This is a genomic window from Pseudomonas rhodesiae (genome assembly GCF_013285305.1).
Classification (GTDB): Bacteria; Pseudomonadota; Gammaproteobacteria; order Pseudomonadales; family Pseudomonadaceae; genus Aquipseudomonas; species Aquipseudomonas rhodesiae.
In genome coordinates, this window is the sequence record NZ_CP054205.1 from 2865258 (window position 1) to 2972759 (window position 107502).

123 protein-coding genes, 1 tRNA gene and 7 pseudogenes (1 of these 131 cut by a window edge) are annotated in these 107502 nt (G+C 57.9%); 68 read left to right on the forward strand and 63 right to left on the reverse strand.

Annotated elements, in window-relative coordinates; all coding sequences use genetic code 11:
• Positions 1–76: 76 nt before the first annotated feature.
• The 3 genes from HRH33_RS12850 to HRH33_RS12860 are packed head-to-tail and all read right to left on the reverse strand — an operon-like array spanning position 77 to position 1421.
• Positions 77–433: a helix-turn-helix domain-containing protein gene (locus HRH33_RS12850; protein WP_173603458.1), complete on the reverse strand. Its 357-nt coding sequence runs from the start codon at positions 431–433 to the stop codon at positions 77–79.
• Positions 430–1095, reverse strand: coding sequence for a hypothetical protein (locus HRH33_RS12855; protein ID WP_173603459.1), 666 nt, complete (start codon positions 1093–1095; stop codon positions 430–432). The genes HRH33_RS12850 and HRH33_RS12855 overlap by 4 nt, the downstream gene beginning before the upstream one ends.
• On the reverse strand, positions 1092–1421 hold the full coding sequence (locus HRH33_RS12860; RefSeq protein ID WP_173603460.1) for a hypothetical protein: 330 nt from the start codon (positions 1419–1421) through the stop codon (positions 1092–1094). The genes HRH33_RS12855 and HRH33_RS12860 overlap by 4 nt, the downstream gene beginning before the upstream one ends.
• A 112-nt stretch (positions 1422–1533) precedes the next feature.
• On the opposite strand from HRH33_RS12860, the gene HRH33_RS12865 reads away from it, so the two are divergent.
• The gene (locus tag HRH33_RS12865) at positions 1534–2187 is read left to right on the forward strand and encodes a hypothetical protein (protein ID WP_123479004.1); all 654 of its coding nucleotides are present in this window, start codon (positions 1534–1536) and stop codon (positions 2185–2187) included.
• Between the two features lie 62 nt (positions 2188–2249).
• Here HRH33_RS12865 and HRH33_RS12870 read toward each other — a convergent pair whose 3' ends face one another.
• On the reverse strand, positions 2250–3047 hold the full coding sequence (locus tag HRH33_RS12870) for a DNA cytosine methyltransferase (RefSeq protein ID WP_173603461.1): 798 nt from the start codon (positions 3045–3047) through the stop codon (positions 2250–2252).
• Between the two features lie 97 nt (positions 3048–3144).
• Between HRH33_RS12870 and HRH33_RS12875 the strand changes: the two genes are divergently transcribed.
• Complete coding sequence (locus tag HRH33_RS12875) at positions 3145–3354, forward strand: hypothetical protein (protein ID WP_173603462.1); 210 nt, start codon at positions 3145–3147, stop codon at positions 3352–3354.
• A gap of 57 nt (positions 3355–3411) precedes the next feature.
• On the opposite strand, the pseudogene HRH33_RS12880 reads toward HRH33_RS12875, so the two are convergent.
• Positions 3412–3582 (reverse strand): annotated as a pseudogene (locus tag HRH33_RS12880) (DUF2303 family protein); the annotation flags it as partial.
• Between the two features lie 78 nt (positions 3583–3660).
• On the opposite strand from HRH33_RS12880, the gene HRH33_RS12885 reads away from it, so the two are divergent.
• Together HRH33_RS12885 and HRH33_RS12890 are read left to right on the forward strand one after the other, a co-directional pair.
• On the forward strand, positions 3661–4026 hold the full coding sequence (locus tag HRH33_RS12885) for a response regulator (protein ID WP_173603463.1): 366 nt from the start codon (positions 3661–3663) through the stop codon (positions 4024–4026).
• A gap of 132 nt (positions 4027–4158) precedes the next feature.
• Positions 4159–4371 (forward strand): hypothetical protein, encoded by a 213-nt coding sequence (locus HRH33_RS12890; RefSeq protein WP_173603464.1) that lies wholly within the window; start codon positions 4159–4161, stop codon positions 4369–4371.
• A gap of 6 nt (positions 4372–4377) precedes the next feature.
• Here HRH33_RS12890 and HRH33_RS12895 read toward each other — a convergent pair whose 3' ends face one another.
• Positions 4378–5010: a hypothetical protein gene (locus tag HRH33_RS12895; RefSeq protein WP_173603465.1), complete on the reverse strand. Its 633-nt coding sequence runs from the start codon at positions 5008–5010 to the stop codon at positions 4378–4380.
• 105 nt (positions 5011–5115) lie between these two features.
• Between HRH33_RS12895 and HRH33_RS12900 the strand changes: the two genes are divergently transcribed.
• Entirely contained in the window at positions 5116–5652 is a 537-nt protein-coding gene (locus tag HRH33_RS12900) for an NYN domain-containing protein (protein WP_173603466.1), read from the forward strand.
• Here the strand turns inward: HRH33_RS12900 and HRH33_RS12905 are convergent.
• The 19 genes and pseudogenes from HRH33_RS12905 to HRH33_RS12990 all read right to left on the reverse strand — a co-directional run bounded on the left by HRH33_RS12905 (position 5644) and on the right by HRH33_RS12990 (position 17935).
• The gene (locus tag HRH33_RS12905; RefSeq protein WP_173603467.1) at positions 5644–5976 is read right to left on the reverse strand and encodes a hypothetical protein; all 333 of its coding nucleotides are present in this window, start codon (positions 5974–5976) and stop codon (positions 5644–5646) included. The two genes, HRH33_RS12900 and HRH33_RS12905, sit on opposite strands and share 9 nt — an antisense overlap.
• Positions 5977–6045: 69 nt before the next feature.
• Positions 6046–6516 carry a hypothetical protein gene (locus tag HRH33_RS12910; protein ID WP_034097465.1) on the reverse strand — a complete coding sequence of 157 codons (471 nt, stop codon included), beginning with the start codon at positions 6514–6516 and terminating at the stop codon, positions 6046–6048.
• Positions 6513–6755: a hypothetical protein gene (locus HRH33_RS12915; protein WP_173603468.1), complete on the reverse strand. Its 243-nt coding sequence runs from the start codon at positions 6753–6755 to the stop codon at positions 6513–6515. Before HRH33_RS12915 ends, HRH33_RS12910 begins: the two co-directional genes overlap by 4 nt.
• Positions 6756–6757: 2 nt before the next feature.
• Entirely contained in the window at positions 6758–7420 is a 663-nt protein-coding gene (locus HRH33_RS12920) for a lambda exonuclease family protein (RefSeq protein WP_173603469.1), read from the reverse strand.
• Complete coding sequence (locus tag HRH33_RS12925) at positions 7420–8385, reverse strand: RecT family recombinase (RefSeq protein WP_034097470.1); 966 nt, start codon at positions 8383–8385, stop codon at positions 7420–7422. The genes HRH33_RS12920 and HRH33_RS12925 overlap by 1 nt, the downstream gene beginning before the upstream one ends.
• A gap of 53 nt (positions 8386–8438) precedes the next feature.
• The gene (locus HRH33_RS12930) at positions 8439–9599 is read right to left on the reverse strand and encodes a coiled-coil domain-containing protein (protein ID WP_244962436.1); all 1161 of its coding nucleotides are present in this window, start codon (positions 9597–9599) and stop codon (positions 8439–8441) included.
• 57 nt (positions 9600–9656) lie between these two features.
• Entirely contained in the window at positions 9657–9884 is a 228-nt protein-coding gene (locus HRH33_RS12935) for a hypothetical protein (protein ID WP_034097474.1), read from the reverse strand.
• Positions 9874–10110 carry a hypothetical protein gene (locus HRH33_RS12940; RefSeq protein WP_034097476.1) on the reverse strand — a complete coding sequence of 79 codons (237 nt, stop codon included), beginning with the start codon at positions 10108–10110 and terminating at the stop codon, positions 9874–9876. Before HRH33_RS12940 ends, HRH33_RS12935 begins: the two co-directional genes overlap by 11 nt.
• Positions 10088–10354 (reverse strand): hypothetical protein, encoded by a 267-nt coding sequence (locus tag HRH33_RS12945; protein ID WP_034097478.1) that lies wholly within the window; start codon positions 10352–10354, stop codon positions 10088–10090. Before HRH33_RS12945 ends, HRH33_RS12940 begins: the two co-directional genes overlap by 23 nt.
• Before the next feature lie 747 nt (positions 10355–11101).
• On the reverse strand, positions 11102–11353 hold the full coding sequence (locus HRH33_RS12950; protein WP_173603470.1) for a DUF1654 domain-containing protein: 252 nt from the start codon (positions 11351–11353) through the stop codon (positions 11102–11104).
• Positions 11354–11520: 167 nt separating this feature from the next.
• Entirely contained in the window at positions 11521–12075 is a 555-nt protein-coding gene (locus HRH33_RS12955) for a zinc ribbon domain-containing protein (RefSeq protein WP_173603471.1), read from the reverse strand.
• 71 nt (positions 12076–12146) lie between these two features.
• The gene (locus tag HRH33_RS12960; RefSeq protein ID WP_173603472.1) at positions 12147–12362 is read right to left on the reverse strand and encodes a hypothetical protein; all 216 of its coding nucleotides are present in this window, start codon (positions 12360–12362) and stop codon (positions 12147–12149) included.
• A gap of 206 nt (positions 12363–12568) precedes the next feature.
• A complete protein-coding gene (locus HRH33_RS26750) occupies positions 12569–13432 on the reverse strand; it encodes a methyl-accepting chemotaxis protein (protein ID WP_375538634.1) in 864 nt (287 codons plus the stop codon).
• A pseudogene (locus HRH33_RS26755) lies at positions 13424–14194 on the reverse strand (MCP four helix bundle domain-containing protein); the annotation flags it as partial. The pseudogene HRH33_RS26755 and the gene HRH33_RS26750, both read right to left, overlap by 9 nt.
• Positions 14195–14487: 293 nt before the next feature.
• Positions 14488–14814, reverse strand: coding sequence for a DUF2388 domain-containing protein (locus tag HRH33_RS12970; protein ID WP_173603473.1), 327 nt, complete (start codon positions 14812–14814; stop codon positions 14488–14490).
• 249 nt (positions 14815–15063) lie between these two features.
• Complete coding sequence (locus tag HRH33_RS12975) at positions 15064–16179, reverse strand: SDH family Clp fold serine proteinase (protein WP_173603474.1); 1116 nt, start codon at positions 16177–16179, stop codon at positions 15064–15066.
• A 136-nt stretch (positions 16180–16315) separates the two neighbouring features.
• A complete protein-coding gene (locus HRH33_RS12980; RefSeq protein ID WP_173603475.1) occupies positions 16316–16552 on the reverse strand; it encodes a hypothetical protein in 237 nt (78 codons plus the stop codon).
• A 79-nt stretch (positions 16553–16631) separates the two neighbouring features.
• Positions 16632–16850, reverse strand: coding sequence for a hypothetical protein (locus tag HRH33_RS12985; RefSeq protein ID WP_173603476.1), 219 nt, complete (start codon positions 16848–16850; stop codon positions 16632–16634).
• Between the two features lie 428 nt (positions 16851–17278).
• On the reverse strand, positions 17279–17935 hold the full coding sequence (locus HRH33_RS12990) for a LexA family protein (protein WP_173603477.1): 657 nt from the start codon (positions 17933–17935) through the stop codon (positions 17279–17281).
• A 109-nt stretch (positions 17936–18044) separates the two neighbouring features.
• On the opposite strand from HRH33_RS12990, the gene HRH33_RS12995 reads away from it, so the two are divergent.
• From HRH33_RS12995 to HRH33_RS13050, 12 genes are all read left to right on the forward strand, one after another.
• The gene (locus HRH33_RS12995; protein ID WP_058415369.1) at positions 18045–18224 is read left to right on the forward strand and encodes a Cro/CI family transcriptional regulator; all 180 of its coding nucleotides are present in this window, start codon (positions 18045–18047) and stop codon (positions 18222–18224) included.
• 50 nt (positions 18225–18274) lie between these two features.
• The gene (locus tag HRH33_RS13000; RefSeq protein ID WP_173603478.1) at positions 18275–18895 is read left to right on the forward strand and encodes a hypothetical protein; all 621 of its coding nucleotides are present in this window, start codon (positions 18275–18277) and stop codon (positions 18893–18895) included.
• A 69-nt stretch (positions 18896–18964) separates the two neighbouring features.
• Entirely contained in the window at positions 18965–19759 is a 795-nt protein-coding gene (locus tag HRH33_RS13005) for a Rha family transcriptional regulator (RefSeq protein WP_173603479.1), read from the forward strand.
• Entirely contained in the window at positions 19756–20670 is a 915-nt protein-coding gene (locus HRH33_RS13010) for a helix-turn-helix domain-containing protein (protein ID WP_173603480.1), read from the forward strand. Before HRH33_RS13005 ends, HRH33_RS13010 begins: the two co-directional genes overlap by 4 nt.
• Positions 20657–21454 (forward strand): hypothetical protein, encoded by a 798-nt coding sequence (locus HRH33_RS13015; RefSeq protein WP_173603481.1) that lies wholly within the window; start codon positions 20657–20659, stop codon positions 21452–21454. The genes HRH33_RS13010 and HRH33_RS13015 overlap by 14 nt, the downstream gene beginning before the upstream one ends.
• Positions 21451–21921, forward strand: a complete 471-nt coding sequence (locus tag HRH33_RS13020) for a hypothetical protein (RefSeq protein ID WP_173603482.1) — start codon at positions 21451–21453, stop codon at positions 21919–21921. Before HRH33_RS13015 ends, HRH33_RS13020 begins: the two co-directional genes overlap by 4 nt.
• Complete coding sequence (locus HRH33_RS13025; RefSeq protein WP_173603483.1) at positions 21918–22250, forward strand: hypothetical protein; 333 nt, start codon at positions 21918–21920, stop codon at positions 22248–22250. The genes HRH33_RS13020 and HRH33_RS13025 overlap by 4 nt, the downstream gene beginning before the upstream one ends.
• Positions 22247–22852, forward strand: coding sequence for a recombination protein NinG (locus HRH33_RS13030; RefSeq protein WP_173603484.1), 606 nt, complete (start codon positions 22247–22249; stop codon positions 22850–22852). The genes HRH33_RS13025 and HRH33_RS13030 overlap by 4 nt, the downstream gene beginning before the upstream one ends.
• Positions 22849–23535 carry a hypothetical protein gene (locus HRH33_RS13035; protein WP_173603485.1) on the forward strand — a complete coding sequence of 229 codons (687 nt, stop codon included), beginning with the start codon at positions 22849–22851 and terminating at the stop codon, positions 23533–23535. The genes HRH33_RS13030 and HRH33_RS13035 overlap by 4 nt, the downstream gene beginning before the upstream one ends.
• 254 nt (positions 23536–23789) lie before the next feature.
• Entirely contained in the window at positions 23790–24302 is a 513-nt protein-coding gene (locus HRH33_RS13040) for an acyloxyacyl hydrolase (RefSeq protein WP_173603486.1), read from the forward strand.
• Between the two features lie 215 nt (positions 24303–24517).
• Positions 24518–24853 (forward strand): MFS transporter, encoded by a 336-nt coding sequence (locus HRH33_RS13045; protein WP_167418423.1) that lies wholly within the window; start codon positions 24518–24520, stop codon positions 24851–24853.
• Positions 24850–25194 carry a hypothetical protein gene (locus tag HRH33_RS13050; RefSeq protein ID WP_167418422.1) on the forward strand — a complete coding sequence of 115 codons (345 nt, stop codon included), beginning with the start codon at positions 24850–24852 and terminating at the stop codon, positions 25192–25194. The genes HRH33_RS13045 and HRH33_RS13050 overlap by 4 nt, the downstream gene beginning before the upstream one ends.
• A 9-nt stretch (positions 25195–25203) precedes the next feature.
• Here HRH33_RS13050 and HRH33_RS13055 read toward each other — a convergent pair whose 3' ends face one another.
• Together HRH33_RS13055 and HRH33_RS13060 are read right to left on the reverse strand one after the other, a co-directional pair.
• The gene (locus HRH33_RS13055; protein ID WP_040267822.1) at positions 25204–25569 is read right to left on the reverse strand and encodes a hypothetical protein; all 366 of its coding nucleotides are present in this window, start codon (positions 25567–25569) and stop codon (positions 25204–25206) included.
• A gap of 115 nt (positions 25570–25684) precedes the next feature.
• Positions 25685–26017: a hypothetical protein gene (locus tag HRH33_RS13060; RefSeq protein ID WP_169903603.1), complete on the reverse strand. Its 333-nt coding sequence runs from the start codon at positions 26015–26017 to the stop codon at positions 25685–25687.
• Positions 26018–26092: 75 nt separating this feature from the next.
• On the opposite strand from HRH33_RS13060, the gene HRH33_RS13065 reads away from it, so the two are divergent.
• The 19 genes from HRH33_RS13065 (at position 26093) to HRH33_RS13155 (ending at position 41539) form a co-directional block, all read left to right on the forward strand.
• Complete coding sequence (locus HRH33_RS13065; RefSeq protein WP_173603487.1) at positions 26093–26707, forward strand: putative metallopeptidase; 615 nt, start codon at positions 26093–26095, stop codon at positions 26705–26707.
• 31 nt (positions 26708–26738) lie between these two features.
• Positions 26739–27200 (forward strand): DUF2280 domain-containing protein, encoded by a 462-nt coding sequence (locus HRH33_RS13070; protein ID WP_017479621.1) that lies wholly within the window; start codon positions 26739–26741, stop codon positions 27198–27200.
• A complete protein-coding gene (locus HRH33_RS13075; protein ID WP_173603488.1) occupies positions 27187–28488 on the forward strand; it encodes a terminase large subunit domain-containing protein in 1302 nt (433 codons plus the stop codon). Before HRH33_RS13070 ends, HRH33_RS13075 begins: the two co-directional genes overlap by 14 nt.
• Entirely contained in the window at positions 28485–29903 is a 1419-nt protein-coding gene (locus HRH33_RS13080) for a DUF4055 domain-containing protein (RefSeq protein ID WP_173603489.1), read from the forward strand. Before HRH33_RS13075 ends, HRH33_RS13080 begins: the two co-directional genes overlap by 4 nt.
• Positions 29878–30963, forward strand: a complete 1086-nt coding sequence (locus HRH33_RS13085; protein WP_173603490.1) for a minor capsid protein — start codon at positions 29878–29880, stop codon at positions 30961–30963. Before HRH33_RS13080 ends, HRH33_RS13085 begins: the two co-directional genes overlap by 26 nt.
• An 82-nt stretch (positions 30964–31045) precedes the next feature.
• Complete coding sequence (locus HRH33_RS13090) at positions 31046–31774, forward strand: hypothetical protein (protein WP_173603491.1); 729 nt, start codon at positions 31046–31048, stop codon at positions 31772–31774.
• A 12-nt stretch (positions 31775–31786) separates the two neighbouring features.
• The gene (locus tag HRH33_RS13095) at positions 31787–32749 is read left to right on the forward strand and encodes a major capsid protein (RefSeq protein ID WP_173603492.1); all 963 of its coding nucleotides are present in this window, start codon (positions 31787–31789) and stop codon (positions 32747–32749) included.
• Positions 32750–32795: 46 nt separating this feature from the next.
• The gene (locus HRH33_RS13100) at positions 32796–33245 is read left to right on the forward strand and encodes a CTP synthase (RefSeq protein WP_244962423.1); all 450 of its coding nucleotides are present in this window, start codon (positions 32796–32798) and stop codon (positions 33243–33245) included.
• Positions 33245–33748: a DnaT-like ssDNA-binding protein gene (locus HRH33_RS13105; protein WP_173603581.1), complete on the forward strand. Its 504-nt coding sequence runs from the start codon at positions 33245–33247 to the stop codon at positions 33746–33748. The genes HRH33_RS13100 and HRH33_RS13105 overlap by 1 nt, the downstream gene beginning before the upstream one ends.
• Before the next feature lie 17 nt (positions 33749–33765).
• Positions 33766–34137, forward strand: a complete 372-nt coding sequence (locus tag HRH33_RS13110; protein WP_173603494.1) for a hypothetical protein — start codon at positions 33766–33768, stop codon at positions 34135–34137.
• On the forward strand, positions 34134–34730 hold the full coding sequence (locus HRH33_RS13115; protein WP_173603495.1) for a hypothetical protein: 597 nt from the start codon (positions 34134–34136) through the stop codon (positions 34728–34730). Before HRH33_RS13110 ends, HRH33_RS13115 begins: the two co-directional genes overlap by 4 nt.
• Complete coding sequence (locus tag HRH33_RS13120; protein ID WP_173603496.1) at positions 34727–35146, forward strand: phage tail terminator-like protein; 420 nt, start codon at positions 34727–34729, stop codon at positions 35144–35146. Before HRH33_RS13115 ends, HRH33_RS13120 begins: the two co-directional genes overlap by 4 nt.
• Positions 35147–35214: 68 nt before the next feature.
• Complete coding sequence (locus HRH33_RS13125; protein WP_056785418.1) at positions 35215–35886, forward strand: phage tail protein; 672 nt, start codon at positions 35215–35217, stop codon at positions 35884–35886.
• A gap of 2 nt (positions 35887–35888) precedes the next feature.
• The gene (locus tag HRH33_RS13130) at positions 35889–36269 is read left to right on the forward strand and encodes a phage tail assembly chaperone (RefSeq protein WP_173603497.1); all 381 of its coding nucleotides are present in this window, start codon (positions 35889–35891) and stop codon (positions 36267–36269) included.
• A 47-nt stretch (positions 36270–36316) separates the two neighbouring features.
• Positions 36317–36589 carry a DUF1799 domain-containing protein gene (locus HRH33_RS13135; protein WP_425326825.1) on the forward strand — a complete coding sequence of 91 codons (273 nt, stop codon included), beginning with the start codon at positions 36317–36319 and terminating at the stop codon, positions 36587–36589.
• Positions 36590–36616: 27 nt separating this feature from the next.
• Positions 36617–39673 carry a phage tail tape measure protein gene (locus tag HRH33_RS13140; RefSeq protein WP_173603499.1) on the forward strand — a complete coding sequence of 1019 codons (3057 nt, stop codon included), beginning with the start codon at positions 36617–36619 and terminating at the stop codon, positions 39671–39673.
• Complete coding sequence (locus tag HRH33_RS13145) at positions 39673–40011, forward strand: phage tail protein (protein ID WP_173603500.1); 339 nt, start codon at positions 39673–39675, stop codon at positions 40009–40011. Before HRH33_RS13140 ends, HRH33_RS13145 begins: the two co-directional genes overlap by 1 nt.
• Before the next feature lie 11 nt (positions 40012–40022).
• Entirely contained in the window at positions 40023–40775 is a 753-nt protein-coding gene (locus HRH33_RS13150) for a phage minor tail protein L (protein ID WP_173603501.1), read from the forward strand.
• 2 nt (positions 40776–40777) lie between these two features.
• Positions 40778–41539 carry a C40 family peptidase gene (locus HRH33_RS13155; protein WP_173603502.1) on the forward strand — a complete coding sequence of 254 codons (762 nt, stop codon included), beginning with the start codon at positions 40778–40780 and terminating at the stop codon, positions 41537–41539.
• Between the two features lie 17 nt (positions 41540–41556).
• Here HRH33_RS13155 and HRH33_RS13160 read toward each other — a convergent pair whose 3' ends face one another.
• The gene (locus HRH33_RS13160; RefSeq protein WP_173603503.1) at positions 41557–42054 is read right to left on the reverse strand and encodes a hypothetical protein; all 498 of its coding nucleotides are present in this window, start codon (positions 42052–42054) and stop codon (positions 41557–41559) included.
• A 148-nt stretch (positions 42055–42202) separates the two neighbouring features.
• Here HRH33_RS13160 and HRH33_RS13165 point away from each other — a divergent pair, with 148 nt between their 5' ends.
• From HRH33_RS13165 to HRH33_RS13210, 10 genes are all read left to right on the forward strand, one after another.
• Positions 42203–42553, forward strand: a complete 351-nt coding sequence (locus tag HRH33_RS13165; RefSeq protein ID WP_173603504.1) for a hypothetical protein — start codon at positions 42203–42205, stop codon at positions 42551–42553.
• Positions 42554–42612: 59 nt separating this feature from the next.
• A complete protein-coding gene (locus HRH33_RS13170) occupies positions 42613–43224 on the forward strand; it encodes a tail assembly protein (protein WP_173603505.1) in 612 nt (203 codons plus the stop codon).
• A 44-nt stretch (positions 43225–43268) separates the two neighbouring features.
• The gene (locus HRH33_RS13175) at positions 43269–43718 is read left to right on the forward strand and encodes a hypothetical protein (RefSeq protein WP_173603506.1); all 450 of its coding nucleotides are present in this window, start codon (positions 43269–43271) and stop codon (positions 43716–43718) included.
• Positions 43719–43770: 52 nt separating this feature from the next.
• Positions 43771–47457: a TipJ family phage tail tip protein gene (locus HRH33_RS13180; RefSeq protein WP_173603507.1), complete on the forward strand. Its 3687-nt coding sequence runs from the start codon at positions 43771–43773 to the stop codon at positions 47455–47457.
• A gap of 1 nt (position 47458) precedes the next feature.
• Positions 47459–47764 (forward strand): hypothetical protein, encoded by a 306-nt coding sequence (locus tag HRH33_RS13185; RefSeq protein ID WP_167418703.1) that lies wholly within the window; start codon positions 47459–47461, stop codon positions 47762–47764.
• 929 nt (positions 47765–48693) lie between these two features.
• Positions 48694–49584: a pyocin knob domain-containing protein gene (locus HRH33_RS13190; RefSeq protein ID WP_173603508.1), complete on the forward strand. Its 891-nt coding sequence runs from the start codon at positions 48694–48696 to the stop codon at positions 49582–49584.
• Positions 49581–49967, forward strand: coding sequence for a hypothetical protein (locus HRH33_RS13195; RefSeq protein ID WP_173603509.1), 387 nt, complete (start codon positions 49581–49583; stop codon positions 49965–49967). The genes HRH33_RS13190 and HRH33_RS13195 overlap by 4 nt, the downstream gene beginning before the upstream one ends.
• Before the next feature lie 248 nt (positions 49968–50215).
• A complete protein-coding gene (locus tag HRH33_RS13200) occupies positions 50216–50749 on the forward strand; it encodes a glycoside hydrolase family 19 protein (protein WP_167418482.1) in 534 nt (177 codons plus the stop codon).
• Positions 50746–51264, forward strand: a complete 519-nt coding sequence (locus HRH33_RS13205) for a lysis system spanin subunit (protein ID WP_123479053.1) — start codon at positions 50746–50748, stop codon at positions 51262–51264. The genes HRH33_RS13200 and HRH33_RS13205 overlap by 4 nt, the downstream gene beginning before the upstream one ends.
• A gap of 67 nt (positions 51265–51331) precedes the next feature.
• A complete protein-coding gene (locus HRH33_RS13210) occupies positions 51332–52126 on the forward strand; it encodes a DNA adenine methylase (protein WP_123479054.1) in 795 nt (264 codons plus the stop codon).
• Here HRH33_RS13210 and HRH33_RS13215 read toward each other — a convergent pair.
• Positions 52123–52803 carry an SOS response-associated peptidase family protein gene (locus HRH33_RS13215; protein WP_173603510.1) on the reverse strand — a complete coding sequence of 227 codons (681 nt, stop codon included), beginning with the start codon at positions 52801–52803 and terminating at the stop codon, positions 52123–52125. The genes HRH33_RS13210 and HRH33_RS13215 overlap by 4 nt on opposite strands.
• Before the next feature lie 83 nt (positions 52804–52886).
• Here HRH33_RS13215 and HRH33_RS13220 point away from each other — a divergent pair, with 83 nt between their 5' ends.
• Complete coding sequence (locus HRH33_RS13220; protein ID WP_123479056.1) at positions 52887–53096, forward strand: hypothetical protein; 210 nt, start codon at positions 52887–52889, stop codon at positions 53094–53096.
• Here HRH33_RS13220 and HRH33_RS13225 read toward each other — a convergent pair.
• The 4 genes from HRH33_RS13225 to HRH33_RS13240 all read right to left on the reverse strand — a co-directional run bounded on the left by HRH33_RS13225 (position 53075) and on the right by HRH33_RS13240 (position 56304).
• Positions 53075–53800: a hypothetical protein gene (locus HRH33_RS13225; RefSeq protein ID WP_173603511.1), complete on the reverse strand. Its 726-nt coding sequence runs from the start codon at positions 53798–53800 to the stop codon at positions 53075–53077. The two genes, HRH33_RS13220 and HRH33_RS13225, sit on opposite strands and share 22 nt — an antisense overlap.
• A gap of 87 nt (positions 53801–53887) precedes the next feature.
• Positions 53888–54097, reverse strand: a complete 210-nt coding sequence (locus tag HRH33_RS13230; RefSeq protein ID WP_034097568.1) for a hypothetical protein — start codon at positions 54095–54097, stop codon at positions 53888–53890.
• Between the two features lie 403 nt (positions 54098–54500).
• Positions 54501–55739, reverse strand: a complete 1239-nt coding sequence (locus tag HRH33_RS13235; RefSeq protein WP_034138199.1) for an MFS transporter — start codon at positions 55737–55739, stop codon at positions 54501–54503.
• Positions 55740–55914: 175 nt separating this feature from the next.
• Positions 55915–56304, reverse strand: a complete 390-nt coding sequence (locus tag HRH33_RS13240) for a TIGR03067 domain-containing protein (protein ID WP_034138198.1) — start codon at positions 56302–56304, stop codon at positions 55915–55917.
• Between the two features lie 347 nt (positions 56305–56651).
• On the opposite strand from HRH33_RS13240, the gene HRH33_RS13245 reads away from it, so the two are divergent.
• Both HRH33_RS13245 and lpxO read left to right on the forward strand, forming a co-directional pair.
• The gene (locus HRH33_RS13245; RefSeq protein WP_094065588.1) at positions 56652–57995 is read left to right on the forward strand and encodes a Wzz/FepE/Etk N-terminal domain-containing protein; all 1344 of its coding nucleotides are present in this window, start codon (positions 56652–56654) and stop codon (positions 57993–57995) included.
• A 254-nt stretch (positions 57996–58249) separates the two neighbouring features.
• Positions 58250–59149, forward strand: a complete 900-nt coding sequence (gene lpxO, locus HRH33_RS13250; RefSeq protein WP_034113541.1) for a lipid A hydroxylase LpxO — start codon at positions 58250–58252, stop codon at positions 59147–59149.
• A 15-nt stretch (positions 59150–59164) separates the two neighbouring features.
• On the opposite strand, the gene ligD is transcribed toward lpxO, so the two are convergent.
• Together ligD and ku are read right to left on the reverse strand one after the other, a co-directional pair.
• Complete coding sequence (gene ligD, locus HRH33_RS13255) at positions 59165–61651, reverse strand: DNA ligase D (RefSeq protein WP_167418298.1); 2487 nt, start codon at positions 61649–61651, stop codon at positions 59165–59167.
• 23 nt (positions 61652–61674) lie between these two features.
• Positions 61675–62514 carry a non-homologous end joining protein Ku gene (ku, locus tag HRH33_RS13260; RefSeq protein WP_034138195.1) on the reverse strand — a complete coding sequence of 280 codons (840 nt, stop codon included), beginning with the start codon at positions 62512–62514 and terminating at the stop codon, positions 61675–61677.
• A gap of 184 nt (positions 62515–62698) precedes the next feature.
• Between ku and HRH33_RS13265 the strand changes: the two genes are divergently transcribed.
• Together HRH33_RS13265 and HRH33_RS13270 are read left to right on the forward strand one after the other, a co-directional pair.
• Positions 62699–63013, forward strand: a complete 315-nt coding sequence (locus HRH33_RS13265) for a hypothetical protein (RefSeq protein WP_167418297.1) — start codon at positions 62699–62701, stop codon at positions 63011–63013.
• An 11-nt stretch (positions 63014–63024) separates the two neighbouring features.
• The gene (locus HRH33_RS13270) at positions 63025–64182 is read left to right on the forward strand and encodes a PQQ-dependent sugar dehydrogenase (RefSeq protein WP_167418296.1); all 1158 of its coding nucleotides are present in this window, start codon (positions 63025–63027) and stop codon (positions 64180–64182) included.
• A gap of 61 nt (positions 64183–64243) precedes the next feature.
• Here the strand turns inward: HRH33_RS13270 and HRH33_RS13275 are convergent, their stop codons facing one another.
• Together HRH33_RS13275 and HRH33_RS13280 are read right to left on the reverse strand one after the other, a co-directional pair.
• Positions 64244–64723 (reverse strand): nuclear transport factor 2 family protein, encoded by a 480-nt coding sequence (locus tag HRH33_RS13275; RefSeq protein WP_034113550.1) that lies wholly within the window; start codon positions 64721–64723, stop codon positions 64244–64246.
• 54 nt (positions 64724–64777) lie between these two features.
• Positions 64778–65341 (reverse strand): TetR/AcrR family transcriptional regulator, encoded by a 564-nt coding sequence (locus HRH33_RS13280; RefSeq protein WP_167418295.1) that lies wholly within the window; start codon positions 65339–65341, stop codon positions 64778–64780.
• Between the two features lie 124 nt (positions 65342–65465).
• Between HRH33_RS13280 and pssA the strand changes: the two genes are divergently transcribed.
• Positions 65466–66809, forward strand: coding sequence for a CDP-diacylglycerol--serine O-phosphatidyltransferase (pssA, locus tag HRH33_RS13285; protein ID WP_034138191.1), 1344 nt, complete (start codon positions 65466–65468; stop codon positions 66807–66809).
• 291 nt (positions 66810–67100) lie between these two features.
• The gene (locus HRH33_RS13290; protein ID WP_167418294.1) at positions 67101–70553 is read left to right on the forward strand and encodes a hypothetical protein; all 3453 of its coding nucleotides are present in this window, start codon (positions 67101–67103) and stop codon (positions 70551–70553) included.
• A 10-nt stretch (positions 70554–70563) separates the two neighbouring features.
• On the opposite strand, the gene efeO (HRH33_RS13295) is transcribed toward HRH33_RS13290, so the two are convergent.
• From efeO (HRH33_RS13295) to efeU, 4 genes are read right to left on the reverse strand one after another with little or no spacing between them, the layout of a single operon-like run.
• On the reverse strand, positions 70564–71382 hold the full coding sequence (efeO, locus tag HRH33_RS13295; protein WP_167418293.1) for an iron uptake system protein EfeO: 819 nt from the start codon (positions 71380–71382) through the stop codon (positions 70564–70566).
• Between the two features lie 28 nt (positions 71383–71410).
• Complete coding sequence (efeB, locus tag HRH33_RS13300) at positions 71411–72715, reverse strand: iron uptake transporter deferrochelatase/peroxidase subunit (protein WP_167418292.1); 1305 nt, start codon at positions 72713–72715, stop codon at positions 71411–71413.
• A gap of 13 nt (positions 72716–72728) precedes the next feature.
• The gene (gene efeO, locus HRH33_RS13305; protein ID WP_167418291.1) at positions 72729–73931 is read right to left on the reverse strand and encodes an iron uptake system protein EfeO; all 1203 of its coding nucleotides are present in this window, start codon (positions 73929–73931) and stop codon (positions 72729–72731) included.
• Positions 73932–73941: 10 nt separating this feature from the next.
• A complete protein-coding gene (efeU, locus tag HRH33_RS13310) occupies positions 73942–74787 on the reverse strand; it encodes an iron uptake transporter permease EfeU (RefSeq protein WP_034138187.1) in 846 nt (281 codons plus the stop codon).
• 168 nt (positions 74788–74955) lie between these two features.
• On the opposite strand from efeU, the gene HRH33_RS13315 reads away from it, so the two are divergent.
• Positions 74956–75972 (forward strand): AraC family transcriptional regulator, encoded by a 1017-nt coding sequence (locus HRH33_RS13315; RefSeq protein WP_167418290.1) that lies wholly within the window; start codon positions 74956–74958, stop codon positions 75970–75972.
• 356 nt (positions 75973–76328) lie between these two features.
• On the forward strand, positions 76329–76712 hold the full coding sequence (locus HRH33_RS13320; RefSeq protein ID WP_167418289.1) for a hypothetical protein: 384 nt from the start codon (positions 76329–76331) through the stop codon (positions 76710–76712).
• Between the two features lie 67 nt (positions 76713–76779).
• Here HRH33_RS13320 and HRH33_RS13325 read toward each other — a convergent pair whose 3' ends face one another.
• The 9 genes from HRH33_RS13325 to HRH33_RS13365 form a co-directional block, all read right to left on the reverse strand.
• A complete protein-coding gene (locus HRH33_RS13325; protein ID WP_167418288.1) occupies positions 76780–77298 on the reverse strand; it encodes a hypothetical protein in 519 nt (172 codons plus the stop codon).
• Positions 77299–77349: 51 nt separating this feature from the next.
• The gene (locus HRH33_RS13330; RefSeq protein WP_167418287.1) at positions 77350–77868 is read right to left on the reverse strand and encodes a hypothetical protein; all 519 of its coding nucleotides are present in this window, start codon (positions 77866–77868) and stop codon (positions 77350–77352) included.
• Positions 77869–77919: 51 nt separating this feature from the next.
• The gene (locus tag HRH33_RS13335; RefSeq protein ID WP_167418286.1) at positions 77920–78438 is read right to left on the reverse strand and encodes a hypothetical protein; all 519 of its coding nucleotides are present in this window, start codon (positions 78436–78438) and stop codon (positions 77920–77922) included.
• 99 nt (positions 78439–78537) lie between these two features.
• Positions 78538–79014 (reverse strand): hypothetical protein, encoded by a 477-nt coding sequence (locus HRH33_RS13340; protein WP_167418285.1) that lies wholly within the window; start codon positions 79012–79014, stop codon positions 78538–78540.
• Positions 79015–79258: 244 nt separating this feature from the next.
• Positions 79259–79984: an MFS transporter gene (locus tag HRH33_RS26405; RefSeq protein ID WP_243269847.1), complete on the reverse strand. Its 726-nt coding sequence runs from the start codon at positions 79982–79984 to the stop codon at positions 79259–79261.
• An 846-nt stretch (positions 79985–80830) separates the two neighbouring features.
• Positions 80831–82246: an efflux transporter outer membrane subunit gene (locus HRH33_RS13350; RefSeq protein WP_034138183.1), complete on the reverse strand. Its 1416-nt coding sequence runs from the start codon at positions 82244–82246 to the stop codon at positions 80831–80833.
• Entirely contained in the window at positions 82243–85422 is a 3180-nt protein-coding gene (locus HRH33_RS13355; protein WP_167418284.1) for an efflux RND transporter permease subunit, read from the reverse strand. The genes HRH33_RS13350 and HRH33_RS13355 overlap by 4 nt, the downstream gene beginning before the upstream one ends.
• A 15-nt stretch (positions 85423–85437) precedes the next feature.
• Positions 85438–86679 (reverse strand): multidrug efflux RND transporter periplasmic adaptor subunit MexE, encoded by a 1242-nt coding sequence (gene mexE, locus HRH33_RS13360; protein ID WP_047882422.1) that lies wholly within the window; start codon positions 86677–86679, stop codon positions 85438–85440.
• Between the two features lie 201 nt (positions 86680–86880).
• Positions 86881–87777: a LysR family transcriptional regulator gene (locus HRH33_RS13365; protein WP_094065601.1), complete on the reverse strand. Its 897-nt coding sequence runs from the start codon at positions 87775–87777 to the stop codon at positions 86881–86883.
• 100 nt (positions 87778–87877) lie between these two features.
• Here HRH33_RS13365 and HRH33_RS13370 point away from each other — a divergent pair, with 100 nt between their 5' ends.
• A complete protein-coding gene (locus HRH33_RS13370) occupies positions 87878–88888 on the forward strand; it encodes a polysaccharide deacetylase family protein (RefSeq protein ID WP_167418283.1) in 1011 nt (336 codons plus the stop codon).
• 32 nt (positions 88889–88920) lie between these two features.
• On the forward strand, positions 88921–89457 hold the full coding sequence (locus tag HRH33_RS13375; RefSeq protein WP_167418282.1) for an ester cyclase: 537 nt from the start codon (positions 88921–88923) through the stop codon (positions 89455–89457).
• Here the strand turns inward: HRH33_RS13375 and HRH33_RS13380 are convergent.
• From HRH33_RS13380 to HRH33_RS13390, 3 genes are all read right to left on the reverse strand, one after another.
• Complete coding sequence (locus HRH33_RS13380) at positions 89454–89975, reverse strand: sterol desaturase family protein (RefSeq protein WP_034138178.1); 522 nt, start codon at positions 89973–89975, stop codon at positions 89454–89456. The two genes, HRH33_RS13375 and HRH33_RS13380, sit on opposite strands and share 4 nt — an antisense overlap.
• A 168-nt stretch (positions 89976–90143) precedes the next feature.
• A complete protein-coding gene (locus HRH33_RS13385; RefSeq protein WP_167418281.1) occupies positions 90144–92213 on the reverse strand; it encodes a TonB-dependent receptor in 2070 nt (689 codons plus the stop codon).
• Between the two features lie 87 nt (positions 92214–92300).
• Entirely contained in the window at positions 92301–92690 is a 390-nt protein-coding gene (locus HRH33_RS13390) for a DUF2946 domain-containing protein (protein ID WP_167418280.1), read from the reverse strand.
• Between the two features lie 196 nt (positions 92691–92886).
• Here HRH33_RS13390 and HRH33_RS13395 point away from each other — a divergent pair, with 196 nt between their 5' ends.
• Complete coding sequence (locus HRH33_RS13395) at positions 92887–93804, forward strand: universal stress protein (protein WP_034138176.1); 918 nt, start codon at positions 92887–92889, stop codon at positions 93802–93804.
• 16 nt (positions 93805–93820) lie between these two features.
• Here the strand turns inward: HRH33_RS13395 and HRH33_RS13400 are convergent, their stop codons facing one another.
• On the reverse strand, positions 93821–94444 hold the full coding sequence (locus HRH33_RS13400; RefSeq protein ID WP_243269849.1) for a helix-turn-helix domain-containing protein: 624 nt from the start codon (positions 94442–94444) through the stop codon (positions 93821–93823).
• Positions 94399–94605 (reverse strand): annotated as a pseudogene (locus tag HRH33_RS13410) (amino acid permease); the annotation flags it as partial. The gene HRH33_RS13400 and the pseudogene HRH33_RS13410, both read right to left, overlap by 46 nt.
• A gap of 179 nt (positions 94606–94784) precedes the next feature.
• Between HRH33_RS13410 and HRH33_RS13415 the strand changes: the two are divergent.
• Positions 94785–94871, forward strand: a tRNA-Leu gene (locus HRH33_RS13415).
• A gap of 31 nt (positions 94872–94902) precedes the next feature.
• On the forward strand, positions 94903–95130 hold the full coding sequence (locus HRH33_RS13420; protein WP_148046559.1) for a hypothetical protein: 228 nt from the start codon (positions 94903–94905) through the stop codon (positions 95128–95130).
• A 54-nt stretch (positions 95131–95184) separates the two neighbouring features.
• On the opposite strand, the gene HRH33_RS13425 is transcribed toward HRH33_RS13420, so the two are convergent.
• A complete protein-coding gene (locus tag HRH33_RS13425) occupies positions 95185–96414 on the reverse strand; it encodes a zinc-dependent alcohol dehydrogenase (RefSeq protein WP_167418279.1) in 1230 nt (409 codons plus the stop codon).
• A 474-nt stretch (positions 96415–96888) separates the two neighbouring features.
• Between HRH33_RS13425 and HRH33_RS13430 the strand changes: the two genes are divergently transcribed.
• Positions 96889–97332, forward strand: coding sequence for an HhH-GDP family DNA glycosylase (locus tag HRH33_RS13430; protein ID WP_167418278.1), 444 nt, complete (start codon positions 96889–96891; stop codon positions 97330–97332).
• 85 nt (positions 97333–97417) lie between these two features.
• Here the strand turns inward: HRH33_RS13430 and HRH33_RS13435 are convergent.
• Both HRH33_RS13435 and HRH33_RS13440 read right to left on the reverse strand, forming a co-directional pair.
• Positions 97418–97712 (reverse strand): annotated as a pseudogene (locus HRH33_RS13435) (GTP cyclohydrolase I); the annotation flags it as partial.
• Positions 97713–97866: 154 nt separating this feature from the next.
• Positions 97867–98331, reverse strand: a complete 465-nt coding sequence (locus HRH33_RS13440) for a thiol-disulfide oxidoreductase DCC family protein (protein WP_094065609.1) — start codon at positions 98329–98331, stop codon at positions 97867–97869.
• A gap of 310 nt (positions 98332–98641) precedes the next feature.
• Between HRH33_RS13440 and HRH33_RS13445 the strand changes: the two genes are divergently transcribed.
• The gene (locus tag HRH33_RS13445; RefSeq protein WP_167418277.1) at positions 98642–99106 is read left to right on the forward strand and encodes a DUF3429 domain-containing protein; all 465 of its coding nucleotides are present in this window, start codon (positions 98642–98644) and stop codon (positions 99104–99106) included.
• 14 nt (positions 99107–99120) lie between these two features.
• On the opposite strand, the pseudogene HRH33_RS13450 reads toward HRH33_RS13445, so the two are convergent.
• Positions 99121–99279, reverse strand: a pseudogene (locus HRH33_RS13450) (IS5/IS1182 family transposase); the annotation flags it as partial.
• A 515-nt stretch (positions 99280–99794) separates the two neighbouring features.
• Here HRH33_RS13450 and HRH33_RS13455 point away from each other — a divergent pair.
• The gene (locus HRH33_RS13455) at positions 99795–100202 is read left to right on the forward strand and encodes a winged helix-turn-helix transcriptional regulator (protein ID WP_123479751.1); all 408 of its coding nucleotides are present in this window, start codon (positions 99795–99797) and stop codon (positions 100200–100202) included.
• 367 nt (positions 100203–100569) lie between these two features.
• Positions 100570–101637, forward strand: coding sequence for an alkene reductase (locus tag HRH33_RS13460; protein WP_167418276.1), 1068 nt, complete (start codon positions 100570–100572; stop codon positions 101635–101637).
• A 284-nt stretch (positions 101638–101921) separates the two neighbouring features.
• On the opposite strand, the pseudogene HRH33_RS26760 reads toward HRH33_RS13460, so the two are convergent.
• Positions 101922–102067, reverse strand: a pseudogene (locus HRH33_RS26760) (siphovirus Gp157 family protein); the annotation flags it as partial.
• A gap of 647 nt (positions 102068–102714) precedes the next feature.
• Here HRH33_RS26760 and HRH33_RS13470 point away from each other — a divergent pair.
• Positions 102715–103032 carry a hypothetical protein gene (locus HRH33_RS13470; protein WP_080761465.1) on the forward strand — a complete coding sequence of 106 codons (318 nt, stop codon included), beginning with the start codon at positions 102715–102717 and terminating at the stop codon, positions 103030–103032.
• 331 nt (positions 103033–103363) lie between these two features.
• On the opposite strand, the pseudogene HRH33_RS13475 reads toward HRH33_RS13470, so the two are convergent.
• Positions 103364–103546, reverse strand: a pseudogene (locus HRH33_RS13475) (type II toxin-antitoxin system ParD family antitoxin); the annotation flags it as partial.
• Positions 103547–103704: 158 nt separating this feature from the next.
• Complete coding sequence (gene cynR, locus HRH33_RS13480) at positions 103705–104628, reverse strand: transcriptional regulator CynR (RefSeq protein ID WP_034138741.1); 924 nt, start codon at positions 104626–104628, stop codon at positions 103705–103707.
• Between the two features lie 98 nt (positions 104629–104726).
• Here cynR and HRH33_RS13485 point away from each other — a divergent pair, with 98 nt between their 5' ends.
• Positions 104727–105383, forward strand: a complete 657-nt coding sequence (locus tag HRH33_RS13485) for a carbonic anhydrase (protein WP_167418275.1) — start codon at positions 104727–104729, stop codon at positions 105381–105383.
• Between the two features lie 63 nt (positions 105384–105446).
• Positions 105447–105917 carry a cyanase gene (cynS, locus tag HRH33_RS13490; protein WP_123479755.1) on the forward strand — a complete coding sequence of 157 codons (471 nt, stop codon included), beginning with the start codon at positions 105447–105449 and terminating at the stop codon, positions 105915–105917.
• A 64-nt stretch (positions 105918–105981) separates the two neighbouring features.
• Here the strand turns inward: cynS and HRH33_RS13495 are convergent, their stop codons facing one another.
• Positions 105982–106899: a LysR family transcriptional regulator gene (locus HRH33_RS13495; protein WP_047882404.1), complete on the reverse strand. Its 918-nt coding sequence runs from the start codon at positions 106897–106899 to the stop codon at positions 105982–105984.
• Between the two features lie 125 nt (positions 106900–107024).
• Between HRH33_RS13495 and HRH33_RS13500 the strand changes: the two genes are divergently transcribed.
• Positions 107025–107502, forward strand: partial view of a 5-oxoprolinase subunit PxpA gene (locus HRH33_RS13500; protein WP_034138737.1) — the 5' portion only. 281 nt of this gene lie beyond the right edge of the window; only the first 478 of its 759 coding nucleotides appear in the window; its start codon is at positions 107025–107027; its stop codon lies beyond the right edge, outside the window.

Genomic DNA, 107502 nt, shown 5'->3' on the forward strand with positions numbered 1-107502 from the left:
CGCAACATTTGACTTCTTGCGCCTGCTCACTCCGGCACTTTCTAGGGGAAGACGTAGGCGAACCAGAGGGTGGCGATCATGGCGTCACCCTTTCAGCCGCCTGCAATTCAGCGTGGAGTTCGGCGGCCAGGCCAACCGGCCACCAGTAGCGCGCACGCTGATAATCGGGATAACTCTCTTCTCGAATCACCAGGCCTTTGCGCCGAAGGGCCTTGAAAATGCTCAGCACTGACGGCGCCGATACGCCGAGGCGGTGCGCAACCTGAAAGGTAAGTCCGCCCATGCCGAACACGCACGCCTGGTCGCCCAGTGCCAGCTTCTCGCAATCCTTCTGATGCAGGTACGGCTGGGTTTCTCGATAGAGGTGGGCGTTTTTCCGACCGATCTTGCGCAGCTCATGGAGTACGAGTTGCTGTTTCTCTGTGAGCTTCATGGCGTAACCCGCTTGAACTCGACCACCCAGACCCACGGATTGGCGGCCCAGGCTTGCGGCCCGTTGATGGTGTTCCATAAGTCACTGAATGCTTCTTTGGCGGTCGGCCATGGCGTAACGAGGTTTCCAGGGCCTTCTCGACTTACCCACGTATCGCTGCCGTCGCGCATCAGCCGCACGCCCTCGGCCTTGGCCTGCTCTTCGGTAATGCCCTGCAACCGCTCGACGCGCACATCGGTGATCTCCAGGAGGATGCGGCTTACCCAGCGAGGCATATGGATTGAAGGCCGAATTTTCCCTGGCTTCATCATCGCGCAACCGGTTTGCCGGAAGTCCCAATCTGCCGGGTAGCGGATAGGTTCGCCATGGCTCAGTTCCCGCGGCGCTACAGAATCCACCTGAGCGTCAGCTTGCCAAGCCTCGCGCACCCACAGCCGGTCACCGGGCTTGCCAAAGGGGCAGCAGCCGTTGACGAAGTGCTTGGTTACAGGACTACCGTAGCCGTCCTGGCCGTAGTTGGAGTTACCTACGCAGAAATTGCCACTTGCATCAATGTGCGGCTGAACTTTCACCGGTCGCCGCGTGACCGTCTTCCGGCCTTCCAGGATGGCGCGCACCATCGGCGCCGAGAACAGGATGGGGCGTTCTTTGATCTGGCTCACGGCGTCACCTCCCGGCGTGCCCACCAGCAGACAGGGCCGTCATCGGTGTCATGAATAGCCAGGCAGAACCAGCCTTCGCCATCAGGTCGATCAGGTTCCCAATAGCTGCAGTCCGGGTCGCCTGCTTCGAAATAGCGCTCAGAGACCGCTTCGTCGCTGTGGTATTCGAGGCTCACCATCTTCACCTGCAAGCCCTGTGTAGCGATCCAGGCCTTGCACTTATCACCGTCGCCCTCGTCGAAGTCGGGCATATCGGGGTGAGCAAACATGCCGTATTCATCGCGCACGACCGGGGCTGGCTGGATCAATATCATTTCTTCAGGCATGACTTCGTCCTTGCCGCTATAGCGGCTGACTTTGAAGGGGGGGGAGGTTTTTCTTTCAGGCTTTCAATTACGGAGTTACATTCGTAAATCCTAGAAAAAGGCTGGCCAAAAAATGGATGTAGAAGCGACAAATCTCGCGATCAAACGCGCCCAGCAAGTGCTCGATACGGCCTATTTTGGGCTTAAGGTTCTCAAAAGTGGCGACCCTTCAGAGCGATCAGCCGGCTTGAGAAACGTACTGGTTTTCGGACGATCTGTGACATTTGTTATACAAAATCTGCGATCCATTGTTGGTGAGTCGAGATTCAATAGCTGGTACGCACCCTTTCAAGATGAGATGCGTGCTGATCCTCTTATGCGTTACTTCGTAGATGCGAGGAACAACTTGGAGAAACAGGGGCGTTTAGACGTAGCTGTTTCTGGAACGATTCACAGCTTCAACAGTTATGACTTGGAAAAGCTGGAGAAGCCGCCCTTCGAATCCACATCTTTTTTCATGGGGGATCAGAACGGAGGATCTGGCTGGGAGATGGATTTGGGTAGTGGCGAGTCGGTCAAGTACTACATAAGCATCCCCAAATCCATTGGAGAGTTCCGTCAGGTGTTCCATAGCATGCCTGATAATATTCCACAGGAACTCAGAGAGCTAAGAACGGATGAGCTTTGCTCCATCTACCTTGAGAAATTATCGAAACTGCTTGCGGCGACCAAGAAAGAGTTTCTTTTAGGGCCTAAGGAACGACCGTACCTTCGGTTGGTTAAATAGCGGGATCACTGCACGCGATGGAATTGTTAGGCATTGCTCATACAGCCTCCCTCGCTACCAGATCAGTCGCCGTCGATCGATAGGAGGGAGAATGCTGTTGCTGCCACTCGCGGAACCTGTCCATTGCCAAGGGCTTTAATTCGGTCCAACCGGAAGGCCACCCCATCAGCCATTCGACCCACTCCGGGTTCAGTGGGCCACCGACCACTTGAGGTAGACACTCGCCTGATTTGCTGCCCGTCCTTTCCATGCGGCTTTTGCCTGGGTACCTGTAGTCGCGCCTTACAGGTGTCGGCCAAAGTTTGACTGCTGCGCTCAGACCCCATCCGGCGTTCTTGCTGCTGCCCGGCTGATTGCCATGTACCGTTATCGTGGGCCACAACCCAGCAACGTTCGCGCTGATGGGGCGCTCCGCAGTCGGATGCTGAAACAATGCACCACTGCGCGTCATACCCCATTTCGGCAAGGTCACCGAGGACCACGGCAAGTCCTCTTCCCACAAGCAAAGGTGAGTTTTCCACGTAGACGAATCGAGGTCGTACCTCGCCGACGATTCGCGCCATTTCACGCCAGAGTCCAGAGCGAGCACCATCGATGCCGTCGCCATTCCCGGCAGCTGATATGTCCTGACACGGGAATCCGCCAGAAACCACGTCAACAAGGCCTCGCCATGGCCTTCCGTCAAAACTGCACACGTCAGACCAAATCGGGAAAGCTGGGAGGGCTCCATCGTTTTGTCGTTGCGCCAGAACTTGTGCGGAGTAGGCATCACGCTCAACGGCGCAGACGGTGCGCCACCCGAGAAGGTGGCCGCCGAGTATTCCGCCACCAGAGCCTGCGAAAAGAGCCAGCTCATTCATTTATCCTCCGTGCAGCCGACTGCCTCGCCGGCTGGCGTGATTCGTTGATATGGGGTATTACGGGTGACCGGCATGGAGCCGGATCAAGGAGAAGCACATGCCTCAAGAAGCGAAGGTCGCTGCCCTCGAACACCTCGTTGTTGCACTTCTAAGTGAGATTCAGCGTCTTGGCGGCTCGCGAATTGAAAATATCTATGACGCGGCGCGCGCGTCGATCTTGGAGGGAAACTACCCGTCCGATGATGACAGTCGTTACGCCGCAAAAGGCGCACTCGAGGACATGGCGACACTCATCCCTGTCCGATGAGGTAATCCTCAGTTACTGAATGCAATGATTAGTTAGGCCGGTTTCCCGGCCTTAGCTTTACTTTGGATCGAACCCGCCCAGGGAAAGAGCAGCGGCATCGCCAATGTTTCGTTGCAGCACTGCTTTGAATTCCTGTGCGATATCTTCGCGCTGGACCTCTTCACCAACCCAGCGCAGCTTCAGAACTGGCTGCGAGCCGCTGGTAATGACCGACAGGCGCAGCGTGATTACTTGGTGAAAATGAGGGAACCCGCTGCTCGCCGCCGATTCATATGGGTATTCCATATAAAAAATCAGGAAGCGATCATGGAGAGAGTTGTTCTTGTTGTAGAGGATGAGCCCGTGCTTCTGGAGCTGGCCCAGGAGGTTCTGGATCTGGAGGGGCTTCAGACCATTGGCGCTCCAAACGCGGATAAGGCTCGGCTGATTTTGGAATCCACATCCAACGTTGGGCTAGTGATTACCGATATAAAGATGCCAGGGACAATCAATGGATTTGAATTGGCGTGGCTGATTTCTGAGCAATGGCCAGAGATTCCTGTCCTCGTAACATCAGGCCATCAGCGTGTTCGGGCAGACGAGCTTCCGCCAAATGCAAGATTTCTCCCAAAGCCTTGGCTGCTTGGTGATTTCATCGACCAGTCGGTTGCAATGCTTGGCGTTCAACCCTGAGCACACCGTAGCGCCTCCAGGATCGCTTACAAAAAGGCCTCCGTGTGGTCGGATAGGCCTAGCCGGCTGGCGTGATAGCTGGATATGGAGTATTACGGGTGACCGGCATGGAGCCGGATCAAGGAGGTATGTATGCGTGATGACAACTACGAAGCAGGCCTTCTCGAGCTTCAAATCGCAAAGGAGGAAGCTGAGGCGGCTGCGGAAGATTTCTACGATAAATACTGGCCGTTCCAGACTGACGAGATAGCCGCTCAGTACAGGGATCTGCAGTTCACGGCGGTTATCATGCTCGCCGAGTTTGAACAATTCGCTCAGCAAGGCAGCATTAAGCCAGCACGGTAACGCTCCTTAAGGTGTGTTGCTTGTTCCACAGTTCCGACAGTCTTCCCGATAGCGCTGGGCGTCGCTGATGAACCGGCCGCAGCCTTCACAATTGAACATCATCATTTTGGGTTTTTTCGGCTTGGCCAGTTTTATGCCGGTGCCTTGCAAGGCCTCCTTGATGTTCACGTCGTCGCGCTCAACCAGCCGGCGGGAGTGGGCGTCGATGTAGGTCTTGGGCCAGACCACCGCGCCTGATTGACCGAGCTTACCGATCCAGGTCACGGTGTGAGCTCTCGGCACCACTACAGCCTTGGAAAGGTCACTTGTGAACACGCCATCTTCGCAAAGCCAAATCAAGTTGTTTCCGTTCCAGCACTGCGGCTTCTGGATGTAGAACTCGGCTGCGTCGGGGTGCCGGTCTAGGGCCTCGCTCAAGGTGACATATTGGCAGTCGACACCGACACGAGCCCTGGCGTCTATATAGGCCTTGGGCCAAGGGATATCGGCGTCTCGGTGATCGCAAGCGCCGTCACGGGTGAACACCTGGGCCTTGGCCAAGTCGGTGACGTACCCAGAGCCACCGAAGCCCCAGAACGATAGCCCGTCGCCGACGTAGGCGTGGCTGCGGCTGTCTTGCAGGTAGAACTGGTCGTCCATGGATTATCTCCAGTCAGGCGCCGCCCTCCGGTGACCGGTAGTGGCAATTTGGTTTGGGTTGGGGTATTAGGGGTGACCGGCATGGAGCCGGATCAAGGAGCTGAAATGGCGAATCTCGTCTACGTTGACAATTCAAATGTTTGGATTGAAGGGAAACATGTTGCCGCTTACGCGAATGGACTTGCTCCAAGCGTGTGGGACGCTGTCACGAACAAAATTTGTGACAACAGCTGGAACATTGATTTTGGAAAGCTTTTTGCATTTGCTGGTGGCGATAAAGTCGACGTCAGGAAAGCCGCTCTGTTTGGGTCTCGCCCTCCTCAAAATGACTCCGTTTGGGATGCTGCACGTCGAAACGGATGGGATGTGAAGACTTACGATCGCAACGTTGCCAATCACGAAAAGAAAATCGATACGGATATCGTCGCTACGATGATCGAGGACTCGTTCCTAGTCCTCCAGCCTGGAGACGAAATAACGCTGGTCGCTGGTGATGCGGATTACGTTCCGGCTATTGAAAAGCTGAAGGCTCGGGGTATCGCAGTTCACGTTGTCTTCTGGAAACATGCCTCAAGAGAGCTTAAGCAAGTCGCTACCAAATTTATCGAACTCGACTCCTTTCTGGACCATCTTTCACGCTAAAAGCGGCTCTAGAAAATCATCGCCCGGGTCACGTCTTAGTTCAGCGATACTTTGATTGCGGAATTTCCGCGCCACGCTTTCGTTAATCACGATTTCGTGGCGCGGATACCGCAAGAAATTAATCAGCTCTTCGTCGCCCATCAAATCCATCTTCATGATGGCGATCTGCAGGACTTCGCTGATGATCGGCACCTGGCCGCGCAGCCGGATACGCTCCATAGCCTGCTCGATTCCAGGCCTGACCTTGTGCCGCAATTCCTTCTCGGCGACCGCCAGGCGCTTCTGCGCAGCCTTGGCCGATCTTTCCTGCACAGTCTTGGCCATGGCCTACCTCTTCTATTCCGCTGGCCGGCAGTGCGAGCCAGGTTTGACGTTTGCGTTGCTGGGTGCGGGCTATGCGGCGTATGAATCGACCTTCACCTGGTGCCAGGCGCCGACGGCTTCGAATATCCGCGCTGCGTGCGCCTCGTCCAGAGATATCGCTTCCGGGATGGCAATCCAGCCCGAAGCCACCATCTGGCTTTGATTGGCCTCGTCGCGCAGCCTCATGTAGCAATGCTCGATCACGTCTTCCAGGTGGTCGGAGAGGTAAACGCCATCGGGCGCCACCTCCACCGACTTGCTGTACCGGTCGCCGCGGGCGTCGATGCAAAGCGCGCTCAGGTAGATCGTCCACCGGTGGGGGATGCCGCAGACGGCCTGGCCAATCTTCCCCGGTGCGATGTTCTTCAGCGACTTGTAATTGATCATGCCCTGGCGGCCGCTGGGGTCGATGTTTACCACTGCGACGTGGTTGGCGGCCAGCAGCGACCGGCAGGAACGGGCGATGCGTGCCTGCAGATTATGCGGCTTGCGCTTGCTCATAATGCCTCCGCGAGTTTGCGCAGCGTCTTACGTTCTGCCGCTGTGATAGGCGGCTTGCGGCGCTTGAGGATGGTTTCGGGATCGATCTTGGTGGAGCGGGGCGGTGGCAGCGGTTTGCGTGGCGGGCTTGGCAACTGCGCGACTGTCCCGCCAGCGGCCAAGAACTCCGCCGTGCGCTCCGATATCGAGTAAGCGTCCTGACGGTGCTGCTCGACCAGGCTGAGGTGGTTGCTGATCATGATCAGGCTCCTAAACGATGGGCTTGCGCCCGAGCTTTGTCCGCTACCTCGTCAACCATGCGATTCAGCTCTAGGTTGAACTGGACCAGTTCTCTGTGCAGGTTGGCGATGTAGGCTTCGTCGCGGTAAATCGTCTCGATGTAGAGCTGACAATCCTCATCCTGACGCGAGTCGAACGAAATAAAGTCCCACCATTTGCGGCCGGTAACGAACATGCAGCCCTGGACCTGCGGCATGTGTTCTTCGGGCATTCCTTCCAGCCAAGTCCTGATATGTATCGCTTCGTTGAATGGGCACTTCGATTCGGTGCCCCCATCATCATTTATCAGGCCGTCCGGTGAGCAGCCGAGCCAGTCGTACTTGGGGTGAACGATGAATTCGGAGGCGAGGACGATGTTGCCGGTCAGCATTTCGTAGGCGTCCTGGGCCTTTTGTTCTTCAGCGTGCCCCCATTTTAGGGAAGCGCTGCTGACGTTATGTTTGGACTTCTTTGCCAGTCGCTCGAAGCACAGTTCGCGCATGTATGAGGTGCGCGCCCCCATTGGCTCGCGCTTGCCGTTTTTGTCACGTTTCCCCCAGGCCATCACATCTTTGAAGCGGCTGGCTGTGACGCGGCCGGATCGGTCCGCATGCCACTTCTCAGTGCCCTGAAGCTCAGTTCTCACTACGCGGCCTCCTCAGTGTGGGGTTGGGCGCCGTTGGCGCTGGTCATGTCGGTGAAGTCTGCGTCGACTGTCGCAGCCATGCTCTTGAGTGCTTCATGGCATTCCAGGCCGATTGCTGCACGCTGCTTCGGCTTGAGGCCCGCCCAGGCTGCCGCGTAGGCTTCGATATCTTGGCGCTTCGCAACGGCCAGCAGGTCCGCGAATACTCCGTCGATTTCTGGTGAGGGGGATTTCGGTCCGAATGACACGCCAGCAGCCGCAGCGATGTTCGCGGTCTGCTCGGCGGGTGTGATGTCAATCTCGTTCCCGTATGAGCCTTCAAACTCGTCAGGCGTGTAAACGCCCAGAATTACGTCAGGGCAAAATAGGCGAGCCCATTTCTTTGTTGCGAGGTACGCAATCTGCTGCTTTGGATCGTCAGCCCATAGGGTGGAGTTTCGAGTTCGAGCTTGCGCCATGAGCGTCTCAAGCACTCGCGGTTCATCCTCCCCACGGAAGGTTGCCCAAACTCGGACTCCCAGCCCCACCTCGTCGAGCAGGCCCCAGCCAGGCACGCGGTATTCCTTGTTTTCCGAGTTTTTCTTAACGAGGAATTTGCCAACAATGTTTTCCCAGGGACCAAACCATTCATAGTGCAATCGGTCGATGGTTGGAGCCTTGGATGTGATTACGGCGTTGACCAACTGGGCTTCGTAACTCAGTGCGCCACCCTTCACGATGAACGTTTTCTGGGCTACTGCGAATGGGTTCATCTGCCACTGCATTGCCTGCAAGACGATTGCCATACAGTCGGCCCTGTTACCCCGAAGATGCTCAGGAACCGTCGTTTTTCCATCAGCCATCATGGTCGCAAGATCAGTCATCGACCTCATGGTGCCGGGGTCAAGGATGAGCGCTGCCGCGTTGTGCGATGGATCGTGGTACGTAGCGAGGCCTGTCTGTGCTTGAGTATCTGTATCTGTCATAGCGCCCTCCGTAGCCAGCATGAGATTTGCTGGCTGTGAGATGGAAAGGGTGGTTAGAAGCGGATGGCACGAAGCCAGGCGCGAGCAGTTTCGAGGTCGACGTCAAAGCCCAGCGCTACAACCTCGACAATGTCGTCAACTGCCGGCGCGGTCGTAGTCAAATCGTCCTGTTCAGCGCTGGTCGCCTGTGAGCTGACTGGTGCGAATTCGGCCTTCGCTTCGATTGAGGTAGGAGCCGTAGCAATGATCGGGGCCGGCGCGACAGCTTGGGCGCGCAGACGGGCCAGCTCTTCCTGATCTCGCTGATACTGGGCGTCGCGCTCGCGCTGCTGGCGCTGCTGCTCTTCATGCTGCTCACGCTGTTGTCTTTGCTGTTCTTCCATGTCGCGGCGCTGCTTGTCCAGCTCGTCCTGCTGCTTCTTTAAGCGCTGACGATCTTCCTCGGCGCGCTGCTTGCGCAAATCTTCGGCCTCAGCGTCGGCGATGCGTTGCTTCTCGCGCAACTCGTCGAGCTCTTTCTGCTGGGCCAGTAATTTGGCAGCTGCCTCTTCTCGGTCCACCGCAGACTTGTGCAACGTTTCCAGTTGCTCGATAGCGTTGTCGCGAGCGATGGTGCCCTCGGCTTCGAATTCGGCATATTCTTCTGGCAGGATCACCGATTCCTTGACACTTTGCAGAACCGTTGCGACATCGGCAGCGCTCCGGCTTGCGTATGCGGCAGCGACAGAGCTGAAGCGGGTAATCTTCGCCCGGATGGCTTCGACACGCTCAGCCTCGACACGCTCGCGCTCTGCCTTGGCATCAGCAATGCGCTTTTCTTCGGCCTTGATCGCTTCATCGACAGGCTCTTCAATCGCCAGCACACGACTCTTGAGCGTTTCACCGAACTCCTTTACCTGGTTGACGCGAGCCTGAGCTTCTTTGACCTTTTGCTGATAAGGCACCAACGCGGTTTTGGTGGTCTTATCCAGGGCGTAGCGCACATCGCGGATGTCGACGCGAACTTCCTTCGCGCTCGCCAAACCTTCGCTCGTCGAGCAGTCAACGACCAGCTTCGCGTAGGTTGTTTCCAGGCGAACGATTTGTTCTTCGTGCGGCCGATATTCAGCGATGTCGGTCACCGCTGCTGCAGGGGATACAGCCTTTTGCGCATCTCCGGCTTCGCTCATTTCGAGCGATTCTTGTGCGGGTGCTTTTTTAGGATTTGTGGACATGACGATCCCTCGCCGCGCCTGGCGCAGCATTGAAAGTGTTGTGGTGGGGTGGCGCCGTTAAGCGGCGTAAACGATAGAGGCGTTGTAGTTGGCGTAAATCTTGTCGATACGAGCGCGGAAGTATCGATGTTCGTTGTCGTCTATAACCCGCAGCATGAAAGCAAGGGTTACGCAGGATGTGGCCGCCGCGCTGGCGTTTGGCTTGCCCAAGTCGAGAATCATGTTTTCGATCTCGCCTTCGATCCAGCTAACGGCTGTCTGGTGGTTTCGTTGATTAAGATCCATGCTTTACCTCGATGGGCGGACAGATCAGTTCCATCCGAGCCATGGCCAGGCCGATGCGCAGTTTGAGGCTGGCCCGCTCCTTGAGCCGCCGTGCATCGCGCTCTGCCAGGTCGTCTGCCGTGTATTCGTGGAACAGGTCGACGTGCTGCTTTTTGCCGAAGTTCGGTAAGTCCCAGCGCCTGTCGGATTCCCTGGCCTGGGCGCTATCCGCGTAGCTGGTTGGCATGGCGAGTCTCCAGGCGCCGGGCGAGGGCGCACGCTTCGTTGTGATTTCGGCGGAACCCCATCACCTTGCCCGTCCGACTATCCACAACGTGGAAGAAGTCACGGCCCGCTGGCTTCACTATCATTCGGAAGTGGGCCACGGGTTCCGGCCGACCAATCAGCCTGTAGAAGTCGGCCGTGGCGATACGGGAGCGCTGACGCAAACCGTCGACGATGTCGCGGCGTGATTGGATGCTGTTGTGCATGGTCACCTCCAAAGTGGCGGGTTGTTCACCTGTATTCGTCAACACTCATGCCTCCCGCTGGTTGCCGATGGGCGCGGGGGAGGAGTGCTGACGTAATAGAGGTGGGGAGAGTGCCCAGGCCCGCTACTGGCGACGGCCTGGGTTTGTTGCGTCAGCGGTGTGGCCCGTTGCCCGCTGCTGATTGCAGGGCTGGCCGGTCGTCTTCGGTGTGGGCTTCGAGCTTCCTACTCACAGCGTCAAACAGCATCTGTTCGCCGTGGATCACAGGTCCTTACAACATGCACGCTACAGCTCTGAATGCCCTGATTGAGTGGGGCAGGGTGCATGAGGTCCGGCGCGCCCAGCCGAAGCTATCGGGCCCGCTAATTCAAATCGTTTGGAACTGGCCGTGACCCGCTACTGGCGTCGGTGACTGGCTTGAATCAATTGTTCTTCCAGCCGCGGGCCTTTCGGCTTGTTCTCCCGCTGGATAACTGTTCTTGGCGCTTTACGCTGCACGCCCGGGTCAGTTGCCAACCCTCTGAACCGTTTAGGCCGGTTCATCGCTGCCTTTTAGTCTGGGCCGGTAGTGATCCGGCAAGGTGTCGCTAAAGAGCGGTGCTGCTTTCGCTCTTGGCCGGCAGTGTTCGTTGCTGGCTTGAGTTGAATTTAAGCAAGCTGAAATTAACGTGTCAAGCATGCTGAATGAACAAATTCAGAATGCTGAAATTTCTAGATAAGAAAAAGCCCGCTCATTGGCGGGCTCATTTAGGAATCGCAGTACTCGCGCCAGCCGATCCGGACGGCGCCGTCTTCCAGGTGCTCGACCCTTATGCCTGCGGTGTCGCCGATGTCTTGGATGACTTGGTGCCAGGCTTCAGGGCTTTCGTCGTCGCGCCTGTAAACTTCTACCAACTGAATCCTCTGGACTCGAGGTGAGGCGATTAAGCCTTGCAGGCGGCGGCCAACAAGCTCGTAGGAGTTTCTCGGTTTTGGTGTGGAGTGGGGTGCCTGGATCATGCTTCGCTCCTTGCGATAACTGTATGAATGAACAGTATTCTTGTTGACATACATTGGCAAGATGGTAGCAATAGGTTTTATGCATAAATGCATATTTAGGCGGGTGGTTCTTTTTGGCAGGCATGAAAAAGCCCGCGCTTGGCGGGCTTGAGGTTGATCCCGGAGAGCTACGCGTCAGGTGCCACAATATGTATTTCTCCGAGAAGGTCACTTACTGAGCGGATGTTGTCGCGCGCACCTAGCGCCTCAGCCTCCGAGGCAAATGGTCCGACAGCGACGTATTTCGCCGATCCTTTCGTGGTCGGGAGCCCCAGGCGCTTCACTGAGCGGGTTGTCTCTGCGTGAGCCCATGGCTCGCATTCCACCCGCACAGTCCATCCTGACATCAAGGGTGCTTGTGAGGACAGTACTGGGAGCACGTCACCGCCACAATGTTTGCACTTGATGGCTGCTCTTTTGATGTTTTCTGCACAGAGCGGGCAGGGGCGCGTATCTGTCTCGGTCGCTACCTCCTGCGCCGAGGATTTTCCACCGAGAAGCACCATAAGCAAGCCGGCAAGGGCAATCATGCCGCCAACGATCGTATTAATTTGCCTGTCGGCCATCAGGCCCATGTTGTTTACCCTGCCACCGGTGCCGGTCGCGACAGAAACATCCATTTTCAGCGCGAAAATTAGCCAGCAGATGCCGACGATCAGTGCGAACGTCCCAAATCCTTTCATTGGATCCCTCCCGTAATTGAGCTCGCACTTTACCATTCGTGGCTTAAAGCCACCATTGGAGGGGCGGGCGGTCAATCCGGCCTCTGAGCTCTCAGCTTGGCCAAGGCCTGTTTGATGTGCCCGGCATTCTCGCCGATGGTTTCCAAGGCGCCGCGGACATTTTCGTCAGCCTGGGTGCCGCCTTGGGCGGCGGTCCAAAGCGAAAGCTCCATGACGGCTGCCTCAAGGGCGAGCTGGTTCTCATAGATGCGTTCGAGCATATCGGGGAGGGAGTAGGGCGTGAGCATTGATCGGCTCCAGTAGTGGGAATGGAAAGCATAGCTGGAGGCAAAAAAATGACCCGCTGATGCGCGGGCCTAATAGGAATTCTTCAAAGGAGTAGGGTCACCTTACTCGCAATCGTGTAAATGCCAGGTGAAAAGGATGTCGCTCAAGCAGAAAGCCATCTCAATGGATACGCTACGGCAAACACAGCCCATGACAACGGCTTATGTCAGACCTTAAATCGCGCTACTAGACGATTCAGTTCAATCGCCAGGTTGGCCATCTCACCGCAGGCGCTGGCGGTCTGACTTGCGCCCGCCGAGCTCTGGACCGACAGTTCGCGGATGCTGGTCAGGTTCTGGTCAGCCTCGCGGGCCACCTGTGCCTGCTCTTCGGATGCGGTGGCGATCAGCAGGTTGCGTTCGTTGATCTGAGTGATGGCCTCGGCGATCTGCTTGAGCGAAAGGTCGGCGTTCTGCGCCACCGAGATTGAGCTGTTGGCCATCTGGGCGCTGACGTTCATGGCGCTCACCGCCTGGGTCGAGTCGGCCTGAATCGCGGCGATCATCTGTTCGATTTCTTGGGTCGACTGCTGGGTGCGGTGGGCTAGGGCCCGCACTTCATCGGCCACCACGGCAAAGCCACGGCCTTGCTCGCCTGCGCGGGCGGCTTCAATGGCCGCGTTCAGCGCCAGCAGGTTAGTCTGCTCGGCAATCGCGCGAATCACCTCGACCACTTTGCTGATGTCCTGCGCCCTGCCGGACAAGGCCTTGACCTGCTCACCAGTACTGGCCACGTTGCTGGCCAGGTTCTCGATAGCTTTTAGGGTCTGTGCCACATTCTCGATACCCGAGTGGGTGAACTCCATAGACTCGCGAGAAGATTGCGCTGCGGCTTCGGCATTGCGTGCCACCTCGTCCACCGCAGCACTCATTTCGGTCACCGCTGTGGCGGCCTGATTGACCTCATCATTCTGCCGCACTAGTCCGCGGCTGGCGTCTTCGGTCACTGCGGTCATTTCTTCCGATGCCGACGCCAGTTGGGTGGAGGAGTCGGCGATGCTGGCGATGGTTTCCCGCAGGTTACTCTGCATCTTCGCCAGTGCGGCCAGCAGGCGGCCGGCTTCATCACGGCCACTGATCCCGATCTCCCGAGACAGGTCGCTGCCGGCGATGCGCTCGGCCACGGCCAGGGCCTCGCTAATGGGCGCCGTAATGCTGCGGGTCAGCACAGCAGCCAGCACCACAGTGAGTATGATGGTTACCACCAGTAGGCCGATCACCAGCGTCACACCATTGCTGTATGTCGCGGCAGCATCCAGACCCGAACGCTTGGCGCCCTCATCGTTAAAGTCCGCGAGCTTTGTAAGCTTGTCCTGCATAGTATTGGTCATCGGGCTGATGCGGGTATTGATCAGGGTAATGGCTGCGGCGTTGTCACCACTTCGCAGCAACGGCTCCAGTTCATCCAATAGCTTGAAATACTGCTGCACATCGTTGGCCACTGGCTGGTAAAGCTCACGCTCTGCCGGCCCGGTAACCAAGGGCTCGTAATTGGTGATGGTGTTCTGCACCGTGCTGCGGTAGCCGCTCAACGAGGCGATGCGGGTTTGGCGCTGCTGTTCGTCGGTGGTCACGGTGATGCGGATACTTTCAAGACGCAGGCGCAAGATGCCTGCCTGCATCTTGCCGATCTCACGGATGCTCGCCATCCAGTTAGTTTCGACATCTTGCTCCGATTCTCGAAGCTTGCCCATTTGCATCACGGCGACAATGCCCAGGGCAAAAACCACCAGGACAATGAGCGAGAAGAAGATGGCAGACCTTGGAGCAAGGTTCATAGTCCTGACGTTCATTTTTTATCTCTCTTAGACAGGTAGGCACCGCTGTTATTCCAGGCTATCGACCAAGAAGCCTAGAGCTTAAATCGCCAGAAAGTTGGGTTAACACGGCCTTTGGCGAGACATCAAACCAGAGCAAGTGATCTCATTTAGACATCACTCTAGTTCAGGCTTTGTCGTAAAACCGTTGAGATGGCGTGTTTTTTTTGTGCATGCCTAAGAGCATGGATTTCCGATAGAGAAGGGTCTCAGAATTGGAAAACGCAGAAACAGGAAGCTCGGGCTCGAAGCCAGCTTGAAGGTCGGTATCAAAATGAAGATGCTATCGACTGGGCCAGTTGCATGTCTGACATGAGCGGAGAAGGATAGGTCGACTGGTAGTATCTGGACGCCTGCTCAAACTGAGCGCCGCGAATCTCGCCATCCGAACCTATGTAGGCAAGGGCGTCGGTCTTGGCTGACTTGAAAACCTTCGGCGGCTCGGTCGTGAGGGATGTGGTCGCCCCAATTAAAATGGTTGGCGCGGAAATTGTGAGAAATATCGCGGCAGCGATAGGGTTGGCGCCATCACCTGATACGGCCTGCGTGCTGACCGATGCCAGTAGGGCGACCGCCAGTGTCTTCCATGACTCCATGTTTAATTGCTTCCATTGCGATCTAATGGCGCCACCATAGCAGGGTAGTGGCTCGCCAGAAACAAGAAGCCCGGCGCTGGGCCGGGCTTTAGAGAGGGCAGTCTTCAGTGGGAAGAGAAAAGCGCTTCCTCGCCGACGATTACAGAACTCTTTGACCGTATAGATGCTGAGCTAGGTAGCTTCACAGCGTCAAAAGCATTTTTTACAAGATCCCTCACTACGTTGCTTGCGCGCGTAGTTTCAAGTCCCTTATTGGCCGGGTTCATCGTCATTTTTGCCTGAATCGTCATCTGCTGTCTCCGATTGAGCTGGATTTTTAGCTCTTTCCTTGGCGGGTTTGCCTTTCCTTTTCGACGCGGGAGTTACCTCAGCGTTCGGTTCATCATCCTGATTACCTTGGTTCGACGCACTTTCCAGAGTAAAGGGCACACCTAGGGCGTGCCGTACGTCGATTATCATCGCTGAATTGTTGGCCCCACCCGCCCACGTGTCAACAAAAGGCTGAAGGGTTTTTGCTACAAGCTTCAAATTTTCAGACGGCTCACTCACCTCGTTGAACAGACTTTCCCGAGCCTCGTCAAAATCGATGACAAATCCGTGCGAAGGGTATCCGGTGGTCAAGAGGTTGATTGCATCTGGCTTGAGATTGTTTCCGCGGCAGCTTTTAGCCAACCTTTGCCCATACTCAACGGCAATACGCATTGATCTTGTAAACTCACCATACTTCATTATGTCAAGCTGGGCCGTGATGGGACTCATCAGTTGCCCAGTCAGATTTGTAGCCACCTCAAGAGCCTGCTTTGTGCTCAAGCCCCCACCAAATCGGACATTCAGAAATTGCTGTTTAAGCAGCTCCAAGGATTGGGCGCTGATAGATTTCAACGCTTCGATCGGATTCAGGCCAGAAAGACGTTCGCCAAATTCTTCGCGATTCAGAATCTGGATATCAAGCGGCCCTAGCTGCCCAAGGTCGTCCATAATCAGCTCGTTTGCGCCTAAGCAGATAAGAGTTCCCGAGCTCTTGCACCAGCCGTTTATGAATACTGAAACCTTCTGATATCGTTTTTGAAGTAGTCTGGAAATTTGATATGCCGTGTCAGGGTCTCCACCTGGCGATGTGAGCCATAGGATTACGTGCTCTGCTCTTTGAGATTGCTTTTCAAAGATGCTGATGTAATGGGACTCTTGCCCAAAACTGATACCGCCAGCATGAATTAGCACATCGCAATCCAGTTCGGCCAAAGCTTGTCTGGCTGGGGCGAAATTATCCTCGGGCGGCTTGGGCGCATCTCCGCTATCTCGCTTCTCCTCAGCACCTAGCGAGAGAGTGGTGATGGTGTGGCGATATTGGATCTTTGAGTTCACAGATTCTTCCTTGATGCCCGGTTTAGCTGAGACCTAGGTAATGATGAGTCACAGGTTTTGCGCGGCAATATGCCATTACATTGACTCGCCTGGTAGCTGGGGATAAGTACAGTAGATGTGCGCTCACAGACATTCGCTATGTGGCATCCCGCACAATCCTTCCCGCCTTCACCTCATCCGCATAATCCGCCAGCTTGTCCTCCATTGCCTGGTAGCTCAGCGCGATCATCATCAGCTCGTCCGCGGTGATTTCATCACCGGCCGCGAGAAGCCGCTTGGCAACCCCGAATAAGTCCACGCCCGACCATTTAAGCAGGGCCGCTGCCTCTTTCAGGTCTCGGCGCAGCTGCTGATTGGGCTTGGTGAGGGGCATATGAACTCCTAAAGCATCCCGCCGCGCCAAACCACACTCCTACTCGGGCTTGCTTCGAATTATCTGTTCCGCCTTCACCTCATTCGCTCGCGCCATAGAAGTGGTTCAGCGCTATCAGCTCAACCACCGCCACGAAAACGCAGAGCACAACGAAGCCAGGGCTGAAGACCCGCTTACGGCCTGATGAGCCCCAGCTAAGACCTGCTGCGTCGGAATAGCCGGGGATCATCATAAGCAACGCGATACAAACAATTACCCCAACCTTGCTCCACAAGCTTTGCTCTCGCCATGCAGTCATTGGCTCACTCCGGGCAGTAACATCAGGAAAACCGGCCATACCCAGGACACTTCATGGCTCTGAGGCGATTTCTAAGAGCTTGAGTCTTGGTATATTCCGAATCCGATGCGCCTATCTTGGGCCGCAGTGCGTATTGCACGAAATCCTCAGCCTGCTGGCGATCTGCGGCTAGCTTGAAGGTACGGCATTGCTCTAGACGCTCAGCTTCCGTCACAGGCATCGGTACCGCGTCGATCTGTTTTTCGTACTCATTTTTTTCTTTTGGCGAACTAAAGCAGCCGGACATAAAAAACGGGGCAACTATTATAGTGCCGCGATCCGATAGGCATTCATTACCACATTCCCTTGTGTATACGAGCGTTACTCAGCTCGCGAGATCTCGATTTAGCTTTCCCGCCCGAGCATATCCGCCCCGGCACACTTGCGGATCAGTAAAACTTCTGCAGCGCCTGGACCACCACGCCCACGATCCGGCAGTTCTCGTCGACGGCCTCGATTGGGTAGCTCGGGTTCAGCGGTTTCAGAAACAGTCGGCCGCCATCGCTGACCAGCTTCTTGAATGTAGCCTCGTTGCTGTCTGGCAGCTTGGCCACTACCAGCTTACCTGGTGCTACCTCAGCTTCTGTGTCCACCAGGATCAGCGTGCCCTCGGTGATGCTCTGGCCGGCGGGTGCAGTCATTGAGTCGCCTTTAACTGTCAGCCAAAACGCCGGGCCTTTGGAGTCGTACTCTGAGAACTCGTAGGTGTCCGAGATTCCGGCTGGGTATGGCTCCACCGCTTCCGCCCAGGCCCCGGCGGCAACCCAGCTCACTACCGGGTAGCGGAATGATTTGGTGGGTTGCGCGGCGGGGGAGACGTTCGATTCTGAAGCCTCGCGCTCTTCACCCTCACCAATAGCAAGCCACTCAGCCCGGAAACCGGTCGCTTTCGCTAGGGCGTAAAGGTTCTCCGGCCTGAGGCTTTTACTCTCACCGGTAATCCACTGAGTGACGGCCGAATTCGCAACACCGCAGAGCGCTGCAATTTCCCCTTTCTTTTTCCCGCTGAGCTGTATGGCTCGGGCAATACGTTCGTGTCTTTCCATGGACCCAATATTAAGTTAACTGAATTTAAGCATGCAGTAGACAGAAAACGTCGTTGACTCAATAAATTAAGCATGCTGAAATTACGCCAGAGTCGAACGAGGATGCGAAATGAATACGCATGAAGTCGCCGAATTCTTCGGCAGCAAGACAAAGCTGGCATTGGCTCTGGGTATTCGCCCAAGTGCCGTGACCATGTGGGGGGAAACTATTCCCGAATCCCGGCAGTACCAGATTCAGGTCCTTTCCAAAGGAAAGTTCAAGGCAGCAAAGAAGGCTCAGGCCGCCTGACATCCCTGTCCGCCGTTCCATTGAAGCCAGATTAGAAGAGAGCAGTCCCCATGCAAACGTCCAGTTACAGACACACCGTACAAACCCGTGATCAGGTGCTGGTCGCCCATGCCCAAAGCCAGATTGCACGCACCAGCTTGAGTCAAGACGATTTCGCCCAGGCGCTGAGTCGCGAGATCTATCTGGCTGTGCCTTCTTCGAAAATTGATCTGGCAAAGGTTCCTGACTTTGAAGAGCTGGCCCGCCAAAACGATGTAGGTGAGTTCATCAAAGCGACCGGCCGCTGGCTCAAGCGCGTACAGCGCTGGCTGAACGGCGATCAGGAAATGCCGTCCTGGCTGGAAGAGTCTTGGGTAAACGCCCTTGAGCCTGAATTCCGCGACCACTGTGTGAACGAACTGGCGAGCCGCCACGGGCTGACCGGCGCCCGCCAGATGACCAGCGACCAATGCGCCAACAAAAGCTTTGGCGCACTGATCCGCGCCCTAGGCGATGTGATCGACACCGGCAGCGAAGTGTTCGACGACCAGGTGATGTGCGAGCAGGACCTGCCGCACTTGCCTGCGTTCGCGAAGCAATGCCGTCAGGTTGAGGCGAAGGCGGGGGAGTTGGGGCGCAAGGCTGAGCAACTGATGAAGGACGCCCGGCCGAATCTGAAATCCATTGCCTGAATGCCAGGCACAAAAAAGCCGACGTACGAGGTCGGCTTTTTCTACAGCGGTAAATAACTGGAGCGAATCATGCACCAACACACCGAATCGATCAATAGCCCCAACGTTCCCGCGCCACGATTTTCGCAATCTGAAAACGTGGCGCGGACAATGTCGTCTCGGGAAATCGCTGAGCTTACCGGGAAGCGCCATTTTCATGTGACGACAGACATCGAGAAGATGCTGACCGAACTGAAAGAAGATGCCACAGGTTTTCGTGCCATCTACCTGGACCGCATGAATCGTCAGCAGACGGAGTATCTGCTCGATCGCGAGCACACCGACTGCCTGCTGACCGGTTACAGCGCCGCTATGCGCATGACCGTGATTCGCCGCTGGCACGAACTGGAGTCGCAGGTGGCTCAGACTCAACCGCTTTCCACCATCGAAATCCTGCAGATCGCCATGGAGTCTGAAAAGGCCCGCTTGATGCTCACCGCCCAAGTTGAGCAGCAGGCCACGAAGATCCACTCCCTGGAGAACCTCTTCAAGGAAGGCATGACACACACACAATTCTGCAAGGGTCTCAATGGCGTCAATGTCATGCAGGTGGGTAATTACCTGGAAGAACGCAGCTGGCTCTACAACGAGAGCAAGTCCGGTACCCGTCACCGTGTTGGCTCGTACGCCCGCGACAAGTACATGACCGAGCACCAGGTCGAAGTCACCCCGCACGGCAAAGACCCGTTTATCTCCTACACGCCCGTTCTGCTGAAGAGGGGCGCCGCACGCCTGTACGACCTGTACCTGGCCGGCGAGCTGCCCATGAAGAAAACCTGGGACGGCCTGTTCACCCACGATAAAGCAGTGCGAGGTGCCGCTTGAGCATGGGCCTTATGGTAGCCGCGATGAAGCTTCGCGTCGGCAACCCATTGCGCAAGCTAGTGCTGATCAAGCTGGCTGACAACGCCAGCGACGTAGGCGAGTGCTGGCCGTCCTATCAGCATATTGCCGATCAGTGTGAGATCAGCAAGCGCTCTGTAATGAACCATATCACCGCGCTTTGTGAGGCAGGACTGCTGCGCAAGGAAATCCGAAAGGGTGGCCCGAAGGGGAACTCATCGAACGTTTACTTCCTGACCCTGGATGGTGGTGGTGCACCTCCTGCACCAGGGGTAGTGCAGCAGATTCACCAGGGTAGTGCAGCAGGTTCACCCCCTAGTGAATCTCCTGCACCAGGGGGTAGTGCAGCAGCTGCACCCAGAATCAGTAACTCTCTTGAACCAGTCATAGAACCGGTCATTGAACCAATTACGCCCCAGGCTACCGCCAAGGTCGTGACGGGGCAGGTCGTGCCATTCGTTCCGCAGCAACCACGAGTTGAGATCCCCGCCGACATGCCCGGGCCGAAGGACCAGACCTGCAAGACGTTCAAAGTCTGGGCCAACTACGCCATGGCCTACCGTAAACGCTACCACGCCTGGCCGGTATGGAACGCCAAGACAGGCAAGCAGATGGCTTTGCTCGTCGACCGCCTCGGCGCCGACGTAGCCCACCACGTCGCCGCCCACTTCCTGAAAACCAGCGATGCCGCCGTTCTACGCAAGTGCCACAGCCTCAACGAGCTGCTGGCCAACGCCGAGAGCTACCACACCCAGTGGGTCACCGGGCAGCGCATCAACGGCACAACCGCCCGCCAGATGGAACGGACCGAGGCAAACCTTTCCGCAGCCGAGCAGGCCGCCCAGATGGTTTTGGCCAAGCGCCAAGCAGGTGACCGCAATGAATACCTCTGAAATGAACGACCAGCAGGTTGCCGGACTGGCCGCCGCCATCTGCGCCACGGCCGAGGCCATGGGCCAGGAGATGAACCCAGGCACCGCCGCGATGATGGCCGAAGACCTCTGTGCCTACCCAGTGCCTGTCGTCAAAGCCGCGTTGAAGGCTTGCCGCTTCGAAGTGAAGGGGAAGTTGGCAATGGCTGACATCCTGCAGCGCGTCCAGTCCTCCGATGGCCGTCCCGGAAAGGATGAGGCCTGGGCCATCGCGATGACCACCAATGACGAATTTGAAACCGTTGTGCTGACCGACGAGATCCAACTGGCTCTGGCCGCTGCGAAACCCATCTTGGATGGCGGTGACAAAATCGGCGCACGCATGGCGTTTATTGACGCCTACCAGCGGTTCGTGGGCCAGGCACGCGAGGATGCGAAGTTGGTCAACTGGCACGTGTCGGTGGGCTTCGACGCCAATCGCCGAATCCAGGCTGTGACCAAGGCGATGGAGTTAAAGCGTATCCCGCGCCAACACGCCCAGAAGTACCTGGCGGATCTGAGTACCGAGCCAGTCACCGAGGACGGCCGCGCAATTGCTGGTTTGCTCACTGGCACCGTTACACGGCCAGCGCCGGCTCTCCGCGAAAAGCTCGAACTGGTGAAGTCGTCGATGCGGGAGATGCGTGCAGCCAGCGCTGAGAAAAAAGGCGAGATGCGCATTCAGGCAGCCAACGAGTTGGCAGATCGCCGGGCGTTGCTGATCAAGCAGGCGCAGGAAGTGGAAGAGAAGAGGGCGGCGCAATGACCGACAAAATCAGCGTCAACTGCCAGGCCAAGCTCACCGAGGCCATCACATGCCTGACCACCATGTACCGGGACAAGAAGTTTGTGGTGGTCTCCCTGCGCCCGGGCAAGGACCGCACCCTGGACCAAAACCGCTTGTGGTTTGCGATGTACAAGCGCATCGCCGAGATGACCCAGATCGGTGACGCAGCTGAGGCCCGCAAATACTGCAAGCTGCACATCGGCGTGCAGATCCTGCTGAATGAGGACGCTGGGTTCCAGGCTGAGTGGTACCGGGTGATGCGTCACCTGCCATACGAAACGAAGCTAGACATGATGGGCGAGTGCCACCTGTTCGGCCCGGACGGCTTTCCGGTGACCAGCCTGTTCAATCGGGCCCAGGGCATCGCCTACACCGACCGCATCGTCGCGCGCTTTGCTCCCCAGGGCGTGTACTTCTCTGACCTGCTTAGCCAGGAGGCCGCATGAGCGAAATAAACTGGTTTGTCTGGTGGGTGGTTGGGTGTGGACTGGTATTCAACGGATGGCTGGTTTGGAACCTGGCCAAAGTCAGTGGTCATCTGATCTACACCGCGGTCGCCGCTGCATCGTTCACCCGGTTCTGCTGGGCGTGCGGGAAGGTCCACGGGTTCAAGGGGCGTAAATTTCCATCGTGGGTTTACGCGCCACAGGTCTGGTTCGGGTTCTTCGCTGTTTCGCTTGGTGCCAACCCTGGCTCGATCAATCACATGGGCGGCTCAGGCGTATGGAATGGGATCGGCAATTGGACCGTGTTCCCAGCAGTAGGGGACGAATGATGCTCGCCACCAAACAACCCCGCCCGAAGAAGTGCAAAAAACCAGCATGCGGCGAGAAGTTCGTCGCTCAACGCCTGGGCCAAGCTGTATGCAGCCCCAAGTGTGGCCTCGCCATCAAGCATGTGAACCAGGAGAAGGCGCGCAAGTCGCTGGGCCAGGTCGAGCGCCGCGAGATCAAGGTCCGTAAGGAAAAGCTCAAGAGCAGGGCGGACCACCTTCACGAAGCCCAGGCCGCGGTGAACGGGTACGTGCGCCTGCGTGACGCCCACCAGCCCTGCATCAGCTGCGACTCCACGCCGAACGACAATGACCTCATGACCGGCAGTCGGTGGGACGCCGGACACTACCGATCCGTCGGCGCCTGCCCGGAGCTGCGCTTCGAGCCGCTGAACATCCATCGCCAGTGCGTGAAGTGCAATCGCAACCTGTCCGGCAATGCGGTGGAGTATCGCATTCGCCTGGTGCAGCGCATCGGCGCCGAAAAGCTGGCCTGGCTGGAGGGCCTGCACGCGCCCAGCAAGTACACCGTGGATGAGATTAAGGCCATCAAGGCCAAATACCGGGCAATGACCAAAGAACTGAAAAAGGGGCAGGCAGCATGAAACTGATCAACGCAAGGCAGGTATGGACAGAGGCTCAGCACGAATCGAATGCGTCGATCAGCGCAGTGGCAATCGATAGGGCGGAGTCGGCACCCGTCAAGACCGGAGGGCGCATCGGCAAGCGCGAGGCGTCATTCCCAGCCTTGGGCAGCGAGACGGGGGAGGAAGCAGGGCGCTTTATCGTGCCTGGGCAGCGGATCAGCATCAGCGAAACCCGGCGCACATCCGCTGGCAACTCCACAGCCCGCGCCGCACACCTGGCAACCATAGGTAAAGTATTGCGCGCTATCGGCACCCTTCCATTCCAGGAGCAGCAGTTCGGGCACTACCTGTATCACCCATGCATGACGCTCGCTCACGTGCTCAACGCTGAGAAGCTGATATGGCGCTGCGTTGACTTTTCCTGCCTGACCGAAGCCAAGGAGGCGAAAGTGCATTGCCTTGTGACGATGGCCCTGCAGTCTTACAAGGTCGAGGCTCATGACGGCGCTCAGTGGGGTCCCGCTCGTATCGCCGAGGCCATGCTCACACTCTACGGGGTCCACATAGAGCCAAAAGTGTGGGATCGGGACTGGAAAGAACCGTGGAATTTCCTGCGAGACGCCATTGAGGAAGTGGATATTCGTGTTCAGCAGCCTGTATGGCAGGTCATTCACGCAGAAAAAGACGATGAAGCGGCATAAAGTTGTTGTCATGTTGGGGTTTTTGGTGTAATTTTCCCATAGTGCACAAGTAACGCGAAACGCACATGAAAATCTGAACCCGGCCAAGCGCCGGGTTTTGTGCGCCTGAACGACCGTTTCTTGTTTGTGCTTTTATTGCCGAAAAAAGTGACATAACCGCCAAATATAAATTTTTAAGAACGAATTGATAGCACCTTGGCTCATAGTGCCGTTGTTAATAAAGCGATCCTTTCTTAGAACTTATTGGTCACAAAATGAAAAAAACAATCCTATCGGCTTTGCTTTTTTGCGCTGTTTGTAACGGCGCTCAAGCTGTAGAACTTTCAGGTGCCCTCGGCGCCACTAGTCAGGGAGGCTTGACCGCCCGTACAGCACTGGGGTTCAACTGGGACAAGGCGTGGTTGGAAAGCTCTACAGGTAAGCTGACCGGGTACTGGGACTTGGGTTACACATATTGGGAGTCGGGGAAGGAGGCTGGTGCTCGCCACTCTGTTTCCTTCTCCCCTGTGTTCGTTTACGAGTTTGGTCAAGGCGACATCAAGCCTTTCATCGAGGCCGGCGTCGGTGTCGCGATGTTTTCGGGTACCAACGCTGGTGACCAGAAATTCGGATCTTCCTTCAACTTCGAAGACCGAATTGGCGCAGGCTTAAAGTTCGGTGATACGCAGAAGGTAGGTGTCCGGGCTACTCACTATTCAAACGCCGGCATCAAAGAACCGAACGATGGCATTGAGTCTTACGCACTTTTCTACAGTCATTCGATTTGATGTGAACAGGAACCCGGCCACCGCGCCGGGTTTTTTATTGCCTAAATCTCCCAAACCCCTCAGAGCCTCTGACTTGTCACGCTGATGAGGGACCTATTCAGGGCTTCGCCGTCGTGCGAGGCCTTTACGTTTTCGACCCCGCCGCACCCTTCGCACTGAGCAGGGAGTGCCGCCGGGGCTGACCTATTTCCATCATGCCCCACGGAGTCGAGCGCATGGAGTATCTACAGCGCCTGCTCGACAAGATCGACAGGTTCGAATTGCTGATTGCGGGCCTGATTGGGGCTGTCGTTGCGAGCTGGTGGCACAAGGACGATTTGTCCGACTGGCGCGCTTGGATGGTGTTCTTGATCACCGGGGTTGCCTGCTCGCTGTACCTGACGAGCATGGTAAGCGCGTACCTGAATGTCACTGAGCCCAAGATCGTCGCCGGCATTGGTTTCTTGCTGGGCACGTTCGGCGGTTCCCTCCTGGCAGCAATAAACCGAGCCATCAAAGCCGCTGACCTCTGGGCGCTTATCCGCCAGCGGTTCGGGGGAGGCAACCCATGAATCTTGAACTGATCAACTCCATCGCCTGCGGCCTTATCGCGCTGTGGGCGGCCTGGTGCGTACTGAGCGGGAAGGTGAGGGACGGCATTCTCGGGAAGCTGATCTACTCGACGATCGCCATCACCGGTTTCGTTGTGATGGTACGCAGCCAGAACATCTTCTTCGGCCCGACCACTGCCGGCCTGACGTTGCATGGCGCCCTGGCCCTGGCCGGTGCACGGCATATCTTCATGGTCACGTACTGGCAGCGGGTGAAGGTCTGGCTGTGCCGGACGCTGAACTGCGAGCACTGCCTGAACTGTAACAAGGCACCTGGCGGTGTCGAGCGCAGAGCCAAGTAATGCGAGGGCCTACCATCCCCCTGGAAACCACTGACGGGCGAGGCTTACCGTCACACGCAAAGCATGCTGACTTTGATCACACTCCAACTGCTGATCTTCGGGCGTTGCGGGTTTGCGCCACCTGAGATTTGCCGTTAAACCTTTGGCGTAAGATCGCTCAAATTCGGTATTCGCTTCTTTGGTAAGGCGCATAGCTTTCGCATAGTCCGCCTCAAGGTCATCAGGCAGCGATTCACAAGCCAGTTTGGCTTGCTGATACCTAACGGCATACATGTAGCCGTCAGTTGGGGCTTCGTCGTAACTGTAGCGAGAGGGCTCCACAGCCATTGCTGGGCCAGCGATAAGTAAAGCGATGAGATACAGGCGTCCGTGCATGGGTTTGAGTCTCGAAAAAATCAAATTTGGCGGAGTATACCTGGCTCATACGCGCCACGTTTTCGAATGCGCCAAATCGTGGCGCGGATTAGAGTTACCTGCTCAGTCAACCTACTTATCCATTCATACGTGCCGCCAGTAAGGCTCGCTCCTTGCTTAGAGGTTTGAGCACCGCGGGTTGCTCTCCGATTTTCATGAACAGGAAATAATGGTCCTGATCATCGTGCAGGATACGGTAGACGTCAGCTGTTCTGTCAGTGCTAGGCGAAGTCAGCTTGTCCACAATCAATGTGTAAGCGCTAACTCCCAGCTTCTCCAAAGCTGTCTGCAGCTCTGCGTCAATCCGTGATCGCCATTTTTTCATGTTGTGTCGATATGCTAGGACTGCAAGCACGATTGCCATTATTGGCATTACGCCGGCCGCGAAGATGGTAAATAACGTATCCATGATCTCTCTTTGTTAAATAAGAAAACTGTTCATGAATACCCGCAAGCTTGAAAGGCGGCAAGAGAAGGTCACGATATGATTCGACCAATGCCGCCACTATCGCTGCTTGAATTGTCCGACTTTGGTGTTCGCATTACCCCAGCTCCCGAGGTATGGGAATGGCTCCAAGCCGAGATCCTTGCCGACACCGGCATCATTCACAACGAAGACCATGCTCACCTACTGGATGCAGACATCCGGATCATGTGGGCGTCGTCGAGCTTCGAGAAGCAGGGCCGCACTGTCCTGGGCCAAGCCGAGCAGGTAGCGTTCCGCGCCGGCGGTTGGCAGAAAGCCCGGATGGAGCAGCAGATGCGTGACTGGTTCGGCGATGTGCCGGCTTTCATCATCACGCTGGCCGCTGACTACTGCGCCCAGTGCAGCGACCTTGAGTTCTGCGCCTTGATCGAACACGAGCTGTATCACCTGGTTCACGCGACCGACAAGTACGGTCAACCAGCATTCACCCAAGACGGTACACCGAAGATCAAGCTGCAGGGCCACGACGTCGAAGAGTTCGTCGGGGTTGTCCGCCGCTATGGTGCGAGCCCTGACGTTCAAGCGTTGGTGGATGCTGCAAACAGACCTGCTGAGGTGGGGAAATTGAACATTGCGAGGGCCTGCGGAACCTGTCTGATCAAGCTGGCTTAATCCTTGACAGCCCTTGACGGAAAACGAATCTATGGCAGCCCTGAAAGATGAGGTGAAGGCCTTTATTGTCCAAGCCCTGGCCTGCTTCGACACCCCCAGTCAGGTTTGTCAGGCCGTCAAGGAGCAATACGGCATCGAAGTATCCCGCCAACTGTGTGAGCGATACGACCCTACCAAGTATTCCGGTCGCGACCTCGGGCAGAAGTGGAAGACGTTTTTTGAAGAGTGTCGCAAGCGCTTCAGGGAAGAAACAGTCGATATCCCGATCGCCAACCGCGCCTTCCGCCTCCGCGCCATGAACCGCTTTGTGGAGAAGGCTGAGACGATGAAGAACATCGGCTTGGCAATGCAAATTCTCGAACAGGCCGCGAAGGAAACCGGCGACATCTACGTCAACCGGGCCCGGAAGGAAGAGGTTGGCGACGAACCGGTGATCCCGACCCGAATCCAGGTCGACGTGGTGGATGCGAGGAAGCCGAATGCCGAGCCTTAATGTTCCGCAGGCTCAGTTCCTCACGCTGCCCCACAAGTTTCGCGCGTTCGTTGCGGGGTTCGGCTCGGGCAAGACGTGGGTTGGATGCTCCGCACTGAGCAAGCACTTCATGGAGTGGCCCGGTGTTAACGCTGGCTACTTCGCACCGACTTACCCGCAAATCCGGGACATCTTCTATCCGACGATGGATGAGGTGGCCTACGACTGGGGGCTGAAGACGAAGATCAATCAGGCGAACCACGAGGTTCACATCTACAGCGGCCGGCAGTCCCGCGGCACTGTGATCTGCCGGTCTATGGAGAAGCCGCAGACAATCGTCGGCTTCAAGATCGGCCACGCCCTGGTGGATGAGCTGGACGTGCTCACCGCAGTCAAGGCGCAGCAGGCCTGGCGCAAGATTATTGCCCGAATGCGCTACAACTTACCCGGGCTGAAGAACGGGGTGGACGTCACCACGACGCCGGAAGGCTTCAAGTTCGTCTTCCTGCAGTTTGTGAAACAGCTGCGCGATAAGCCGTCGCTGAAAGATATGTATGGTTTGGTGCAGGCCAGCACGTTCGACAACGAGCTGAACTTGCCGGATGACTACATCGCATCACTGATGGAGTCGTACCCGCCTCAGTTGATCATGGCGTACCTCAAAGGCCAGTTCGTCAACCTGACGTCCGGCACGATCTATACGGCCTACGACCGCAAGCTCAACGGATGCTTCGACACCGTGCAGCCCGGCGAGTCGCTGTACATTGGTATGGACTTCAACGTCGGGAAGATGGCGGCTATCACCCACGTCAAGCGCGACCAGGGGTTGCCCAGGGCCGTGGATGAGCTGATCGATGGTTACGACACGCCCGACATGATCCGCCGGATCAAAGAGCGCTACTGGCAGCACGACGGCAATGAGTTCAAGAAGACGTGCGAGATCCGGATCTACCCGGATGCCTCGGGCGATTCGCGCAAGTCCGTGAACGCCAGTATCACCGACCTGGCCATGCTCAAGCAGGCCGGGTTCGCGGTAATTGCTCCAGCTGCGAACCCGCCGGTGAAGGACCGTATAAACGCAATGAACGCCGTCTTCTGCAATGCGCAGGGCGAGCGCCGTTACCTAGTTAACCCGTTCACCTGTCCAACCTACGCCGACGGCCTGGAGCAGCAGGTGTGGGGCGCGAACGGGGAGCCAGACAAAACCGCCGGCATCGATCACGCGAACGACGCCGGCGGCTACTTCATCCACCGCGAGTACCCGATCATCAAACCGGTCACCGCTATCAAAATGGGATACGCCCGATGAGCAACGACGTCTCCTTCAAGCGGGCGGAATACACGGCAGTGCTAGACCGCTGGGCAACCGTTCGCGATGTCTGCGCGGGCCAGCACAGGGTTGTCGATCGGCTGCCCTACATCAACGCACACGACAAGTCGCCGGAGAACGAAGACCGGAATCGGGCTTACCGTGAGCGCGCAGTGTTCAAGAATGCCACAGGCCACACCCGAAACGGTTTGCTTGGCTTGGCCTTCCATAAAGACCCGACCCTGACGGTGCCGACGAAGCTGGAATACCTGCAAGACAACGCCAACGGCTCTGGTGTGAGCATTTATCAGCACTCCCAGGGCACGCTGGAGAAGGTACTCGAGGCTGGCCGGCATGGTTTGTATGTCGACTATCACCAAGACGACGGCATCGGCGGGCATGCGGTGATCCTCACCTACTGCGCCGAGGAAATCATCAACTGGCGCACCGGTATGGTGAACGGTCACAGCGTGCTGACGCTGGTAGTACTGAAGGAGTCGCCGGAAATTCCCGATGGCTTTGGCTTCAAAACAGTTGAGCAGTACCGAGAGCTGGCCTTGGAGGAAGACGGCTTCGTTTGTCGAGTATGGCGCCGGTCAGGGCCAGAGACTGGCGGGCCACTGGCGGTTACTGAGGAATTCCGGCCTACGGGTGCCGGTGGCCGGCTGAAGGAGATCCCGTTCACCTTCGTCGGTGCACAGAACAACGATCCGAGCATTGATGAGTCGCCTCTCTACGACATCGCCATGATCAACCTGGGCCACTACCGGAACAGCGCTGATTACGAAGACAGTGTGTTCTGGTGCGGCCAGGCCCAGCCGTGGATCAGTGGGCTCGACGAGTCCTGGCGCGACTGGATGGAGAAAAACGGTATTTACGTTGGCTCCAGGGCCCCGATGATGCTGCCCGCTGGTGGCGCCTTCGGTTATGCGCAGCCCACGCCTAACACGCTGGTAAAGGAGGCCATGGCCGACAAAAACCAGATGATGATCGAGCTGGGCGCGCGGATGGTTGTGGCGTCACTAGCCACCAAGACCGCTACAGAGTCTCGCGGCGACCAGTCGGCATCGACATCAGTTCTTGCCGGGTGCGTGGCGAACGTCAGCGAAGCCTACACACGAGCCATCATGTGGTGCTGCACCTACATGGGCATCACCGACAATAAGGTCGCCTACCAGGTGAATCAGGAGTTCGTCGAACTCTCGGCTGATCCGCAGATGATCACGGCCTTGGTTGGCTTGTGGCAGAACGGCGGATTCGCCAAGGCGGACTTGCGGGCTTACCTGCGCAAGCTTGGGCTGATCGCACCAGAGCGTACTGATCAACAGATCGACGGCGAACTGGAAGAGCAGGGCGATGGCCTTGGGCTGGACGACGAGGACAAAGTAGATGGCAGTGAACCAGGCAGTACTTGACGCGACCATCCGGCACGCCGTCTTCCTCGAAAAACTCAAGGCAGGGGAAGTGGGCAAGTTCGCTCCTTTCGTCAAGGAGATTGACCGATCTATCCGTGAAAGGCTTACCCAATCGGACCTGACCGAGTACAACGTCAAGCGCCTTGAAGCGATGCTGAAGGAAGTAGATAGCCTACTGTTGGGCATCTTCGACCGTTACAGCGCGCAACTGAACCTCGACCTGGTGGATATCGCCAACTACGAGGCTGAGTTCGAGGCGACCAGCCTTGCCAGGTCGGCACCGGTTGGCGTTTCGCTGGATGTCGTCGCGCCGACGGCTGCCGCGATCCGCACAGCCGTGCTAACGAATCCTCTCAGCGTGCGCGGTACCGGCGGCGGGAAGCTGCTGAAGGCTTTCATCAAGGGCTGGACTAGCGCCGAGCGTGAGCGTGTCACCGGCACTATTCGGCAGGGTTTTTTCGAAGGCCAGACGAACTTCCAGATCATCCGAAACATCCGCGGTACGAAGGCTGCCGGGTACAAAGACGGCATCCTGGCCATCACCAACCGCAATGCCAGCACTATCGTGCACACCGCCATTCAACATGTATCGTCCCAGGCGCGGATGGCGGTGGCAAAGGCCAACACAGATATCGTCGAAGAGATCCAGATGGTGGCCACGCTGGACAGCAAGACCAGCCAGCAATGCCGCTCGATGGACAAGCGCAAGTTTCCGGTGGAGTCCGGCCCGAGGCCGCCGTTCCACCCGAATTGCCGTACCACCTTCATCCTACTGACGAAGCTCAGCGCAATGTTCGCCAAAGGCGCTACGCGGGCTTTCGTTGGTGCCAATGGAGGGCAGCAGGTCAATGCCGATCTGGATTACTACCACTGGCTCCAGCAGCAGCCGGCATCGTTCCAGGATGTGGCTATAGGGCCTGTACGGGGCAAGCTGTTCCGGGAGGGCGGGTTGACCGTCGAGCGCTTCGCCGAGCTGCAGCTTGACCGCAACTTTGCGCCGCTGACATTGAAACAGATGAAAAGCCTGGAGCCTCTCGCCTTCGAGCGCGCCGGGATTTAGCCGAACACACTTACTCAGCCGCCTCCGGGCGGTTTTTTATTGCCTGCAAAGCGGGCGAAACATACCCAAGGGGTGCATCAACGTGGCAGAAGAAAACGAAATCGACCTGCAAAACCCGGCAATCAAGGCCGCTATCGCGACTGCCGTTGAAGCATCTGTGTCTGGTCTCAAAACCAAGAACTCGGAGCTTCTGGGTAAGCTGAAGGAAACCTCCGGCAAGCTGACCCAGTTCGAAACCCAGTTTGAAGGTATCGACATCGACGCTGTGAAAGGTCTGCTCAGTCGTGCGGGCCAGGACGAGGAAACCAAGCTGCTGACGGAGGGCAAGGTGGACGAGGTGTTCAATCGCCGCACCGAGCGCCTACGCAGTGACTACGACAAGCAGATGAAGGCCATCACCGGCCGCGCCGAGAAGGCCGAGGCCTTCGCCGCCAAGTTCCAGGGCAAGGTCCTGGGTGACTCGGTGCGTGGCGCCGCCCTGAAGGCTGGTGCACTCCCCGAAGCAACTGACGACATCATCCTGCGCGCCAAGGGCGTGTTTACGCTGAACGAAGAGGGTGAAGCGGTCGCCGTTGACGAGAATGGCCAGCCCATCCTCGGCAAAGACGGCAAGTCCCCTCTGACCCCGCTCGAATGGGCGGAATCTTTGCGCGAAAGCGCTCCTCACCTGTGGCCTAGGGCTTCAGGGACACAAGCCCCGGGCGGGGGTGGCGGCCAGGCTGCATTCAAGCGCTCCGAAATGACTGCTGAGCAAAAGCGCGACTACCAGCGCAAGCACGGCCAAACCGCATTCCTCGCATTGCCCAAGTAAGGGGACAAACCCATGGCTACAACCGTAAACAGCGACCTGATCATCTACAACGATGAGGCGCAAACTGCATATCTGGAGCGTATTCAGGACAATCTGGACGTGTTCAATGCGTCGTCCAACGGCGCAATCGTTCTCGACAACGAACTGATCCAAGGTGACTTCCGCAAGCGTGCTTTCTACAAGCTCGGCGGTGGCCTGGAACACCGTGACGTGAACTCCGAAGCCAAAGTCAACGCCAAGAAAATCGGTGCAGGCGAGGCTGTAGGTGTGAAGGCCCCGTGGAAGTACGGCCCATACCAGACCACTGAAGAGGCATTTAAGCGCCGCGGTCGCCCGGTGGAAGAGTTCTCCCAGATCATCGGCGCCGACGTGGCCGACGCCACCATCGAAGGCTTCATCGAATACGCCACCGGCGCGTTGAAGGCTGCCATCGGCTCCAACGCTGGCATGGTGGTAACTGCCAACATCGAAACCGACGGCAAGAAGACTCTGACCCGCGGTATGCGCAAGTTCGGCGACAAATTCGGTCGCATTGCGCTGTGGGTCATGCACTCGTCTGCCTACTTCGACATCGTTGACGAAGCGATTGCGAACAAGGTCTACGAAGAGGCAGGCGTCGTGATCTACGGCGGCCTGCCCGGCACCCTGGGCAAGCCGGTACTGGTGACCGACAAGGCGCCGGTCGACGCGATCTTCGGCTTGCTGCCAAACGCCGTGGTGATCACCGAATCCCAGGCGCCAGGCTTCCGTTCGTACGAGGTGAACGACGAAGAGAACCTGGCTATCGGCTACCGCGCCGAGGGCACCGTCAACATCGACGTCCTGGGCTACAGCTGGAAAGAGTCTACCGGTGGCTCCAACCCAACCTTGGCCGCTGTTGGTTCGGCCGCCAACTGGGTCAAGCACTCGGACAGCAACAAGGTCACCGCCGGCGTGATGATCACCCTCACCACCACCCCACCAGTCGGCGGTTAACACCGACCTCAAGGCGCGGCCAGCAATGGCCGCCATGGAGATAATCATGGAACTCGTTTATAGCAACCAATTGGGTGACTTCGACCCCAACAAGCGCTACCGCAATCCCGATCTGTTCCGCGCAGTGGAGCGTGGCGTGACAAAGGTCGTTATTGTGGGCGATTACCCTGAGATCAAATCCGCGTATGACGCTGCCGAGATTGAGGTCGAGGTACAGATCCGCAAAACTCCGGTTACGTCCGCCGCCGGTAAGGAAAAAACCGCGAAGGACAAAGTGGCCTCCGGTAAGGAAAAAACCGGTAAAACCGTGCTGACCGGTGGCACTAACGGGACCCTCAAGGATGGCACGAAGGATGAGTCGGTCTACATTCCGAAGCTGGAATCGAACGACCAGTGGATCATCATCACCCGCGACGGTGTACGCTTTGGCGAGTTCGTCGGCACTGCCGATGAGGCGAAGGCCGAGGCTGACCGCCTGAACGAAATCAAGGAGTAATCATGCTCATCATCGAGGACGGCACCGGCAAGCCTGACGCTGAAAGCTACGCGAGCGCCGAGGACCTGGCCCTGTATGCCGTGAAATTCGGCACGGTCATCCCTGCGGGCGCTCCCGCGCAAGAGGCGTTGCTTCGCCGGGCCGCCTTGGTGATGGATGGCATGACCTGGAAGGGTCGCAAGTCGAATAGCGAGCAGGCCCTGTCCTGGCCGCGCAGGGAAGTGCTGCTGGATCGCGAGATCAAGCCGGACAACTATCTGCCAGCGCGCATTCAGTACGGGCAGATGGCCCTGGCCGCCGAGATACATCAGGACGACATCGACCCAATCGACAAGCGCAAGGGGGCTGTGACACTTGAGCGCGTCGAGGGCGCGGTCACTCGCGAGTACGCGACGATCTCCAACACAAGCAATCGGCTATTGCCTGCTGCGCCGGATCGTCCGAGCGCCACGCAGTTTGCGGACTACCTACAAAAGCGCGGGCTGTTCGCAGTGCGCGCTTAGCAGCAACGGAGACCACCATGGCTACCTTCTACGACGAAATGGCCGTGATGGCTCTGGAGATGATCACAGAGTTCGGCCAGGCCGTGACCATCAGCAAGACGGAGCCGGGCGAGTACGACCCGAACATCGGCGGCGAAGCTCCTGGTGCCTCCGTCGAGCAGATTGCCCAAGGCATCCTGCTTGACTTCACTGGTCAAGAATTCCAAAACAACAGCCTCATTCTGCAGGGCGACAAGAAGCTCAAGATCGCGGCGCAGGGCTTGGCCTGGGTGCCGGGTCTGCTCGACAAAGTAGCGGTCCAGGGCCGCAGCTGGTCAATCGTTCCGCCACTGAAAGAGATTAATCCAGCCGGTACGCCGATCCTGTATGAGTTGCAGGTGCGGTCGTGAGCCGGGCAGGCGCCGGACAGTCCGGCAGTTTTGCGCTCAGCTTGGCCGAGTTCGCCGCTCAGGCCGGCGAGACCATCGACGCCAGCGTGCGCGAGATCATCATCGAGGTCGGCAGCAGCCTGATTCGCATGTCGCCCGTGGGCAACCCGGAGATCTGGGCGCAGAACGCAGTGGCGACTCAGTACAACAAGGCCGTCGACGATCACAACGGCGCATTGCGCAGTGATCCGGCCAACCTTACCAAGGGCGGCAGGCTGAAGAAGGGCCGCAAGCTCAACGACGGCATGGACATCAAGGCGCCCGAGGGATACGTCGGTGGACGCTTCCGTGCCAACTGGCACATCTCACTGGGCGTGGTCGAAAGCGTCACCTTCGATGAGGTGGACCCAAGCGGTGCTGAGACCACTGCCGCGCTGGTCGCCGCAATGAGCGACTTCACCGCAGGCCAGATGGCCTACATCATCAACAACTTGCCTTATGCAATCCCGCTGGAGTTCGGCCATTCCACCCAGGCCCCCGGCGGCATGGTTCGGGTAACCGTGGCTCGCTTCCAGCAGATAGTGCTGGAGGCCATCAGGAACAACCAGGTATGAGTCACGCAATCATCGCCTCGATCTACGAGGCCAAGCTGATCGCCTGGAACGCTGGCAGGGACGAGAAGCTCAAGATCGTTTTCGAGAACACGGCTTACACGCCGGGGGAGGGGGAGACATATCTTCGAGCTTTCACTATCCCGGGCGACACCGCGAGCAACACGCTCGGCGGTGATCACCGGCTGTATACCGGAGTGTTTCAGGTCAGCATCATCGCGCCGGCGGGTACCGGGAAGGCCAAGACGAACCCAATTGCCGCCGAACTCATCGCGCTATTCCCGCTGTATGTGCGCGACGTGAAGAACGGTTTCGTGGTGACGCCTATGACGCCTGTAGATGTTGGTCCAGGCATTACTGGCGACTCAACCTATACCGTGCCGCTCTCGTTTACCTACCGGTCCGACACCACGCCATAACCCGCCCGTTGGGCAAATCCTGAACCCGCTAAGTGCGGGTTTTGTCATTTATGCAAAGAGGAAAACCCATGTCTGTCTATTTCCCCAACGGGGCAACGCTTTCGATCTCCAGCGGGTTCGCCGCCGCCAAGCTGATTTCCGCAATCAGCAACGCAAACCCGGGTGTCGCTACCAGCGCGGCGAACGGTTTTGCCAATGGCGATATTCTGCTGATCACCTCCGGCTGGGAGGACATCAACGAGCGCGCCGTGCGTGTATCCAACGCTGCCGCCGGCGCATTTACCCTGGAAGGCATCGACACATCCAATGTTGCTTTCTTTCCGGACGGCATCAGCGGCGGCACCGCCAAGAAAGTTACCGGCTGGGTAGCCGTCAACCAAGTGATCGGCAACTCCATGTCCGGTGGCGAGCAGCAGTACTGGACTTATGCGCCGCTCGAGGCTCGTCGCGACAAGCAGATCCCGACCACCAAAAACGCACAGGCTTTCGCCTTCCAATTGGCTGACGATGACAGCCTGGCTTGGTACGAAGAGCTCGATAAGGCTGACCGCGAGAAGGAAGTCCGCATCCTGCGTATGTCGCTGCCCAACGGCAAAACGATCTACTACGCTGGCTACGCATCGTTCAACAAGACGCCGACGCTGGTGCGTAACGAAGGCGCTGCTGTCTCCTTCGGGTTCACCATCAACGCGGAAATCACTGCGTATCGCGCGCCAGTTGCTGCTGGCGGCGGAGCTTAATCATGGCGAAATTCAAGATTGCCCAGGCACCGACGTTTCTGGGCGCGGTGATGATACCCGTCGTTGGTCAGGAGCCAGTGAAGGTTCAATTCACGTTCAAGTATCGAAACCGTATCGAATTGGCAGCCCTGTTCGATGAGTGGAATCAGCGGCGCGAGGACGGCCAAGAGCGCTTTGGTGAAAAACCAACGGTATCGGAAATTATTGCCGTAGATACCGAAAACCAGATGCAGCAAATCAAGGATCTGGTCGTAGGCTGGGAGTTCGAGGACAAGTTCGATGACGAGAGCATCAAGGCCTTGGTGACTTCGTGTCATGGGACGACCGAGGCCGTCGTGGATGCGTACCAGGCAGCTTTCGCTAAGGCTCGCACGGGAAACTGATCCGCGCCGCCCGCGCCCTGTATGAATCCCCGCCGGATGCCGAGCAGATCGCGGCTTTCGGCTGGGACGCAGAGGACATGGAAGAAGAATTCGAGGTTTGGCCGTGCCTTTGGTCTGCCTTCCTCCTATTCAACCGGATGTCCACCCAGTGGCGAGCAGGCGCCGGCGGCGCGATTGGCCTCGACTACAGCAGCATCCGCGACGTGGCCGGTTTTCTCGGCATTAAGAAAAAGAAACTTGCTGAAATCTTCCCTGACCTTCAGGTGCTGGAAGGCGAAGCCCTGCGCGTCATGGCGGAGGAAAGGGAAAACAGCCCGTAACCACGGGCACTTATTCAAGGTGAGTCGATGAACATTGCAGAACTCGGCGTGAAGATCGACTCGGCCGATGCAATCCAGGCGAAAACGAGCCTGGATGAAATGGCGAAGGCTGGCGGCCGGGCCGAGCAGTCCGCCGTTTCGCTGATGAACGAAATGCAGGCCCTGGAAAAGTCGCTGTCCACCAGCGCCAAAACCACCCAGGACCTGGCTAAGCAGCGTGAAGCGCTAACCAAGCTGACCAAGACCGGCGCCTATGGCGAGGCCGAAGCGGCGAAGATATCCGCTCAGCTCGATAAGCAGCAGGTGGCCCTGGCCAAGTCTGCGATGGATGAGCAGAAAGCCTTGAACAGCTTGCTAGGGGCGATTGACCCGGCCCGCGCTGCACTGGCAAAGCTGGATACGCAGGTCGAGCAACTGGGCAAGCATCTCGACGAGGGTCGAATCAGCCAGGACCAGTACAACAGCGCCCTGGCCAAGATCGACAAGGATTACGGAAAGCTCGAAAAGACCACCACCGGCTTCGACAAGCTGCGTCTCGGCACACGCCAGGCACAGGAAAATGTCGTACAACTTGGGAACGCCCTGTCGTCGGGTGACTGGGGCAGCGGTGTGCGCGCCGTGGCTCAGTTGGGCGCAGGAGCCGGTGCAGGTGCTGCGGGGTTGCTTGCCATCCTGGCACCTCTGGCCCTGGCTACCGCAGCCGTGGGCGGCCTGGCGTACGCCTACCACAAAGGAAGCGAAGAGCAGGACAGCTACAACAAGTCGCTGATCCTAACCGGCAACTACGCTGGCGTGAGTGCCGGACAACTGGGCGACATGGCGCGTCAGGTCGGTGCTACCGTCGGGACCACCGGCCAGGCCGCTGCGGTACTGGCGATGCTGGCGGATAACGGCAAGATCGCTGGCGAGAGTTTTGCGGGCATCACCCAGGCCACCGTTTCGATGCAGGAGGCGACCGGTAAAGCCGTCAGCGAGACGGTCGCCGAGTTCGTGAAGCTTGCCGATGATCCAGTTAAGGCTTCCGCTGCCCTGAATGAGCAGTATCACTATCTGACGGCTTCGGTTTATTCGCAGATCACCGCACTGGAAGAGCAGGGCGACCACGCTGGCGCGGTAAAGTTGGCGACCGAGCAGTACGCCGACGCGATAAATGAACGCACTCCGAAGATTCTGGAGAGCCTGAGTTTCTGGGAGAAAGGCTACAACGCAGTTGCTCGTGCGGCTGATGGCCTCAAGAACATTGGCCGTCCAGACATCGGCGCCGATATCGAGCAGGCTCGTCGAGACCTGGCGAGCGCGCAGTCGGGCGACGTTGGCTTTTTCCAAAACAAGCAGGAGATGATTGAGCTCTATCAGAATCGCTTGAACATGCTTGAGGACCAGAAATCCGCACAGGCTGAGATCGCAAAGCTTGAAGGCGATCAAGCGAAGGCCCAGCAAGCCGCCATCACCTCTATGCAAAAGGTTGACGCGCTCACCAAGTCCTCATGGACGAATGAGCAGAAGCGCACCGAGGCGATCAAGGATTACAAAAAGCAGCTAGACGATATCCGCAAGATAGCGCCGAACGACCCACGCCTGGCGCAGGCGACGGTCGACAAGAACATCGCCAACATCAACGACAAGTTCAAAGACCCGAAAGCCGCTGGTACCCAGGTCGATCTGACCAGCTTCAACAACGCCAAGAATGACCTGGCGGCCATCACCGACACGTACAAAAATTACCAGAAGGAACTGGGGGCATTACAGAAGTCTGGTCTGCTTTCCGAAGAAGACTACGTGCTGCGGCGCCAGGCTCTGATCGGAAATGAGTTGGATCAGGTCACGACAGCCTACGAGGCTGAGATTGCCGCACTGGAAGCGGCCAAGGGGAAGAAGTCCACGTCGGCTGCGCAAAGCATCCAACTTGACCAGAAGATTGCTGACGCGCGCGCAGGCATGGTCAAGGCGCAGAAGGATGCCGACAGTCAGCTTGAGGTGTTGGCCACCAACGAGACCGGACGCCTGGCCAAGCAGGAACGGTCAATCACCACCTACGTACAGGCGCTGGCTCAGCAACAGCGAGCCTTGGAGCTTGCGGGCCAGCGCGCAGTGCTAGGCGTGGGGCAGGGTGACCGCCAGAAGGCGCTCAGCGGCGAACTGAACAGCCAGCAGGACCGGTTTGCTCAGCAGTCGCTGGAGCTTGCCAACCAGAAATCCGATCCATCGCGGAACATGTCGGAGGAAGAGTTTAAGCGCAAATCGCAGGCGCTCGCCGACGCGAACAAGGCCGCGACGGACCAGATCCGGCAGAACTACGCGGATGTGGAGAACGCCCAGGGCGATTGGACGAAGGGCGCAACGGCAGCCTGGGATAACTACCTGGATTCGGCGCGCAACATCGCCGGGCAAACCAAAAGCCTGTTCGGCAACGCCTTCAGTTCCATGGAGGATTCCATCATCAACTTTGCCATGACCGGTAAGGCATCGTTCTCGGACTTCGCCAAATCGGTCCTGGCGGACATGGCGCGCATTGCGACACGGCAAGCAAGTTCGGCACTGCTTGGCAGTCTGGTTGGCGCGGCGGCGAGTTACTTCGGTGGCAGCGCGGCCGGCGGCGGCAATGGCATGGCTGCCGGGTCTGCTGGCGCCACATCGTCAAACCTCGGGGCATCATCTGCCGGATACTCCAGCACCTACTTCCCGCAAGCCAAGGGCGGCGCGTGGTCGAGCGGTGTGCAGATGTTCGCCGACGGCGGTGCGTTCACGAACTCCATCGTCAGCAAGCCCACGGCGTTCGGGATGGCCAATGGCAAAACCGGCGTCATGGGTGAAGCTGGTGAGGAGGCAATCATGCCGCTGACCCGGACGTCGAGCGGCAAGCTTGGGGTTATGGCAATAGGCGGCGGTGGGGCTGGCGTAACGCAGATCAATGTCGAAGTGCATATCGATGGCGACGGCAACGCTACCTCCTCGGCTGATGCACCTGGCTATGACCTCTTCGGCAAGGAGCTGGCGACGTTCGTAGAGCAGAAGTACCAGGAACTGCGGAGCAGGGACATGCGCCAGGGCGGCGTCATCAACAACGCAATCAAGGGGCGATGATGGCTATCGAACGATTTACCTGGGCGACGGAGAAAGGCGCGGAGGGCGATATTGCCCAGCGCGTCCGCTCCAAGAAGTTCGGAGATGGCTACGAGCAGTCGGTCGAGGATGGCCTCAACAACCGATCGCAATCCTGGCCGGTGACCTTCACAGGTTTGAAGGGGCGCATCAAGGAGATCATGGCGTTCCTCGACCGGCATAAAGGGGCGAAGGGGTTCCTCTGGGAGCCGCCCCTGGGTGAGCTTGGCCTCTACAAGTGCAACGGCTACAAGCCAGTGCACCGCGGCGGCCAGGTATACGCCATCACTGCGACTTTCCAGCAAACCTTCCATCCCTGAGATAACCGCACATGGCATTGATCACGGACATCCAGAAACTGGAGCCCGGCGGCGAGATTCGCCTGTTCGAAATTGACGGTACCGAATACGGCGCCGATTACTTGCGCTTCCACGGTCACGCTATCCCGCACACGCCAGAGGAATTGCTGGCCTACGAGGGCTCCGAAGAGGACCTGCCCGCCAAGTCGATTATCTGGCAAGGTGAGGAGTACGCGGCCTGGCCGGTGCAGATTGAGGGTATTTCCTCAAGCAGCGATGGCACCGCCTCTCGGCCGACTTTTGCCGCCGGCAACGTCAACGGGCGCGTCACGGCGCTGTGCCTGGCTTTCGAGGACATGCTCAAGTTCAAGCTCACGGTCCGCGAGACCCTGGCCCAGTACCTGGACGCAGCCAACTTCCCCGAGGGCAACCCAACAGCCGACCCGGCGCAGGAGGCGCTGGAGATCTGGTACATCGACCAGAAAACCAGCGAGGACGGTGAGGCGGTGGTCTGGGAGCTGTCCTCCCCGGGCGAGATCGATAACCACGGCCTGCCCGGGCGGCAGATGACCACGTTCTGCCACTGGGCCATGACCAATGGTTACCGGGGGCCGGACTGCGGCTACACCGGCGCGGCCATGTTCGACGATGAGGACAACCCCACGGATGACCCGGCCAAGGATCAGTGCAAAGGCTGTCTGTCGTCGTGCAAATTGCGCTTCGGCGAGAACAACGAACTGTCCTTCGGTGGATTTCCTGCCGTTTCCCTCATAGCCCGGAGCTGACCATGCGCAAGCACATCATTGCGTCCATCCAGGCGCACGCGGCGGCGGAATATCCGCGCGAGTGCTGCGGCCTGCTGCTGGCCGTCGGCAGAGCGCAGAAGTATTTCCCGTGCCCGAACATCGCCACGGATCCGAACGAAGAGTTCAGGCTCGATCCCGAGGACTACGCCGCGGCGGAAGACTTGGGCGAAGTGATCGGCATCGTTCACTCGCATCCGGACGCCACCAGCAGGCCGTCACCGCATGACTTGGCCATGTGCGAGGCCACGGCGTTGCCCTGGCACATTTTGTCGTGGCCCGAAGGCGACATGCGCACGATCACGCCAACGGGCAGCACGCCGCTGCTCAAGCGCCCGTTCGTGCACGGCGCCTGGGACTGCTGGCAGGTTTGCGCTGATTGGTATGCCCGCGAGTGGGGCCTGGAATTCGAAGCCTTCCAGCGCACCGATGGCTGGTGGGAGAGCGCGGAGAACGCGAGCCTGTACGAGCAGAACTACGAGGCGGCCGGATTTGTACGCGTCGACCGACCGCAACGCGGCGACATGATCGTCATGCAGGTTGGCCGCACCGTTCACCCGAACCATGCCGGGATTTACCTGGGCACTGATCCGGCACTACCTAACGAAGAGTCGGGCGCATTCGGCCCGGGCCCGTTCCTGCTGCATCACCTATACGGCAGGCCGTCCGAGATCATCGTCTACGGCGGGCCTTGGCATGACCGTACACGATTGATCCTTAGGCACCGAAATAAGATAGAGTCATGATTCGAGGATGAATATCTTTACGCGTCACTTGGCTTCATAGCTGCGCATCGTCTAACTTGCGTTGCAAGGGCAGCCACAATCGCGCTGTTTTCGGAACCATCTGAGTTTTTTGATTGCTTTATATAGTTGTCGTAAATACCATCATCAAGGTATGCAAGCGCTTGGATTTTGAGCTTTGATGTTAATCTAGATGCATTGGCCTGAATCTCGATATTCCTGTCTTTTGAGGTAATTACAGCATCACCGAGTTCCTTGTATAGCGATTTCGCTTCATTGCAATATTGAGTGCGAACTTCGAGAGTTCTAGTTCTTAAGAAAATATCCTTTTCCTGATCGGATTTTACACGCTCTAATGCGATCAAATTATCCTGTTTCAGCTTCTCCACAGAAAGTAAGTGCTCTTGTTTTGTATTTTCCAAATCCGTATTGGATTTGTTGTTCGAGTATGTTGAATATCCAGTAGCCAAAGAGGTTGCGACTACAGACACGATTGCTACCCAATTCGAATTGCTCATTATTTACTCTGCATCCATGGAGTGAAAAAGGAGCGCATGATAGCTAATGGCTATATTTAGTGCACGTGTTCGAATCCATTCCGTTGCGAGTGGATTTTTCTTTCTGGGGCTGAGTGCTACAGTCCCGCCAAACCAAAGAGGGAACGACATGCGGATTTTGATAGCTGCGGTAGCGGTAGTGGTGCTGGCGGGGTGTATGGCACCAACCATGAACGAGGCTCGCCAGTCTGGCCCGTACAAGGTTCTCGCTTCCAAAAAAACGGACGCCGCGCTGGCTAAATGCGTCCAGTACGAATGGCAGAACCAGACGATCTTCGGCGGCACGCCTGGCGCAACCCTTCAGCCTGGCCGCGACACCGGATACACGGTATTCACCGAAGGGTCGCAGTATTTCGTTGACATCCAGCCTAAAGGCTCGGGAGCCGAAGCGAAGTATTACGTGGTAGTCGGGAACTGGATCGCCGATAAGCGATTGGCCGCGCTGCAAGGCTGCCTATAGTCCGCACCACTTCCATCAGCTCGCTTCGGCGGGCTTTTTTATTGTCCGGAGAAAAGTCAATGGCAGCACTCGCCATCAATTATCAGCCCATGACCACGATCCTGCTTTACGGTCAACTTCGACAGTTTGGCCGGTCTTTCCGCATGGCTGTGAATTCGCCCGCAGAGGCGATAAAGGCGCTGTGCGTGCAGATCCCCGGATTTGAACGCTTCCTGTCGAACGCCAAATCACGAGGGATTGAGTTTGCCGTATTCCGAGGAAAGACGAACCTGGCAGAAAAGGAGCTTGGGTTTGCGGGCGGCGGCGATATTCGAATTGCCCCGATCATCACCGGTAGTAAGCGCGGCGGAGCGCTGCAAACCATCATCGGCGCTGTACTGATTGTTGTCGGTCTTGTCATCACCGGCGGCACGTTCGGCGCCGGTGCGCCCTTCGGGTCCGCTCTGATCATGATGGGCGGATCGATGGTGCTGGGCGGCGTAATCCAGATGCTCAGCCCCCAGGCCGGCGGACTCAAGACCAGCGCCGCGCCGGAGAACACGCCCGGCTATGCGTTCGGCAGCGCCAAGAACACCACGGCCTCCGGCAATCCTGTCTCGCTTTGCGCAGGCCGCCGGCGATGGGGGGGCGCAATTATTAGCGCGGCCATCTATGCCGAAGATCAGTTGTAGTCTATATTCTGACGCTCTGAATAGCGCTAAGAAATGGAGTTTTTATGGCGACGTTAGGTGTGGTAATTAAACTTGATGACGAAAAAAATCTTTCAAAAGTTTTTGAAGGTTTTTGTTTCCAGTATTTTGATGAGGGGTTTCTAGAGCATCATCCATCTAAGTTTAAGTATGTTGCTTTTGTTGTTGGTAATTCGATTCGAGCAGTTGCAAAAATCGATGAAATTACAATTAGCGCTGAAGAGCCGAGCTTCGCAGGGTTTCGATTTTCTGAAATTGTTAAGAAGAGCTACATAAGTTCCGTCCAAGTGCCAGGGGCTAAGTGGCTTAACGAATATAACAAACAAGATTTCGAAGATCTTTTTATAGGGCGGGATAACGTTTTAGCACGACCGGAGCCCCTTAAAGAATCAATAGATATGAAGACTGTTATTTCTCAGCTGGCGGATGCGTATGGTGTTGCGACACGAAATATACAGATAACAATAACTGGTTGAATCTTTCAAATAAAACCGCCCTCGGGCGGTTTTTTTACGTCTGGAGAAAAGCATGGGCGCAGCACGCAAGATCGATGTTTATGGCGCCAAGGGCGGTTCCGAGAAACCTAAAACCCCCACCGAGGCCGCTGACAGCCTGCGCTCTGTCGCCATTGCGAAAATGCTTATTGCCCTGGGTGAGGGCGAGTTTGATGGTGTGCCCACTGCCAAGGACATTTTTCTCGACAATACGCCGCTGCAAGACCCGCAGGGGAACATGAATTTCCCGAACGTGAAGTGGGAATGGCGCAGCGGAGCAGTGGATCAGACCTATATCCAGGGCATTCCGTCGATCGAGAACGAGACCACGATCAGTACCGAGCTGCGCAGTGGTACGCCCTGGGTTCGGGCTATCAGCAACACTCAGCTTTCGGCCATTCGTGTGCGCTTCGCGTGGCCCGCGCTGCAGTCCGTGGATGCCAGCGGCAATATCAATGGGTACCGTATCGAATATAAGGTTGAGCTGGCTACTGATGGCGGTGCCTATCAGCAGGTGCTGAGCGAAGCCGTGGATGGGAAGACCACCAGTGTCTACGAGCGCACCCGCCGCATTGACCTTCCGAAGGCGACGTCCGGTTGGTTGATGCGTATTACTCGACTGACTGCAAACCAGAACAACAACAAAATCTCCGACACCATGCAGATTGCCGGTTTCACCGAGGTAATCGACGCGAAGATTCGGTACCCGAATACCGCGCTGCTTTACATCGAGTTTTCAGCTGAGCAGTTCCGCAGCATCCCTGCAGTGACGATCGAATGCGATGGCCGGAAATGGCAAGTACCGAGCAACTATGACACTAGGTCGCGCACCTACACAGGCGTTTGGGACGGAACGTTCAAAGAAGCCTGGACCGACAACCCCGTTTGGCACACTTACGGCATCACCACGAACGACCGTTTCGGCCTGGGCCGTCGTATCAAGCCCTGGATGGTGGACAGGTGGGAGCTGTACCGCATCTCGCAGTATTGCGATCAACTGGTGCCGGACGGTAAGGGTGGCCAGGAGCCGCGCTTCATCTGCAACCTGAATCTTCAGAGCAAGGCTGACGCTTGGTCGCTGCTGCGCGACATCTCGACGATTTACCGGGGCATGACTTATTGGGCCCAGGGCCAGGTGTTCACGCTTGCGGATATGCCGCGCGCTACGGACTTCGACTTCGCCTACACACGAGCGAACGTCATCGATGGCAAGTTCACCTATTCCAGTGCGTCGGAGCGCACCCGTTACACACGGGCTCTGGTCAGCTACGACAACCCGCTGAATAACTATGACACCGACGTCACCTCCGTTACGGACCACAAGCTGCAGCGCCGCTACGGCGACAATCCCCTGGAGATCAGTGCGATCGGTTGCGACCGTGAGTCGGAGGCCCAGCGCCGCGGTAAGTGGGCGCTGCTTACCAACTCCAAGGACCGGGCCGTTACCTTCAAGGTCGGTCTGGACGGGCGTATCCCGCTGCCTGGCTACGTAATTCCTATCGCGGACGAACTGCTGGCGGGGCGCCCCGTGGGTGGGCGTATCTCAGCAGTGAATGGCAAGGTCATCACGCTTGACCGCGACACCCAAGCCAAGCCAGGCGACCGTCTTATCCTCAACCTGCCCGACGGCAAGTGCGAGGGCCGCACCGTGCAGCTGGTCAGTGGCCGGCAGGTCACCGTGACCGTGGCTTATTCCGTGCCGCCTGAGCGCGAACTGGTGTGGGCGCTGGATGCTGACGACCTGGCCATCCCGCTTTATCGCGTGGTCAGCGTAGCGCGGCCGGAGCCAGGCGTGTTTGAAATCTCGGCGGTGCAGTACGACCCGAGCAAGTTCGCTCACATTGACACCGGGGCGCGGCTTGAAGAACGGCCGATCAGCGTTGTGCCTATCACCGTAGTACCTGCGCCGGCGAGCGTCGACATCACGGCGAGCTACTCTGTGGATCAGGGCCTGGCCATCAGTACCATGAACATCTCGTGGCCGGCTGTCACCGGTGCCGTCGCGTACGACGTGGAGTGGCGCAAGGACAACGGCAACTGGATCAAGGTGCAGCGCACGGGCTCAACTAGCGTCGACGTTACCGGCATTTACTCGGGCGCCTATCTAGCTCGCGTGCGGTCGGTCAGCGCCTTCGAGATCTCCTCGATCTGGAAGAACTCCAACCTAACCAATCTGGAAGGAAAGGTCGGGTTGCCGCCGGCGGTGGCGTTCCTGACCACCACCAGCCTAGTTTATGGCATCGGTATCCAGTGGGGATTCCCACCAGGTGCCGAAGACACCCAGCGGACGGAACTCTGGTACAGCTCGTCGCCGGACCTAACCACTGCGGAGAAGCTGAGCGACTTCAGCTACCCGCAAGCCAAGCACGAAATGCAGAATATCTTGGCAGGGGCGAGCTTCTACTTCTGGGCTCGCCTGGTGGACCGTACCGGCAACCTCGGACCTTTCTGGCCGATCCCGGGCGCCGTGAATGGCCGGGCCAGTTCTGATCAGACGGAGTACGACAAGTACTTCGCCGAGAAGATTGGCAAGGGTGCGCTCTACCAGAGCCTGCGAGAAGAAATCGATCTGATTACTGGTGATGGGCCGGGCTCGGTCAACGACCGTTTGGAGAAAGCCAAGCAGGAGTTGGAGAACCTGATCTCTGAAGTGGTGGATGCACTGGAGTACGTTCCAACAAAGACCTACGCCAAGGGCGATATGGTCCGGGTGGGCCAGCAGCTATTCCAGGCGACCAAGGCGGTACCGGTCGACACCATACCGCCTAACGCCAACTACTGGTTCAACCTAGGCACCGTCGCCGAAACGAATGCGGCGATGGCGCTGGAGATCAGCCAGAACAAGGCGGCCATCGAAGAGGTGGACGGCAAGGTCACCGCCACCGCCGAGCGCTTAGAAGGCGTCTATGCACTGGTGAAATCTGATTCCGCAGGCTCGGAGCAGGGCAGTGCGGGTGATGACACCGCCTCGGCCGGGGCCTGGTCGCTGATGTCCGCAATTGCCGAGCGGGATTTTGCCCAGTCGCAGCGTACGGATATTGTCGAAGCCAAGGTCCAAGAGAACACAGCCAGCATTCTGGATGTATCCAAAACGGCAGCGAGCGCTACGTCTGCTCTGGCAGAGCGAGTTACCACCATTGGGGCCAAGGTCAGCAGTAACGAGGCAGCTTTCAAGCAGGAAACCTCCGCGCTAGCAGACGCTGATAAGGCATTGGCTCAGAAGATTGAAACCGTGCAAGCGTCATCCGGCGAGAACGCGGCGGCAATTCAGGTGGTTAGCAAGGCGCAGGCCACCACTGACGGGAAGGTTTCGTCGATGGTTACGTTTAAGGCCCAAACCACCGCTGGAGGAAAGACGGTCGCCTCCGGCTTCGCGTTTGGCTCAGATGGCGAGCAGTCGGAGTTTCTGATTTTTGCGCAGCGTTTTGCAGTAGTCGACGAGGTTAGCGGACAGCTCATTCCAATGTTTGTTGTTCAGGGGAATCAGGTGGTCCTGAATCAGGCTGTAATCAGCGCAGCGTTCATCCAACAAATCATATTGGGGATGACGCTGCGTTCTGAAGCGGTCGACTCTAATGGGAATCCGTTAATCGAGCTGGATATGAAATCGGGGAGATTTTCGCTACGTGGTAGCAAAGATGGCAACTCTTCGCTGCTTGATAATAATGGGTTGAAATTCATTTATTCCAACGGTGTTGTTGGTGTTGACTTGAGTCTTTGAAATGGTCGGATTAATTATCAGAGATCGAGATACCGGTGTGACTAAAGTTGATATGACCATGTTTATCAGTCAGACGGTCGGTAGCATTGACACCAACGGGCAAAACGGAGCAATTCAGATTCCTGCGCCACCAGTTGGTCGAACCTCGTTTTTTACGGTTTCGCCGCTGGTGGATTTACAAGTTGAGAAGGGAAAGAGGCCGGGAGTGATTCTAAATGGAACATCTCTTTCCTGGGCATATTCCTACAATACGGCAGGATGGGGGTTTTTCTCAGCTAATTGTCGAATTTACTACGGGTATTATTAATGTCTGATGGTAGATTAATTGTAAGGCAGTCGGGTGGGGCGCTTCTTTATGACACCGGAAAAATAAGTTACGGTCTGGTGAAGAGCGGAAATCTTGCATTTAATGGAAACTGGAGGCGGTTGGTTCTCAGAGGCATAAACGTAGACCCTAACCTTGGCAGCAGTTGGAGAGACGCTGGTGTTCCCGGGGATGATCAGTACGGATTTACACTTGATAATCCTCAATCCCCCATCGTTTTCCTTGTTGGTAAGGGGGTTGCTACTGGGGTCGCCGTCTCCGGGAACACAAAAACTTATCTGTATGCCGGGGCTAACGCTGCAACCAAGTATTATTGTTTTGATTTGATGCGAAATGATGGTCTGCCTGGACCATGGCTAAAGACGAAGAGCGAAGAGTCAGGCGGTATAACGTTTAACTCAAACCAAAATCCTATGAATGTCGTTGCATCCATACGCGCACCTGGCCCAGGTCCGCTGGATCGTTTTGGAAGGCCGGTGTTCACTTACGTGGGCGGGCGTAATGAACGTATCGCTTTTCAATCGACCGCAGGGTCGGCAATTGTTCATAGCGTGGTAAACGTAGATATAGGCGCCGGAGTCGAATACGCCGCGTTTCTTCCGTGGAATAGGTCATGCGGGATAGTTGATCCGAACACTATTTCCTCTGGATATACGACTACATACGGAATGGCCGAGGGTGCCTTCGGAAGAGTGGGTGGCATTTCTTTCTTTTTCGCGCCCCCGGGAAGGACAACTACACAAGATTGGCCAGCGCAAAGCACGACGGCAACATACTCCTATCACAGCCTTCCTACAGATAGGTTTCCGTCAGCGCTGGTGATAAAGACGGCGGGATTGCCGTTTCCATTTAACTGAAGTTGCGCGAAATACCGAACCTGCTACGAGCAGTTTTTTCGCCTGGAGAAAGCCATGGCAAGACAAGAAATTATTCTCGGTACGCCGCCTTTAGGTCTTGGAGGCGACACGCCGCGCGTTGCGAACTCAAAGATAAATGCAATGACCTCGGAACTCTACCAGGGCATTGGCACACCTACTTCGCCTCTTCCGGTTTCAAAAGGTGGGACTGGCGGTAATTCGCAAGCCACTGCACAAGCAGGTTTAGGTTTGGTGCCAGCAGCCGTAACTGCAACGGCTTCGGATTACCCCAGTGGTATTTTGAAAACCGGTCACGCTGGATGGAATGGCGGCGCAGCTATCGTGATTGGGAACGGCGCCAACTGCGATACGCTAGTCAACGCATTTTTGTACGCCTTGAACGGTACTTTTACTAATGGGCCTCCATCGTTTGGGTCTGCTGCTTTTTTCTTGCGGGTTTCCGTGCACGGTGTCGGGTACGAATCTCAAGAGGCTTTCGGTATTACCCATGGCGGACGCGCCGAACGTCGTAGGATTAACGGCGTCTGGCAGCCATGGTCAAACATTTACAACGGAGTGAACGCAACACTTGATCCCAGCGGCACTGGCGGCGGATTGATGTCCTCCGCGATATTCGGTAACTACCTAGTAAGCAAATACGCAAACGGTGAAATGAATATCAGAGGGGTCGCGCCGATGACCTCGAACTTTACAGTCGGTGAAATCAGAGTCGTGACTGTCGCCCTTCCGGTGACATTAGTAAATAGCGGCCTTGGATACCTCTATAAGTCAACAACTAATGCTCAGCCACAACAAACTTACGACTTCTACGGGGTTATTGCAGAATATATGTCCGACGCGAATACGGCGGCTTTCGTTATCAGAAACGGAGGGACGGCTCAAGCTTTCGTGCCTACCATTAATGTTTGGGGGCGCTGGAAATGAAAATTACATTATTTCCTTTTCTGTCCGATTGGCCGCTTGAAGCTTCTGTGTCCGGGGATGTTATTACGATCAACGGAGAAGCCATCGATTTGTCCGGCATACCGGACGGATACCGCTTACCAGCATCCGCAGTTGAGAATAAATTCTTTCTCACTGGCTCAAGCGATTATGTAGAAAGGATCGGTAAGACTCTTCATTTTTCTTTGAAGCTTCCGTTAAGTATGGAGAGCCCCAACGAATATCGTAGTCCACCAGAACCTATCATTATTGATGCGCGCAGTGGTCCGGTGAAGTTTCCCGACACCTCGCCTGTAGTGATCCCTGCAACAGAACTTCCTGATATCCGAGAAGGAAAAGAAAATGGTGGACTTGAGCAAGCTTGAACCGATTAAAACGGCGCAAGACATAACGGATGAATTGAGCCTGGGTCAGGCTCGGGCGTACCTGAGCCAGACCAACTGGCATGCCTTCGCTCTGCTTGAGGATGGCACACCGATTCCGGACGGCATCAAAGAAGCACGCGCAGCAGCTCGCGCAACCATCAATAGGTTGAGCCCTCCACCAGCGACTTGAGTTTTTGCCAAACACCGCCACCCGCCACGAGCGGGTATTTTTTTGCCTGGAGAAAGTTATGCCGATCACCGAGCAGCAATTGCTGCATATCCTCCCGAACGCCGGCCGCCAAGCCGGCGTTTTTGTTCCTGCCTTAAACACGGCCATGAGCCGTTACGGCATCGTGGGCACCGTGCGGGTGGCGGCGTTCATCGCCCAAGTAGGGCACGAATCTGGACAGTTGCGATGGGTGCGCGAAATCTGGGGCCCCACCGCGCAGCAGGCCGGCTACGAAGGCCGCGCGGACCTGGGCAATACACAGAAGGGCGACGGCTCCAAGTACCGCGGGCGCGGCCTGATCCAGATCACGGGCCGGGCGAATTACGCGGCATGCGGCGAGGCGCTTGGCCTGGACCTCATCAGCAATCCGGAACTGCTGGAGCTACCGCAGCACGCCGCGATGTCGGCGGCTTGGTTCTGGTCGACTAATGGGCTGAATACACTCGCTGATCAGGGGCAGTTCGCGAAGATCACCAGGCGTATCAATGGCGGGCTCACCGGCCAGGACGACCGCCAGGCGCTATACGACAAGGCGCTGAAGGTGCTGGCATGACGCCGGTGCAGAAGCTGGCGGGCCTATTGGTGCTGATGCTGGTGCTGATGGCCGGTACCGCGGGCGTGACCTGGCAGGTGCAAGACTGGCGGATGGGCAAGAAGCTGTCCGAGCAGGCCGGCCTGCATCAAGAAGATCTGACCAGGATCAGCATGGCCGCTGCCGCCCAGGCCCGCGCTGATCAGAGCAAGCGCCTGGCCACCGAGCAACAGCTCGCCATCCAGGACCAACAACACATACGAGAATTAGCCGATGCCCAACGTACCCAGGCTGCTCTGCGCGATCGCCTTGCCACTGCTGATGTGCGGCTGTCAGTCCTTGTCGACGCAGCGGATACAGCCCGTGGCTGCAATGTGCCTACCGCCGCCGGCGCCGTCGGCGTGGTTCATGCAGCCCGTCGAGCCCAACTTGACCCAGCGCATGCTCATCGAATTATCTCCATCACCGATGCCGGCGACCAAGGATTGATCGCGCTGCGGGCGTGCCAGGCGTATGTCAGGGCCATTGCGCCCTGACCTACATGCCCAATCGCAAAAATTAGCATGACCCCAAAAAACACCCACTTTGCAAAGGATTGCAAAAATGACAAACCCAATCGTTCCATGGATGGGCGGCAAGCGTCGCTTGGCTGATCGCCTCATTCCTCTGTTCCCACCGCACGAATGCTACGTTGAAGTTTTTGCTGGTGGTGCTGCGCTTTACTTCATGCGCCCTCAGGCCGCCCCGGTTGAAGTTCTCAACGATATCAATGGCGATCTGGTGACGTTGTACCGGGTCGTGCAGAACCACATGGAGGAGTTCGTACGCCAGTTCAAATGGGCCCTGAGCTCGCGCCAAGTGTTTGAGTGGCAGAAGATGACCCGACCGGAAACCCTCACCGATATCCAGCGAGCTGCCCGTTTTTTCTACCTGCAGCACCATGCCTTCGCCGGGAAGGTCAGCGGCCAGACCTTCGGCACTGCTACTACGGGCCCGGCTATTAATCTGTTGCGGATTGAAGAGAACCTTTCCGCAGCCTGGCAGCGCCTCTCCGGAACCTATGTCGAAAACTTAGGGTGGCTCGAATGCGCCGAGCGCTACGACCGGCCCCACACCTTCCACTACATGGACCCACCTTACTGGCAGACCGCGGGCTACGGGGTGGACTTTCCGTTCGAAAACTATGAGCGAATGGCCGACTTCATGCGTCGTTGCAAAGGCAAGGTCATGGTGAGTATTAACGACCATCCTGATATTCGGCGGGTGTTTGAAGGGTTCCACTTTGAAACGCTGGACATCCGCTACAGCACCACCAATCAGCGCCAGGGAAAAGCCGAGGTCAGCGGCGAGCTTGTGATCATGAACTGGAAACCTTCTGACCTCGGCGGGCTGTTTTAGGGTGCAGGTTCTATCAGGTTGCGCCCCTTGTTCCGGACGTTTCCAACGGCCGTATCGACCTTGAACCATTCGAAAGCCTCGGCTGGCTCGCCCTGGTGCAGTACCAGCTGCTCGGCGCGTTCCTTGGGCGTGGCCGGGTCCAGCCATTCACGGGCAAGTTCAGGACTCAGCACAACGGGCCGCCGGTCATGGATGTCCACCATGCCGCCGGCGCTGTCGGCGGTGATGATCACGAAGCCGTCATGCTCACCTGGGCCTTCGTCAGCGTTGGGCAACTGGCCGATAGCTGCGCAGTAGATCGGCGCGCCGTCGCGCCGGCGGATCAGGTAGGGCTGCTTCTTCGGCGCACCCTCATCGACCCATTCAAACCAGTTATTGATCGGTGTGATTGCTCGGTGCGGCCAGATTGCCCGGAAGAACGGGCCGTGGGCCACCTTCTCGACACGAGCGTTGATCGGCGCCGCGCGGTCCTTGGCCCAATGCGGTCGCCATCCCCAGCGCACCGGATCAGCCAGCAGCAATTCGCCTTGTACATGGAGCAGGGCGACCTGGGTGGTGGGGGCGACGTTGTATCGTTCCAGAGGAAGCTCGCCAACTGAGTTGACCATGGCATTCGGCATGCTTAGGGCCGCAACGAAGTCATGAATGCCGCTGTACTGTGAAAGGCGTCCGCACATGACTGTCTCCGCTCGTCGGGCTTGATGAACAGCCGCGCGCCGGCCGATCTCTACACTGTAGACACCGGCACCGGAGAATCGTCATGACAACCGATATACAGCAGGTCAACGAGATGGAAGCGTGGCATGCGCTGCTCAATGACGCCGAATTCACGGCAGGCGGACCCGAGTATCGCTATGAAACGCGCCTGGCACTGGCCGACAATATGCTGGAGCGAGGCGTGATTGACAGCGGAGAATGGCGCGAGCTGGTCGAGGAGGCTGTTGCTGGTTATGCGGACGACGTCGGCTGAGTGTCAGCTGTACTGACGAAGCCGTTACCTGCGCAGTTGCTGCAATCCTCGCGCTGGCCGAATCGGTCCAGGCAGGCACTACACTTGCTGAACTTGGCGGAGAGCAGCAGAGGACGAGCCTTGCGATAGCTCTCAAAATCACGCATTTCCAGGGCGACCTGTGCGCAATCTACCAGCGCACGATAGATATCGGCATCGCATATCGTTGGGTAGACCTTCCCGTAGATAAATTGTGCGGTCTGTACCAGATCGTACAGCTCACCACATGGCGCGATAAGCACTAACCCATTTATCGGCCAAGTCTGGTTGTCGTTGCGGAAAACCAAACGCAAGTCATTCTTTTCGCGAAATACCTTTCCATCAAACCCATCCGCACCTGGGCTGATGACTGAGTAATAGGTGTTGCTTCGGATGTGCCCGACGCACTCCGATGTCTCTCGTTGAATGACGTCATAGTAGCCGCCATACGTGTACCCAGCGGGCGTCGTGACCAGCTCTTCAACGGCATGCCAGTAAGCCGCGTCGGCCAGCTCATCCATCTCGAATTTTTCTATCTCGTCAATGACCCCTGCCTCCAACATGTCACGAGTCTCCCAACGGCACATCATTCGATGAGCTTCGGGGTTATCGATCCGGGACGCGTTGTCGTCGAGGATTCTCCGCCATTTGGCGAGCCATTCCTTTTTTTGTTCTGTAGGGGGCATGTGAGTGACTGCTTGTTTTTAACTGTATGTGCATACAGTAATCCAGCTCTGCCACTGATGCGATTCAAGGCGACGAGCTGTATGGCGTCACTCTGGCGACATCAACACCGCCAATGTGAGCTTGATGAATTCCTCATTGTGACTGAGCGTGTCCAGTGCGCCGCGTACATTCGCAGCAACCTCAGCGGAGCCGCGCTGCTCCACCCAGTTTGATAGCTCCATGATCGATGCTTCGAGTGCCAGCTGATTTTCATAGAGCTTGGAAACCAGGGAGGGGAGTAGGTCTGAATTCGGCATGCTTGTTCCTCTTTTGAGTCACCAGCTTAGCAGCCGTTTGAATCTTGGGATTTGATACAGGTCGGCAGGACGCCGTGGGAGGGTTATGCAGTTTCGGCATGAGCTGAAATTATGCCCGTTGGGACCATTCTTGGAACCAACGGGTGCATTTCGGTGCGTTATTGTTGCTTACTCATGACGAATTGACCCAGTAAACACTGATCAGCAGTAATCACCATAATGCGTTTCATACCGCATGGTGATGTTAGCTGTGGAGATCAATTACTTTACCTATCAATGGGTTGCGCGCGTGGCAGCGGATGCCGCCAGGCATGCGTCAACAGCGACATCGAGGCGCGAAACCCGGTCGCTGAGCAGAAAATGGGGGATGTGTGTTGGAATTTGGCGCGCATTGTCGCATATGTCAGGCGACAGTTGTATGGCGCTCGAACGATGGTTTTTCCAGAGTCTCGGGCATCGCCAGCCATAACAGCGCCAGCGCGACGGCCGCCACGCCCGCCAGGGTCAGAAACGCCGCGTTGTAGCCGGCCTGTTGCACGACGAAGCCGGCCAGGCTGTTGCTTAACGCCGCGCCCAGGCCAAATACCGTGGACAGCGCGCCCAGGCTCACATTGAAGCGTCCGGTGCCTTGCGTGAGGTCTTTGACGATAACCGGGAACAGCGCACCGAAAATCCCCGCACCAATGCCGTCGAGCATTTGCACCGCCACCAGCCAGTAGGGGTCATTGGACAAGGTATACAGCACCCCACGTACTGGCAGGATCACAAAACCCAGAATCAACAACGGTTTGCGCCCCCATACATCGGCCTTGCTACCCACCAGCCAGGCCATCGGCACCATTACCACCTGCGCGGCGACGATACAGGCCGAGGTCAGCGGTGTGGCCATGTGCAGATTGATCTGTGAAAGCTTCTGGCTGACCAATGGCAGCATTGCGGCATTGGCCAGGTGGAAGAGGGCGCAGCAAATCGCGAACAGCAGCAGCGGCCGATTGCTCAGCAACACCTTGATGCCGGACGGCTGCTCGTGATCGTGGTGATGGGCGGGGTCGAAGCCACGGGCGACCTCGTGATCGATGGCCCCAGCCGACACGCAACTGACCGCGACGATACTGGCCAGCGCCATAAACGCCATCAGGTAGAACACCACCACTGGCCCGAACAGGTAAGCCAGGCCCCCGGCCAACAGCGCGGCCACGGCGTTGCCGGCATGGTTAAAGGTTTCGTTGCGCCCGGTACGGCGGGTGAAGGCGCGGGGGCCGGTGATTCCCAAGGAAATCGCCGAGATCGCAGGTGCAAATACCGAGGCCGCGACCGCGCTGGCAGCCTGAGTCAACGCCACCAGGCTGAACGAACTGACGAAGGGCAATAGCACGCAACTGCCGGTCACCAACAGCGCGGCAACGGCGATTACCGCGCGCTTGCTGCGGGTGCGATCGATCAACGCCCCCGCCGGGCCTTGAGTGAGCAGGGCGGCGATGCCGGCGAGGGTCATCACCACACCGATGCTGGCCGGGTCCCATTTGTGCACCGCCAGCAGATAAATCGCCAGGTAGGGACCAAGGCCGTCACGCACATCCGCGAGGAAGAAGTTCAGGCTGTCCAGGCTCAGGGTATTGCGCAAGTCGGAATGATCAGCCACGGCAGTTTCTTCGGGAGGGGGCACTCAACGACTGAGGGCTCATTGCGTTAATGACCTGCGGCCCCGGCGATTAGTTTCGCGTTCAACTGGGACGATGCCGCTGCTTCGCAGGGCAGGCTAAGGGATTCACTGCCGTTGGCAGGTTTCACCCTATAGACCGTCCAACCACGCCACGTTAAGAATGGCGCCGCACGAAGGTACGCATGGTCTGTCCAGGCCCGGTCTTGAACACGGTGGGCCTGGGCATATGTTCGTCGGCTGCAATAAACACAAAGGTGTCTCCTTCCAGGCGATAGCTGGCAGGCAGTGCCTTGCCGGCATCCTCACCGATGGAGTCGATCCAGGTAATGCTCTTGGGCTCGGTGCGACTGTCCAGGAAAAACCGGCCAGCCAGCAAAACATTGCCCTCGGTGGTCCTCACTTCAAAACCGTTGCCGGCAATCGTGGTGATGGCCCCTGGCGCAGTGTGTGCATCGACAGGGTCAAGCACACCGTTGTCTTCCAGCGAGATTTGTTCCCAGGCCCCTTGCAGGGCGTGAAGATCCGGGTCAGCGGCAGATTGCATCGATAAGTCCTTTTAAGTGAGGTACTAGAAGAGGGTGCTGGTATGTAGGATGTTTCTCGCTCAAGACGCGCGGTAAAGAATTTTCCTTGCGCTAGCAGCTATTTAACGTTCTTTTGACTACTCTTGTGACAACAATGTGGCAGTTGGCTGTATCGGTTGAGCGAATGTTCATTTAGTTGAAACGGAAATGAAATTATATAGCGCGGGATTTTTCCACAAACTGAGTGGTCAGATCGCCATTGGTGGGCCTGTTCTCCAGGTTTCAGGGCGTTGTCCCTGATGCGCTGCCGGGTTATCCGGAACTTCGGTGATGGCTTTTTAGTGTCAATTTTAAGGTGGCTTGCATTTTGAATCGAACTTCCCCGCTTAACGCGTCTCCCTCTTCTGACGAAATTGACCTGTTTGAACTGTTTCACTCGATTTGGCGGCAAAAAAAGCTGGTAGTGGGTTGCACGATTCTGGCGGGTGTATTGGGAGCAGGGTATGCATTTCTGGCGCCCAAGACCTATGAAGTGAGCAGCGTACTGCGCCCGGCGGCCATCAACGAGCTGGATGCACTCAACCGCTCCGAAGTCTATAAGCTGCCACCGGCCGATGCGTTGTCCAAGGTGGGGGCTCAACTGGACTCTTACGAGGCGCGGCTGGGGTTCTTCAAATCTCATGAACAACTGTTCGCGGCGTTCCAAAAGCCGGGGCAAAGCCTTGAGCAGAGTTTTGAAGACTTCAACCGCAACTCGGTCAACCTGATTCTGCCGGACCCGAAAAAATCTGACTCGTTAAGCAGTTACATCCGCCTGGAACTCCAATACCCGGCCGACATCGACGGCGTAGCGATCCTCAACGGTTTTGTGGACTACGCCATCGCCGCTGAGCGTGATCAGGTGGGCGCTGACCTCAAAGTGATCGTCAATAACCGCCTCAACGAACTCAAAGGCAAGATTGACGCAGCGCGCGCCAATTACGAAACCGATAAAGAGTCCAAGATTGCCAAGCTGCTGGAAGCCGACCGCCTCAAGCGCGCGCAATTGCAGGATGAGCTCAGTGCTTTACGCCTGCAGATGAAAATGGAGCGCACCAACCGCCTGGCCGAACTGGCCGAGGCGATTGCCATCGCTAAATCGATGGGGATTCGTACCCCGACCACGCCTTCCTCCATGGCCGATGCCGGTCGAAGTGGCTCAGGCCAAGTGATGCGCACCGAGGTCAACAACCAGAAAATTCCGCTGTATTTCCTCGGCACCGAAGCCCTCGAGGCCGAACGCGTGGCCTTGCAGCAACGCACCAGTGACGACTTCACCAACCCACGGGTGGCCGAGATCGGTAAAGAGCTGCAAATGCTGGAAGCGAACCGTGAAGTCGAAGTGCTGCGCAAGCGTGGCAACGAGGATATCTTCCTGCAAGATGTAGAGCCGCTGCGTGCGGAAGTCGCGCGGTTGCGCGGGCTGAATATTGATATGAGCAATCTCAAACTGGTTACCATCGACCGTCGCGCCCAGGAACCGCTGGCGCCGATCAAGCCGAAAAAAGCCTTGGTGATTGCCTTGAGCCTGGTAGGCGGCCTGGTACTGGGCTTGCTGATTGCGCTGTTCCGGCACTTTATGTTGACGCCGCGCCCGGCGGTGGCGTACTCGGCGTTGGACGATGGCCGCTTCGCCCGCCGTGAGCGCAAGGACGACGAACTGCCGTTGTAACGCCCACCCCGCAAGGGCTTGTCCTACGGCAAGCCCGCCCCCCTCAAAACCCGTCACTCGACAGCTTTTCACAATTCTTAGTTAACCTTTGGTTACATATTGTGGCTAAATAACGGCCGATGGGCATGAACCGGCGGAAGTTCCAGCCGGCCGTGCCGACTATGTGAATTGTGATTTCAGGTGCTGCTTATCATCCTCGGCCGTCGTGGGCCCGCAGGAGCAGCCTGTTCTCTTCTGACGTGTGACGAAATCCCTTGAAACTCATCATTGTTGTTCTTTACGTTGCCTCCATCGCGTATGTACACCTGCGTGGCCGGGTGCGACACAAGCTGAGCCGCCAGCTCAGCGATCATTCGACCTTTCTGGCGCCGATCAACTGCTTTCTGTATCTGTTCTCCAAATTGCCCGGCCGGCCTTACCTGGCGACCAGTGACTTTCCCGACCTGAGCCCCTTGCAGGAACATTGGCAGGAAATCCGTGAGGAGGCCCAGAACCTGCTGCAAGCCGGGGAAATCAAGCGCTCGGACCAATACAACGACGTTGGTTTCAACTCCTTCTTCAAGTCGGGCTGGAAGCGCTTCTACCTGAAGTGGTACGGCGACAGTCACCCTTCGGCGATGAAACTGTGCCCGCGCACCACTCAATTGGTACAAAGCATCGGTTCGATCAAAGCGGCGATGTTCGCCGAGCTGCCCCCAGGCTCCAAGCTGGTGCGCCACCGTGATCCATATGCCGGTTCTTATCGCTATCACTTGGGGCTGGACACGCCGAACGATCCGGGCTGCTACATCAATGTGGATGGCGAGGCCTATTACTGGCGCGACGGTGAGCCGGTGATGTTCGACGAGACCTATATCCATTACGCCGAGAACACCACGCAGCACAACCGCATCATCTTGTTCTGCGACATTGAAAGGCCGATGAAATATCGCTGGGCGGCGGCTTTCAACCGTTGGTTCAGCCGTAATGTGATGGCGGCGGCAGGCTCGCCCAACGACGCGGGTGACAAGACCGGGGGCTTGAACCGCGCTTTCACGCGGTTGTACAAGATCCGCCTGCGCGGCAAAGAACTGAAAAAGCGCAACCGTACGCGTTACTACCTGGAAAAGTGGGCGATTTTCGCGGTGCTGGCGCTGATCTTCATCCTGATCTGACCCGCCGGGCGCCCCTCACTGCGGTGGGCGGGCGCCCAACTTGTCCCACATCTTGCGGGTGATTTTCTGCCGGTTGGCATAGCCCGCCCAGGGATCAGCCTTCAACCCCTGCACCCGTTGCAACAGATTGGCGACTGTCCACTGTTGCGCGCCGCGCAAGCCTTTCAATTCCTCGCGACTGATCGGTACCGACACCGGCAGCCCTGGTCGTGCCCGCACGGAGTAGGCCGCCACGGTGCTGGCGCCTCGGGCGTTGCGCAGGTAATCGATAAAGATCTTGCCTACCCGGTTTTTCGGCCCGGAGGTGGCGGTAAAGCGTTCGGGCAGTTGCTGAGTCATGAACTGCGCCAGGGCCTTGGCAAATGCCTTGACCGTGTCCCACCCGTCGCGTCGCGCCAACGGCACCACCAGGTGCAGCCCTTTGCCACCGCTGGTTTTAACGAAGGCATCCAGTCCCAGCTCATCCAATACGGACAACGTCAGTTGAGCCGCTTCCACCATGGTTTTCCACGGCAATGCAGGGTCCGGGTCGAGGTCGAGCACAAACAAGTCCGGGGTTTCGATTTTGTCCGAGGTGGAGCCCCAGGTATGCAACTCGATGGTGCCCATTTGCACGGCGCCTACCAGCGCCTGCACGCTGTCGATTTCCATCAGCCGCGCGTGACCTGGGTCCAGCGCCGGGTCCAGCTGCGTAATGTGGGGGATAGCCAGGTGCTCAGCGTGTTTCTGGAAAAACTGTTCGCCGTCGACGCCCTCAGGTGCCCTGAGCAGTGATACCGGGCGTCGCTGCAGAAAGGGCAGAATCCACGGGCTGATGCTCTCGTAGAACTGCGCCAGTTGTTGTTTCTGCGTGCCGCTCTGGGGGTCGATGACGCGGTCGGGGTGGCTGATTTTGACCCCGACTGGGTTCGTCGCGGGTGGTGCGAATTGGGCTTTGCGCGGCACCTCATGCACGATCTGCTCGGCTGGCTTATCGGTGCGCATCCCCACAAAAGCGGCCTGGCGCACCACGCCTTCGCGGGTCCATTCTGCAAACTGCACTTCACCGACCAGTGTCGGTTCCACCCAATGAACGCCGCGCGCCTGGGCGCTGGTCAACGGCTTTTGCAGCGGCGATGTGTTGCGCTCCAGAGGTTTCAACTGCCCGTAGATGGTCTTCAACGCGGCCTGATCGAACCCTGTGCCCACCCGGCCGGCGTACACCAACCCGCTATCCTCGTTGACCGCCAGCAGCAACGCGCCGAACCCGCTGCGCGAGCCTTGAGGGCGGGTGTAGCCAACAATCACGAATTCCTGGCGCAAGCGGCATTTGAGTTTGACCCAATCGTTGCTGCGCCGCGATACATAGGGGCTGCCCACGCGTTTGCCAATCACGCCTTCCAAGGCCAAGTCGCAAACACTTTCGAAGATATCCCGGTGGTTGGCAGCGAAGGCCTCGGAGAAGCGCAGCAGCTTGCTTCGGCTACCGCGCAGCGCGGCCTTGAGGGCTGCGCGGCGCTGTTCCACTGGAGCTTCTCGCTGATCCTGGCCATTGAGGAAGGGCGCGTCGAACAGGTAATAGACGATATCGAGGCTGCGGCCGATATCGAAAGCGTTCTGCAAAGCCTGGAAATCCGGGAGCCCGTCACTATTGAGGCTGACGACCTCGCCATCTAACCAGCTGTCCTTGAGCTTAAGAGCTTGCAGCGCCTTGGCTTGACGCGGCAGACGCTCGGTCCAGTCATGGCCGTTGCGGGTAAACAGGCGCACCTCGCCGTCGCGGATACGCGCCAGAATGCGGTAGCCATCGAACTTGATTTCATACTGCCAATCGCCTTCGGGCGCGCGCTCCACCAGCGTGGCCAATTGCGGGGTGAACTGCTCGGGAAGGGCGCTGGCGGAGGCCGCTTTTTTGCTACGAGCTTTGGCTTTGGGTTTCTCTGGCGGCGGTTGGCCCACTGAGGCGTCGCTGAGCACGCTGTCCGGCTGGGCCTGCACGATGTCGAACTCCGTGGCGGGGCGGGCCTGGGCGTCTTTCTCCTTGATCAGCAGCCATTGTTGCTTGTCGCCGCTGCCCTTGAGGCGAGTACGCACCAGCGTCCAATCGCCGCTGAGTTTTTCGCCGACCAGGGTGAACTTGAGTTTGCCGGCGGCATACGCCTGATGCGGGTCATCGTGAGGTTGCCAGACGCCGCGGTCCCACACGATCACGTCCCCGGCGCCGTACTGGCCTGCCGGGATGCTGCCTTCGAAGCTGCCATAGCTCAGCGGGTGGTCTTCAACGTGCACCGCGAGGCGCTTCTGGCTCGGGTCCAGGCTCGGGCCTTTAGGCACCGCCCAGCTCTTGAGGACGCCGTCCAGCTCCAAGCGGAAATCATAGTGAAGGTGGCGTGCGTCGTGCTTCTGGATCACAAACGACAGCGCCGATGCCTTGGCTTTTTTTCCGGCCGGCGCACTGCCCGACGGTTCGGCGGTGATCTGGAAGTCACGTTTGCGGTTGTATTCACTCAACGGTTTGGCCATGGGGGCTCCATCCTATGGCAGGTTCAAGAGGCTTTTTTCGAAGACTTTTTCGCCGCCGGTTTTTTCGCCGCAGGCTTACCGGCCAGGCTGCGTTTGAGCAGTTCGGTCAGGTCGATCACGTCTGCAGACTTGCGCTCGTCCTCGCCTTCCTGGGATTCCACGTCCTCGATCTTGCCGGCTTTGGCTTTTTTCTCCACCAGAGCCATGATCTTTTCCTGAAAGCTGTCGCGGTATTCCTCGGGCTGCCAGTCAGCGCTCATGTCTTCCACCAGGCGCTTGGCCATGTCCAGCTCGCCCTTGGCCAGGCTGGGTTTGGTCACCTCGCTGCCCAGCTCCAGCTCATCCAGGCCGCGCACCTCGGCGGGCCATCGCAGCATCACCAGCACCAGCGCCGATTCCAGGGGCATCAATGCTGCCAGGTGTTGTTTGGTGTGCAGCACTACATTGGCCAGGGCCACCTTGCCGGTTTTTTTCAGGGTTTCGCGCAGCAGGGCATAGACCTTGCCGCCGCGTTTGTCCGGCGCCAGAAAGTACGGCGTGTCGATATTTTGCAGGGGGATCTGCTCGCTGGCGACGAAGGCGATGATCTCGATGGTCTGGGTCGACTTGGGGTGGGCAGAGCGGATCTCGTCTTCGCTGAGCACCACATAGCGGCCTTTCTCATAGGCCACTCCCTTGACGATGTTCTCTTTGGTGACTTCCTTGCCCGTGGTTTTGTTGATGCGCTTGTAGCCCACCGGGTCCATGCTGCGCTTGTCCAGCCAGTCGAAATCCACGCCCTGATGGGACGTGGCCGAGACCAGCGACACCGGGATATGAACCAAGCCGAAACTGATTGCGCCTTTCCAGATTGCCCGTGGCATAAGTGCGATTCCTTGAGAAGAAGCAGTGTTCTGGTGACTCGGCGGCGGCGCGAAAAGTTTCGCCGGGCGGATACGTGGACAGATCGTGTTACACCTGATCAGAAACAATTTAGTTACCAAAGGCGAACCCAGGGCGTAGCGTGCCATCGAAAGCACGTACAGCTCGTTTCAGAGAGGTTTGCTTATGATCAGTTGCAGGCGTTATCTCGCATTGCTGGTGTTGGGCCTGGCCCTGATACCCCTGGCCCAGGCGCTAGACCTGCCCGGGCGAAGCAATAGCAACAACAGCCCGATTCACCGGGCCAACCCTAACAGCATGCAGGGCACCCAGCCCAATGCCTCGGCGACGCGCGGTATTCAGACTGTGCCGACCCCGCGTACGCCGACGCTGGAAAACGGCGGCATCGGCAACCGTTATCCGCAGCGTCAGGCCGCCCCCAGCCGCCCGGCCACTGAAACCAAAGCCCCCACGTATGATGCCAACGGCAATCGCCGGTAAGGACCTGTCTTATGTTGCTACGCAAAACCCTGCTGGCTGCGCTGTGCGCATCGACCCTGTTGCCCTCGATTGCGGCGCATGCCGCCGGGGCTCAACAGTTCCCCAGTGAACAAGGCAGTATCACGGCCACGCCTGTAGCCCAAGGGCTGGATCACCCATGGGCGGTGGCATTCCTGCCGGACCAGCAAGGCTTTCTGGTAACCGAGCGGCCGGGGCACCTGAGGGTCGTCAGTGCAGACGGCAAGCTGTCAGCGCCGTTAAGCGGTGTGCCGCAGGTGTGGGCCAAGGGGCAGGGCGGTCTGCTGGATGTGGTGCTGTCCCCGGACTTCAAGCAAGACCGCATGGTGTATTTGTCTTACGCCGAAGGCGGCGGCAAGGGCGGGACAGCCGGCACGGCGGTCGGGCGCGGACGTTTGGCCGCCGACCTGAGCGGCCTGACCGACTTTCAGGTGATCCTGCGCCAGGAACCCAAGCTCTCCACCGGTAACCACTTCGGTTCGCGCCTGGCGTTTGACCGTGACGGCTACCTGTTCGTGACCCTCGGCGAAAACAACGACCGACCCACCGCCCAGGATCTGGACAAATTGCAAGGCAAGGTCGTGCGCATCTATCCGGATGGCCGCGTGCCGGATGACAACCCGTTCGTCGGTCAGGAAGGTGTACGGTCGGAGATCTGGTCCTACGGCCAACGCAACCCTCAAGGCCTGGCGCTGAATCCGTGGAGCGGCACGCTGTGGGAAAACGAGCACGGCCCCCGTGGCGGCGATGAGATCAATGTCATCGAACGCGGCAAGAACTACGGTTGGCCACTGGCAACCCATGGCATCAACTATTCGCTGACGCCGATTCCCGAAGCCAAAGGCAAGACTGTCGAAGGCACCGTCGCGCCGCGCCATGTGTGGGAAAAATCACCGGGTATCAGCGGCATGGCGTTCTACGACGCCGATCGCTTCAAGCCGTGGCAGCACAACGTATTTATTGGTGCGCTGGCCAGTCAGGAGCTGATTCGCTTGCAGTTCGAGGGCGATAAGGTGGTGCATGAGGAGCGCTTGCTCGGTGGCTTGAAAGCGCGAATTCGCGATGTGCGGCAAGGACCGGATGGCTATCTGTACGTGCTGACGGATGAGGAAGAGGGCGTGTTGTACCGGGTGGGGCTGAATCCGGATTGACAAGGTTGAGCCGTCGGTGGGAGCGGGGTAGCCCACTCCCACCTCTTTACGCGGGTGAGGTTTACAGGCCCAGCGCCGACAAGCCGGGATGTTCATCCGGCCGGCGACCCAGCGGCCAGTGGAACTTGCGCTCGCTTTCCTTGATCGGCATGTCGTTGATGCAGGCAAACCGATGGGCCATCAAGCCATTCTCGTCGAACTCCCAGTTCTCGTTGCCGTAGGAGCGGAACCAGTTACCGGAATCGTCGTGCCACTCATAGGCGTAACGCACGGCGATGCGGTTATCGGTAAACGCCCATAATTCCTTGATCAGTCGATAGTCCAGTTCTTTGGCCCATTTGCGTGTCAGAAAACCTTTGGCTTCTTCGCGGTTGTGAGCGAACTCGGCGCGGTTGCGCCATTGGGTGTCCAGGGTGTAGGCCAGGGAAACGCGTTCTGCGTCCCGGGAGTTCCAGCCGTCTTCGGCCAGGCGTACTTTCTCGATCGCCGACTCGCGGGTAAACGGCGGCAGGGGCGGGCGCGGTTGTTCTGTAGATGACATGCTGCGACTCCTTTAACTCATTAAGGTTTATCGAAAGTTGCTCAGCCTGTGCGTTCACAGTCCCAATAACGTTCGCGCCATGCATTGCGCATTATCGGCAGCCGTTGAATCGCCCATTACCAGGGCAACGGTAATGGCGCCATCGATCAGGATCAGCAGGTGCGCGGCCTGCCGCTCGGGGTCGGGGGTGCCATGTGCTTGACACAGTTCGAGTACGTAATCGAACAGTTTCTGTTTATGAGCTTTGGCCAGCAGGCGGACTGGGTTGTGCGGGTCGCCAGTCTCGCCGCTGGTGTTGATAAAGGCGCAGCCGCGAAAGTCCTCAGAGCCAAACCAGGCCTTGAGCGCGCTGAACAGCGCCAGCAGGCGCTCGCCGCTTTCGGCCTGGCGCTCCACTTCGCTGCGCAGCCATTGGAGCCAGCGCGCATCGCGACGTTGTAGCGCGGCGATCACCAATTCGTCTTTATTAGCGAAGTAGCGATAAATACTTTTTCTCGAGACGCCGGCGGTTTTTACCAGAAAGTCCATGCCGGTGGCGGCAATGCCATGGCGATAGATCAACTTCTCGGTGACGTCGAGGATAATGTCGCGGGTTTCATTACTGATGATTTCGTTCATAGGGCGAACAGTAGAACGATCATTCTCCTTGGTCAATTAATTTTTTCCATCTGTCACTGCGAGACCTGAGCATCTTCATGGTGTAAGCTCGGGACCTCTTCGGATTCGACCCTTTGCGAGCCTTATGCCGTCGTTCTTCAAACGCTCCCTGTTGCCCAAACTGCGCGGTTTTCCACTCACTCCCGAGGCGATTGAGGTGCTGTCCGGCGCTGCGGCGTTTCGCCGTTGCCTGCTGGAGAAAATCCCCCAGGCCACGCGGCGTATCTACATCGTTGCGCTGTACTTGCAGCAGGACGAAGCAGGACAGGAGATCTACGACGCCTTGCACGCCGCCAAGGCCGCACGGCCGGAGCTCGAGATCGTGGTGGTGGTCGACTGGCTGCGTGCCCAGCGCGGGCTGATCGGCGCCGGCAAGCAGCCGGGCAACAGCGCCTGGTACCAGGAAATGACTCAGCGTCACAGCACTGAGGTGCCGGTATACGGTGTGCCAGTGCAGACCCGCGAGCTGTTCGGTGTGCTGCACCTCAAGGGCTTCGTGATCGATGACACGGTGCTCTACAGCGGTGCCAGCCTGAACAATGTGTACCTGCACAAATTCGACAAGTATCGCTTCGACCGCTACCACCTGATCCACAGCCCGGCGCTCGCCGACTCCATGCAGCATCTGGTGGAACATGGGCTGGTGGCGTCCAAGGCCGTGCATCGCCTCGACCTGCCGAACCCGCCGACTACCCGCAGCCTGCGCAACGACATCGGCGACCTGCGCAGCCGCCTCAAGCACGCCACCTACGACACCACGGCGGGGCAGTTGCCCAATGGCCAGTTGTCGGTCAGCCCGTTGCTGGGCGTCGGCAAGAACAACCCGTTGAGCCGGGTGATCCTGGAACTGATCGCCAGCGCCCAGCAGCAACTGACTATCTGCACGCCGTACTTCAACCTGCCACTGCCCGTCACCCGGGAAATCAACCGTGCCCTGGCCCGTGGGGTGAAGATTGACATCATTGTCGGCGACAAGACCGCCAACGATTTCTACATTCCGCCCAGCGAGCCATTCAAGGTGATCGCAGCGCTGCCATACCTGTATGAAATCAGCCTGCGCCGCTTTGCCAAGCGCCATCAGCGCAACATCGACAGCGGCCAGTTAAACCTGCACCTGTGGCGCGACGGCGACAACACCTACCACCTCAAAGGTATGTGGATCGACGAGCGTTACACCTTGCTGACGGGCAACAACCTCAACCCCCGGGCGTTCCGGCTCGATTTGGAAAACGCTCTGCTGATCGACGATCCCCAGGGCCAATGGCTCGCGCCGCGCCAGGCTGAACTGGAGCAGATCTTTCAGCACACCACGCGGATCGAGGCTTACACGCAATTGCAGACGCTGCCGGATTATCCGGCAGCGGTCGGCAAATTCCTGCGCCGTGTGAGCCGGGTGCGGATTGAGCGTCTGCTGTATCGCATTTTGTAAGTCGCCTGAAACTATCGGCAATGCTCCATCGGGCGGTCGTCGGATCAGGCTTACATCCAGGCGCCCGACGCTGTTCTTACATAGCTGCTCACTGTTCTCAGAGCGAGCGTGGATATGTCGAAGATCGCGTCAGGTGCTTTTTACGAGGTGCCCAGTAGCTTTGTTCCCATGGCGGATCGTCCGTCCGCTTTAACGCCTTCCCCCACGCTGTCGCGAGCTCGACGCTCAACCGCTGATTCAAGCCCCGTACTCAGTTATCCCTGGACCCGCAAACCGGTCCCCAGCAACGGCGTGGCGGCTGCCGACACGCTGCTGGAACAACGCCTCACGTCAGCCACGCAAAGCGGCCACGGCATGGTCGAGGTGCCTGAGGGCAGCACGCTGACCCCTGCGCTGGCGGTGTACCGGCACCTGCTGAACCAACCGCCGTTGCAAACCTGGCTCAACGACCAGGGGCTGGAAACCGCCACGCTGACCCTGCATCACGACTTTATCGAAGGGTTCGTGACCCGCGAGGGTGTGCGCAGTGCCGTCAGGTTTACCTACACCGACGCGTCGGGGTGGTTAGAGGCCTCGGCCAGCCTGCGCCCGCTGTTGCACCTGCTGGACCCCGGCGATAAAGGCCTGACCTTTATGGGTGAGGACGACGGGTGGGTGCCGTTGGCGGTGGTCGAGCAAGCGAAAACCCGCCATGGCTTTCACGTCGGCGATGTGGACAGCGCTTCGCGGGTGATCGGTCAGATCGAGCAGCGTCGCTACTTGGCGGACACACTGGAGGCGGCCCTGGGAGATTGGCCTGACGCCACGCCCATGCAATGGTCCGAACACCCCTGCGAAGTGAGCCCGGCGTTAACCTTGGGCGACGCCAGCCAGGCCGCCCGCGAGCGCCTGCAGCGCCTGGTGGCGCAATCGGACATGACGGCGCTGCTCGAACGCGAAGGCTTTGACTGGCCCGGCAAGCCGTTTCGGATAACCGAGGGCAGGCTGGAGCGTCTGAGCCCAGTGTGGGGTTGGGTCGATCTCACCCGTTATGTCGAACAGCACCCCGCCCTGGAGGCAGAGCGCCAGGCGTTGGTCGGGCTCAGCGAACCCTTGGGCGGTGCGGTTTATTCCACTCCCCGCTATGACGTGCGCCAACTGGTCGAATACCTGGGGCTGGGCTCGATGGCAACTGCCGGCGAAACCCGCAATGTCATCCAGTGGTTGCGTACGTACTTGCCGCCGGCACCGCCACTCGGCGATTACAACGGCCTGATGCGCCGCGAGTGGGCCCCCGGCACCCTGACGCCCGAAGATCGCCTCGCCCTGAACGATCTTGCGCAAGCCCGCTTGGGCGGCAGCAGCGCCAGAGGTTTCAGTGCACTGGTGCACAGCACCCCACAGGCACTGCACACCGACCCCCAGGCCCATTTGACCGCGCTGCTTGAAAGCCCCGAGGCATTGGCGTTTGGCGAGCAATTGGCCAGAGCGCTGAATTGGTTTGGCGCGAGCGGCGCAGGCTATGAATTGCCCAAAACGGTGTGCCAACAGTTGGTGGTGGCGGCGATCAAGTTGCACGCCGGTATCGACGCTACGGACAAGCCTGGGCATGTGGCCGGGTATTCGGTGTACCAACCGGCGAACATGGGGCGCACATTCAGTGCCGTGCGCCGCGACATCGAACAGCATCTGATCGCGCACAAGGGCGTCGACCCCAAGTTGGCCGCGCTGGCGGCACACCTGGGCTTGGCCCAGGCAGCACCGGAATTTCTGGTCAAAGATGTGCCGGGCACGGTGCACATCGGTACGCCGGCCTGGATGGAGTTGCGTCTGGGCTGTGCGATGGCCGATCAACATGCACCCGGCACGTCCCGGGCGATGAATGAAGAGCAGGTCACCCACCTCACCACGCTGGGCCCCACCAGCGATGCCCAGGCCGAGTTGATGCAATTGTCAGCGTTGAAAATCATGGCCGATTGGGGCGTGCTCAATGGGGTCGTCCGTTTGCGCAGCGATGGAGAATATTCTCGTACGGATATCCAGATCGCCTCCGAAGCGTTCTTCAAACAGCGCGAAGAGGCCAGCCTTGCCTTCACCGACGCGAGCGCCGAGCTGCCTACCCGCAGGACGCTGGCCATTAAGGAGCTGCTGCGGGTCTTTCCGGACACTACCCCGGCGGGTCTGGAGGCCATGACCGTACACATCGCCGAGGCTTCGGAGCGTCGCAACATGGCGTCGGGCGAACCCAGGACGCGTCCGATCATTGAGGCGTATATGACCGGCGATCTGACACCGGGCAAGTGGGCGCTGAGCAGCGATTTACGTGGTACTTACCGAAGCGGCAGCACCCCTTATCAGCAGGGCCAGGCCCCGCAGGCTTCCCCTGAGGCACGCGCTCAGTTGGATCAACGTATTCGGCGCTTGCCCGCATTGGATGGGCTGCTCAAGAGCGCGGTCGACCGGCATCGGCACGCGTTGCAGAACGCCTATGCCACCCGCTTGAAGCTGATGCTTGCCGAGTTGCCGCTGGCGGATCGACAAGCGCTGGAGCTCGGCACTGTCGAGCTGTTCACCTTACGCGGGGAAACCGGCACCACCCAGGCCCGCGAAACGGCGAGCAGCAGGCTGGCACAGCGCGGTCGCCAAGGCACGGTGATGCGCCTGGAGCATAACAACCAAGTCACGTATTACGAGCTGTTTGCCAACGGCAACGTCGTGCGACGCACCGACTTGCCACAGGATCTGATACTGGGGGGGCTGATCAAGCACGAGCGCTTTCCCACCCCGCATGGTCATGTGCACTTGCCAGTCAACCGTGGCACGCCGGTCCCGTTCGATGCCGACGCCTATACCCTGGGAACGGCACCGAGGTCGGACGTTGCCTCGGAGGCCATGATCATCGAGCAACTGGGCGCGCCGTTCGCCGCCAGCGCTTTACCGGCCAGCTACACCCTGCTGAACTATGTGCCGAACACTTACGGCTCGCGCAAAACCGCGCGCATCGTGGAGGCGATCGCGCAGGGGAATTTTTACGAGTCTCCAGACGCCTTGCTGCAAAGGGCGACCGAACAAGTGCCGTTGGAACGCCGTCGCGAAGCACGCACCCGTGCGCACAATTTTTTGCTGGGCTTCGTGCCCTTTGTCGGTGCCTATCAGGAATTCAAAGCCGGCAATATCGGCAGCGGCTTGGCCAACCTGGCGGTGGACACCGTCGGGGTGGCCATCGGTGCAGCGGGCCCGGCGCGGGGGTTGATTCGCTCAGCCAAAGCCCTGGCATTCAAGCCTTTGAAGGGGATTGCCAGGCGTTTGACGGCCTCGGTAAGCCCCATGGTGTCGACATCAGCCAGGGTCAAACCGGCGGCCACCTTCAGTGATCGCGCATTTGATTTTCTCAAGCATTCGGGGCTGTTCGCCAATGCCGCGCTGAATCCGCTGGATGGCTACCCGCAGATGATCCGGGCGGCGACCAAAGGCTTATTTAACGTGCCCAAGCTGATCCTGCACGGAGCGAAGAGTTCGAGCAAAGTCGCTCCGCACTTGCTTACGGCCGAAGAAAAACTGCGCAGTTACTTGATTATCGCGGCCGGGCAGGTCGACCGGCAGGAGCCCGGCGGTCAGTCGCCCGTGGGGAGCCGCACAGGCGGATACCGAGGGGCCGAGGTTCAAAGCGTGCGCTACGGTGGTCACTGGTATGCCTTGGACCCGCTCAATGGGCGGCCGGTTGGCACGCCCCTGAGCGGGTTTGTCGCCGATGCCACCCCGTGAGTGCTGATCCTCAGTTCAGGCCCAGCTTGCCGCGCAGCATGGACAGGTCTTCAGCGAGGGTGTTGACCGGACCCACCAGCGCTTTACGGTCGCTGTCCTTGACCTTGTCGTAGGTCTCGAAGCCGCCGTCTTTGGTTTTGTACTTGGCCAGCACCTTGTTCACGGTGGCGAAGTTTTTATCGACTTTGGCCAGGAAGGCCTTGTCCTGCTTCTCGATCTGGCCGCGGAACAGGTCGACGATTTTTTTCGCGCCGTCGATATTGCCCTGGAAGTCATACAGGTCGGTGTGGCTGTAGCGATCTTCTTCGCCGGAGATCTTGGTGGCGGCGACTTCCTCCAACAGCGCGGCGGCACCGCCGACGACTTTTTCCGGCGGGAAGGTCAGGCCGTCCACGCGGGTCTTGAGGTCATTGACATCGGTGTTGAGCTTGGCGGTCAGCGTCTCCAGGCCCTGAGTCGAGTTCTGCGAGAACAGCGCGTACTCGATGCGGTGGAAGCCGGTGAAGTCTTCGGCGGTTACGCCTTTTTCGTGATCGTCGACGCGGGAGTCGATGGAGGCGTCGAGGTCGCTGAACAACTCGGCAATCGGCTCGATGGACTCGTAGTGCACGCGGGTAGGCGCATAGAGCTTCTTGGCGGTGGCCAGGTCGCCTTTGTTGATCGCGTCGGTAAAGGCCTGGGTTTGGGTCACCAGTTCACCGATCTCTTCGGTGACATAAATCTTGTAGTCCGACACCGGCCCGACCAGGTCCAGCGGTGCGGTGGCGGCGAAGGCGGCCAGGGGCGAGAGGGTCAGCAACAACGACAACGCGAGAGTCGACTTCTTCATGGGACAGTTTCCGCTGTGGGGGTGGGTTTCAGGTATTGGCAGAGGTGCGTGGGTGCGTGGCAGCAAGCAGCGTGCGGCCGAGGAAATCCTGGGGCCCGCTGACCCCCGGCAAGGTGAAGAAATACCCGCCGCCGACCGGCTTGAGGTATTCCTCCAGGGGTTCGCCGTTGAGTCGGGTCTGCACGCTGATAAAGCCTTTTTCCAGGTCGGCCTGGTAGCAGATGAACAGCAGCCCCATGTCCAACTGACCGTTCTTATTGACGCCGTTGGAGTAGTTGAATGGCCGGCGCAGGATCAGGTTGGCCTGGGTCTGCGGGGTGCGCGGGTTGGCCAGGCGGATATGGGCATCGAGCTTGGTCAGCTTGCCTTCCGGGTCTTTGCTGTAGTCGGGCACCTGGGTTTCTTTGTGGCCGTCCATTGGCGCGCCGGTGGTTTTGATGCGGCCGATGATGCTTTCTTGTTCCTGCAGGGGCGTGCGGTCCCAGCGTTCGACGAAGTTGCGGATGATGCGCACCGCCTGGTAACTGCCATGGGCGGCCCAGGCCGGTTCATCGCTACCGGGCTGCACCCACACGATCTGGTTCATGGCTTGGTCGTTATTGGAGTCGGGGTTGGCCGAACCATCCCGGAAACCCAGGAAGTTACGCGCGCTCTGCGCCGGCTCGCCGGGGCGGGCAGGGGCCTGGGGCGGCACGCTGCCTTCCTGTTTCCAGCGCACCAGCAGCAAGTCCGGCAAGTTCTTCACGATGTCGCGCAGGGCATGGATATTGGTGTCCGGCGTGTTGGAGCTGAATTGCAGGCTGAGGTCGCCATGGCACTGCGCCGGCTCCAGCGCATCGTTGGGAAACCCCACCATACGGATCAGACGCTTGGGCTTGGCGGCGGCGAGGCCGAAGCGTTCGTCGAACAGCGATTCACCCACCGACACAGTGATGGTCAGGTTATCCGGCGTGACCACCGGGCCCAGAATCCCGGAATCGGTGGGTGGCAATTTCGGGTCGACTTGGGCCACCGGGCCACCGGTCATCAGGAAATGGATACGCTCGTTCAGGGTGCGGAACAGGCGTTCCAGGTCTTGGCGATCGCTGGCCAATACATCGAAGGCCACTAGCATGCCGCAGGCCGGGCGCGGGGTGACGATGCCTGTCTGATGCTGGCCGTAAAAATCGTGGTGGTCCTGGGTCTTGTCACTGCGCGGCGCGGTGGTGACTTGTTCCGCAGCGGCGGCCATGGCCGGGCAGGTCAAGCTGCTGCCGGCAATCGCCGCGCCAGTGGCGGCCATGCCCAGCAGGACACGGCGACGCTGAAGGTTAAGCTGTTCTGAATCACTCATGGGGCGGTTGTCTTCACTGCAGGCCGGAAAGGCCGAGGGCGGGGTCGATTCCATCGAGTACGGCGGCCAGAGCCTTGGCCTTGTCAGCGATCTGCTTGCGCTGACCGTCGGTGACGCTGTCGTAGCGGCGGTACTGGCCGTCGACTTTCATACTGTCCAACTGACTGTCGAATGCGCCGAGGGCGATATCGACCTTGGGCAGCAGGTCGGCGGCGGATTTTTCCAGCAGTGGACGCATCAGCTCGACCACCTTGTGAGCGGCGGCCAGGTTGGCGGCGAAGCCATTCAGGTCCAAATGGCTGTAGCGTTCCTCCTCACCGCTGAGCGCACGTACATCCGCCAGGCTGTTGAGGTTGCGCACCACGATGCCGAACAATTGCTCGGGCGGCAGCGACTGGGCCAGCAATTGCTGCTTGAGGGTGGTGACGTCACTGAGCAGGCGCTGCGCTACCGGCGCCAGGCCGTCGAGGCTGCGTTGCTGGAACAGGCTGTACTCAATGCGATGGAAGCCGCTGAAGGCTGGGTCTTGTTCGCGTCTTTCGAAATAATCGGCCCGCGCATTGATTGCATTATCGAGTTCAGCCAGGCGTTGTGCGGCCGGGGCCAAACCCTGATAGGCCACGCGAGCGGTGGCATACAACGCCTGTGCCTGCGTCAGGTCGCCGGCGTCGATGGCCTGTTGCAGTGCGGTTACGGCCTTGATCAGCGCGCTGCCCTGGCTACTCAAGTACACCCGGAACTCCGACAGCGGGCCGATAAAGGCCACCATCGACGGCTTGGCTTTGGCCTGGGCTTCGGATTCGGCGGTTGGCGTTACATGCAAAGTGCCCCGTGGATTGCTCAGCAGGCCGCAAGTAATTGCGTAGTCGCCGGGTTGCAGGTTGGCATTGATCACTTGGCTCAAGCCGGGGGCGATGTTCTCGCGCTCCTCGACCACCAGCACGCCGTCGAGGATTTCCCATTCCACCGCCCGGTCGGAACGGTTGATGATCCGAAAACTCGCCGGCCCGGCGGGCACGGTCAGCGCATTGGGTTCGCAGGCGTGGGCATGGATGGTCACTGCAATTTCATTGCTGTGGGTCTGGCGCTTGGCGGCGGCCAGTTGCGAAGCGTAGTAGAACAGGCCGCCGGCGGCGATCATCACGACCACCGAGCCGGCCACCGCCCAGCGCAGGGCTCGGGGTGGCGAGGCGGGTTGAGGCGTTGGGTTGGTCAAGAGACGGTCCTTACTGGCTGGAAACGGAAGAGGGCGCGGCGACCGGTTTGGCCGCGGCGGCGGGCAGGAAGAACATCACCAGCGCTACCACCAGGTAAATCAGATAGGCGCCCAGGGTGCTCACGGTCGGTGCTTCCTGATAACCGAACATGCCGGCGAGCACCGAGCCGAGCGGGCTGTCCATCGGCAAGGCAGTGCTGAAATCGAACAGCACGGTTTGCAGGTGATTCCACACCCCGGCTTCATGCAGGGCCTGCACCGAGTTGGCGAGGATGCCAGCGGCGACCACCAGGATAAACAGCCCGGTCCAGCGGAAAAACGCTGCCAGGTTCAGGCGCATGCTGCCGGTATAAATCAGGAAACCCACAATGATCGCCAGTACCAGCCCGAGCAGTGCACCGATCGGCGCGCCCGGGCCTTCGCTCTGCTGGAACACCGCCAGCAGGAAAAACACCGTCTCCAAACCTTCACGGGCCACGGCGAAAAACACCATGAGGATCAGCGCGGTGACCTGGTGTTTCGAGCCGGTCAGCGCCTGATCGAGGGAGGCATGCAACGAATGCTTGATGGAGCGGGCCACCTTGCGCATCCAGAACACCATGGAACTGAGAATGCCTACGGCGACCAGGCCGACGATGCCTTCAAACAGCTCCTGTTGTTTCTGCGGAAACTCGGCGCTCATCAATTCCAGACCACCGCCCACCAGCAGTGCCAGGGCCGCAGCGAGGAAAACCCCGATCCACACCGCCGGCATCCATTGACCACGACCGGTCTGCTGCAGGTAACTGGCGATGATGCCAACGATCAACGCTGCTTCGATGCCTTCGCGCAGCATGATGAGAAAGGGGACAAGCATCGCGCACCACAAGGTAACTAGATAGGAAGCTAAGTTGTAGCATAATGATACTCATTGCTAAACAGCAAATATTGACATTAGCTGAACGCTCGCTGAACGGTGGTGACGAATCCTCGCGACCCTTATGATGCAGGCCACCTCAACAGCTGTCGGATCGCCTGAAGCCCCATGTCCGAAAAAGACACCATCTCCCTGCACCTTGTGCGCGAAGCGCTGCTGCAAAGCTGCCCCCCCGGAGCGGCCAGCGCACAGGTGCTGACCAAGGTTGGCATCGACCCAGCGCTGCTGGCGCAGCCCGATGCACGAGTGTCGGCCACCACCTATGCACGGCTGTGGCGGCTGCTGGCCAGGCGCTCGGACGACGAGTTCTTCGGTATGGACCCGCGCAAGCTCAAGTCAGGCAGCCTGGCGTTTCTGTGCCGCGCCTGCATGGCGCAACCCACATTGGCTGCCGGCCTGGAAACCGGCCTGGGGTTTCTCTCGCTGATGCTGGAGCATCTACCCGCGCAACTGGTACGCCAACAAAGCCTGGCGGAAATCGTCCTGCTGGAGCCCGAGACCGAGCCGCGTCGGGCGTTCACCTATTTCACCTACTGGATGATCGTGCACGGCGTCGCTTGTTGGCTGGCCGGGCGCCGCATTCCGATCTTGGCCATCGAACTGCGTTGCCCGCCGCCGGATTTCTGCGACGACTACCGCGTGATGTTCTCCGACAACCTGCGCTTCGATCGGCCACGCACGCGCATGATCTTCTCCGCCGACTGCCTGGACCTGCCGATCAAACGCAGCCCCCAGGAGCTTCAGCGCTTCCTCGCCCACGCTCCCGCGAACATCCTGGTCAAATACCGCGACCCCGAGAGCCTGGCCACCCGCATCAAACACGACCTGCGCCAACTGCCCCCCGACACCTGGCCGGAAACCGAAGCCCTGGCCGCCAGTCTGTGCATCTCCGCATCCACCTTGCGTCGCCGTCTGGCCGAGGAGGGGCAGACGTACCAGGGCCTCAAAGACAGCGTGCGCAAGGAATTGGCAATTGTCTGGCTGGCCGAACCGCAGATCAGCTTTGCCGAAATTGCCGTGCGGCTGGGCTTTGCGGATGTGAGTTCTTTTTATAAAGCGTTTCGTAAGTGGTCTGGGTCGAATCCGGGGCATTATCGGAGTTTGATTCTTAACGAGGCTGGCTGAACTTCATCTTTTTGTTAATCAGCCGATGCTGTGCAACAGGTTCAGGACCGGGCATAAGTTCGATATTTGCCCGCCGAGTCTGGGATTAGGAATTACCTTTCAAGCGCCTACTTATCCGTATGACAGAGCCGTCCTTAATGATTTTAGGAAGCGGCTGGCATCTATCGATTGATAAATCGTGCATCGTCAATGGCACGGTTCTTACCCGGTAGTCCAAGTGGTTTTGAGCGGCGAGAACCATTGATGTTTTCGGGATTTCGTCTCTTGGAAGTCTCCCATGGCGAAACCGACTTCATCTATTGCGGTGTGATGTGTAGCTAAAGCTGAGATCTAATTGATTAGATAAGGATGAAGTTATGAAAAGTCTTACTGCATTGCCTTTCGTTGTGTTGATGTTGATGTCTGCGCAGGCATCGGCGTTGTGTACGTATATTACTCAAAGCTATGGAGGGATTATTCAACCGAAGAAGGAAGTTACGGCTTACGGTCCATTTGAAGTAAATTCCGCCAATGGTTGCTTGAATGCCAATGTTGAGGCTACGGTTATGGCCAGTAGTGCGGGGAGGGCACCTGAAATTTATATTGAAGGTGATGTTGGTGGAGGAGTTTGGCAGCGACTGACTTACAGCATAGGTACTAATGCATTTTGGGTGGGGCCATTCGGTCGTTATCGCGTCACATTGCACAACGACGAAACCACGCCCAAGGCTTATTCCGGAACGGTAAGATACGGTCGCTGAGAAGCGTTGCATGCAGTGTGCCGCACATCGTCAGCACGCTGCATGCCATTGATGCACTGGATAACTCCTAAGCAGACTCATCTATGGAAATCTCATTCCGCGATGAGTTGACGAAGTAGGCCAGTGCATTGATAACGTGATTGGCTCTCACCATCCCTTGCAAGTAATCGGCTGCCCCGTCTCCGCGCGCGATACGTGGGTTCTTTTCGAAGAAGTCTACTTCGTCCTCCAGTCTTTCGTTGAACAAGGCGATGGCATTGAATTTCACGTGTGTGTCAGTTTGACGCCCCTTTGAGTCGGATGCGCCGCTCCCTTCTATAAGCATCCTAAATGCACGTGAGTTGATTGCACCGCTTTCGAATAGGCGGCTTCCAACTTCTTTCAACTCGTCAGTACTGATGGCCGTCATGTCGTAGCCCTTCAAGAATGCTTTGAGTTCGCTGATCTTTTCATGGTGCCAAAGCTCCAGCGTGTCTGCCGCTTGCTCTTCTTCGGTAATGGTGAACTTATTTACCACCTGTTCAGGGTTTCTAATCACGTAGGCGGGGCTTGCCATTGAACGTTGTCCGGCAGGTATGACTAACATTTTTTGATCCTCATGCTGATAACTGTTTGTGTCTATCTAAGGGCGGCAGAATCAGGCCTGTTCATCTATAGATAGCTCGCTCTTTGAAGATTTAACGAAATAGGCAAGTGCGTTGATTACGTGATTGGCTCTCACCATCCCCTGCAAATAATCGGCTGCCCCGTCGCTGCGCGCGATACGAGGGTTCTTGTTGAAAAAAGCTATTTGGTCCTCCAGTCTTTCGTTAAATAATGCAATGGCGTTAAACTTTACATCCTCGTCTGTTTGGTGGCCGCCCTCATCAAACGCACGGTTTCCCTCTATAAACATTCCAAATGCACGAGAGTTGATGACGCCGCTTTCGAATAAGCGACCTCCAACTTCTTTCAATTCATTAGTGCTGATGGAGGTCATGTCGTAGCCCTTCAAGAATGCTTTGAGTTCGCTGATCTTTTCATGGTGCCAAAGCTCCAGCGTGTCTGCCGCTTGCTCTTCTTCGGTAATGGTGAACTTATTTACCACCTGTTCAGGGTTTCTAATTACGTAGGCGGGGCTTGCCATCGAACGTTGTCCGGCAGGTATGACTAACATTTTTTGATCCTCATGCTGATAACTGTTTGTGTCTATCTAAGGGCGCCAGAATCAGGCCTGTTCATCTATAGATAGCTCGCTCTTTGAAGATTTAACGAAATAGGCAAGCGCGTTGATTACGTGATTGGCTCTCACCATCCCCTGCAAATAATCGGCTGCCCCGTCGCTGCGCGCGATACGAGGGTTCTTGTTGAAAAAATCGATTTGGTCTTCCAACCTTTCGTTAAACAATGCAATGGCGTTAAACTTTACATCCTTGTCTGTTTGGTGGCCGCTCTCATCAAATGCGTAGTTTCCTTCTGTAAGTATTCCAAATGCACGAGAGTTGATGACGCCGCCTTCGAATAAGCGACCTCCAACTTCTTTCAATTCATTAGTGCTGATGGAGGTCATGTCGTAGCCCTTCAAGAATGCTTTGAGTTCGCTGATCTTTTCATGGTGCCAAAGCTCCAGCGTGTCTGCCGCTTTCTCTTCTTCGGTAATGGTGAACTTATTTACCACCTGTTCAGGGTTTCTAATTACGTAGGCGGGGCTTGCCATAGAGCGTTGTCCGGCAGGTATGACTAACATTTTTTCATCCTCATGCAGATAATTGTTTGTGTCTATCTAGGGGCGCCAGAATCAGGCCTGTTCATCTATAGATAGCTCGCTCTTTGAAGATTTAACGAATTAAGCAAGTGCATTGATAACGTGATTGGCTCTCACCATCCCCTGCAAATAATCGGCTGCCCCGTCGCTGCGCGCGATACGAGGGTTTTTTTCGAAAAAATCTATTTGCTTTTCCAGTCTTTCATTGAATAGTGCGATCGCATTGAATTTGACATCATGATTAGTTTGGCGACCTTTGTCGTCAAGGGCTTTGATGCCTTCTGAAAACATCAAAAGAGCTCGGGAGTTAATAACGTTACTTTCGAAAAGACGTCTGCCAACTATTCTTAACTCGGAAGTGCTGATGGACGTCATATCGTAGTCTTTCAAAAAGGTTTTGAGTTCGCTGATCTTTTCATGGTGCCAAAGCTCCAGTGTGTCTGCCGCTTTTTCTTCTTCGGTAATAGTGAACTTATTTACCATTTGTTCTGGGTTTTTAATGATGTAACCCGGGCTTGCCAGTGTGCTAAGCGCCTGTCCGCCAGATATAACCAACATAGTGGTGTCCTCGCATTATTGAGCGTTACATCCGCATATCGACAGGTGATCTATCAGCTTTAGTGCTGGAAATGACTGTTCATGGACCAAGTAATAATGCTGAGCTTGAGCAAAAACGCCGTGTATTGCGCGCCTGTTAAGGTATTAGGAAATTTCAGGCGATAACCTACATGCGGATCTGAGGAATTGGCTTTCCTGGCTTTGGGAAACAGCCTACAAGTTTCCGTCAAGCTAAAAAATCCCATCATCGGCTGAGGCGCAGCGTGGCACAGACTCCAAACAAACCAAGAAGACAGCAGGCTGCAACGGTCATTAACGTCAACGAGAAACCATACCTCTCCACTAATCCACCGAAAAGAGTATAGGAGGTGCCGATAATAATTGAATTGATTAAATTTGCAGCAGAGACACAAGAGGCTCGGATACGTGATTCAACGTTTTCATGAATATAGGTTTCATAGGAGGTTTCGTATATCGCAGGTAGCGACATGATTAAGAGAAAGCAGGCCGTTGAAGCGATTATCCCCACGTCTAAAGACAAAATAAAAAGCAGCGAGGTCACAATAATCGTCGTGGAGAATGCAATAACGCCGAGAGAGTGTCTGGAGCAAATATAACCTGCAGCAATAAACATTGCTGTCGATATGGCTTCGACTGCAGCATATATCCCAGCGATCAGCTGCACCTCTAGACCTAGCGTGGAGAAGAAGGGTTGGCCGTAAATAGACAAAGGCACCGTTGACAGTTCGAATAGCGCAAATCCAACGAATAAGGGAATAAGAGATGCACCATTTTTTGAGCGAAAAATCTCACCAATGCAATAAAAACGCCTTCTGTGACGTTGGTGCGCACGCTGCTCGTTGTGCTGGAGTAATGTGGGATGGTAGGAGGGCGTATTTCGGGAATGAATGTAACAACGATAGCTCCAAAAAGCTTCGATAATGCAAAAACTATATAAACACTGTTCCAAGACATGGCATCTTGTATTACGCCACCAAGAAGCATGGATAAGCCTAACGAAACCGCACCAATGGCACGGGCGCGTGAAACTATTTTCGGGTACTCATCTGTACGATTTTCAGCCAGTAGGTTGTCATACAGCAACGCCCTATCCGCACCGGAACCCATGGCAATACTGGCGCCGAATAGGCAAAGATAATAACGAAAGGGATAAAATCGGAAAACAGTAAGAATCCAATTCCGCTTATAAAAAGCCCCAGGAAACTAAGAGCAAGGGAGTATTTACGCCCATACCGATCTGCGAGTAACCCGGATGGAATTTCCAAGGCTACGGAAGAGAAAAATAAAAAAGACTGGAGGACGCCTATTTCTCCTTGTGTTATCCCGAGTTGCAATAGGTAAAGCACAAATAAGCTTCTCTGAACATCCAGGCTCATGAGTATTGATAGGGTGTAATAAAATTTATCATTTGTAGTTTTTAGGGGGTCAAGTGTGCCCATTCTTATTTGAGTGCCTTTCTTCTTGAGTTAAAAATATTCGAGATTAAAGCTCGTCGCCCCCCTGTTTTTCAGATGCTAAAGCGCTTCCGGTGCGCAAGGCTAGCAGCAAGCTGTGTTGTAATTTTAAAGGGTCAGTGTGTAACTGATAGACGCCGCGGTTACTGTGATACACCCATGTAAGCCCGATCAGCATGCCCAGCAAGGTACTAGGAAATTACTTACGAATGACTTCTTGTCTAACTTACAGAAGTACCTTTCAACTTTTTAGGACCTTTCAAACAAAAAAAGCCCCATGACCGAATGGACCATGGGGCTAAAAATTGGCTGGATGCGACCAACCAAAGGAGCTCTTTACATCACTTGGCGGTAGCGACCACCGTATCCGGCTGCCAGCCACCCCCCAGCGCTTTGTAGATCGCCACTATCCCGCGATACAGATCCACTTCGGCCTGGGCCTGGGCGTCTTCGGCGGCCAAACGCTCACGCTGGGCATCGAGCAGGACGAGGAAGTCCACGGTGCCTTCGCGGTAGCGGATGGCGGCGAGGTCGGCGGCGGCGCGGCTGGATTCGCTTTGGCGGATCAGCGAGACCAGGCGCTGCTGGCGTTTGCCGTAGTCGCTGAAGGCGTTTTCGGATTCTTCCAGGGCCAGTAACACTTGCTGTTCGTAGGTGGCCAGGGCGCCGTCGGCTTCGGCGTCGGCACCGCGCAGGCGGGCGCGCACGCTGCCCAGGTCGAATGCGGCCCAGGTGATGCTCGGGCCCAGGGCCCAGGCGTTGGCGGCGGACGATCCGATCTGCGAGCCACGCCCGGCGGTAAAGCCGAGGAAGCCACTGAGGCTCACTCTTGGGAACAGGTCAGCCTTGGCCACGCCGATGCGCGCGGTGGCGGCGGCCAGTTTGCGTTCGGCGCTGAGGATATCCGGGCGCCGTTGCAGCAGTTGGCCTGGGTCGCCGATCGGCAAGGCTTTGGCAATCGCCGGCAGGTCTTTCGGGCTCAGGTCCACGGTCAGCTTGTCCGGACGCTGGCCGAGGAGGGTGGCGATGCGGTTACGCTCGCGCACTTGTTCGGCCTGCAGTTGCGGCACGCTGGCTTCCACCGAAGCCAGGCGCGCGTCGGCCCGTTCTACATCGAGCTGATCCCCCACCCCGGCATCCCGCAGGCTGACGGTGATGGTGCGCGACTCCTGCTGATTCTTCAGGTTGTCCAGGGCGATGCGCTCACGCAGTTGCGCGCCGCGCAGTTGGCCGTAGGCGTCCACCAGTTCGGCAATCAAGGTGACTTGCAGCTGGTACAGGTCCGCTTCGGCCGCCTGCTGATCGGCGTCGCTGGCTTCCAGGTTGCGCTGGATGCGGCCGAACAGGTCCAGCTCCCAGGCCATGTCCAGGCCCAAGTCGTAGCGCTCGCTGTTGACCCGTTTGGTGGTCTGGCCGGGGATCTGCCCCTTGCCCAGGTCGCTGCTGGCGCGGCTGGTGATGGTCGGCATTGCGTCATTGCTGGCGTCGTCGCGGATCGCCCGGGCTGCCCGCAGTCGGGCGAAGGCTACGCGCAGGTCACGGTTGCCTTGCAACGATTGAGTCACCAACTGGTTGAGGGTCGGGTCGTCGAACTGCTGCCACCAGATGCCTTCGAACTTGGCGTGGTCATATTGCTTGGCGTCCGCGGCGGCGGCGATGTTCGCCGCCTCCGGGGTCTGGGTCTTGTAGTCCGGGCCCACGGCACAGGCGGCGAGCGCCAGTACCAGCAAGCTCGGCAGGAATACTTTTACACTCATTGCTGTGTCTCCAGCTTCAAAGCCTTGGCTGCTTTGCGCGCTTCGCTGCGCTCCACATAGCGACGGATCAGGACGTAGAACACCGGGGTCAGCAACAGTCCGAAGAAGGTCACACCAATCATCCCCGAGAACACCGCCACACCCATGGCATGGCGCATCTCGGCACCGGCACCGCTGGACAACACCAGAGGCACCACACCCATGATGAAGGCGAACGAGGTCATCAGGATCGGCCGCAGACGCAGACGGCAAGCTTCCAGCACCGCCGCCAGCGGGTCGAGGCCTTCCTGCTGTTTGTCCTTGGCGAATTCGACGATCAGGATCGCGTTCTTGCACGCCAGGCCCACCAGTACGATCAGCCCGATCTGAGTGAAGATGTTGTTGTCGCTACCCGAGATGATCACCCCGGTGATGGCCGACAGCAGCGTCATCGGTACGATCAGGATTACCGCCAGTGGCAGGCTCCAGCTTTCGTATTGGGCGGCCAGTACCAGGAACGCCAGCAGTACGCAGAGCGGGAACACGAACAGCGCGGTATTGCCCGAGAGGATCTGCTGGTAGGTCAGGTCGGTCCACTCGTAGGTCATGCCGTTGGGCAGTTCCTCCTTCAGCAGTTTTTCAATCGCGGCCTGGGCCTGGCCGGAGCTGTAGCCCGGTGCGGCGTTGCCGTTGATTTCTGCGGTGATAAAGCCGTTGTAGTGCATCACGCGGTCTGGGCCCGAGGTGTCGCTGACTTTGATAAAGGTCGCCAGCGGGATCATCTCGCCTTTGTTGTTACGCACTTTCAGCTGGCCGATCTGGTCGGCGTCCTGGCGGAACTGTTGCTCGGCCTGCACGTTGACCTGATAAGTGCGCCCGAAACGGTTGAAGTCGTTGGCGTACAGCGAACCCAGGTAGACCTGCAGGGTGTCGAAGATGTCGCTGATCGCCACGCCGTGGGTCTTGGCCTTTTCGCGGTCGATGGCGGCATCGACCTGGGGCACGTTGACCGTGTAGCTGGTGAACAGGCCGAACAGCTCCGGCACGCTGCGGCTCTTGGCGATCACGTTCTGCACTTCTTTGTACAGCTCGTCATAACCCAGGTTGCCACGGTCTTCGATCTGCAGGCGGAACCCACCGATGGTGCCCAGGCCCTGGACCGGCGGCGGCGGGAAGATCGCCATATAGGCTTCTTCAATGCCGCTGTATTGGCCATTCAACGCCCCGGCAATCGCGCCGGCGGACATGCTCGGGTCTTTGCGCTCATCGAAGGGCTTCAAGGTCACAAACACGATGCCGCTGTTCGGGCTGTTGGTGAAGCCATTGATGGACAGGCCCGGGAAGGCAATCGCGGCTTCCACGCCAGGCTGTTTCAGGGCGATCTCCGACATGCGCTTCATCACGTTTTCGGTGCGGTCCAGGCTCGCGGCGTCAGGCAATTGCGCGAAGGCCACCAGGTATTGCTTATCCTGGGCCGGGACGAAACCGGTCGGGGTGTGGGCGAAGCCGAAGAAGGTCAGCACCATCAAGCCGGCGTACACGAACAGGGCAATGCCACTGCCGCGGATCACTCGGCGCACAGTGCCGACGTAACCATGGCTGGCCTTTTCGAAAAAGCGGTTGAACGGGCGGAACAACCAGCCACCAAACAGCTTGTCGAGGAACTTGGAAAAGCGGTCCTTCGGCGCATCATGGCCGCGCAGCAACACGGCCGCCAGGGCAGGGGACAGGGTCAGCGAGTTGAACGCCGAGATCACCGTCGAGATCGCAATGGTCAAGGCGAACTGCTTATAGAACTGCCCGGTCAAGCCGCTGATAAAGGCAGCCGGAATGAACACCGCACACAGCACCAGCGCCGTGGCGATGATCGGCCCGGTCACTTCACTCATGGCTTTTTCGGTTGCCGGGAACGGCTCCAGACCCAGCTCGATATTACGTTCGACGTTCTCCACCACCACAATGGCGTCGTCCACCACGATGCCGATGGCCAGTACCAATCCGAACAGCGACAGCGCGTTGAGGGAGAACCCGAACAGGTGCATCACCGCAAACGTACCGATCAACGATACGGGCACCGCCACCAACGGAATGATCGAGGCGCGCCAGGTCTGCAGGAACAGAATCACCACCAGCACCACGAGGATCAGGGCTTCGAACAGGGTGTGCACCACTGCCTCGATGGAGCCGCGAACGAAGATCGTCGGGTCATAGGCGATGCGGTAACCCATGCCGGCCGGGAAGCTCTTTTTCAGCTCGGCCATCTTGCTGCGCACATCGTTGGAGATGTCGATGGCATTGGAGCCGGGGCGCTGGAAGATTGGGATCGCCACCGCCGGTTGGTTATCGATCAGCGAGCGCAGCGCGTATTGGCTGGACCCCAGTTCGACCCGGGCAATGTCTTTGAGGCGCGTGATTTCACCGTTGGCACCGGCGCGAATCACGATGTTCTCGAACTCTTCTTCGGTAACCAGGCGGCCCTGGGTATTGACCGACAACTGGAAGCTGGTATCGGACGGCGCGGGCTGGGCACCCAGGGCACCGGCGGCCACCTGACGGTTCTGCTCGCGAATCGCGGTGACCACATCGGTGGCGGTCAGGTTGCGCGAGGCGGTCTTGTTCGGATCCAGCCACACGCGCAGGGAGTAGTCGCCCATGCCGAACAACTGCACATCGCCGACGCCACCCAGGCGCGCCAGCTCATCCTTGATATTGAGGATCGCGTAGTTGGACAGGTACAGCATGTCGTAGCGCTGATCCGGGGAGGTCAAGTGCACCACCATGGTCAGGTCGGGGGAGGCCTTGTCCACGGTGATACCGATGCGCGTCACTTCTTCCGGCAGCTTGGGCTGGGTCCGGGTCACTCGGTTCTGCACCTGCACCTGCGCGTTGTCCAGGTCGGTGCCCAGGGCGAAGGTGATGGTCAGGGTCAGCTTGCCGTCGGCGGTGGACTGCGAAGACATGTACAACATGTTCTCGACGCCGGTGATCGCCTGCTCCAGCGGCGCGGCCACGGTTTCGCCGATGACCTTGGGGTTGGCGCCGGGGAAGTTGGCGCGTACCACCACGGTAGGCGGCACTACTTCCGGGTATTCGCTGATCGGCAATTGGAACAGCGAGATCGCACCGGCGATCAGGATCAGCAGCGACAGCACCGCTGCGAAGATCGGCCGCGAAATGAAGAACTTGGAAAAATTCATCTTGAGTCGTATCCCTTAACCGCGTGGAGTCGCAACACTGGCGAGCTTGGGCGCGGCTTTTTCCGGCGCCACTTGCTCAAGGTTGCTGGCTTCAAGCGCTTGTCGTTGTTGGGCCAAGGCGGCGAGGGTTTCCTTGCTGGCCATCGGAATGGTTTCCGGGGTGACCGGTGCACCGGGGCGCGCACGCTGCAGGCCCTTGACGATAATGGTGTCGTCCTTGTTCAGGCCGTTGCGCACGATGCGTAACCCTTCGATCTTTGGCCCCAGTTCCACTGCGCGGTAGGCCGGCTTGTCGCCTTCCATCACCAGCACGAACTTCTTGCCCAGGTCGGTGCCGACCGCTTCGTCGTTGATCAGCACGGCGGAGTAGGTGCCGCTGCCTACCAGCTTCAAGCGCGCATACAGGCCAGGGGTGTATTCGCCTTTGCTGTTATCGAACACCGCGCGCCCACGAATGGTGCCGGTGGCCGGGTTGACCTGGTTGTCGATGAAGTTCATCTGGCCCAGGTGCGGGTTGCCGGCTTCATTGGACAGGCCCAGGTATACCGGGGTGGTTGCGCCGCGACGGCCCTGGCGCGCCAGTTCGGTGTATTTGAGGTACACGCGTTCGTCGGCGTCGAAGTAGGCATAGACCTTATCGGTGGAGACCACGCTGGTCAGCGCGGTGACGTCGGCGGTGACCAGGTTGCCGGCGGTGATTTCGGCACGGCTGACGCGGCCGCTGATCGGCGAGGTCACGCGGGTAAAACTCAGGTTCAGCTTGGCCAGGTCCAACTGCGCCTGGATCCCGGCGACGGCGGCGCGGGCTTCCTGGGCGGCGGTGGTGCGCGAGTCGGCGAGTTCGGCGGAGATCGCATTGCTCTGGCGCAGGCGCTCGCCACGCTGGGCTTCGTTTTCGCTGCGGGTGGCGGCGGCCTTGGTTTGTTGCAGTTGCGCTTCAAGGCGGCGCACTTCGGCTTGGAATGGGCGTGGGTCGATCTGGAACAGCAGGTCGCCTTTCTTGACCAAAGCGCCTTCGGTGAAAGCGACTTGGTCAATCTGGCCAGACACCCGTGGACGAATCTGTACGGTTTCCGGCGCTTCGAGACGGCCGGTGAATTCGTCCCACTCGTTGACCGGTTGCTCCAGCACCTTGGCGACGCTGACTTTCGGCGCCGGCATGGCGGCCGCTTGTTCCGGGGTTTTACCGCACGCGCTCATCACCACCATGGCCAATATCGCCAGGGGCACGCGCAAAGGTTTGAGTGACTGTTCCATAGGGTGCATCCGCCAATGTATTTGAGATGGGCGGATCATGCGCGGGGACGCGGTATGTCACGAATCGAATGAAGCAAAGGTAACTATCATTCGGAATGATATAAGCGCCGATTAAGCCCTCTAGCATGGGGCTTTCGTTAGGGAGCTATCAATGCCCTTGATGACAAGAGTGTTTTGCGTGGCGTGCAAGGAAGCGATTTCTCAACTCGCACTGTCGGCAGATAGGCGCGCCGCGATGCGTTCCATCAACAGGCTGACCCGGCGCGGCTGGGCGCGACTGGCCGGGTAGACGATGTTCAGGGCGGTGCGCCCGAGGTCGTAGTCCTTGAACAGCTCCACCAGCCGTCCGGCGCGCAGGTCGTCACGCACGTCCCACACCGATTTCAAGCACAGGCCATGGCCGTCCAGGCACCACTGGCGCACCAGCGCACCGTCGTTCGCCACACGCCGGCCGCGCACCAGAATGCGCTGGGTATGCCCGTGCTGGCTGAAGGTCCACTCCCGCGCCAGATTGATGCCGAAGCGCATCACCAGGCATTCATGTTCGGCCAGGTCCGCAGGCTGCAACGGCGTGCCGTGGCGTTCCAGGTAAGCGGGGGCGGCGCACACTACGCGGCGGTTCTCGCCCAAGGGTTTGGCGTGCAAGCTGCTGTCGACCAGGGCGCCGTAGCGCACGGCGAAATCGATACCCTGGCCGACCGGGTCGACATAACCGTCGCTGAGGTGCAGGTCGATGCTGACCTGCGGATGCTCCTCCATGAATTGCTCCAGGATCGGTTCGAGGTACTGACGCCCCAGATCCTGCGGCGCACTCAAGCGAATCAACCCGGAAACCGTCTGGGTACCCAAGCGAATGCTGCTGTGCAACGCCTCGGCCTGATCCAGCAGGCGCCGTGCGCCTTCAGCCAGCACGCGCCCTTCGTCGGTCAAGTGAATAGCGCGGGTGGTGCGGTTGAGCAGGCTGGCGCCGTAGAAGCTCTCCAGTTGCGCCAGCCGTTCGGACACCGAGGCCGGTGACAACCCCAACTCGCGCCCGGCGGCGGACAGCCCACCTTTCTCGATGATCAACAAAAACAGCTCAAGATTTTTCAGCGGCATTGTTCGGAGTTTCCGAAAGGGGTTTTTGAAAATGGCTCAATTATCAAAATAATCCAAAAGTCTTAGGGTTGCATCCGTGCTTATCCAACGGAGTCACGCGATGTCATTGATCAACACGCAACGGCGTACCTTTCTCGCCCAGGCCGGCGCAGGCGCAGCGGTGCTGGCGGCGGGTTCGATACTCAACCCGGCCGGCGCCGCCACCGCGCCAACGGGCCAGGCAACTCGTGCCACGACGGCGTCCAGTCAGCGCAACGGACGGTTCTGGCCCGGCGACACGCGGCTGGTGGTGTCGATTTCCATGCAGTTCGAAGCGGGTGGGCAGCCGCTCAAGGGCACTGATAGCCCGTTCCCCAAGGTGGATTTCCCCGACAGCGTGCCGGCGGATGTGGCCACCAACACCTGGTTCGCCTACGGCTACCGCGAGGGCATCCCGCGCATGCTTGACCTGTGGGACCGGCACGGCGTAAAGGTCACCAGCCACATGATCGGCGACGCGGTGCAGCGTCACCCCGAGTTGGCCCGCGAGATCGTCGCCCGTGGTCACGAAGCGGCGGGCCACGGCCCGCGCTGGAGTTCCCAGTTCGCCATGAGCCGCGATCAGGAGCGCACTTTTTTGCGCCAGGCCGCAAGCATGCTACAGGCGGTCACCGGCCAGGCCGTCACGGGCTACAACTGCAACTGGCTGCGGCGCGGGCCAAATACCTTGTCGCTGCTGCAAGAGCTGGGCTACGTCTACCACATCGATGACGTGAGCCGCGATGAACCCTTTATCGAGCAGGTCAATGGCAAGGATTTCGTGGTGGTGCCCTACACCCTGCGCAATAACGACATTGTGCTGATCGAAGGCCGCAACTATTCGCCGTCCCAGTTCCTGGAGCAGGTCAAGCTGGACTTCGATCAACTCTACGAAGAGGCCGGCACCCGGCGCCGCATGATGTCCATCAGCGCCCACGACCGCATCAGCGGTACGCCGCAAATGGTCAAGGTGTGGGATCAATTCCTGCGCTACGCCAACAGCCATCCCGGCGTTGCTTTTATGCGCAAGGACGCGATTGCTCAATACACCCTCAATAGCCCGCAGAGCCTTCGGGAAACCGAGACGATCTAGGCGCCAACCCCCTTCATTCAAGGACATAACCGATGAAACCTTTTGCCCGTTCGCGCTGCGCCATCGCCGTTACCGCGTTGCTACTCTCGGGAGCGGCTGCGGCTGCCACGACCGAGTTGGTCAAACCCTCTGTGTTGGTGGTGGATAAGAGCCTTACGCCGAAGCAACAGGCGATGATGGAAACCGTGGCGCGCCGTTACGACACCTTCTGGAACACCGGCGAGGAGCGCCTGGCGCGCGAAGCGTTGGCGGATAACTTTGTCGACAAAACACCCCCCGAGGGGCGCAAACAGGGCCCGGAAGGTCCGCTGCTGGCGTCGCGGGCCTTCCGTGCGGCAGTGCCGGACCTGAGTTGCGCAATCGAACAACTGATCATCGCCGGCGACCGCGCGGTGGTACATCTGCATTTTCGCGGGCACTTCACCGGCACTTTTGGTCAGCGCCAGGGCAGTGGCCAGGTGGTGGATTTTATTGCCACCGATATCTATCAGATCGACAACGGCAAAATCGCCGCTAACTGGCATATCGAAGATAACCTGACCTTGATGAAGCAGTTGGGCGCGCTCTAGTGCTGGGCGGGATCGACGCGGATGTAGGTACGGAATACGTGATCCCATAACGGCGAAGAGACCCCGAAATTCTTCTCGATGCCCTGGCGGTGGTGCAGGTCGTGATTGGCCACCAGCCCGCGCATCCATCCATAAGCCCAATGCTGCGGGCGGTGCATCACGTAATGCACCGAGATATAGAAGAAGTAGCCGGTCACCGCGCCGATAAACACCGAGACCAGGCCGGTGTACCAGGCCAACAGCAAGAGTGCGGCAAAGGTCGAGCTGGTTTTCCAGCTCGACACGCCGATATAGGCCAGCACATCCACATGGTGGGTCCAGTGTTCGCGACGGTACAGCGAGTGAAACAGGAAACGGTGCGCCGAGTACTCCACCAGCGTCCAGGCCAGCAGGCCCACGAGGGCGAGCCCTGGCTCGAACGGCGCCAGGCATAGCGCAAAGATCACGAAAGCGGGAACGGTGAAAAAATCGAGGTAGTACGCGAGCGAAGACATCAACCATTTATTCGAAACGGCCATGTGCGGAATATCCCTGTAGTGCGCGATGGAAAGGCAAGCGATGGGGGCGTGGGGCTGCCACGCGCGCCATCATGCAGGTGCGCTGGCGCTAAGTCACCATGGCTCCCGCGTATATCGGCGGCATTTGTGGGGTGTGACACATCCACACAATGGCGCCGCTGCCACGGCTCAAAAATCCAGCGTCACGCCGCTGTACACCGCACGTCCGTCACCGGGGGAGTGCAAAGCGGCGCGGGCACCGTCCGGATCGTACCAGGCGTACTCGTAGTAGCGATTGGTAAGGTTTTTGAGCTGCAGGTCGACACTCACCGACTCGCTCACTCGGTAGGTGGCACCCAGGTTCATCAATACATAGCCGCCGTAGGTGCCCTGGGTGTTTTCCCGTTCCAGATAGTAGTGGGTCTGACCGTTCATCCACGCGCTCAACTGCAAGGCTGGGGTGGCCTGGTAGCTGACGCCGGCGTTGTACAGGTGATGGGGGACGTGGTCGATTTCCCGGCCCTTGCTATTGGGCGAGGTGGCACTGGGTTTGAGAATTTTGGAGTACTGCCAGGCGTAGGCCAGCCACATTTCGGTGCGGTCGTTCGGGTGCAGATTCAGCTGCGCGTCATAGCCCCAGCGTCGGGTTTCGCCGACATTGTCCGACTCACCGCTGGGGTCGTTCAAACGCCGGCTGACTTCACCGCTGGCTTCCTGTTGCCAATAGGCAATACGCCCGTCCATCCAGGCGGTGGGGGTGAACTTGATGCCGGTTTCCCAACCGTCGTTGATGGACGGCGCCAGGTCGCTGTCCCGTGGCGGGATCTTATACGCCGCCGCCCCGGTGCCCACCTGGAAGGTGCGCCCCCAGTTGGCGTACAGGCTGGCGACGGACCAGGGCGAGTAGACCACGCTGAGCTTGGGCTGCTTGATCAACCCATAGTCATTGATGGCGTAGTCCAATCCGGTCATTTCGTTGCTGAAGCTGCCGCGGATCTTGTCGACGCGATACGCCGGTATGATTTTCAGTGATTCGAACGGCTTGATCTCCGCCTGAAGGTAAGCGCCATAGGTGTCGAAATCGAACTGCTGGTCGCGGGTCTGGGCCAGGCGCGCGCGGTCCCGGGTGCGATAACGCTCGCTGGTGTTGCGTTGCTGTTGGAAGTCGCTGCCGCCTTCAAGGGCGAAGTCATACAGCCAGCTGACGTCGGGCCGCCAGGTCAGCGAGGTGAGGGCGCCGTACTGGGTTTCGTAGGCGTCGCGTTCCTGTTGGGGGCTGGTGCGCCAGTATTGGGTCCAGCGGCGGTCGTCGAAGGTGTTGAGGTAGGTTTTCGTTGACCAGGCCAAGGTCTCGCTCAGCTCCGTATCCAGATGCACGCTCAGTTGATTCATGCGCCGCGTACCTTTGTCGCTGGCGTTGTAGGGGTTGGTCATGGACGGGTGATGGTGCGCGTCCTGTTCGCTCAGGTAGCCGGGCTCCTGGGCCTCGGTTTCATAGTGACGGGCGATCAGGCCGAGGCGGTAGCGGTTGTCGTCCGGGGTGTAGAACCACTTGCCTGACAGCGAAAACTTGTCCGCCTGGGCGTGATCGCGAAAGCCGTCGGCTTTCTGGTAGGCGAAGAAATAGTTCTGGGTCCAGTTGCTGCCCTCGATGCCTTTGGCCAGTTGGGTTTCCTGGGTGTGGTAGCTGCCGTAGCGCAGACGCGCCTTGGTGTAGTCACCGCCGGTTCTGGTGAACATATTGACGTTGCCGGCAATGTTGTTCAGGCCATAGCGCGCATCGCTGGTGCCGCGCACCACTTCGATACTGTCCAGTTCCAGGGGGAAAATCATGTCCATAAACGGCATGTTGCCGTCGTTGCTGTTGCTGGGGATGCCGTCGATCAGCAGCTTGACCGCATTGACTTCGCCTTCGCCGTTGAAGCCGCGAAAAGAGATTTTCCCCGAGGTGGTGCCTTGGTTGAACGGCGTCAGCAGCACCCCCGGGGCGCGGTTGAACAGTTCCCAGCTGTAGTTGACCGGCATTTTTTCAAGTATGTCGCCACCCAGGATATCCACCGAACTGAGCACGCTGCTGGTGCTCAGGGGGCCGCTGGCAACGCTGTCGCCTTGCACGGTAACGGTGCCCAGGGTCAGGGCTGAGGTTTCGCTGGCATCGGCCAGCGGGTTAAAGGCGAACAGGCCGACGCAGAGCAATGGCCAGGACGGGCGCGGTAAAGCCCTGCGTTTGGCGCGCAGCAGCATGAATGGAGCAGGCATAGGGCAAGCTTCCTGATAACCGGAAAATTCTCAAAGACGTGGAGCCGCGCGCGCAGGCGCGACTGAGTACAGGGAGTACGACGGCGATCAGGCGACAGGGGAGGCGCGCGGGCTCAGGCTCGGCCAGCGCACCCTGGGGTGCAGCGAGGGTAACAGCGGCGCGTCGAAGGCGATATCCGGCGCGAAGCGTGGCAGGTAGTGGCGGTAGTAGTCCGACGGCAACGCGGCCAGGCCCGCGTGCCCGCAGCAGCAGTCGGCGTGGTGCATGGGGCTGGTCGCGGGGCCAGACTTGAGCGGAGCGAGCAGTTTGTCGATGCCGGACGGCAAGGTGTTCGCGGTGCCGCCGGAGCAGAATCCGCCCCACAGCATCAGGCGCATGTCCGGCGGCTGCATGGCGCGACTCAGCGGCATGGCCAGCAGGTTGATCAGCAAGGCCAGGCAGGCGATCCAGGGGCTGAGGCGTCGGAACGTGGCCATCACAGCAGTCGCACAAAGGGGGCGGATATTTAGCCGCAGTCGGGCGACGAAGTAAAAGCGCTTCGCCGTGCCATTTTGCCGCATGGGCTCGCACGCCAGAAAACCGCAGCGTTACTGATAAAGGTCAATGTGTCCCCACTGGGAACGCGCACCCTTGGACTATCACTCACCCACTGGCCGCGTGCCGAGGTGCTTTATGTCTGCGTCTGCCCGTTTACTGTTGATCGCCCCCCAAACCATGACGCGCACACCTGCGTTCGAGCGTGCCGCGGCGCTGGCGAAGGCGATGCAATTACCGCTGCATATCGTCGCGTTCGATTACCTGCAGGCCTTGGCCTTTGCCGGGCTGTTCGCTCCCGAGCAGGTTCGCCAGGCGCGCGAAGGCTATCTGCACACCCATCGCCAATGGCTGGCAGCCCAGGCGCAGGCGCTGAGTGAACAGGGCCTGACAGTGACCAGCGAAGTGGTGTGGGTGCAGCATCCCTATGAAGAGATCCTGCATTTCGTCAACGAGCTGTCGCTGGCGTTGATTATCAAAGATGCCGAGGACGATTCCGGGCTGAAGCGGGTGTTCTTCACCCCGCTGGATTGGCAATTGCTGCGCGATTGCCCGGTGCCGGTGCATTTGGTCACCGGGGATGCGCGACCACGGCCTCGCCAAGTCTTGGCAATTGTCGATGTGCTGCGCACTGAAGAACAGGACACCGTGTTCAACGACCAGATTATCGCCGCTGCGCGAAAACTGGCGACCGAATGTGCGGCCACCCTTGAACTGGTGCATGTGTATGACTGGACAGCCGCCTATGCCATGGACATGGGCGTCGGTGTCCTGCCCCTGGCCACCGGGATCTACGAAGCACTGGGTTCGGCCCAGGAGGAGGCGTTCGCGGCCTTGGCCGAACGCCACGGTGTGCCGCCGCAACATCGCCACTTCCTGGAAGGCACCCCCGTACCGCGCATCTGTGAATTCGCCGAGGCCCATCGCACCGATGTGATTGTGATGGGCACCGTGCAGCATGGCGGCCTGGACAAACTGCTGGGCACCACCGCCGAATTGCTCTTGCAGCGGGCGCCGTGCAGCGTGTTGGCGATCAAACCGGGTAAAACGTTGTAGCGCAGGGCAGGTGGGTTCAGAACGTCGGTGGACGATGACAACCGGCAACGAGCTGCGTGAGCCCGCACAGATCGTGGATCTCGACATTGCGGCTGTTGATGGTGACGAGCCGTAAGTCCCGCAGGTGGGCGATGCTGCGGCACACCGTCTCCAGGCGCAGACCCAGGTAGGAGCCGATCTCCTCGCGACGCATCTTCAACACGAAGCGTGTACCGGAATAACCGCGCACACTCAGGCGTTGCGACAAGTTCAGCAAAAATGCGGCCAGACGTTCGTCGGCATTAAAGCCGTGCAGGACGCCCAGCACGAAGCACTGGAAGGGCTGACCGAGCGTTACGGCATCGGGCGTGAGCGTCGTCTGATCCATGCCGGGCAGTTCGGCGGTGATTTCGTAGCTTTTGTCTTTCTCGGTGATATCCACGGCAGGCATGCCATGACCGATCAGCTCGCGGCGCCAGAACGGTTCGACATCGAACAGCACGTGCCCGAAGGGGGACGGCACCGGGCTACGGGTGAAGTCGTCGAACAAGTGGTCTACCTGCTGGCGCAGTTTCTCCAGAGGGCGCCAAAGGTCGGCGGACAACGGATGCTGGGTGCCTTGGCGAAAACGCCATAGTCCAGCGCCGGTTGGCGGTTGGATAACGTCTGGTAGACAAGCGCCAATGACAGCATGCCGATGCCGGTAATCAGCCAGCCGATCAGCATCGCCCCGGCCCCGGCACTGGCGGCCATGTTCTGCGGCAAGCTGAATATGCCGCTGCCGATCATTGACCCGACCACCAGAGCCAGGGCCTGCTTGATTTATATCAAGAACAACGCAAACGTAGATTCAGTAACCGCTGTAGAAGTGCCTGGGGCAGGGTGTAGATCACTGATCTGTCAGGTTTTTTTATCCGGGCTTTGTTTCATAAAGCCGCCACTCGACCTTGCATCGACGCGCTCGGGTCTATATATTCCGAACCCTGCTGCACCGCGCTACCGCCCGAATGGCGAAACTGGTAGACGCATGGGACTTAAAATCCCCCGCTCGTAAGGGCGTGCCGGTTCGATTCCGGCTTCGGGCACCATCTTACATTCCACTGAGAGCTTTCGAGTTCCGTGGAAGCCTTGAAAAACCTGCCTTCTGGCGGGTTTTTTAGTTTTTGCATTCTGTCGGTTGGATGCTCGCAGATGGCACCGCGCGAACTCATCCCGATGGTTGATCAGAAACCACTGCTGCTGTTTGCCGGGAATTTGCGTCTTGACCAAATTCCCAATGCCGCCAAGCTTCTCTCCCAGCAACTCAAATTTCAGTGGGGCTTTAGCGTTGCCCACAGCGGGATCTGAGAAGAGGACTACGATTTTCGGTGAAAGACCGAACCATCTTGTCCTCTCCGATTATTATATCGAGGCAGTCAACACGCTGGAGCTTCCGTCGGATTCCGGCAAAGCGATGTGGCTATCGCCAGGTGTCAAAATGACTTTTCTGCAGTCCTCTTCTTTCTTATCAAAGATTTTATATCCTTCGGCCGCCTGTTCCAGTGACATGCGATGGCTGATGATAACTTCAGGTGAGAGACGGCCTGTCTCAATGTGATCCAGGAGTTCAGGTAGGAACCGATGGACATGAGTCTGCCCCATTTTGAAGGTCAGGCCTTTGTCAAAGGCGTCTCCGAAAAGAAATCCATGAATGAAACCTGAATAGACTCCAGGAACGCTCACAACGCCCCCCCGTCTTACTGCCGCTATACACTGGCGTAGCGCTTTGCCGCTGCTACCTTCAAGCTTGAGCGTCGCGAGAACGGTTTCCGTTGTACTACCCTTCGCTTCAAATCCAACAGCATCCACGACCCCGTCAACTCCCCGCATCCCTTTGGTTTGCCGAATGATCGTATCTGCAGGATCGTCGTCTTCATCGAAGTTGATCGGAATTACACCGTATGTTTTCTGCGCGTATGCCAAACGGTAAGGATGGTGATCGACCATAAAAATTTGGTCGGCACCGAGCATTCTTGCACACGCCGCGCTCAACAATCCGACCGGGCCTGCACCATAGATGGCGATGCTTGAACCGTTACCAATCCCTGCGTTAGTTACAGCCTGATAAGCGGTTGGAAGGATGTCTGATAGGAAAAGAACCTTTTCATCCGACAGCGTCCCCGGTACTTTGAATGGGCCGGTGTTGGCTTTCGGAACGCGTACGTATTCGGCTTGCCCGCCTGGAACACCACCATACATATGACTGAAACCGAACAGCGCGGCTCCTGGTGGTATCGCCTTTTTATTTATGATCGCTCCGCGCCCCGTATTTGTTGTCTCGCAGGCCGCAAACAGATCCATTGCGCAGAAGAAACAGCTGCCGCAGGCGATTACAAAAGGAATTACCACACGGTCGCCGGGTTGCACTGCGGTCACCGCTGAGCCTGTGTCCTCAACGATCCCCATAAACTCATGGCCAAAGATATCGCCATGCTCGACAGTCGGAATCTTTCCTCGATAGAGATGGAGGTCAGAACCGCATATCGCCGTCGCGGTAACTCGAAGAATGATGTCATCACTTTCCTCGATAACCGGATCAGGAACCGTGTCGACTTTGACGCTGTGCGCGCCATGATAGGTGAGTGCTCTCATGACTTCATACCTGCTTCAGCTGGATGGTAAGTGGGAGAGGTGAATCAAAGAAAGTAAGTTCAGATTGATGAAGGCGTAGATGACTAGCGGTTGCGTATGAAGCACGCTCGTAATTTTTTTAAACCTAATGGAGCGCAAGAGGGTCGACTGCTGAAGTCTGGAACTTAGGTAGTCGGAGGATCGGCGTTGTCATGCCTGCCCACAATGGGGAGCGCCACATCGCTGAGTGTCTATCATCTGTTCTGATCGCGACTGAGCATCCCGCATGGCGTGCCAGCCAGTCACCCTAGTCGTTCTGTTACACGATTGCTCGAATCAAACCGAACGAATCGCTTAAGCGCACGGCGTTAGCGGATTGAGGTTTCTTTTCATAAATGCGGGTAAGGCGAGAGCAACCGGTGCCGATCGTCTCCTGGCTGCTCATTCGCGATAGCGCCTGGTCTAGATAGAGATCGTTGCTTAAAGGGTGAACCAGTGAGCAAAATCATCAGCGCACATGACTTACAAATCGACTTTCAAGGTGCGAACGAAGCCGGGTTGTTCAAATGGCTGCTTGCCAGTTTCCTGATGGGCAAAAGAATCCAGGGGCAGATTGCGGCTAACGCGTACCAGGTGATCGTCGAGAAACACCATCGGGATACGCCGCACAAACTGGCGAGCTGCACTCACCGCCAGTTGGTCACGATGCTTGGAGAGGCTCACTACGTGCGTTACGACGAGACTACGTCGTCGCGGTTACTCGCATTAGCGAACAAAGTGAATACTGAATACGGCGGCAAGGTCAGCAACATTGTTGCGGCGAGCGCTGATCGTCGCGCGTTCGAAAAACGCTTGTCTGAATTCGAAGGGATAGGGCCAAAAACTATTGAAATTTTTCTGAGGGAAGCGGCTGCGGTGCTCTTCGAATCTTCCGTCTAGCTCTCATTCACACTGCCTTCCGATTGCTTGCAGCGAGGTTAAGTGAATGATAACTCGCAAGCCATCTACCACTCGGGCTATCTTCGCCCAGCACCCTTCGAGTGGGGATATACGCTCCATGAACATTGCCGATGAAGGGCTGCATGTGATGCTCGCACAATGAACACTGTTCGATGTCGCGCACGATGACCATTTCTTCATTTTGCGATTCGAACAATGCGCCATTGATCAATTCCTCCAGACTCATTGTGTAGCCATTGCACAGGTACTGCATCGCTTTGGTTTCGCGCTGTGGGGGTATCCAGCAGTCCTTCACGCTCTGGGTTCTCACCTACGCCGAGGAGAATTTCACGATAATGTTCGACTGATGATGGGTTCATCTTGAATCCCAGCAGCGACGCTGCGCTTTATGGGTCGGCAATCCTTGGCGGTAGGAGAGTATCTAGTGCGCACTATCTGACGCAGATGACACAGGCTTCGCCGGATCAGCTATGACCCAGCTTATGCGTCTGCGACATGACAAGGCGAAGCTGTCTAGGTCTGCTTATTTTTCAAAGTGGACTGCTCGTCTGATGCGGGTTTTGACGCAGGCACTGCGCAACGGTTATCGACACAGCGGCTGCCGCTATCTGGGTGAGGTAACCACGCCAAATGGGGGCGTATACGGCAAAAAAGGCGATAGCCGAATTCAAGCAGCGGGCGGAGTACATTCCAAGTCAGTGGCGTTGCCCAAAAGCCCAAGCCGGCGGCTCGCCAGCTCCACAGGGTGGCATCCAGGCCGGTTATCCAGCGTCCATCAGCGAAGCGGGCGTGCAGGGAGGACTGCATCTGCTCGAACGTGAACCCGAGTGCATTTGCGTCGAATTCACTGTTGCTGATGTCCACGAAAAGCAGATGATCCTTTACGGCATGCCCGCGCAGGAGCTTGATTTCGCGCGCACACAGAGGGCATTCACCGTCAAAGTACAGCGTCAGTGGCCAATTCATTTTCCTGTACATGGTCGACACTTTTGTATAACTCTTGTGCAAGATATGCTGAAAGAAACAGGCTGACAATGGGCACTATTTTTCGCTCTGCTATGGACGGTCATGTTTGCTTTCGTGAGCAAATCGCCCCGTGCTTTCGATCTCGATATCCAGTTTGGTGGCGGCAAGCTATGCGAAGGCGTACACGCTTGCGTAACAGATTCACTAAGTTTGAAACAGGTCAGGGCTGCAGTCATGTAACCCACCTCGCCATCAATATTTCGCTCAGACAGAGCTTTTTTGGGCCTACAGTCTTGAGTGTCGCTCACTGCAAGGAATACAAATGAATGGGTTCCCTCCAACCCCTGCGCCAAAGCACGTCACCCTGCTGGGTTATGGCGGTCTGTTGCCGTTTATTGTTCTGGCACTGCTGATTCCGTTCTCTCTCGACTATCGGACGCTGTTTGCGATTGCACTTGTCAACTATGGCGCAGTCATCCTGAGCTTCGTCGGAGCCTTGCACTGGGGCTTCGCCATGACCATGCCAGATATGAGTGCCAAGCAGCGCAGCGACCGGTTCATCTGGAGTGTTATACCTGCTCTTATCGCTTGGATCGCCACGTTACTGCCAATGCCCTTGGGCTGCTTGCTGTTGGTCATAGGCTTATTCGTCCACCTTCGGCAGGACAGGAAGCTGTTGCGGGTTATAAGCTTGCCCGCTTGGTACATGCCGATGCGATTACGGCTTACCCTTGTGGCGAGCGTCTGCTTGCTGCTTGCGGCGCTCGTTGAGGCGCTTCCTTCATGAAGCCTCGTGCGCCCGGCCAGTATTTCCTCACCTTTAAAATAGCCTCGGTCAGCCACCACCGACAAAGTAACCGATGCCATGGCCTCGCGTGCCTGCTTAGTTATTGAGCTGAGCTGATCGCGGTCGGAACCGATATTGGTCACCTCATGAGCAACGATCAAATGGTGCTGCGTGCAGCGGCTAAAAGCCGCTCCAAGACCTCACTATTGGTCGACCCATCAGGGTTTCATTAGTCATACGGCATTCCCTGCCGTGCCATGTCCGGCGTTGGAGTAAATTGATTTGAACTGCTGATTCCGCCAGGTGCCGAAAACAGCTACCACCCGAGGACATAGCGATGACTGACGAAAAGAAGAAAGAGCCCGAGCAGGAAACCCCGGCGCACTCCACCGAGCAAGAGCGTGAACGCTTGAAGGACTTCAACAAGGACGGAATTCCGCCTGGATCAAGCTGATCGTCAAGCCGCGCGCTCTTCGCTGTCATGGTGGGGATACGAGGCTCGTGGCGCGGAGGCTGCAGCAGAACCTTTGCCTTGGCGCCCAGAGCATGCGGATGGTGAATTTGGACGGCCCCCTGCGCAGCACGCTGTCTACGCTGGCAGCCAAGCTCATTAGACATTGGTGGTATGCCTTGTAAACTTAGTATTCATAAGCGCCTAGATCGTCTGAATACCTGTAAGGAAACCGCCATGCTTGAAATCGAACCGCTCTGCTTTTCGTCCGACTGTCCTAGCCGGGCCTTGTTCGATCAGATTGCTGATAAGTGGTCGATGATGGTGCTGGCGGTGCTTGATGACGGTCCGCAACGCTTCAACGCGATTCGTCGCCGGTTGCAAGGCGTGACCCAGAAAGCGCTTACCCAATGCCTGCGCAAGCTGGAACGCAACGGCTTGGTCTCGCGAGAGGTCATTTCGCTCTCGCCGGTTGCGGTGCAGTATCAGATCACCCCGTTGGGTCGCACGCTGCAAGCGCCTTTTCGGGCACTGCACGAGTGGACTGTCGCCAAGCTGCCCGAGGTCGATGCGGCCCGGCGATCGTTCGACGCCGCCAGCAGCGCGGGGAGCCCGGACGGAAGGATGCTTGACTCGATGTCATGAGCGCGGCGTCCACTGTCGTGGATCGGCCATTCTATGTTCGAAGTGCTACCGCGACTCATATGCGCAAGACCATCTATCGATGGTTCAACCCCCAGCGCCACTGAATGTTCTCAGGCAGTAGGTTTCCTCAAACCTACTAGGGCGACACAAGGTGCCTAATAGACACCAGGTTTATTCCATATACCATTTTCATAGTCCTCCCTGTCGAGGCATGCGCGCCGAGCCTTCACTCTGCTTCGTTGCGCTTGCCGGCGAGCTGCAGTCCGCCAATTGTTCATACGACAGGAAGCACCTTTTCGGTGAATCCGCGCCTGACTAAACATCAAGCGCGCGCTGGACATCAATAAACGCTATAGATGGAGAGCATATGGAAAACCTGAAGCTGTTGACCCCCCTGAGCAATAGAGCGCTTAACTTCAAGAATCGAGTCTTTATGGCGCCAATGACCAGAGGTCGATCTAAGGATCAGGTCGCCAACGAATTGACCGCAACGTATTACGCGCAGCGTGCATCAGCAGGACTGATTTTCACGGAAGGCACCCAGATCAGCGCCCAGGCGGTCGGTTGGACGAATACCCCAGGAATCTATACTCCCGAGCAAATTGCAGGGTGGAAGAAGGTAACTCGGGCAGTTCATGAAGCGGGCGGTTTGATTTTTGCGCAACTTTGGCATACGGGGAGGGCATCTCACCCGGACTTCCATGGTGGAGAACTGCCGGTGGCGCCATCGGCCGTCCCGTTCAATAGCCAAGCCTTCACGCCGGAAGGCATCAAGCCTTCTGTGACCCCACGCGAAATGACCCTTGATGAAATCAAAGCCACCATCGCAGATTATGAAAAGGCTGCGCAGGCTGCAAAGGATGCGGGTTTTGATGGCGTTGAGGTACACGGTGCAAATGGTTACCTGCCGGCGCAGTTTCTCGAAGATGGATCAAACAAGCGAACCGACGAGTATGGCGGCACCGTTGAGAAGCGGGCAAGGTTCCTGCTGGAGGCCACTGATGCCGCGATAAAGATCTTCGGGCCGGAACGTGTCTCGGTCAGGCTGTCGCCGCGCATTCCGTACAACGACATGGGCGACTCCAATCTCGAGCAGACCTACATGTACGCGGTGCAAGCGCTGGAAAAGAAACACGTTGGTATTCTGCATTTCATGGAACCGTCGACCCTGCCGGAAGGTGTTAAACCTTTAGCGCCGGGGGCCCGCGAGCGATTCTCAGGGATTTTCGTGTTGAATGTTGGCTACGACCGCAAGTCTGCGGAGCAGGTGCTGGAAAGTGGGCTGGCTGATGCAGTCTCATTTGGCACGCTGTTCATCAGTAATCCTGACCTGCCTGAACGCTTGCGCCAAGACGCGCCATTGGCGACAGCGGATGCTTCTAAGTACTACAGCGGTGCAGAAGAAGGTTACACAGACTATCCGCTGATGGCGTGAGCAACCCCAATCGCAGCGAACTGGTTAAGTTCAGGTCTTGAACTTAACCAGTTCGCTCCATCACTCGCCGTGCCTTCTGGGCACGGCGCACACCCGCCAGGATCAATAGTCGATGATGATCTTCATCGCCTTCTCAGCGGCCCCATGCTTGAAGACATCGTAGGCTTTCTCGATCTGGTCGAAGTCGAATCGGTGCGTCGTTATCCTCAACCGCTAGCGTGCCGGAGCAACACGACTTCAGCAGCATACCGGTGGTATTGGCGTTCACCAGCCCGGTTGTGATCTTCGTGGTCCACGATCACCCGTTCGCTGCTCATGGCCGGTGTGATGGTGAAGAGCGGACGCTTGAACGACTTGATATTGGCGGCTTCCATGTTGCGGCGCAGGTCCGAGAAACGCTGTTTGACTCGATGCGCTTGAGTTCGGCCAACGGCCAGCTAACGAGCCAGGCCGTCAGCAAAATGGATCGTTACTCCACTGAGCAGATCCAGCGATGATTTTTCCGATACGGGGCACGGATGAAGTGGACATCAGATACCAATTTCAGCCCGCGCTCACGGAGTGCTTCGGTCAGTTGTACGAGCGTCTCTGCTTGGATAGTCATTGCTGTTACCTCGCAAGATTTACTGCGTTCATATTTCTTGACCTGACGGACAACTGGCTAATTCAAATTTTCTTCAGCGTTGATTGCATGATCGTATCGGAGTGTGAACCGCATGATGTTTGTCTGCCTTTGCTCTCGCGTGGGCTGGCTGTACGCAGTTCACACTCCAATGCGCTCTCATAGAGAGGGTCGGGCAGTTAACGACAGCTGCAGTGGCGCTAGTTGTCCAGGATGGTTCTGGGACCGTATGATCTGATCGGTGTCTTAGTTTGACGCTGAGACTCACACCCTTTGAAGGACAAGAGCATGGGAAGGTATTTCGGTAATTCAGGCTTATTCAAGGCTGCTTCGTATTCCAGCAACGAGCTTCTGGTCAGCTGCATCACCAGCTGGGAGCTGAAAAATATTGCTCTAAATACGAAGGAGTTTTTGATATGTCCAAAGAACTACTCGGAGTTTCTGCTCTAGGCTTGATGGTGGTCGGTGAGTTCTGTGCAATCTACAGTGAGGTGGTAGTCGCCAAGCTTGCCCAAACAGGTAGCGCTTCCTGGGAAACACTAGCGCTTCCCGTGGTGCTAATGTGTTTTGCAGGAATTTGTCTACTGGCAGCATACTGGCTCGGTTACGTTGCGGTCGGTGATATCTGGATCGTCACCGTGGTATCAGTCACGTCTCTGTTGCTTCTCGAGCCTGTTGTTGTCTGGTCTCTGTTCCATGAAGCGCCAGGGCGGGGGGCACTGATCGGCTTCATCCTGGGAGCCTTGGGCATGCTTTCCACTGCATTGCTATAAATCACCCTCCTGGCCCAGCATTTAATTGCTGGGCCAATTCGCGGGATCTTAAGCTTAAGTCTGCGCACTCTGTTCGGCGAACGGTTTTATCGTCTGGCCCTGCCGCCAAGACCATCTCGGCTACGTAGGCGAAGGTGCGCTGTTCATTGAGCCGCGGAACCCCTTGGAATTGGACGGGCGTCCATGGAGTAAATATGCTTTAAGCTGATGTTTTATAAACCTTTATAGAGCATAGTAGAACTCTGTTACTAACTCTCGTGTCGCCGAAGAACATTTCGACAGGGCTCTAGGAAAATATTTTCAGCTCAAAAAATCTAAAATATGCCCACAGAGTCAGTTGACGCAGGGCCTCAATTTTAGCGGTGTCTTGGGCGACGCGCTGCTCCAATAAACGTAGACCTTCTCGCATCACTTCGCTTGCATTTTGATAGCTGCCAGACTGATCAAAGTCATGGATAACTTGTTCCTGATGAGCGGTGAGCACAACGTTTCTCGTTGCCCCAATGAACTCCATTTTTCGGTAAGCCGTATCTTCGATCATTGGCATATCATGCCGTTTTTGCTTGCGACCAAGTGGTTAAAGGCTTGGGTCTGATGAAACGCGTCGTACGGGTACGGCCAGGGACGAGGAGTGAGGAGCCCGCAGCGCGCTCGCAGGCCAGCCCACGCGCCTCAATCGGCTGCGTTTGCCCGTTCATGATCATTCAGGGCTACGGCCACGGCTTTGGCCACGTCGATAAACGCCCGCGCCGCCGCCGAGGGGTACACCCCTTTGCGCTGCATCAACACCGCCGTGCGCTGCAAGCGCTGCGGGGCCAGCTCAATCGCCACCAATTCGGGATGGGCCCGTGCAATCGCAGCCGGCAAGAGTGTCGACAAGGCAGTCCTGCGCACCACCTCAATCAAGGCGCCGATCACATTGGCCTCCATGACTACACGCGGGCGGATACCGTGCTGGTTGCAATAGCGGTCGATCTGGTCGCGGGTGGCGAACTCTTTGCTCAGCACAATCAGTGATTCGCTGTTCAGCGCTTCCAGCCCGATGGACGACTGGCCTGCCAACGGGTGTTGGCTGCCCACCACGAGCGCCAGGGTTTCCACCAGCAAGGGGTAAGCGTCGATGTCGGGCGCGTGTACCTCGTCAAAGGCGATGCCTACATCCAGCTCGTCAGCCAGCAGTTGGTTCTCCATTTGTTCCTGGGCAACTTCACGCACGGTCAACGTGATGTTGGGATAGCGACTGTGAAAGGCGTCCACCAACGGCCCGACGAGGTACGTGGTGAAGGTGGGTGTGACGGCGATGCGCAAGGTGCCCCGGCTCAAATCGCCCACATCGTGGATGGCCCGTTTGCCTTGCTGTAGTTCCTGCGCCGCCCGCAACGCATGACGCAAGTAGACCTCACCGGCGTCGGTGAGGCGGGTCTTGCGCCCTGAACGATCAAACAGCTGAGCGCCCAGGCTTTCTTCCAGTTGTCGAACTTGCTGTGACAGCGCCGGTTGCGAGACATGCAGGGCCGCTGCCGCCTTAGTGAAACCTTGATGTTCCGCGACGGCGAGAAAGTATTGAAGGTGGCGCGCGAGCTTGTTTGTTTCCATAAGATTATCTGATGCAGTTGATCATATATAAGACTTTTACCTTATTTTTAGGGCGCCGTAATCTTGGTTCATCGCAATGCGAGCCAAGGAGTTATCCCATGCAAGACATCATCGATGGTTTTCTGAAGTTTCAGCGCAATGCCTTTCCCAAGCGGGCCGGTCTGTTCAAAGACCTGGCCAATCAGCAAAACCCCCGTGCGTTGTTCATCTCCTGCTCCGACAGCCGCCTGGTGCCGGAGCTGGTCACCCAGCGTGAGCCGGGCGACCTGTTTGTGATCCGTAATGCCGGCAATATCGTGCCGTCCTATGGCCCTGAGCCGGGCGGCGTGTCGGCCTCGGTGGAATACGCCGTCGCTGCCTTGCAAGTCAGCGACATCGTGATCTGCGGCCACTCCGATTGCGGCGCCATGACGGCCATCGCCACCTGCACCTGCCTGGACCATATGCCTGCGGTGGCCGGCTGGTTGCGCTACGCCGATTCCGGCCGAGTGGTCAACGAAGCCCGCCAGCACGTCGATCAGCCCGCCAAAGTCGCATCCATGGTGCGCGAAAACGTGATCGCACAGTTGGCCAATCTCCAGACGCACCCGTCTGTGCGCCTGGCCCTTGAAGAAAAACGCGTGACGCTGCATGGCTGGGTCTACGACATCGAAAGCGGCTGCATCCAGGCTTTCGACAGCCGTACCGGCACGTTCGTGGCCTTGGCCGACTACCCAGTGAGCGCCGGCATCCCTGCAATACCTCGCTCCAACTGAAGTACCCAGGTACCTGCATCGCAGGCAAGCCTACGCGCCTTTTTTACTCACGGAGAAATCCCCATGATCCAGTCGCAAATCAGCCAAACCACTCGCCTTGCCCTGACCGACGTCATCCTCTTGGCCAAAGCTCGTAAAGACCTATCGTTCGCCCAGATCGCCGAAGGCACCGGCCTGCACGAAGCCTTCGTCACCGCCGCCTTGCTTGGCCAGCACCCGCTGCCGGCTAACGCCGCCCAAGTCGTCGCCGACACCCTGGGCCTCGATGCGGATTCCGTGCTGCTGCTGCAAACCATCCCGGTACGCGGCAGCATCGGTAATGGCGTGCCGACCGATCCGACCATCTACCGTTTCTACGAGATGATTCAGGTGTATGGCACCACGCTTAAGGCGCTGGTCCACGAGAAGTTTGGCGACGGCATTATCAGCGCGATCAACTTCAAACTGGATGTCAAAAAAGTGGACGACCCAGACGGCGGTTCGCGTGCCGTCATCACGCTGGACGGTAAGTACCTGCCTACCAAACCGTTCTGATTGAATGAAAACTTGGCCCGAGGCCGCTAGGGGCTCGGGCCACGCATAGGGTATGTCTGCTGTTTCAGCGGCGCGCAGACAGCTGTTGCGGTGCCAAAAATGCATCGTGGAAATAGTTACGAAAAGCCTGCATTGCCGGGCTGAATTCGCGCTCGCGATGCCACGCCAATCCGACACTCATCGGCGTCACCTTATCGGTGACTGTCAGGGTTTCGATGCGTTTTCCTTCCAATGACCAGGGGCGGTGCACCAAGTCTGAGAGGATTGCCACGCCGCTGCCATTGGCGACCATGCTGCGCACCGCTTCGACTGAGCTGGTACGCACCCGCACGTTTGGCTGCTGATGCGCATGTTCCCAGTAGCGCATAGCGCTTTGTTCGGCTTCGTCGACGGTCAGCAGGATGTAGGGTTCTTTCGCAACGTCGGCGAGACTGACCGCCGAGCGCTCGCACAGCGGATGGTGGCTGGGCAGCCATAACCGCCGTTCGGAGTTGAAGAGAATCTCCGAAACGATGTCCGGGTGCGTGAGGTTGGCGGTGAGCACCACGGCCATATCAAAACGACCTTCCAACAAGCCTTGTTCAATCGCTTGCCGTTCCTGTTCATGGACTTCAATCGCCACGTCCGGATGCCAGTGTTCTAGGCGCTGCAGATGGTGCGGCAGGAAATAGCCGATCACCGTGTAGCTTGCCGCTAAGCGCAACACGCCACTGGCGCGGATATCCGGCAACGGGCTGTTCAACGCGTCATCGACGCTGCGCAAAATCACGTAGGCCCGGTTCAAAAAGTGCCGCCCGGCGTCGGTCAGGCTCATGCCCTGGGCCGAGCGCTGGAACAACAGCGTGCCGAGAATGCCTTCCAGTTCCTTGATCGCCGTGGTCACTGCGGATTGGGAAATATTCAGATGAATTGCGGCTTGAGAGATTTGCCCGATCTCGGCGGTAGCGACGAAATAGCGTACTTGGCGCAGGGTCAGGGACATTAGCACTCCGGACGATGAGGTATCTGTTTTTCAGAAGATGGCCTATCTGATAATAGATCTTCCCAAGGGGTAGGCAGGAATTTAACTTGGCCTGTATGAAGTCACAAGCGTCGGGAGCAAGCGTCATGCAGGCAGTAGATTTCAACTCGGACATGGGTGAAGGCTTTGGCCCCTGGACCATCGGCGATGGTGTCGACAATGAGCTGATGGGCTTTATCAGTTCGGCCAACATTGCCACCGGTTTTCATGCCGGTGATCCCGGCACCATGCGCCGCACCGTCGAGCAGGCCAAGCGCCTGGGCGTGGCCATCGGCGCGCATCCGGGCTTTCGCGACTTGGTGGGGTTTGGCCGTCGGCACATCAATGCACCGGCCCAAGAACTGGTCGACGACATGCTCTATCAGTTGGGCGCCTTGCGTGAACTCGCCCGGGCTCAAGGCGTGGCCCTGCAACACATCAAACCCCACGGCGCGCTCTACATGCATCTGGCCCGGGACGAAGAGGCTGCCCGTTTGCTGGTGCAGAACCTCCAACGTCTGGAACCGGAGTTGCTGCTGTATTGCATGCCCGAGTCGGTGATCTGGCGGGTTGCCACGGAACTGG

What these genes read in the sequence shown, in the direction of transcription:
- HRH33_RS13380 (WP_034138178.1), bottom strand. Translation starts at nt 89,975, where the DNA reads ATGGCCGTTTCGAATAAATGGTTGATGTCTTCGCTCGCGTACTACCTC.
- HRH33_RS12940 (WP_034097476.1), bottom strand. Translation starts at nt 10,110, where the DNA reads ATGCCAACCAGCTACGCGGATAGCGCCCAGGCCAGGGAATCCGACAGG.
- HRH33_RS13265 (WP_167418297.1), top strand. Translation starts at nt 62,699, where the DNA reads ATGATCAGTTGCAGGCGTTATCTCGCATTGCTGGTGTTGGGCCTGGCC.
- HRH33_RS13030 (WP_173603484.1), top strand. Translation starts at nt 22,247, where the DNA reads ATGATGCTCGCCACCAAACAACCCCGCCCGAAGAAGTGCAAAAAACCA.
- HRH33_RS12865 (WP_123479004.1), top strand. Translation starts at nt 1,534, where the DNA reads ATGGATGTAGAAGCGACAAATCTCGCGATCAAACGCGCCCAGCAAGTG.
- HRH33_RS13065 (WP_173603487.1), top strand. Translation starts at nt 26,093, where the DNA reads ATGATTCGACCAATGCCGCCACTATCGCTGCTTGAATTGTCCGACTTT.
- HRH33_RS13150 (WP_173603501.1), top strand. Translation starts at nt 40,023, where the DNA reads ATGGCATTGATCACGGACATCCAGAAACTGGAGCCCGGCGGCGAGATT.
- HRH33_RS13080 (WP_173603489.1), top strand. Translation starts at nt 28,485, where the DNA reads ATGAGCAACGACGTCTCCTTCAAGCGGGCGGAATACACGGCAGTGCTA.
- HRH33_RS12875 (WP_173603462.1), top strand. Translation starts at nt 3,145, where the DNA reads ATGCCTCAAGAAGCGAAGGTCGCTGCCCTCGAACACCTCGTTGTTGCA.
- HRH33_RS12980 (WP_173603475.1), bottom strand. Translation starts at nt 16,552, where the DNA reads ATGCCCCTCACCAAGCCCAATCAGCAGCTGCGCCGAGACCTGAAAGAG.
- HRH33_RS13000 (WP_173603478.1), top strand. Translation starts at nt 18,275, where the DNA reads ATGCAAACGTCCAGTTACAGACACACCGTACAAACCCGTGATCAGGTG.
- HRH33_RS13095 (WP_173603492.1), top strand. Translation starts at nt 31,787, where the DNA reads ATGGCTACAACCGTAAACAGCGACCTGATCATCTACAACGATGAGGCG.
- HRH33_RS13175 (WP_173603506.1), top strand. Translation starts at nt 43,269, where the DNA reads ATGGCGACGTTAGGTGTGGTAATTAAACTTGATGACGAAAAAAATCTT.
- HRH33_RS13110 (WP_173603494.1), top strand. Translation starts at nt 33,766, where the DNA reads ATGGCTACCTTCTACGACGAAATGGCCGTGATGGCTCTGGAGATGATC.
- HRH33_RS13330 (WP_167418287.1), bottom strand. Translation starts at nt 77,868, where the DNA reads ATGTTAGTCATACCTGCCGGACAACGTTCGATGGCAAGCCCCGCCTAC.
- pssA (WP_034138191.1), top strand. Translation starts at nt 65,466, where the DNA reads ATGCCGTCGTTCTTCAAACGCTCCCTGTTGCCCAAACTGCGCGGTTTT.
- HRH33_RS12985 (WP_173603476.1), bottom strand. Translation starts at nt 16,850, where the DNA reads ATGACTGCATGGCGAGAGCAAAGCTTGTGGAGCAAGGTTGGGGTAATT.
- HRH33_RS13385 (WP_167418281.1), bottom strand. Translation starts at nt 92,213, where the DNA reads ATGCCTGCTCCATTCATGCTGCTGCGCGCCAAACGCAGGGCTTTACCG.
- HRH33_RS13145 (WP_173603500.1), top strand. Translation starts at nt 39,673, where the DNA reads ATGGCTATCGAACGATTTACCTGGGCGACGGAGAAAGGCGCGGAGGGC.
- HRH33_RS12895 (WP_173603465.1), bottom strand. Translation starts at nt 5,010, where the DNA reads ATGGACGACCAGTTCTACCTGCAAGACAGCCGCAGCCACGCCTACGTC.
- HRH33_RS13160 (WP_173603503.1), bottom strand. Translation starts at nt 42,054, where the DNA reads ATGAGCAATTCGAATTGGGTAGCAATCGTGTCTGTAGTCGCAACCTCT.
- ligD (WP_167418298.1), bottom strand. Translation starts at nt 61,651, where the DNA reads ATGGCCAAACCGTTGAGTGAATACAACCGCAAACGTGACTTCCAGATC.
- HRH33_RS13140 (WP_173603499.1), top strand. Translation starts at nt 36,617, where the DNA reads ATGAACATTGCAGAACTCGGCGTGAAGATCGACTCGGCCGATGCAATC.
- HRH33_RS13340 (WP_167418285.1), bottom strand. Translation starts at nt 79,014, where the DNA reads ATGTTGGTTATATCTGGCGGACAGGCGCTTAGCACACTGGCAAGCCCG.
- HRH33_RS13075 (WP_173603488.1), top strand. Translation starts at nt 27,187, where the DNA reads ATGCCGAGCCTTAATGTTCCGCAGGCTCAGTTCCTCACGCTGCCCCAC.
- HRH33_RS13225 (WP_173603511.1), bottom strand. Translation starts at nt 53,800, where the DNA reads ATGCCCCCTACAGAACAAAAAAAGGAATGGCTCGCCAAATGGCGGAGA.
- cynR (WP_034138741.1), bottom strand. Translation starts at nt 104,628, where the DNA reads ATGGAAACAAACAAGCTCGCGCGCCACCTTCAATACTTTCTCGCCGTC.
- HRH33_RS13100 (WP_244962423.1), top strand. Translation starts at nt 32,796, where the DNA reads ATGGAACTCGTTTATAGCAACCAATTGGGTGACTTCGACCCCAACAAG.
- HRH33_RS13055 (WP_040267822.1), bottom strand. Translation starts at nt 25,569, where the DNA reads ATGCACGGACGCCTGTATCTCATCGCTTTACTTATCGCTGGCCCAGCA.
- HRH33_RS13365 (WP_094065601.1), bottom strand. Translation starts at nt 87,777, where the DNA reads ATGCCGCTGAAAAATCTTGAGCTGTTTTTGTTGATCATCGAGAAAGGT.
- HRH33_RS13165 (WP_173603504.1), top strand. Translation starts at nt 42,203, where the DNA reads ATGCGGATTTTGATAGCTGCGGTAGCGGTAGTGGTGCTGGCGGGGTGT.
- HRH33_RS26750 (WP_375538634.1), bottom strand. Translation starts at nt 13,432, where the DNA reads ATGCAGAGTAACCTGCGGGAAACCATCGCCAGCATCGCCGACTCCTCC.
- HRH33_RS13020 (WP_173603482.1), top strand. Translation starts at nt 21,451, where the DNA reads ATGACCGACAAAATCAGCGTCAACTGCCAGGCCAAGCTCACCGAGGCC.
- HRH33_RS13195 (WP_173603509.1), top strand. Translation starts at nt 49,581, where the DNA reads ATGAAAATTACATTATTTCCTTTTCTGTCCGATTGGCCGCTTGAAGCT.
- HRH33_RS13280 (WP_167418295.1), bottom strand. Translation starts at nt 65,341, where the DNA reads ATGAACGAAATCATCAGTAATGAAACCCGCGACATTATCCTCGACGTC.
- HRH33_RS12995 (WP_058415369.1), top strand. Translation starts at nt 18,045, where the DNA reads ATGAATACGCATGAAGTCGCCGAATTCTTCGGCAGCAAGACAAAGCTG.
- HRH33_RS12900 (WP_173603466.1), top strand. Translation starts at nt 5,116, where the DNA reads ATGGCGAATCTCGTCTACGTTGACAATTCAAATGTTTGGATTGAAGGG.
- HRH33_RS13455 (WP_123479751.1), top strand. Translation starts at nt 99,795, where the DNA reads ATGCTTGAAATCGAACCGCTCTGCTTTTCGTCCGACTGTCCTAGCCGG.
- HRH33_RS13050 (WP_167418422.1), top strand. Translation starts at nt 24,850, where the DNA reads ATGAATCTTGAACTGATCAACTCCATCGCCTGCGGCCTTATCGCGCTG.
- HRH33_RS13185 (WP_167418703.1), top strand. Translation starts at nt 47,459, where the DNA reads ATGGTCGGATTAATTATCAGAGATCGAGATACCGGTGTGACTAAAGTT.
- HRH33_RS13320 (WP_167418289.1), top strand. Translation starts at nt 76,329, where the DNA reads ATGAAAAGTCTTACTGCATTGCCTTTCGTTGTGTTGATGTTGATGTCT.
- efeU (WP_034138187.1), bottom strand. Translation starts at nt 74,787, where the DNA reads ATGCTTGTCCCCTTTCTCATCATGCTGCGCGAAGGCATCGAAGCAGCG.
- HRH33_RS12905 (WP_173603467.1), bottom strand. Translation starts at nt 5,976, where the DNA reads ATGGCCAAGACTGTGCAGGAAAGATCGGCCAAGGCTGCGCAGAAGCGC.
- HRH33_RS13390 (WP_167418280.1), bottom strand. Translation starts at nt 92,690, where the DNA reads ATGGCCACGTTCCGACGCCTCAGCCCCTGGATCGCCTGCCTGGCCTTG.
- HRH33_RS13315 (WP_167418290.1), top strand. Translation starts at nt 74,956, where the DNA reads ATGTCCGAAAAAGACACCATCTCCCTGCACCTTGTGCGCGAAGCGCTG.
- HRH33_RS13215 (WP_173603510.1), bottom strand. Translation starts at nt 52,803, where the DNA reads ATGTGCGGACGCCTTTCACAGTACAGCGGCATTCATGACTTCGTTGCG.
- HRH33_RS13425 (WP_167418279.1), bottom strand. Translation starts at nt 96,414, where the DNA reads ATGAGAGCACTCACCTATCATGGCGCGCACAGCGTCAAAGTCGACACG.
- HRH33_RS12860 (WP_173603460.1), bottom strand. Translation starts at nt 1,421, where the DNA reads ATGCCTGAAGAAATGATATTGATCCAGCCAGCCCCGGTCGTGCGCGAT.
- HRH33_RS13220 (WP_123479056.1), top strand. Translation starts at nt 52,887, where the DNA reads ATGACAACCGATATACAGCAGGTCAACGAGATGGAAGCGTGGCATGCG.
- HRH33_RS13270 (WP_167418296.1), top strand. Translation starts at nt 63,025, where the DNA reads ATGTTGCTACGCAAAACCCTGCTGGCTGCGCTGTGCGCATCGACCCTG.
- HRH33_RS13125 (WP_056785418.1), top strand. Translation starts at nt 35,215, where the DNA reads ATGTCTGTCTATTTCCCCAACGGGGCAACGCTTTCGATCTCCAGCGGG.
- HRH33_RS12890 (WP_173603464.1), top strand. Translation starts at nt 4,159, where the DNA reads ATGCGTGATGACAACTACGAAGCAGGCCTTCTCGAGCTTCAAATCGCA.
- HRH33_RS12990 (WP_173603477.1), bottom strand. Translation starts at nt 17,935, where the DNA reads ATGGAAAGACACGAACGTATTGCCCGAGCCATACAGCTCAGCGGGAAA.
- HRH33_RS12915 (WP_173603468.1), bottom strand. Translation starts at nt 6,755, where the DNA reads ATGATCAGCAACCACCTCAGCCTGGTCGAGCAGCACCGTCAGGACGCT.
- HRH33_RS13035 (WP_173603485.1), top strand. Translation starts at nt 22,849, where the DNA reads ATGAAACTGATCAACGCAAGGCAGGTATGGACAGAGGCTCAGCACGAA.
- HRH33_RS13275 (WP_034113550.1), bottom strand. Translation starts at nt 64,723, where the DNA reads ATGTCATCTACAGAACAACCGCGCCCGCCCCTGCCGCCGTTTACCCGC.
- HRH33_RS13015 (WP_173603481.1), top strand. Translation starts at nt 20,657, where the DNA reads ATGAATACCTCTGAAATGAACGACCAGCAGGTTGCCGGACTGGCCGCC.
- HRH33_RS13040 (WP_173603486.1), top strand. Translation starts at nt 23,790, where the DNA reads ATGAAAAAAACAATCCTATCGGCTTTGCTTTTTTGCGCTGTTTGTAAC.
- HRH33_RS13240 (WP_034138198.1), bottom strand. Translation starts at nt 56,304, where the DNA reads ATGCAATCTGCCGCTGACCCGGATCTTCACGCCCTGCAAGGGGCCTGG.
- HRH33_RS13395 (WP_034138176.1), top strand. Translation starts at nt 92,887, where the DNA reads ATGTCTGCGTCTGCCCGTTTACTGTTGATCGCCCCCCAAACCATGACG.
- HRH33_RS13350 (WP_034138183.1), bottom strand. Translation starts at nt 82,246, where the DNA reads ATGAGTGTAAAAGTATTCCTGCCGAGCTTGCTGGTACTGGCGCTCGCC.
- HRH33_RS13130 (WP_173603497.1), top strand. Translation starts at nt 35,889, where the DNA reads ATGGCGAAATTCAAGATTGCCCAGGCACCGACGTTTCTGGGCGCGGTG.
- HRH33_RS13025 (WP_173603483.1), top strand. Translation starts at nt 21,918, where the DNA reads ATGAGCGAAATAAACTGGTTTGTCTGGTGGGTGGTTGGGTGTGGACTG.
- HRH33_RS13170 (WP_173603505.1), top strand. Translation starts at nt 42,613, where the DNA reads ATGGCAGCACTCGCCATCAATTATCAGCCCATGACCACGATCCTGCTT.
- HRH33_RS13085 (WP_173603490.1), top strand. Translation starts at nt 29,878, where the DNA reads ATGGCAGTGAACCAGGCAGTACTTGACGCGACCATCCGGCACGCCGTC.
- HRH33_RS13370 (WP_167418283.1), top strand. Translation starts at nt 87,878, where the DNA reads ATGTCATTGATCAACACGCAACGGCGTACCTTTCTCGCCCAGGCCGGC.
- HRH33_RS13060 (WP_169903603.1), bottom strand. Translation starts at nt 26,017, where the DNA reads ATGGATACGTTATTTACCATCTTCGCGGCCGGCGTAATGCCAATAATG.
- HRH33_RS12970 (WP_173603473.1), bottom strand. Translation starts at nt 14,814, where the DNA reads ATGGAGTCATGGAAGACACTGGCGGTCGCCCTACTGGCATCGGTCAGC.
- HRH33_RS13335 (WP_167418286.1), bottom strand. Translation starts at nt 78,438, where the DNA reads ATGTTAGTCATACCTGCCGGACAACGCTCTATGGCAAGCCCCGCCTAC.
- HRH33_RS12930 (WP_244962436.1), bottom strand. Translation starts at nt 9,599, where the DNA reads ATGTCCACAAATCCTAAAAAAGCACCCGCACAAGAATCGCTCGAAATG.
- ku (WP_034138195.1), bottom strand. Translation starts at nt 62,514, where the DNA reads ATGCCACGGGCAATCTGGAAAGGCGCAATCAGTTTCGGCTTGGTTCAT.
- HRH33_RS13470 (WP_080761465.1), top strand. Translation starts at nt 102,715, where the DNA reads ATGGTGGTCGGTGAGTTCTGTGCAATCTACAGTGAGGTGGTAGTCGCC.
- HRH33_RS12925 (WP_034097470.1), bottom strand. Translation starts at nt 8,385, where the DNA reads ATGACAGATACAGATACTCAAGCACAGACAGGCCTCGCTACGTACCAC.
- HRH33_RS13155 (WP_173603502.1), top strand. Translation starts at nt 40,778, where the DNA reads ATGCGCAAGCACATCATTGCGTCCATCCAGGCGCACGCGGCGGCGGAA.
- HRH33_RS13190 (WP_173603508.1), top strand. Translation starts at nt 48,694, where the DNA reads ATGGCAAGACAAGAAATTATTCTCGGTACGCCGCCTTTAGGTCTTGGA.
- HRH33_RS13230 (WP_034097568.1), bottom strand. Translation starts at nt 54,097, where the DNA reads ATGCCGAATTCAGACCTACTCCCCTCCCTGGTTTCCAAGCTCTATGAA.
- HRH33_RS12850 (WP_173603458.1), bottom strand. Translation starts at nt 433, where the DNA reads ATGAAGCTCACAGAGAAACAGCAACTCGTACTCCATGAGCTGCGCAAG.
- HRH33_RS13045 (WP_167418423.1), top strand. Translation starts at nt 24,518, where the DNA reads ATGGAGTATCTACAGCGCCTGCTCGACAAGATCGACAGGTTCGAATTG.
- HRH33_RS12945 (WP_034097478.1), bottom strand. Translation starts at nt 10,354, where the DNA reads ATGCACAACAGCATCCAATCACGCCGCGACATCGTCGACGGTTTGCGT.
- HRH33_RS13375 (WP_167418282.1), top strand. Translation starts at nt 88,921, where the DNA reads ATGAAACCTTTTGCCCGTTCGCGCTGCGCCATCGCCGTTACCGCGTTG.
- HRH33_RS13070 (WP_017479621.1), top strand. Translation starts at nt 26,739, where the DNA reads ATGGCAGCCCTGAAAGATGAGGTGAAGGCCTTTATTGTCCAAGCCCTG.
- HRH33_RS13355 (WP_167418284.1), bottom strand. Translation starts at nt 85,422, where the DNA reads ATGAATTTTTCCAAGTTCTTCATTTCGCGGCCGATCTTCGCAGCGGTG.
- HRH33_RS13325 (WP_167418288.1), bottom strand. Translation starts at nt 77,298, where the DNA reads ATGTTAGTCATACCTGCCGGACAACGTTCAATGGCAAGCCCCGCCTAC.
- HRH33_RS13485 (WP_167418275.1), top strand. Translation starts at nt 104,727, where the DNA reads ATGCAAGACATCATCGATGGTTTTCTGAAGTTTCAGCGCAATGCCTTT.
- cynS (WP_123479755.1), top strand. Translation starts at nt 105,447, where the DNA reads ATGATCCAGTCGCAAATCAGCCAAACCACTCGCCTTGCCCTGACCGAC.
- HRH33_RS13005 (WP_173603479.1), top strand. Translation starts at nt 18,965, where the DNA reads ATGCACCAACACACCGAATCGATCAATAGCCCCAACGTTCCCGCGCCA.
- mexE (WP_047882422.1), bottom strand. Translation starts at nt 86,679, where the DNA reads ATGGAACAGTCACTCAAACCTTTGCGCGTGCCCCTGGCGATATTGGCC.
- HRH33_RS13460 (WP_167418276.1), top strand. Translation starts at nt 100,570, where the DNA reads ATGGAAAACCTGAAGCTGTTGACCCCCCTGAGCAATAGAGCGCTTAAC.
- HRH33_RS12960 (WP_173603472.1), bottom strand. Translation starts at nt 12,362, where the DNA reads ATGCTCACGCCCTACTCCCTCCCCGATATGCTCGAACGCATCTATGAG.
- HRH33_RS12870 (WP_173603461.1), bottom strand. Translation starts at nt 3,047, where the DNA reads ATGAATGAGCTGGCTCTTTTCGCAGGCTCTGGTGGCGGAATACTCGGC.
- HRH33_RS13440 (WP_094065609.1), bottom strand. Translation starts at nt 98,331, where the DNA reads ATGTACAGGAAAATGAATTGGCCACTGACGCTGTACTTTGACGGTGAA.
- HRH33_RS12935 (WP_034097474.1), bottom strand. Translation starts at nt 9,884, where the DNA reads ATGGATCTTAATCAACGAAACCACCAGACAGCCGTTAGCTGGATCGAA.
- HRH33_RS12910 (WP_034097465.1), bottom strand. Translation starts at nt 6,516, where the DNA reads ATGAGCAAGCGCAAGCCGCATAATCTGCAGGCACGCATCGCCCGTTCC.
- efeB (WP_167418292.1), bottom strand. Translation starts at nt 72,715, where the DNA reads ATGAGTGATTCAGAACAGCTTAACCTTCAGCGTCGCCGTGTCCTGCTG.
- HRH33_RS13210 (WP_123479054.1), top strand. Translation starts at nt 51,332, where the DNA reads ATGACAAACCCAATCGTTCCATGGATGGGCGGCAAGCGTCGCTTGGCT.
- HRH33_RS13205 (WP_123479053.1), top strand. Translation starts at nt 50,746, where the DNA reads ATGACGCCGGTGCAGAAGCTGGCGGGCCTATTGGTGCTGATGCTGGTG.
- HRH33_RS13180 (WP_173603507.1), top strand. Translation starts at nt 43,771, where the DNA reads ATGGGCGCAGCACGCAAGATCGATGTTTATGGCGCCAAGGGCGGTTCC.
- HRH33_RS13120 (WP_173603496.1), top strand. Translation starts at nt 34,727, where the DNA reads ATGAGTCACGCAATCATCGCCTCGATCTACGAGGCCAAGCTGATCGCC.
- efeO (WP_167418293.1), bottom strand. Translation starts at nt 71,382, where the DNA reads ATGAAGAAGTCGACTCTCGCGTTGTCGTTGTTGCTGACCCTCTCGCCC.
- HRH33_RS13495 (WP_047882404.1), bottom strand. Translation starts at nt 106,899, where the DNA reads ATGTCCCTGACCCTGCGCCAAGTACGCTATTTCGTCGCTACCGCCGAG.
- HRH33_RS13445 (WP_167418277.1), top strand. Translation starts at nt 98,642, where the DNA reads ATGAATGGGTTCCCTCCAACCCCTGCGCCAAAGCACGTCACCCTGCTG.
- HRH33_RS13200 (WP_167418482.1), top strand. Translation starts at nt 50,216, where the DNA reads ATGCCGATCACCGAGCAGCAATTGCTGCATATCCTCCCGAACGCCGGC.
- HRH33_RS12885 (WP_173603463.1), top strand. Translation starts at nt 3,661, where the DNA reads ATGGAGAGAGTTGTTCTTGTTGTAGAGGATGAGCCCGTGCTTCTGGAG.
- HRH33_RS12950 (WP_173603470.1), bottom strand. Translation starts at nt 11,353, where the DNA reads ATGATCCAGGCACCCCACTCCACACCAAAACCGAGAAACTCCTACGAG.
- HRH33_RS12955 (WP_173603471.1), bottom strand. Translation starts at nt 12,075, where the DNA reads ATGAAAGGATTTGGGACGTTCGCACTGATCGTCGGCATCTGCTGGCTA.